Genomic DNA, 115343 nt, shown 5'->3' on the forward strand with positions numbered 1-115343 from the left:
TTTTAAGATTCCTGTGCTTGGCTGGATCATCAAGAAGGTGGGAGCTTTTCCTGTAAAGCGTGGTGGCGTAAGCAAGGAATCCATTAAAACGGCCCTTAAAACACTTCGTGGCGGTAATGTCATGGGCATCTTTCCGGAAGGAACACGTAATTCTGATGCTGGCGTTGCCAAGAAGGGCGCAGCAAGTTTTGCCCTGCGAAGTGGTGCAGCTGTAGTGCCTGCTGCTATTGTGGGTCATTATAAGCTCTTTCGTCGAATGACTGTAATTTATGGGGCTCCCATTGATCTCAGTTCATTCGACGGAGCGGGAAGCGACTCTCTGGAGGCTGTAACCGATGTGATTATGGGACGCATCCACGAGATGGTAAAGACCGGCAAGCCGAGTGCTAATTAAGGTTTGAACGTAAACGCAAATGCTACTGTGACTTTGAACTAAATAACGGCATAGCCGCTATTTTTTGGAACATACTATCTTATGGTTTAAGTGGTATTCTAAAAAGTGATGAATGTTTTGAACTCTGCTCTACGCGGGTTTAAATAAATGGGGTTTTGAATCGAGGAGGGTAATCACATGTCTGAAGAAATTAGAAATCAGGAAGCTGCGGATAACGTTGAAAATAACGAAACCGTAGAAGCGACGGAAACTGTGGAATCCGCTGTGACAGAAGAAAGCAACGGAGCTGTAGAAGAAGTTGTTGCAGGTAACGAAGAAGAGATTACTAATCAAGAGGACTTGGAAATCATGACTCTGAAAAAAGGCGATACCGTGAAAGGAATAATCGTCAAAATCGAAGATAACCAAGCTTACGTAAGCATTGGATATAAATACGACGGCGTAATTCCGATTCGCGAATTGTCTTCCGTTCAATTGGACAATGCTGCTGCAGCGGTAGAAGTTGGACAAGAAGTAGAATGTAAAGTGGTTAGCATCAACGACAATAAGGAAAGCCTTGTACTTTCCAAACGTGCTGTTGACAGCGAAAAATCATGGGAAGACCTTGAGAAGTATTTTGCTTCCCAAGAAGCTTTCGAAGTTACTGTGGCTGACGTTGTTAAAGGCGGCCTCGTAGCTGATGTTGGCGCGCGCGGATTTATTCCCGCTTCCATGGTTGAACGTCACTTTGTAGAAGATTTCAGCGATTACAAAGGCCGTACATTGCGTGTTAAGGTGAAAGAACTCGACCGTGAGAACAGTAAAGTAATTCTTTCTGCTAAAGAAGTACTTGAAGAGGAGTTCGAAGCCAACAAGCTGAAGATTATGGCTGAATTAACTGAAGGCCAAATCATTGAAGGTACTGTACAACGTCTAACCCAATTCGGCGCATTTGTTGATGTTGGCGGAGTTGATGGTCTAGTGCATGTATCTGAAATTGCTTGGAACCACGTTGAGAAACCTTCTGATGTTGTATCCGAAGGCGATGTAGTACGCGTCAAAGTACTTAAGGTAGATCCTGAAAAGGGAAAAATCAGCCTTAGTATCAAAGCTGCTGCTCCTGGTCCTTGGGATTCGGCTGCTGGCCAAATCAACATCGGCGATGTAGTAACAGGTGAAGTTAAACGTCTTGTGAACTTCGGAGCGTTCGTAGAACTGCTTCCTGGCGTAGAAGGTCTGGTTCATATTTCCCAAATCTCCCACAAGCACATCGGCACTCCACATGAAGTGTTGAAAGAAGGACAAGAAGTACAAGTGAAAGTCTTGGACTTCAATCCATCTGAAAAACGCGTTAGCCTGAGCATCAAAGAAACTGAAGAAGCTCCAGCTCCTTCAGCTAGACCTGAACGCAGCAACAACAGCAGCAGAGACAGAGGACCTAAAGAAGTCCTTAACAATCCGAATGTTTCGCTTAGCAACGAAGGCCTTAGCTTTACACTTGCTGAACGTTTCGGAGATAAGCTCGATAAATTTAAGGGTAACAACTAATCCCTTAAAGCATACCGGGTAAAGTAATCGGCGAACCCTCGATACGGGGGTTCGCCGATTGTGTTTTTACAGTATGAATAAAGTATAGGTTTCATTTATCTGCTTATAATGGCTAATTATATGCGTTAGCCAATTATATTGTTTTTTGCTATGATGATTAACGTAAGGAAGACAGGAGGAATGGATATGGCAAGACCCGTTGTGGCAATTGTTGGGAGGCCTAACGTCGGAAAATCGACTATTTTCAATCGGCTAATCGGCGAAAGAATGGCCATTGTAGAGGATAAGCCGGGAATTACACGTGACCGGATATATGGTATTTCAGACTGGAACGGCAAGTCTTTCAGTGTAATTGATACTGGAGGTATTGAAATTGACGGTGAAGACGCTATTCTTAAATCGATCCGAGCTCAGGCAGAATTGGCGATTGAAGAAGCAGATGTCATCGTATTTATGTGCGACGCGAAGAGTGGACTGACGAATGCAGATGAAGAAGTGGCACAGATGCTGTTCCGTTCAGGTAAGCCGATCGTGCTTGCTATTAATAAAGTGGATAATATGAAACGTTCAGATGATATTTATGAGTTCTACAGCCTTGGTTTTGGCGAACCATTTGGTATTTCCGGAAGCCATGGCACTGGACTTGGCGATATGCTGGATGCAGTTGTCGAGCGTCTGCCAGAGAAAGAGGATATTGAATATGATGATGATATTATTCGTGTGGCTTTAATCGGCCGTCCGAATGTAGGTAAATCGTCACTTGTGAACGCCATTTTGGGGGAAGAACGAGTAATCGTTAGTGAAATTGCTGGCACTACGCGCGATGCAATTGATACTCCTTTTGAACGGGATGGTCAACGTTATGTCCTTATCGATACTGCGGGTATGCGCAAAAAAGGAAAAGTATATGAAAATGTTGAAAAATACAGTGTTATGCGGGCTATGCGGGCGATTGAACGCGCCGATGTAGTGCTAGTGCTTATTAATGGCGAAGAAGGCATTATCGACCAGGACAAGCATATTGCCGGTTACGCGCATGAGGCGGGCAAGGCGTCTATTTTTGTTGTTAATAAATGGGATGCCATTCTTGAAAAAGATGATAAGACGATGCAGAATTTTGAAACTAAGATTCGTGATCACTTCTTGTTCATGAGTTACGCACCGATTGTCTTTTTGTCGGCTCTAACGAAACAACGCCTGCAAAAGCTGCTCCCGGTTGTACAGCACGTTTCTCAGCAGCATGCTCTGCGGATTACCACTCATTTGGTTAATGACGTTGTGTCCGATGCAATCGCCATCAATCCTCCACCTACAGATAAGGGACGGCGCTTGCGTATTAACTATGTAACACAGGTTGCGACTAAACCACCAACCATTGTGGTATTCGTTAACGATCCATCGCTGATGCATTTCTCCTATGAACGTTATTTGGAGAACAAAATCCGCGCAGCATTTAATTTTGAAGGAACGCCGATCCGACTCTTTACGCGGCGTAAATCCGAAAACGAAAGTTAGGGGAGAAGAAGTGTGGCGCTTGAACTTCTGGTTATCGTTGCAAGCTATTTGCTAGGCTCTATCAGCTTCAGTGTGTTGTTTGCCAAGTTTCTGAAAGGAATTGATATCCGTCAGTACGGAAGCGGCAATGCAGGAGCTACCAATACACTGCGGGTTCTGGGAAAAGGACCCGCAATCATGGTGCTGGTTCTGGATGTATTGAAGGGAGTCGTGGCTATTTGGCTTGGAACGTGGGTCGGCGGCTGGGGAACATGGGTTGCCGCTTTATGCGGAATCGCCGCTATTATGGGTCATAATTGGCCGCTTTACTTTCATTTTCGCGGCGGTAAAGGCATCGCTACTACGATCGGCGTGTTGACCACGCTATGCTTATGGCCTGCGCTGCTTGCTGGTGTCATCGCCATTCTGGCTATTTTCGTAACCCGTTATGTATCGCTAGGCTCGCTTATTTTTGTTGCGTTGACACCGATCTTCTTGCTAGTGATCGGTTTTACGCAGCCGGTACTCTGGACCAGCATCATTATCGCGGCTTTTGCCTTCTGGAGGCACCGGACTAACATCATGAAGATCGTCGAGGGTCGTGAGAACAAGATTGGCTCCAAAGTTAAAGGGGGGAATCGCGTTGTCTGATAAAGTCACCGTGCTGGTCGCGGGAAGCTGGGGAACAGCGCTGGCCAGTGTGCTGGCTGCTAACCACTCGGAAGTTTATCTGTGGACACGCAACTCGAATCAGGCTGCCGAGATCAATGCAACACACACCAATAATCAATATTTGCCAGGGATTACTCTACCCGCCAACATTATTGGCACCACCGATATGGAGGCGGCTGTCTCAGGTTCCAAAGCTGTAGTGATTGTAGCCCCTTCTTCCGCCATGCGACAGGTAGCACGCAGCCTGAAGCCATTCTGGAAGAAAGATATGTTATGTGTCCACGCCACGAAGGGCTTTGAGACTGAGAGCATGAAACGGATGTCAACGGTAATATCAGAGGAGCTCGGCTGTACAGAAGCACAGGTGGTTGTACTCTCCGGGCCTAGTCATGCTGAGGAGGTAGTACGCCTGTGTCCAACAACAGTTGTGGTGGCCTCGCCTGAAGATAAACTTGCCGCTGCAGCGCAGGAATTGTTCATCAATAATGATTTCCGTGTCTATACGAACCGTGATCAGGTTGGTGTTGAGCTGGCTGGAGCACTCAAGAATATAATCGCTCTCGGCGCAGGTCTTTCTGACGGCCTCGGCTACGGAGACAATGCCAAAGCGGCGTTACTTACGCGTGGATTGGCTGAGATATCTCGGGTTGGCGTTGAACTGGGCGCAAACCCACTGACCTTCTCAGGACTTGCAGGGATTGGTGACCTTGTGGTAACAGCGACCAGCAAGCACAGCCGTAATTGGCGTGCAGGCTCCATGCTTGGACAAGGTAAACCGTTGCCAGAGGTACTGGAATCTATGGGGATGGTTGTAGAAGGGATTCGCACGACTGAAGCGGCCTATGCCATCTCGGTTAAGTTAGGCGTCCAGATGCCGATAACGGATCAAATCTATCATGTACTCTTTAAAGGTCGAACTCCAAGAAATGCGGTAGAAGCCCTGATGGGCCGTGACCGAAAGACTGAGATGGAGTCCATCTCCCAGGAAACATGGGAGCAGTGGCATTCCTGATCACGTTCACCTTTTACCGGAAATTCTCATATGTTGTTATTGGGGATTGACGGAGGAGGGATGAATAGTGAGCAGAGATTTTTCCAAGGATGCATTGAACGCCATTAATAAAAAGGCGGGCAAGAACATTTCGGAAGGTGCCATCAAAAAGCTGGCCAGTACAGTTAAGCCAGGTACCACGCAGAATGAAGCCCAGCTCCGCCAGTTAATCAAGCAGGTGTCATCAATGGCGAAAGTGCCAGTCAGTGAAGCTACAGTGCAGGAGATTATCAATGCCGTCAAAAAAGGCGGCGCGAGTTCAGGCACAATGGAGTCTTTAATGAAAATGATGCTAAAAAAATAGTTTATTTCTTGCTGAGCAAAGAGCAAAGGAGCTGGGGTCGCACAGATTCCAGCTCTTTTGCTCTTTTTTTAAAATATAAGACACCCATGCCGCTGCGCGGCATCACTGAGGAATGAAAATATTGTCTATACTGGTTACTGGGCTGGCGAAGGTAGGTCGGAAATTCTTGGTGTCACGAACCCGCATATAAGACGGACCCCAACGACCCGGTGCATCACAGATTGTTGCTCCCTACGGGGAAGCACGCAGGGCAGAATAACCTTAGCATTGGTCTTTGCACCAGCCTTAATTACCGCCAGCAGGCAGGAGACGCAAACCGTGGAAATACTCATTGAACGTTGCTGTGGATTGGATGTGCACAAGAAGAGTATCACAGCATGTATCATCACCTCGAAAGGAAAGGAGATTCGGAGTTTTGAAACATTGACTCGTCGGCTGATTGATCTGGTAGATTGGATCAAAAGCGAACGGTGCACCCATGTCGCGATGGAGAGTACCGGAGATTACTGGAAACCCATTTATAATCTGCTAGAAATGGAAGACCTTGAGCCACTGGTCGTAAACGCCCAGCATATCAAAGCCGTGCCAGGACGCAAAACGGACGTGAAAGATGCAGAATGGATAGCGAAATTACTCCGGCATGGGTTGGTGCAAGGCAGCTACATTCCGAATCGGGATCAACGAGAACTTCGGGAAATTATCCGTTATCGCCGAAGTATCATTGAAGAACGCACGCGTGAAGTGAACCGGCTGCAAAAGGTACTAGAAGGCGGCAATATCAAACTTTCGTCGGTAGCGTCTAATGTGCTAGGCGTGTCTGGACGAAACATGCTGGAAGCGATGATTCAAGGAGAAAGTGATCCGTCCATCCTGGCTGACTTTGCGCAAAAGAAGTTAAAGGCCAAGAAAGAGCAATTGAAACTTGCACTGGAGGGAAGCCTAGGTCCCCATCAATTATTAATGCTGGAAAAACAGTTGTCGCATATCGACCAATTGAATGAGTTAATCACGGAACTGGATGAAGAGATCGAGCGCCGAATGAGCCCTTTTGCTGAGGATCTGAAGTTGTTGGATACCATCCCCGGTGTCGGTAAGCGAACCGCTGAGCAAATTCTGGCGGAAATTGGGACAGACATGACACGGTTTCCTAGTGCAGGACATTTATGTTCCTGGGCAGGGATGACTCCAGGTCACGATGAAAGTGCGGGGAAGAAGAGATCCGCCAAAACCCGAAAAGGGAACAAAAAACTACGAAGTGCACTCGTAGAATCAGCGCGAGCCGCAGGACGAAAAAAGAACACCTACCTGTCGGCGCAATATCACCGAATCGCAGGCAGGCGAGGGAAAAACAGAGCGGCCGTGGCCGTTGGACACAGCATTTTAGCGATTGTATACATCTTGTTAACGCGAAGACAAGAATATAAGGAACTAGGATTTGACTACTTCGACCAACGAAACCACGATATGGTAATGAACCGTTCTATTAAACGTTTGGAATCCTTGGGATACCAAGTGAATCTGAGTGAGCAAACGGCCTGACGGCCGAAATTAAAAAAACAAAACATGGGGTTTGTTTTCGTATGCGTAATTTTAGTGTTCTAGAGCAATTTTATTTTCAGGGCAGAATTTATATTTTTCACGCATTAATTTATCCTTATATTTCTCGAAGAAACGGGTGCCGTCCATATAAAGGACGGCAAAGCCGTTTCATCTTGTTGAAATGCAAGAGAGAAAATTAGTCAAAATTCATGATATAATAAGCCTAATAAATTGCAACCGAATGGGGGAGCACAAGGCTATGGATCCGATGACAAAAATGTGGTTGTCCCTGATCGCGATACTGATTATGGGACTGTCTGTTTTTTTGATTACTTTTGCACGTAGCAAGACTAAGGGTTGGCTCAGAGGGGTATTGTCCCTAGTTGCTTTTATTATTATGTTAATCGGGTTGCTAGGCGGAGTGGCTTCAATCATGTAAGCCATTACAACATATGCAGAAAGGATGCCACATCATGAAACCGCAAAAGGGACTAACTGTTGTATTTCAGCCGGGGGGCCGTAAAGCTGTGGTCAATCACGGGGTATCACTGCTGGAGGCGGCCCGCAAGGCAGGTGTAACGATAACCACTCGCTGCGGCGGCAAGGCCGGCTGCCTCATGTGCAAGGTAACGATCACGAAGGATGAAGCAGCCGGATTAAGACCAGCGGGTGATATTGAGCGGCGCAAGCTCGGAAGTGCTTTGGAGCAGGGCGTGCGTCTGGCCTGCCAGGCCGCCGTGTGGAACGATGTAACTGTTCAGGTGCCCGAAGACCCACTTAAGGCTGCAGTACGCCGTAAGCTTGAAGCAGCACGCCGTGGAGAAGATGACGAGCTGTGGTAGGGTGTGGGATCTAACAGAGGGGAGACCGTTTAAGTGATTTATTTGAGGTATGGAAATAGGGTCCGAGCCATGACCGGGACACTGATAGGGTTGCTGTTGTTAAGCATAACTCTCTCCGGTTGCCTGTATCCGGGAGAGCAGAAGCAATCGGCTGTTAATTACCGCGAAAGCGTGAAACGAATACAGGCTGCTGTCGATGATTATCAGCAGGAGGAGGGGCTCTTGCCGATTCTGAATGCGGATGAAGAAACACCTAGTTACGAGAAATTTCGTATCGATCTGGATAAGCTCAATAAAAAAGGTTATCTGGATGAACTGCCTGCAACCGCTTTCGAGAAGGGGGGCAGCGCTTATTTTCTTATTTTGGACGAAGAAACTAATCCAGTCGTAAAGGTAATGGATCTGGTCACGTTCCAGAAGGTTAATGATGTTCAGCGTCAGATTAACCGATATAAATCAGCTCACGGAGGGAATCTGCCTGCAGCAAAAGAGTTATACCCCGGCCTCTACACCATCGACGCAGACAAGGCGGGAACGGGCTCCATTACTCTAACCAGTGTCTATTCTGGCCAACCGCTTGAGTTCATCATGGATAAAGCTGGTATAGTATACGTTGATTATATTTTTGATATTATGACGGTTGTCAATAAAAATGAAAACGAACAGGATATGAGTAAGGATCTGCGGCTATTATTGGTGCATTCTTCTTACTTTGTGCCGGTCAAATCATTGCCTTATTTGTGGGTTAACGGCCAGCCCGTTCCGCAGCCGCAAGACTAGTATGAGTAGTTTTATTTGCCCATTTCCCTAAGAGAAATCTTCCTCAAATTAACACGAGGAGGATTTTTTTTACGCTCAAACTCTGAAGTTCTAATGCGGATTCTATCTGCATATGTTTGATGAGAAAGCTTCCGGGCGTCAGGCCATCACAGGGTATGCAGGTTGTCTTTGTGAAATTACAATTCAAACTTGCGCGAATGCAGGTCATAAATTCGTACCGGATACATATGATGATACTAGTCCAAATGCATGTCCGAGCATTCGGAGTTTAGCGCGGGGCGGTGTGTTCCGTTTGAAAGCAGCTAACACTCCTTAGCGGACATACGATAAGTCCGGTTTCTGTCCTGCAAGGGTCATGATTACCGGCGGAACGCGAAGTCGATGCTCTTCAGGCATTTTTTCTTCGGAGTAATATGAGGAGGGGATCTCTTTTGGAAAAAGTGGATATTTTCAAGGACATTGCCGAGCGTACCGGCGGAGACATTTATCTTGGCGTCGTCGGCGCGGTTCGCACGGGAAAATCGACATTCATCAAGCGATTCATGGAAACGATTGTATTGCCTAACATCACGAGTGAGTCCGACCGGGTACGGGCAATTGATGAGCTTCCGCAAAGCGCAGCAGGCAAAACGATTATGACAACAGAGCCTAAATTCGTCCCGAACAACGCCGTTCAAATTAAGGTTGCGGAAGGGCTGGAGGTCAATGTAAGACTGGTTGATTGTGTCGGTTATGCTGTTGAAGGAGCTAAAGGTTACGAGGATGAAAACGGTCCACGTATGATTTCTACGCCGTGGTTTGAGGAGCCAATACCTTTCCAGGAAGCGGCGGAAATTGGCACGCGGAAAGTCATTCAGGAGCATTCCACACTGGGTGTAGTGGTAACTACTGATGGTACAATTGCTGAAATCCCACGCGGCTCTTATGTGGACTCTGAAGAGCGTGTTATTGCAGAACTGAAGGAGGTTGGCAAGCCGTTTGTACTTGTCATTAACTCCACCCGGCCACGCAGTGAGGAAGCGCAGCAGCTTCGAAGTGAACTTGCACTCAAATACGATATTCCGGTCATGACGCTTAGCGCGGCAAGTATGACAGAGGATGATGTAACAGGTGTACTTCGCGAAGTGTTATACGAATTTCCAGTGCATGAGGTTAATGTGAATCTGCCGAGCTGGGTCATGGTGCTGGGCGAGAACCATTGGCTGCGCAGCAGCTATGAGAACTCTGTCCGCGACACCGTCAAAGACATCCGTCGCCTGCGTGATGTTGACCGGCTTGTGTCCCAGTTCACTGAATACGATTTTATTGATAGGGCTGGCCTTAGTGGGATGAATATGGGTCAAGGGGTAGCCGAAATTGATCTGTATGCACCAGAAGAATTGTATGATCAGGTTCTGATGGAAGTAGTAGGAGTTGAGATCCGCGGCAAGGATCATCTGCTGCAACTAATGCAGGAATTCTCACATGCGAAAAGGGAATATGACCGCTTCTCGGAGGCACTGGAAATGGTCAAGACTACAGGCTACGGAATTGCAGCTCCTTCACTCGCCGAAATGGCGCTTGATGAGCCTGAACTGATCCGTCAGGGATCACGCTTCGGGGTTCGCTTAAAGGCTACTGCACCATCCATTCATATGATTCGTGTGGATGTAGAATCGGAATTCTCACCGATTATTGGCACAGAGAAACAGAGCGAAGAGCTGGTGCGTTATTTGATGCAGGATTTCGAGAATGACCCGATCAAGATTTGGGAATCGGATATTTTTGGACGCTCACTGCATTCTATTGTGCGCGAGGGCATTCAGGGCAAGATTGCCATGATGCCAGATAACGCCCGCTACAAGCTGCAAGAAACACTGGGCCGCATCATCAATGAGGGCTCAGGCGGATTGATTGCTATTATTTTATAAGCTGAATAATGAAATAGGTAGATTGCGAAGAGCGGAAGAGATTCCGCTCTTTTTTTCTTGAATTAGGTTATAATTGTGATTGTGGGTCTATTAAATCAGGTGATTCTGCCAGCAAAGGTGCTACTTTCTACTCCTTTTTCAAGGAACGCCTTGAAATTATGGATGGGCTGTATTACTATAAGTTTGTTGCGCTTTAGGGTCTACAGGCGCCATTGTCTAGTAATAAACGGGATTATCACGTATATTTTACGTTGAAACGGAAACAGTGAATGATACCGGAAATTTGCCCAGGGAGGTGAGAAGACATGAATAAATCAGATTTGATCAACGTAGTGACAGAAGCAACTGAACTTCCCAAGAAAGATGCTACTAAAGCGGTGGACGCCGTTTTTGAAGCAATTGCGGGAGCTTTGCAAAGTGGTGATAAAGTCCAACTGGTTGGATTCGGAAACTTTGAAGTGCGCGAACGTTCCGCACGTAAAGGCCGTAACCCACAAACTGGTGAAGAAATCGAAATTCCTGCAAGCAAGGTACCGGCATTTAAACCCGGTAAGGCGCTTAAAGACGGAATCAAATAAAGATTTCTACATATCGTTCCCATAGCTTTCTTAAGAACAATTATGCCGCCCTCCAAGGCGGCATTTGTTTTTGGAAGCTATAAAGGGTGCGATTTAAAAAGGTTCAAGCGTATGTTCACAAAACGTTAGGAGGATCAGAGATGACTGAGAACAATAATGGCGGCAATCCGCTTCCTACAGGCAGTGATTACATCGTGGTTAAAGCTAAGGAGAACGGTGTACAAGTAATAGGGTTGACAAGAGGCCTTGATACGCGTTTTCATCATACGGAGAAACTGGACAAAGGCGAGGTACTTATCGCCCAATTCACTGATCATACCTCAGCTATGAAAATTCGCGGTAAGGCTGAAATATGGAGCAAGCACGGACAATTGGAGAGCGAGAGCTAAAAAGCAGGCATAGCCTGCTTTTTTTCGAAATATAAGTAAGATATGAATGATCGAACAACGTACAAAGAGGCGGAAACGATGGATTAGGGGGCGTGTCCATGAACCGGGCTTGGCTGATTGGAGCTGTAACGCTGCTGACCGCGACCTCCGCTGTAATATTGCCCCTGATGCTGGCTGATCTCGATTCTTCCTTGCAGCAGGAGCGTATTGCGGTTGAGACCTTTACAGGCGGGCACAACACGATGCTTGATAATACCAATCTCGTTGATGTTGTGGGGGCACTTCCCCTGAGTCTACCCATTGATAGCGTCGGTTGGGAGGACCATGTTCTGTCGCTTGATCTACTGGTGACCGGAAATGATCATGAACCGGAAGAACTGTATCAGAACATGGCTCAGGTGATATCCTTCGCTTTTCAGGAAACGGCGAATGTGAATCAGCTGCTGCTGCGTATTGTTGCCGAGGACAAGTGGCTGGGAAGCCGTCGTCTGCTGCTGGCTGGCGACATTAGACGCCAGGAGTGGTCTCGTGAGCTGCAGGATGAGCTTCAATCTGCCGGCAATAGTCCATTAACGGGTCATCTTAAGAGTGGTTTCCGCATTAGTGAAAGCGAACTGTGGAAGAACCAGTTCATTTCTCCCTGAAATGGGTAAAAGAAACTAGAGCAAACCACCGTGCGTGACAAAAAAACATGTGATATAATAGACAAGATTGTGAACAAAGTACTTGTCATAACGTCAATGGCTTCGGAGGCTGAAATGAAACCGTATCGCATACCGCAATTGGCTAAACCCTACACCGACTACGACATGATTCAGCGGCATACGGAATTGCCGCCGTTTTCCGATGGCCGGGGTCATTTGTTATATATTTTTCTTAACCACGGCTCCTCTGCCGAGCGGGTTAACGGAGAGTTGTACACGCTGGTCACAGCCCTTGTACAGCTTGGTCTGGACACGCATGAGGCGATCGACCGTTCCAATGGCGAACATGGGGGTGACCCTATGCGTTCTCGCCAATTAAAGGTGCTGGCCGGTGATTACTTCAGCAGCTGGTTTTATCATTTGCTTGCGAAGCGGGAACAAATTGAGATGGTGGGTATATTAAGTACAGCAATTGCTGATTTCAATGTCATGAAGGCGCATCTTTACGGCAAGATGAGAGGGATGCTTCTCTCGGCTGAACAATACTTGCGGCACATGGTACAGCTGAATATGCGGCTGTTTCTTTCTTTTACACCCATGATTGAAGAACCCCTTGCAGAGATTTGGGAGAAGCTGTTGGCTGAATTCAGCCAGTGTGAGACTGTAGTCCTAGAGCTTCGGCGCAGCAATGATCCTGCGAACGCGATGGATGGTTATTGCTACTGGAAGGTGCTGGAGTCAGCAACAGAGGACGAGCTACAGATGCTTCGAAGCCACAACCTTGATCTCAAGGATTGGAAAAAGCTGATGATGAAGTATAAATGTGATTCCCTGCTGACAGACAAGCTGCATCATTCACTCCAGTCCATTCGGGGATTGCTGCAAGGAATTAAAGATGAGAATCTGATCAGTGAGCTAAGCAATGCGCTGGACCACTTCCTCCTGCAGATGAAAATTTCTGGTCAAGCAGCCGTGGAGGGGTAACGAATGACGATAGAAAAAACGACTACAGAAGTAGGCGGTAAGAGCAATAAACCCAAAGAGCAATTTGTGCATTCCGTATTTGAGAGCATTGCTGGCAACTATGATTTGATGAATGATATTTTAAGTTTCCGCCGCCATAAGGCCTGGCGCAAGTTCGCCATGAAGAAGATGTCAATGAAGCATGGGGATTCTGCAGTTGATCTATGCTGTGGCACCTGTGACTGGAGTATTGCTCTGGCGGAAGCAAGTGAGACAGGCTGTGTGATGGGCCTTGACTTCAGTGCAGGTATGCTTGAAGTAGGGCGACGCAAAGTTGAAGAACATAAACTCCAGAATCGAATCTCTCTCGTGCAGGGAAACGCTATGGAGCTGCCCTTTGGCGATAATACCTATGACTATGCGACAATAGGCTTCGGGCTTCGGAATGTACCGGATCTGGTTCAGGTGCTGAATGAAATGAAGCGTGTTGTGAAGCCTGGAGGAATGATCGTATGTCTGGAGCTTTCCAAGCCAATGAAGCAACCGTTTAAAGGAATATATTATTTCTACTTCCAGCGAGTGTTACCACTTTTGGGTAAACTGTTCGCCAAAAGCTATGAGCAGTACAAATGGCTTCCCGAATCGCTAGCGCTGTTTCCTGACCGGGAGCAACTGGCAACTATTTTCCGTGAAACCGGACTGAAAAGAGTGGAATCCTTTCCCTTGACCGGAGGCATCGCGGCATTACATATTGGGCTCAAGGAGAACTGAGATGTTTAAGAAAATCGGCATCTTTTTACAAATGATTAAGTTCGAACACACGGTATTTGCTTTGCCCTTCGCATTTATGGGTGCTTTGCTGGGCTCGGTCGTTATGTTTGGTGCGTTGCCATCCTGGGGTAAAATTGGCTGGATCGTTATTGCCATGTTCGGTGCTCGTAGCGCCGCTATGGGTCTGAATCGACTAATTGACCGGATCAGTGACGCCAAGAATCCACGTACTGCGGGAAGAGCGCTGCCTATAGGGCTTTTGAAAGTTGGAGAAGTTATTATTTTTATTGGCATTTCCTTTTTTCTGTTGTTCTGGGCAGCTTTCAAGTTGAACCCACTATCCGCCAAGCTGTTGCCGATTGCCGTTTTTTTACTTGTCTTTTATTCGTTTACTAAGCGTTTCACTTGGGCATGCCATCTTATTCTTGGTCTTACCATCGCACTCGCGCCTCTGGGCGGCTGGGTGGCGGTAACCGGTAGTGTGGACTGGACTTCAATGGTATTTTACTTCACGATTGTGTTCTGGACAGCTGGGTTCGATATTATTTATTCCTGCCAGGATGTTGAATTCGATAAGAAGGAAGGCTTATATTCCATTCCGGTTCGCTTTGGAATTGCCCGTGCACTTGTTATTGCCCGCGTGTTCCATATTCTTACGGGAATCGGTTTTGTGTCGCTGCTTTTTATTACGGATTTGAGCTGGTGGTATGTTGCTGGTATGCTGATTGCATATATTATTCTTTTTTATGAGCACCATATTGTTTCACCAAGTGATTTAAGCCGTCTACAGACTGCTTTTTTTACGATGAATGGCGTGCTGAGCATTGTAGTATTTTCCTTCACTTTGATTGACTTGGTGGTGCAGTTCTACAAATGAATAATGCACAACCTAAAAGCTTCGTGGTTGGAATTACGGGAGCGAGTGGCGCAATTTATGGTGTTCGTCTGACTGAAACCTTGTTGTCAATGGGTTATAACGTGCATTTAGTCGTGAGCAATGCAGGCTGGCGTGTATTTAAAGAAGAGCTAGGCTTCATCGCCTCAGACCGGGAAGGCTTTCTGAATGAGAAATTCAGAGGGCATCCCGGTTCTCTGCTGTATCACCCCGTTGCTGATATTGGCGCATCTATCGCGAGTGGTTCTTTTCGTGTGGAAGGTATGATTATCATGCCTTGCTCTATGGGGACGTTATCTGCGGTGGCTAACGGAAGCTCTGATAATTTGATGACTCGGGCGGCGGATGTCATGCTTAAAGAAGGGCGTACACTAGTTCTTGTTCCACGTGAGACGCCGCTGCATGCGATTCATCTTGAGAATATGCTTAAGCTGTCCCGCCTAGGCGTCCGAATGATTCCGGCGATGCCCGCCTTTTACTTTGGTCCACAGAGTGTGGATGATCTTGTTAACTTCATGGTGGGTAAGGTGCTGGACAGTTTTAATATGGAGCACACTTTATTTCGCAGATGGGGGGAGTAAAGGAATGAATAGTAACGGGCATACCGTTATCGGTAAAATCAGTTATACCAATTCATGGCCGGTATTTCACAATTTCCATCCTTCTGCCCTGAAGATTCCTGCAGAGATGGTGAGTGAAGTGCCTGCCATTCTTAATCAGGGTATGAGTCAGGGAAGCATTCATGTGGGTGCATTATCTTCATTTGCATATGGTGAAGCGAGTGACAGATTATTGTTGCTGCCGGATTTATCTGTTAGTTCAGAGGGTCCGGTGAACTCGATTATGCTGTTCTCCCGAGTACCGATTGCACAGATGGGTAGTGGAACGATAGCCGTAACCAACACTTCTGCTACCTCGGTAAATTTGCTGAAGATACTGATGGAGAAGGCTTTTAACGCTAAACCGGAGTATATTAGCGTTGACCCTGATCTGGATGTCATGATGGAGCATGCAGATGCATGTCTGCTGATTGGGGATAATGCAATTAGAGCCTCTTGGCAGGATCAGGGATATATCGTTACCGATCTTGGGCAGCTTTGGAAAGAATGGACTGGCTTAGGCATGACCTTTGCCGTTTGGGCAGTAAACAGAGATGCTGCCAGAACAAAACCAGAAGCGATATCAGAGATTGCTGAAGCTTTTGCGAACAGCAAGAAACAGGGTTTGCGTAATTTGGCTCCCATTGTCCGTGAAGCATGCTCCACTATCGGTGGTACGGAGTCATACTGGAACGGATATTTTCGCAACTTGATTTATGATTTTGGAGAAAGGCAGCAGAAGGGTCTGAACCTCTATTTTCGCTATGCCTATGAGCTGGGCCTGCTGCCGCAGGAAGTGAAGATAGAGCTTTGGAGTCATAATCTGTTGACACGGGTGAAGGAATGAAACGACTGCAACTATTCGGTTTGCTGAATAATGATATGGATCAGATCGAAAAAGAGCTGTACCGTAGTGTACAGGGTGACGACGATCTGCTGACTGAGACCTCTATGCATCTGCTAAAGGCTGGTGGGAAAAGACTGCGGCCTATATTTGTGCTCATGGGTGGCAAATTTGGGCGGTATGATCTGCAAAAGCTAAAGTGTATTGCTGTACCCCTTGAGCTGATTCATAGCGCATCGCTTGTTCATGATGATGTCATTGATGATGCCGAACTCCGGCGGGGTGAACTGACGGTGAAGGCAAAGTGGGGCGATAAAATTGCCATGTATACTGGAGATTACATATATGCCAAGGCACTAATTATGACCACAGAGCTGAAGAATCCGCGTATTCATCAAATTTTGTCTAAGGCTATGGTGGAAATGTCCATCGGAGAGATGGAGCAGATTCGTGATTTCTTCAACACAGAGCAAAGTGTGCGCCATTATCTGCAGCGTATTCGCCGCAAAACGGCGCTTTTGATCGCCGTTAGCTGCCAGCTTGGTGCGCTAGCAGCTGATGCAGAGCCTGAGTCGGCACGGCTGCTCTACAATTACGGATATAACGTCGGCATGGCGTTTCAGATCCGTGATGATCTGCTCGATCTTTCCGGGACGGAAAAACAGATCGGAAAACCACCGGGTAGTGATATGCGTCAGGGCAATATCACCCTTCCCGTTATTTATACTCTTGAGGATGAAAGGTTGCGCACATCGCTTCTGGATGAGATTTCTTCTATTCGTGAAGGCCACAGCAGTGTTGGACGCGCCATTGATCTTATTCTGACAGGCGAAGGTATTTCTCGCGCCGAGGAGCTGGCTTCGCGCTATATTGCCAAAGCACTTAACGCGCTGGATCAGTTGCCAAATAGCAGAACCAAACGTAATCTGCGGGACATTGCTTTTTTTGTCACAGGCAGAGCCTATTAAGACAGAATATTAAGCGTTCCCATAAAGCAATGTTTCTGATAATATCAGAAAGTAAATACTACCTGCATCTTTATGTGGAATTGGAGAGTGCCCAATGGAACAAACGTATCTAATGATCAAACCGGACGGAGTTCAGCGTGGGTTAATCGGGCGCATTGTTTCACGCCTGGAGGATAAGGGATTCAAGCTGGTCGCTGCCAAGCTAACTACTGTAACGGACGAGCAGGCAAATAAGCATTATGCGGAGCATGAGGGCAAGGATTTCTTTCCTAATCTGGTCAGCTTTATTACCTCAGGTCCTGTATTTGCCATGGTATGGGAAGGCGATGATGTTGTGGCTTTATCCCGTATACTCATTGGCAAGACAAAGGTTGGAGAAGCTCTTCCAGGCACGATTCGAGGCGATTTCGCCAGTCATACACCGCTCAACCTGATCCATGGGTCGGACTCGCCCGAAAGTGCCGAACGGGAAATTCTCAATTTCTTTGCGCCAGATGAGCTGTCGGAATATAACAAAGATATCGCAGCCTGGTTGTAATATCCGGGCAGAAGGCAGGGGGAAGTTATGTCTGAACGTGAAGATGCGACAATAACAGCAGATCCTGATTACACAGGGTTTATTTATAACATCAAGAAGAGTACTGGAATTGATCTAGCCCAGTATAAAGAGGCTCAGATGAAGCGTCGTTTGACAACTCTTCGTACGAAGAACGGATTTCAAACCTTTAGTGATTTTTTTGCCGCAATGATGAAGGAAAAGCCCTTATTTTATGAGTTTCTAGACCGGATGACGATTAATGTCTCGGAATTTTGGCGTAATCCAAATCGCTGGGAAGTGCTTCGCGATACTATTTTACCAGATTTGCAGCGATCAGGCCGCAAGCTAAAGCTTTGGAGCGCCGCTTGTTCCACCGGAGAAGAGCCTTATACGCTAGCTATGATTTTGTCTGACAAGGATATATTATCGAAGACAGGCATTCTTGCTACGGATATCGATGATGGGGCTTTGGCTAAAGCGAAGCAGGGTCTGTATTTAGAACGATCCTTAAAAGATGTACCTAAGGATGTTGCTGCTCGTTACTTTACTCCGGAGGGACCGGTACTCAAGGTTAGTGAAGGGCTTAAGAAAAACATTGATTTCCGCAAGCAGAATTTGCTGCTTGATACTTTCGATGATGGCTTTGATCTTATCATTTGCCGAAATGTGATGATCTATTTCACAGAAGAGGCAAAGAATAAGCTGTATCACAAGTTTGCGGCTAGTTTACGTCCGGGGGGATATTTGTTTGTAGGCAGCACGGAGCAGATTTTCACTCCAGCACAATACGGGTTTGAATCAACGGAGACTTTTTTCTATCGTAAAAAGTAGGATTTTACTGCTATTTTGTGGCTTCTGAAGCTTCTGATCGGGATGTATACTTTTTCCTCTTTACAGTGATACTGGATAATAGTATCCGTACGCTAAGCGAAAGGAAAGTATATCCGATGGACAAAAGCAAGGTTATTTCCGCATACAGACGCGGTTTCATTACCTTCCGTGAGTGCGGACAAATTCTCGGTGTGGAGGATGTACAGCTGAAGCGATTGGTGCAGCTCGAGGAGAACAGGCTTGCTTTTCCTCAGTCAGATCAGCGCATCGGAAGCTGATATAGGCTCCAGACTAGATCCAAAGGGGCGTCACTTATACTCACAAGAGTATGGGCGACGCCTTTTCTATTAGGATGGAACAGGAGTCATTCCAGCTTTATCCCTTTCTTGTCAAAGCGGATTCCCTATACTATAATGAGCAAAGACATTTAACATTTTAGCGGTTTACAGTTTGAAAGTGTGAAGGGGGAACGCAGATGAGTTTACGCTATTTAACAGCGGGGGAAACGCACGGACCCCAGCTTACGGCTATTATTGAAGGACTGCCCAGTAATTTGACATTGAATTTCGAAGAATTAAATTTTCAACTGCAACGTCGGCAAAAAGGGTATGGACGAGGACGCCGGATGCAAATTGAGAAGGATACGGCACAAATTGTCGGCGGTGTGCGGCATGGCTTTACAACAGGCGCTCCAGTTGCCCTTGTGGTAGAGAACAAGGACTGGACTCACTGGAAGACCATTATGAATATTGAGCCGATACCAGGTGGTGACGAAGAGAAGCGCCGTGTAAACCGCCCGCGTCCAGGTCATGCAGATTTGAATGGCGGATTGAAGTACAATCTTACCGATCTTCGTAATGTTCTGGAACGTTCTAGTGCTCGCGAAACGGCGGCAAGAGTTGCTTGCGGCGCTGTGGCTAGACAGTTTTTGGCAGCCTTTGGCGTGAAAATAGCGGGTCAAGTGATCCGGATTGGTGAAATAGAAGCGCCTACCAACAATCTGCCTATCGATGAGTTAATTGAGTTAACGGAGCAATCCTCTGTCCGAGTCGTCGACAAAGAGACGGAATTGAAGATGGAGTCTTACATAGACAAGATCAAGGAGGAAGGCGACTCCATTGGCGGGATTGTGGAATGTATTGTTGAAGGTCTGCCGATCGGACTCGGCAGCTATGTGCAATCGGACCGGAAACTGGATGGAGCAATCGCTGGTGCTGTCATGTCCATAAATGCATTCAAAGGTGTAGAGATAGGCATCGGATTCGAAGCCGGTAGACTGCGCGGCTCTCAGGTCCATGACGAGATCATGTATGATGCTGCTCAAGGGTACTACCGTGGGAGCAACCGGCTCGGCGGTTTTGAAGGCGGTATGACTAATGGAATGCCGGCTGTTGTCCGGGCAGTAATGAAACCAATCCCTACGCTGTACAAACCGCTCCAAAGTATTGATATCGATACTAAAGAACCGTTTACAGCACAGGTAGAACGTTCAGATGCCTGTGCTGTCCCGGCAGCTTGTGTCGTGCTGGAGAATGTGGTGGCTTGGGAAATAGCCAAGGCATTCCTCGACAAATTCGGCGGTGATTCTATGGAAGAGATCAAAGCTAATTACGACAATTATCATTCACAATTGGAGAGCTACTAATTATGCGAAGTATAAGAGTAGATTTAGGTGATCGTTCTTATCCTATCCATATCGGAAGCGGGTTGCTGCAGAATATTGGCGAACGGTGTGTTGAAGCCGGATTTCCAATTCGAAGCTCGTTGCTGGTTGTCAGTGACACTGAAGTAGCCCCACGTTATTTACCGGCCCTTGAAGCTGCTCTGCAACAGAAGGGGTATACGGTGTATTGTCATGTTATTCCAGCAGGTGAAGCTTCTAAATCCCTGACCGTGTATGAAGAAGTGATGACTACAGCGATTCAAGCGGGTCTGGATCGTCATTCAGCAGTCTTGGCCCTGGGGGCGGTGTTGTCGGAGATCTGGCTGGATTTGTAGCCGCCAGTTATATGCGTGGAATAGGCTTTCTGCAAATTCCGACAACTATTCTTGCACATGACAGCAGTGTGGGCGGCAAAGTAGCTGTTAATCATCCCCTTGCCAAGAATATGATCGGTGCCTTTTATCAGCCATCAATGGTACTTTACGACCTCGATACTCTGTTAACCTTACCTCCACGACAAGTTTCTTCGGGGCTTGCTGAAGTGGTGAAGCATGGCCTTATTGTGGATAAGGAATTTGCTTACTGGTGTCGTGAGCATGCGACAGAGCTGCTAGGTCTGAATCTTGAGGTTCTAGGCTACGCGCTCGAGCGAGGCTGCTCGATCAAGGCTGACGTGATTAGAAACGATGAGCGGGAGCAAGGCGTGCGTGCGATACTTAACCTTGGTCATACCATTGGCCATGCGATTGAAGCGGTAGGTGGGTATGGTGTGTTCCTGCACGGGGAAGCGATCTCTATTGGAATGGCGGGATCTGCGCTTTTGGCTGCAAAGTTGGGTCGAGACAAGTCTATTTATGAAGAAACGGTATCCATGCTCTCGGCGCTATCACTGCCTGTAAGGCTGCCTGCGCACTATGATGAGGATGAACTGATGGAAGCTATGATGCATGATAAGAAGTTCAAGGAAGGCAAGATGACCTTCATCGTGCCAGATGCCATTGGTTCTGTGAGCATCGTGAATGATGTTCAGGCGGAGCTTGTACGTGAAGTAATCGCGCAGCTTAAGAAGGAGGGAAGTCCGTGGTAAACAGGGGAATTCGCGGAGCAACAACCGTCAATCATAACGAAGAAACTGAGATTCTACGTGAAACCGTTCTTCTACTGCGGGAAATTGTAGAGCACAATAATGTTATAGCTGAAGATATCTGTAGTGTCTGGATCACAATGACCACGGATTTGGATGCTACTTTTCCTGCTAGAGCTATCCGTGAGATTGAGGGCTGGGAAATGGTGCCACTGATGTGCTCTGTTGAGATTCCGGTCAAGGGCAGTCTGCCCCAGTGCATCCGTTTGATGGTACAAGTCAATACGGATAAGACACAAAAAGAAATCCGTCACATCTATTTGAATGAAGCCAAGAAGCTTCGTCCTGATTTATCACAGAGCAAGTCATAAATTAAAGGGCGGGGTTGTCAATGACTGCAGTCTTCATGTATAGTGTAATTAGCCGAGTAAAGCAGAGTTTAGTTTAGCTGAGATGAGTATAGTTGAGTAGAGCGCAGAGTTTTTTAAGTAGAAGCAGCTATCGTATACATTTGTACAGATTCTTTTTTTGATATGTGCGGTATGTTATTTACGCTACCCGTGCATCTTACTAAGGGATGAATCTGTAGAATATTTGGTAACGTAGCCGTTCCTTTGCTCTTTTTCATAATACTTGCTTACATAAACCTCTACTTCGGTGGAGGTTTTTTCTGTATTTCGGACCCAATCCACATACCCTAAGGAGGTACTTTAAATGACTAATCCGAGTGTTGAACAAGTGCTCTCGTTATCCCGGGAATATAATCTGATTCCTGTCGTAATACGACTGCTTGCTGATATGGAGACGCCTATTCGCATCTTCCAGCGCTTCGCTGAACACGACCGTGCCTTTTTGCTTGAGAGTGTAGAGGGCGGCATACAGTGGGCCCGGTATTCTTTTATCGGCAGTGACCCCTTCCTGATGATCTCCGGCAAAAAAGGTGTTATTAATGTCGAAGTCGGCGGAGAGAAAAGAAGGCTGCACGGAAAACCTATTGAAGAGCTTAAAGCACTGCTACGTTCCTACCGCAGTCCTAAACTGGATGAGATGCCGCCGTTCACAGGTGGAGCTATCGGATTCTTCGGATATGATCTCCTACAATATTACGAAAAGCTGTCCCCGCATGTTAATGATGATCTGCAAATGGATGATATCCGCTTTATGTTCTGTGACCGCATTATTGTATTTGACCATGTGAAGCAGCAAATTTTGCTCATAGGCAATCTGCACATCAAGGATGGCGATACGGATTCCGATATTCGAGCGAATTACGAAGAACTGAGCCAAAAGCTTATGGATATGGCTGAAGACTTGCAAAAGGAAGGTCCGAAGGAGAATGTCAACCGGCGCAGCATTCCGCAGGATATCGAGCTTGGGGAAATTCAATCTAACCTGACCAAGGAACAATATATCAGCAATGTGGAGCAGGCCAAGGAATATATTCGGGCCGGTGATATTTTTCAGGTCGTATTGTCACAACGTCTTCATATTGATACCGAAGTATCCCCACTGCATGTGTACCGGCTGCTTCGTACGCTCAATCCTTCACCCTATATGTATTATCTGAAAATGGATGAGGAGATTATTGTGGGAACATCACCAGAAGCATTGGTAAAGGTGGATGGCAACCGTGTGGAGACTCGGCCTATTGCTGGAACCCGCCCTCGGGGCGAGAATGAGGCTTTGGATCGCGCCCTTGGGTTCGAGCTTTTGGAAGATGAAAAAGAACGCGCCGAGCATTTGATGCTGGTCGATCTTGGACGCAATGACCTCGGGCGGGTCTCAAAGTTCGGAACCGTAAAATGTGATTCCTTTATGGAGATTGAAAGATATTCGCATGTAATGCACATGGTATCGAATGTATCAGGTACCTTGAGTGAAGATAAGGATTTCTTTGATGCCTTCCTATCCTGCATGCCTGCCGGAACCGTATCCGGTGCGCCTAAGCTGCGGGCGATGGAGATCATTGCTGAGTTGGAAAAAGAAGCCCGCGGTGCCTATGCTGGAGCGATTGGTTATCTTGGATTCTCCGGTAATATGGATTCATGTATTACGATCCGCACGATTATTTTCCGCAAAGGACGTGCCTATGTGCAGGCAGGAGCGGGAATTGTGTGGGATTCAGTTCCGGAGAAAGAGTATGAAGAAACGGTAAATAAGGCGAAGGCCATGTTGAAAGCTATTCGAATGGCAGAAGCGATGTTCCCACCTGAGGTGAAGGAGAAGCAAGTGATCAATCAGGATTATATGTTTGAATACACACCTAAATAAAAATATCGTTCACAAAACTAAGCATATGCTTTCGAAGCGAGTTTTGTACGAAGTAAATCCATGAAGTATCGCTAACAAAACTAAGCATATGCTTTCGAAGTAAGTTTTGTACGAAGTAAATCCATGAAGTATCGCTAACAAAACTAAGCATATGCTTTCGAAGCGAGTTTTGTACGAAGCTAAACAGTGATGCCGATGCTCACAAAACTTTAGGGAGGACAAAAAATGGACGCAATGAGATTAATACAATCAGGAATTGCCGGGCTTATAAAAGGCGAGAATCTTACCCGTGCTGAGGCCCGGGGGATCATGGGCACTATTATGGAAGGCGAGGCAACGCCAGCGCAAATCGGATCTTTGCTGACCGCGCTACGGATCAAAGGTGAAACTGTGGAGGAAATCACTGGTTTTGCCGAAGCGATGCGCGGGTTCGGGACACATGTGCTCACGGAGAGTGCGCGTCTGCTGGACACTTGTGGAACAGGCGGTTCCGGTATCCACAAGTTCAATATCTCTACTGCCTCGGCGATTATTTCATCTGCGGCTTCTGTGCGGGTGGCCAAACATGGCAATCGTTCGGCTTCCGGAAGAGCAGGCAGTGCTGATGTGCTGGAGGCACTGGGTGTAAATATTCATTTGAATGCCGAACAGGCGCGGCAATGCTTGGACAGTATTGGCATCTGCTTTTTATTCGCGCAAATTTATCATCCATCAATGAAACATGCAGCTGGGCCACGGCGCGAGCTCGGCGTGCGGACGGTGTTCAACATGCTGGGACCGCTGACTAATCCTGCTGGAGCTGACCGCCAGCTTCTCGGAATCTATGACCGCAATATGACGGAGACGGTAGCAAATGTATTGAAGGAGCTGGGCTCCAAACGTGCTATGGTCGTAAGCAGTTTGGATGGACTGGATGAAATCAGCATTTCGGCACCAACATTGGTGTCCGAGCTGAAAGAGGGTCAGGTAACCACTTATGAGATTAGCCCTTATGATCTCGGTCTCAATATGCATTCGCTGGAGGCAGTTATGGGTGGAGATGCGGCCGAGAATGCCGCGATCATCACCACCGTGCTTGAAGGAGTAATAAATCCTTATCGCGACATTGTGCTCGCGAATGCGGGAGCCTGTATCTATGTTGCCGGTTTGGCGGATACGCTGAGCGAAGGCGTGGAGAAGGCAAGAATAGCAGTGGATTCGGGGCTGGCATTAGCCAAACTGGATCAGCTTAAAGCGATGACGGAGGAGCTGAATTATGTATCTTGATAAGATTGTAGCTACCAAGATTAAAGAGGTTGAGGAATTAAGCAAGACATTTTCTCTGCCACAGGCTGAGCGTGAAATAGCAGCACTGGCGGGAACGAGAGGTTTCCGTGCAGCACTGATGAATCGTCGGAATAGAGATATTGGACTAATTGCAGAAGTTAAGAAGGCATCGCCCTCCAAGGGCTTGATCCGTGCAGACTTTGATCCAGTCTCTATCGCCAAAGGTTATGAAGCTGGGGGAGCAGATTGTCTGTCCGTGCTGACAGACAAGGATTACTTTCAAGGCAGTGGTGCGTACTTGCAGCAAGTACGGGAAGCGGTAAGCCTTCCATTGCTGCGCAAAGATTTCATTATCGACGAGAGACAGATATATGAAGCACGGATACTCGGCGCGGATGCGGTACTGCTGATCGCAGCTATTTTGACACCAGTACAACTGTCTTCGTTTACGGATACTGCAGCTGCACTGGGTCTGGATGTATTAATCGAGGTTCATGATCATAGCGAGCTTACGACTGTAATGAATACAGGCAAAATCGAGCATCCAAATGTATTACTCGGAATCAATAACCGCAATTTACGGACGTTCGAGACGTCACTAGTCACAACAGCAGAGCTGACGGCCCTTATTCCACAATATGTTCCAGTAATAAGTGAGAGCGGAATTACAGGTCCAACTGATATTGATTATCTAAGAACTATAGGTGCGCAGGGTGTTCTTGTCGGAGAATATTTGATGCGTCAGACCAATGTTGAGGAAGCCGTTCATAAACTACTCGGCCCACTGGCGGATGGAAAGGTACGTGTTCAACATGGCTGAGACGATAGTAAAAATCTGTGGACTTCAGGACGTTGAAGTGCTAAAATCTATGGTACACTTACCACTGGATTACATAGGTTTTGTCTTTGCGCCTAGTCGCCGTAGAGTGTCCGCTGAGAGTGCTGCACAACTAATGGCTGAGCTTGTAAACTGGAAGGCCAGTGAAGCTCCAAGAGCTGTGGGAGTATTCGTCAACCCTGATCTGGCAGAGCTGGGAGAGCTGCTCTCCACTGTACCCTTAGATGTTATTCAGCTGCATGGACAGGAAAGCCCCGAGTATTGCAAGAAAGTCAAACAGGCTTTTCCGCAGGTTCAGGTATGGAAAGCACTTACTGTAGCTGATAAAGACCGTGATAAGGCGGAGAATATATATACTTATTTTGAGAGTTACGCAGGTGCTGTTGATGCGCTGCTGCTGGATACCTACGATTCGGGACAGAGCGGTGGCTCAGGCCGTACTTTTGCCTGGGATGTGCTTCCTGCTTATCAGGAAATAGCAGCAAGATACGGACTGCCCCTGTTTGTAGCCGGAGGGCTTGATCCCGGTAATGTTAGTGATTTATTGGAGGGTTATGCTCCAGATGGCGTAGACGTATCCAGTGGAGTAGAAAGCGATGGAAGTAAGGATATCGTTAAAATGACAGCTTTCGTGGAAAGGGTGAAGCAATCATGATACAAGTTCCAGACCAATATGGACGTTTTGGATCTTTCGGAGGCCGCTACGTGCCTGAGACTTTGATGAATGCACTGATTGAGTTGGAGGAGGCCTACCGAGAGTATTCGGCAGATCCGACTTTTCAGGAAGAAATAGATTATTTGCTCAAACAATATTCTGGACGGGAGACACCGTTATATTACGCTGAACGTCTTAGTAAACATCTGGGTGCAGCCAAGATCTATTTGAAACGCGAAGATTTGAATCACACAGGGGCTCACAAGATCAATAATGCAATCGGTCAGGGGATTCTGGCTAAACGGATGGGCAAAACCAAGGTTATCGCCGAGACGGGGGCGGGTCAGCACGGAGTGGCAACGGCAACAGTTGCTGCGCTGCTCGGCATGGAATGCAAGGTCTTTATGGGTGAAGAGGATACGCGCCGCCAAGCATTAAATGTATTCCGTATGAAGCTGCTTGGGGCTGAAGTTATTCCGGTTACCTCCGGCTCCAGAACATTGAAGGATGCTGGTAATGAAGCGCTTCGCTACTGGGTCAGCAACGTGGAGGATACATTCTATATCCTGGGCTCCGCAGTAGGACCACACCCTTATCCAATGATGGTCCGTAACTTTCAGCGGGTTATCGGAGATGAGACTCGCCGACAATTTCTGGAAGCTGAAGGACGCCTGCCAGATCTGCTTGTGGCTGCTGTAGGTGGAGGAAGTAATGCTATCGGCATGTTCTACCCTTTCATGGAGGATGAGAGTGTCGGTATGATCGGCGTAGAGGCGGCCGGCAAGGGGATTGATACCCCGTTTCATGCGGCAACGATGAGCAAGGGCAGCCACGGTGTATTCCAAGGCTCAATGAGCTATTTGCTGCAGGACGAACATGGACAGGTTACAGAGGCGCATTCCATTTCTGCGGGTTTGGACTATCCGGGAGTTGGTCCTGAGCATTCCTATCTAAAAGATATGAAACGTGCCCAGTATGTGCCAGTTACGGATGATGAGGCACTTGCAGCGCTTAAGCTGTTATGCTTAACGGAGGGGATTATTCCTGCACTTGAATCAGCTCACGCAATCGCCCATGTAGCGAAGATTGCCAAAGACCTTACCAAGGATGATATTGTTGTCATCTGTCTGTCAGGCCGTGGTGATAAAGACGTGGAGTCTATTATGGCCTATTCAGAAGGAGAGGGAAAGTAATGACAACAGATACTATGAACCGGATGGATCTGACGTTCCGGAAGCTTAAGGCTGAGGGGCGGGCAGCATTGATCCCCTTCCTTACGGTCGGAGATCCCGATCTTGAGACTACACTTGCCATTATTACTGAACTTGAAGCGGCAGGTGCCGATATTCTGGAGCTGGGTGTTCCCTACTCTGATCCACTCGCGGATGGTCCAGTCATACAACGAGCCTCCGCACGGGCGCTGAAGGGGAACATTCACTTGCGCACCTGTATGGAGACAGCCTTAAAGGCCCGTCAAGCTGGGAGCGAGTTGCCCTTTATCTTATTTACCTATTATAATCCGGTGCTGCAAATGGGACTTGATACTTTTTTCGCAGCATTGAGTACTCATGAAATTAGCGGTCTTATTATTCCTGATCTGCCTGTGGAAGAGTCTGAAGACATGCGCCGTCGCAGCCGTGCAGCTGGTGTGAATCTCATTCCATTGGTCGCACCGACCTCGCATGAACGTATCGCTAAGATCGTATCTGGTGCGAGCGGATTCGTTTATTGTGTATCCTCACTGGGTGTCACTGGAGAAAGATCTACTTTTCATGAAGGTGTAGATGCCTTTATTGAATCAGTACGGCAGCTGACTGATCTGCCGGTGGCTGTAGGGTTCGGCATCTCTACCGGCGAACAGGTCGCCCGTTTTGCCCAAATATGTGATGGGGTGGTCGTGGGTAGCGCCATTGTCCGCAAAGTCGAAGATGTGATTCCGCTGCTGGACAATCCCGCCACACGACAAGAAGGGTTGTTGCAAATTCGTGAATTTGTGGCACAATTAAGACCATAAAAGTTAATATTTCTGGAGAGAGAGGGCCGTTCATGAATCCAAAACCTAATATAGTTAATCTTCCGGTCTACAAGCCGGGGAAGCCAATAGAAGAAGTGAAGAAGGAGCTTGGCTTAAGTGAAGTCATCAAGCTTGCTTCTAATGAGAATCCGTATGGAGCAGCGCCGAGCGTACGAGCTGCTATTATAGCAGAGCTGGATAATCTTTCTCTTTATCCAGACGGTTCCGCTGCGGAATTAACCTCTAAGCTGGCAACCCGGCTTGGTGTGAAGAATGATAATATCATTTTTGGATGCGGCTCTGATGAGATTATTGCGCTTATTACCCGGGCATTTTTCCTGCCAGGAGATGAGACCATTATGGCTGATCAGACCTTCTCTGTGTATAAGAGCAATGCTGATATTGAAGGAGCAATTTCAATAGAAGTGCCGCTCGCAAACGGTACACATGATCTGGATGCCATGCTGGCCCATATCACGGATCGTACTAAGATCATCTGGATTTGCAATCCTAATAATCCTACCGGAACAATAGTCCCAGAAGAGGCATTAATCACTTTTTTGAATGCGGTACCTTCTCATGTGATGGTTGTGCTTGATGAAGCCTATTGTGAATATGTGAATGATCTTTCTTATTCAGACGGAATTAAGTTGTTGGAGCATTATCCCAATCTCGTTGTGCTGCGAACATTCTCCAAAATTTATGGCTTGGCAGCACTTCGTATTGGCTACGGCGTAGCCAGCCCTCAAATTATTACGCTGATCAATCAGGTTCGCGAGCCCTTTAACACTACCCGTATTTCACAGGTTGCTGCCTTAGCTGCGCTCGACGACCAAGAATATGTGCAGGAGTGCCGCCGCCTTAATAGTGCTGGCATTGTCCAGCTGCAGAGGGAATTCGAACGTCTCGGTTTGGAATATTTTCCGGCGCATGGCAATTTCATAATGGTAGATGTTCGTAAGTCTGCAATCGAAGTCTTCGATTCTTTGCTGCGTAAAGGGATTATTGTACGAGCAGGTCACCGTCTTTACCCCACTTATATCCGTGTTACGGTAGGTTCTGTTGAGCAGAATAATGCTTTTGTTACAGCACTTGAGCAGGCTATTGCAGAGCAAAAGGTACGAGCATAACTGGATGAAGACAGAATGAAATTATAGAAGGCAGGTAGTTCAAAGAACATGACGACAAAAATAGCTATTTTTGGTGTCGGTCTGATCGGAGGCTCACTAGCCCTTTGCTTTAAGGGCAAGGAAGGTCTGACCGTCGTAGGCCATGCCCACCGTCCTGAATTGGCAATTAAATATGTGAGCAGAGGTGTGGTCGACCATGCCACGCTTTCAGTAGAGGAAGCAGCCCTGGATGCCGATTATATATTCCTATGTGTCCCCGTAGGCATGTTAGAGGGATATCTCCAGCAGCTCAGCAGGCTGCCGCTTAAGCCGGGCTGTATTATTACCGATGTTGGCAGTACGAAGGCTAGCATTGCTGCCTGTGCAGTCTCGCTGGATATTCCTGGAGTATTCTTTATTGGCGGTCATCCAATGGCTGGCTCGGAGCGCTCAGGAGTAGAGGCAGCCTCGTCATTACTGTTCGAGAATGCTTATTACGTGCTGACGCCTCCGCCAGGGGTGCCAGAGGCTGCTTATCGTGCTCTAGAGTCCTTACTTCTACATACAAGAGCGCAAATCGTACGACTTGATCCGGAGCGCCATGATGAAATTGTGGGTGCGATTAGTCATTTGCCGCATATTATTGCCGTGGCACTCGTTAATCAGATTCGCGCTTACGATGACACGGACTCCTTATACAGTACTTTGGCAGCTGGAGGTTTCCGTGATATTACGAGGATAGCCTCTAGTGATCCGATTATTTGGCGCGATATATTACTGAACAATCGTTTGGTGATGCTTCGTTTGCTGAAGGATTGGAAGGCAGAGGTCTCATCTTTTGTTTCCTTGCTGGAGAATGAGGACGGTGTGGGTATTCAGAAAGCTTTCGATGAAGCGAACAGTTTCCGCAGTCAGTTGCCAGAGCGGCGTAAAGGCATGATTGCGCCACTGTTCGATCTGCATATCGATGTTCCAGATCATCCGGGGATTATCGGTCGTATTGCAACGGAACTGGGGGATCAGGGTATTAACCTCAGCAACGTACAAATTATTGAGAGCCGTGAGGACGTTCCAGGCATCATGCGCTTATCCTTTCGTCAAGAAAGGGATATGGAGCTGGCTAAAGTCCTGCTGCAGCACAACGATTATACGGTATATGTGTAAAGCCGGGGCGTTTGCCCCGGATTTTTCTATCTTCAGACTAAAAATAGACAAAAAAAGACCGCTTACATAATAAGCGGCTACAGTTCACAATTACTTGGAACCGTGTAGTATTTGGATAGGAGTGGAGAGAAACCATACTGTACTTTTATTATATGTATACGTTTACATTTTGTCAACAGTTAAATCGCTATTATTTTATTCAGCAAAAATTCAGCAACGCTGACTATGATGAGAATGTCAATTTCAGCTGACGAGCCTGCTGCCCTGAAGTCTATTAATGTCATCCTGTGGGGATGTATGATACAATAGACTAGCTATATTCATAGTTTAATATTTTGTGGAATGAAACATACAGCATGCCTTAAACGTTGGTTGTGCGAATATACATAGGAGTACTGCGTTTTCAGATGATTTAAATTTACAATATCACCGCAACTTTTCTAGGCCTGCCCGGTAATAATAAGTACGGACCGGACGGGATAAGACGTGCAAGGGCGAGGAGGGCCGAACTCACCATGACGGATTCCCAATTGATCCAGCAAATCAAACAAGGCGATACGGAATTATACTCAGAATTAATGAGTCGTTATCAACGTAAAATATTGGCTTTTGTGTACCATATGCTCAAGAATTCTCATATGGAACTGATTGCTGAGGATCTCTGTTCAGAAACATTTTATAAGGCATTCCGGAGTTTGCATTCTTTCCGAGAGGTAGATGCCTCTTTTTCAACATGGTTGTATACGATTGCCCGTAATACGGTGCTTAGTGAGCTTCGTAAGAATCGTGGCGGGAATGTCTCCCTTGAAGAAAGTGGCTATACTCCTGTAGCCCCAATTGAAGTGGCTCCTGAGCAGGCTGTTCTGCGTAAAGAGCGGATGAACTTGGTCCGTGATGCAATTAATAATCTTCCTGAGAAGCAGCGCTCTGCGCTGATTCTACGTGAATATGATCAAATGGATTATCAGGAAATAGCCGTGATTTTGGATCAGAGTGTCAGTTCCGTGAAGTCACTATTGTTTCGTGCCCGGAGCAGTGTGAAGCTGCAACTCGAATCCTATTTTTATGAGCCTGAGATTGAAATCGAAGAGCAGGCTGAGAGGGTGTAAGGCCAATGAACTGCAGGGAAGCGCAAGAATGTATTCCGCTCTTGTGGGACGCTCCCCCCACCCATCCTAGGCGGATTTTGCTAGAAAGGCATATTGAGAGTTGTTCTTATTGTACTGCCGAGTTGTTGTTGTGGCAGGAGAGCAGTCACCTTATGCAGGATATGAAGGAAGAAGTCAGCGAAGAGCGTGCAGAATCGATAAATATCAGAGTGATGGAACGGATTTATCTGGAAAGTCCTTGGCTGATGCCAGGTGATGGTAAATCTCCCGGAACATCGGCAATATTTCGCCACAGACTAAGCTTGTGGATTGCCTGCTTTCTGGCGATTTTTTTGTCCAGTTTCCTATACTTTACGATGATTAAGACGCCTGCAAATACTACAGTAGCTCAAAGTGGAATCGTGGAAACAGGTGTTGCGGGAATCTCTATGGAATTAGAGTCCTCCTATCCTGAAAACATATCCCAGGGCGGAATTATTGAGCCACTAGTAGTCAGTATGGGGCCTACTCATCCTCAATATTGGATGATATTGTCTATGCTTGGAGTTGCTTTATCAGTCATCTCGTTGGTCCGGCTGAATCGTTATCGCAGACAATAAGAATACGGATCTGAACGTCTCGTAAGAACGTTCCGATCGTATATCGAAGTCCCTTTACTACTTGGTAAAGCGGGCTTTTTTTGTGCGAATAGGTGCCTGGAATTCATTAAGTGGGCTTAATAATCATTTTAAAAAGAAGACATTTGCATCTATCCATGGTACATTAAGAAACAAATACGTGAAGGAAAAGGGTGATACAACATGCTAATCGGCTTAATACGCCATGGACTGACGGATTGGAACGTAGCGGGAAAAATACAGGGACAAAGTGATATTCCACTGAATATGGAAGGCCGCGAGCAGGCAGAAATGCTGGCAGACCGACTATTGCAAGAGTCCTACCGCTGGGATTATTGTATCACCAGCAGTCTTTCGCGTGCGGAAGAGACGGGGAAGATTATTGCAGCTAAACTAGGTATTCCTTTGCTGGAGTCCGATCATCGTATTCGGGAACGCGCATATGGCCAGATTGAAGGGCTTACTGCTGCACAACGAGAAGAGAAGTGGGGGAAAGAGTGGAATCAGCTGTCACTCGGGCAAGAAACGGATGAGCAGCTGCAACAACGCGCACTTGCATTCATGAAGGATATTTCTACTAAGTATCCTAAGCAAAATGTACTGGTTGTATCTCATGGGGGATTCCTAGCTCAACTATACACGGCACTTTTCAAGGATAAGTATTCCGAACGACTTGGCAATTTGTCCCTGACGATTCTGGAGAAGAATGGGCCGGAATGGAACCCGCTGTTGTACAATTGTACTCGCCATATTCTGCAAAATCAGCGTTAACCCGTCCACTCGGGTTATTTTTTTTGTGTAAATGGGAATAAAATGAGCTGTATTTCCCATAATGGTAGTAAAACGGCGAGGCGATAAAAAGATGAATCTGGCGGATATGCTTTCTTATGCGGATATTGGGCAGCTGACCGCCATTGCGGGACGCTATGAGTGTGAATGCAAGCGAAACTCCAAGCATGACTTGATCCAGAGTATATTGATCAGGCTTGGAAGCAGAAATTTTATGGAGTCTCATATCCGAGGATGTACCCCAGTAGAACTGCGATTTCTAAACACGTTATTGTTCGACGAACGCAGCTACTTCAGTCTTGAGGATTTATTGGCCGCCGCTCGGCAGGCTTCCTTTGATACTCCAGAGGGAAAGTCAGGGAGTTACCGCGACATGGTGTCTCGATTCAAAAGCAGTGGCTGGCTTTTTAGTGGCTCGTCACAGCAAACCCGTTATTTGTTCCAGGTACCGAGAGATTTAAAGGAACGTTTCCGGGAAATGATGGGGCAATACATCAGGGAGCGTGTCTCCCTTAGTGATGAACCTTCCATGTATCGAAATGAGGGCGAGCTGATGAGTAGTGATCTGCTCCTGTTCCTTCGATATGTTAAAGAGAATGAACCGGAGTTGAATCAGGAAGGGGCGCTGTATAAGCGGTATCAACAGGGATTAATGAATGCGCTCCATATTCCTGAGATCCCACTTAGCAAAGGGGGTTGGAGATTTGGATATGGAAGAGCTTGCGAGCATTATCCTCCAAGGTTGGCACTTCTGTACGATTATGCCCGTCATCGTCGTTGGTTGTCAGAAGAGGGATATCGTCTTAGACTTACTGCAGCGGGAGCGGTTATACTGGATGAGGGAAAATGTGAAAGGTTGATGCAGTTATTCTCCTTTTGGTTAAGACTGTATAAAGGGGCTATTCCAAATCTGCCTTCACTTGTGTACTGGATCAGTATTAGTGCCAGTGACTGGGTGAGTGTATCCTCATTAGTGGATGCAGTGGGTTGGTTAATCAAACCATTTTATTATGATGAAGCAGCTTCTATTCTGGAGCATCGTATTGTAAAGATGATGCTGCATCTAGGAATGCTTCGATTGGGAGAGACTTCTGATGGGCCAGTTGCCATGATGACACAATGGGGAATAGAGGCAGCCTTTCCGAAGCAGCTTTTGCAGTAAAGGGGGGAGAAACTTATGCGAATTGCTTATGGGAATTACATACCACAGCTGGATGATTCGGTTTACGTAGCGGAAGGTGTGAAGCTGGTAGGAGATGTCAGAATAGGACAGAACTCCAGTATTTGGTTTAATGCTGTACTTCGGGGCGATTTGGCACCAGTTATTATTGGCGAGCGCTGTAATATTCAGGATGGGGCCGTAGGGCATGTGGCTGAAGGCTTGCCGCTTTGGCTCGCTGATGATATAACAGTGGGGCATGCAGCGATTATACATGGATGTAGAATAGGTAGAGGTACATTAATCGGAATGGGCGCAATTGTCTTGAACGGAGCCGAGATTGGTGAATATGCTTTAATAGGGGCTGGCTCCATTGTAACCGAGAACAAAATAATCCCGCCCTACACACTCTCTCTAGGTTCTCCAGCAAAAGTAATCCGAGAATTAACAGAGAAGGATTTACTGAGAATGGCGCGTACCACAGAGAGTTATGTGCAGAAGGCGAAGGAATATAGAACAACGTAAACAGCGGAGGTGTATCGAATGGACAAAATGAAGGCTACCTATGAAGTGATGCTAGGACTTGCAGCAGAAATGGTATGGGATGAAGCGCTGCGAAAGCGTCGCACCGACATCTTGTACCGGGAGATCGACACAGCGCTGGCGGCTGGAGATAAGCTCGCTTTCCGAAATCTGACCGAAGAACTAAAAAGTTTGGCCTGAAGAAATGCGCGTGCGCATTTCTTTTTTTAAAAGAATTTATAGGTTTCACGGTATAAATTATCGCTTCAGAGGTCGACTTTCGTGCGAACGTAAGCGGAGGGCTGGAGGGATTCTGGAGAAACAATTATTATATAATCAGTCGGACTTTAACAGCGATCGTAAGAACCCTCCAAACCCGTAGCAGCTTGATTCACAAAAGGGAAAACCGAAATAAACATCCAGCTAACAGGGAGATGAATGCTGATGAGATTTAGTGATTTTGATAGGAGCAGTTGGGAACAGAACCACCAATTCTATGATACCTGCCTACTTCCATTTACAGGACTTACAGGTCTGGAGAGTCCTCTAGAAATGGCCTCAGCCTTGGAAAGATTGCGTGATTTGTTGGACCTCATTGAAAAGCCATTTCAGGGGCGAATCGTAACTTATCCAGCAGTACAGTACCTGGGTAAAGGATATATCGACTTAATAAATGAGATTTGCCGAAATGTCAAATCCAATGGCTTCCAGTTCGTTATAGTGGCTACAGCGGATATTAAGGCTTCGAGGCAAGAGATTATTGAAAGCGATTTAGTTCTTTCCCCGCCTGATATTTTTGCTTCTCAGAAGATAGGTGCTAATCCCGCTGTAGGCGAGAGAATTCTTCAGATGTGGAAAGGTGAGAATTGAAACAAATGTGACAAAAAATCAACAATATTAAGTAGAGTGTTCTTTTAGGCCTGTCACAAATTAGACAATATTCTTGACGGGTTTTGGAGCCTAAGCTATTATTAGGTTGAACTATATGACATGTGACTTTTATCATTGAAAACGCATTATTAATTAACCGGCTACACCTCGAGTCTCTTCGAGAGGTGCTTTTCTTATTTTTTGAAAAGGGGGTTATCAGCAGTATGAGCAGCCATAATGAGCAACAGGAGACTTGGCCCGAACAACCACCTGACCGAAAAGAAATGTCGCGCAGGCAGTTTTTGACCTACACGCTAGGAGGCGCTACAGCCTTCATGGGGGCCGGAGCTATTCTTCCCATGGTTCGTTTCGCCGTGGACCCGATATTACATAAAAAAGGTGCCGGTGAGTATATCAAGGTTGCGGAGACAAGCAAAATTAATGATCAACCTCAGGAATTTACTTTTGAGCTAGAGCAGCAGGATGGATGGTATGCCAGTACAGCTACACTGACGGCCTGGATCCGCAAAGACGAAGCCGGAGATATTTATGCGCTTTCACCGACCTGCAAGCATTTGGGCTGTACGGTCGGCTGGAACAATGACAAGGCATATCCGGACGAATATCACTGCCCCTGCCACGGTGCGCGTTACACGAAGCTGGGTAAGAATCTGGCTGTAGCCCCGAAGCCGCTGGATCAGTACAAGATCAAGATTGAAAATGGCTGGGTGTATCTGGGTGATGTAGTCGCAAATACTGAAGTCAAGAAGGAGGCGTGAGTTCTGATGTTTAAAAATATCTATAACTGGATTGATGAACGTCTCGATATTACGCCAATCTGGAGAGATGTAGCAGATCATGAGGTTCCGGAGCATGTTAACCCGGCTCATCACTTTTCGGCATTTGTATATTGCTTTGGCGGGCTGACTTTTTTTATCACAGTCATTCAAATCTTATCAGGCATGTTCCTGACGATGTATTATGTACCGGACATTATTAATGCTTATGCTAGTGTCGAATACTTACAGACTAAGGTTGCCTTCGGACAAATCGTGCGCGGGATGCATCACTGGGGTGCCAGTCTGGTTATTGTCATGATGTTTCTACACACCATGCGGGTCTTTTTCACTGGATCTTATAAAGCTCCACGCGAGATGAACTGGGTCGTGGGCATGCTAATCTTTTTCGTTATGCTCGGCTTGGGTCTCACTGGTTATTTACTCCCATGGGATAACAAAGCGTACTTTGCAACTAAGGTTACTCTGGAAATTGCCAATTCTATGCCAGTTCTAGGTCCGATACTGAAGGAGTTAATGCAGGGTGGCACGATCGTTGGCGCTGAAACGCTGACCCGTTTTTTTGCACTACATGTATTCTTCCTCCCAGCGGTACTTCTTATTCTGCTCGTGGGACACTTTATCATGATCCGCAGACAGGGTATTTCCGGTCCGTTGTAAATCAACCTATGAGAGGAGGACTATAGATGGCACAGAACGGAGATCATTCCAAAGAAAAGGTCGTATTTGTCGGAGATTCCCGGGTTCGCCGGGGCAATGGATTTATCTCCCCCCCGGATTATTCGGCTTACCCGGGCAAATCAGAAGCCTTTATTCCAAACTTTTTGCTGAAAGAATGGATGGTTGGAGTTGTTGTGCTGGTTGGTATATTAGTACTTACTATTTCAGAACCGGCACCCCTTGGTTTTCCTGCGAACGCCAGCGCAACGGTTATTCCTATACCAGACTGGTACTTTCTGTTTCTGTATCAGTATTTGAAGCTTCCCTATGCTTCGGGTGATTATATTGTACTGGGAACCTTAGGGGTTACCGGTGTAGCCTTTGGAGCACTGCTCCTGGCACCATTTCTTGATACAGGCCGTGAGCGGAGATTCTACCGCAGGCCGATTGCATCCTCAATAATGTTTCTATCCCTTGCAGCGATTATTTATTTAACTAATACGGCATGGACAGAATACCAGAATGAAATGGCTGAAACCGGGCAAATTCCTGAGGATGTGCAGCGCGAGGAAAAAGCAGCAGAGAACAAAGCCAAAGGTCTTCCAACCTCCAGTGCTGTCAAGGCTAACGAAATTGCAATTGTGGACAAGGATGATCCGGCTATGGCCTTGTTTAAGCAAGCTACCTGCATCACTTGTCATGCTGTCGATATGAAGGGTGCAGTGGGTCCTTCCTTACGTGGAGTAGGTGATACCCATGATAAGGAAGCAATCCTTACTATCATTAAACAAGGCCAAGGCCAGATGCCTCCGATGGCTGAAACTGCTATGGCAGCTGGATTATCAGAACAGGATATTGATAATCTAGCAGGCTGGCTTGCTAAACAAAAAAGCGAACAGTAAAATAATATTAACGCAAACCTGATCGTGCATGCGGTCAGGTTTTTATATGCATAAATGTAAAGCTGTCAATATTCGGGGAGGTTAACAGACTGTATGCCAGTGCATTGGTTTGAGAAGCTGTTTAAAAACCGGGGAATCTTGTGGTTGTTGTTTATCGTCAATTTCCTGGGTACGATTTACGGATACATATGGTATGGCAGTCAAATGGAATTCACAGCGGCTAACTATCCTCTCTGGCTTCTTCCGTTTGTTCCGGATAGCCCAACTGCGAGTCTATTCTTTACCTTGGCGTTATTGCTGCTGCTGTTTCCTCCGAAAAGCTTTACAGGGCTAAATATAAAAGGAATCATCGAGGCCCTTGCCGTCGTAACGTCTGTGAAGTATGGTATTTGGGCTGTAAGTATTATTATTGCTGGTGGTTATCAAGGGGATGTCCTGACCTGGAAGGATTGGATGCTGATGGGTTCCCATACGGGAATGGCAGTTGAAGCCCTTCTTTATGCAGGATTTTTCTCTTACCGCAGAATGCTGCCTCTTGCTCTGATCTGGACTCTTTTTAACGACACTGTGGATTATTCTTATGGAGTGTATCCGTGGTTGCCGTCTGTCCTGGAGGATAATGTTATCTGGGTACAGTACTTTACATTTGCTCTGACGCTCTTTAGTGTGGCAGTTGCCTGGTTGTTCAGGGAACGTTCAAAGCTTAGGATAACTTCTAGTAAGCGAGCAAGCTCTTAAAAAGGGGCTTATAAGAATGTTCTATCCCTTGTCCTCTGGCCATACATTGAGGGTAGGAGGGATGTCTCATGCCGTGCAGGAGATATTATTTGTTGATAGGATTGGTATTCTGTTGGTTATTTGCTGGTGTAAACGGGGCTACCGTTCTAGCTGCACAAGGGAATGCTTCCGGAGAATCAGGTAATGGATTGAATAGAAGTACAAGCATAGCGGATGATGGAAAGACAGTACTTAGCGGTAATAGGGGAGCTCAGCAGTTGGAGCAGTCCGCGGAAGCTTTGTACGGGTATGTATTGGAAGGGAATGTAGCAAAAGTCCGGCAAGAAAGCGCTGAAATTTCGCGGATCTTTGTATCCTCATCCTTTGAAGGATTAACTTCTGTAGAAGGCATCAATGCGCTCTCGGCAGTGATCATAGATCTGAAGGCTGCCGTTGCGGCTGTTCAGATCTCCCCGCAGCGCTGGGAATCGGCAGCCGCTAAGCTGCGACTGGCGGCTAACAGCCTGAATCACACCCGCCAGCCAATGTGGCTTCAATATTATAAGCCGATCCGTGAGGATCTGAACGAAATGGAACAGAGTGCTTCAGCTAATGATCTAGCGGGCTGGAAGGCAGCACTGGAGAGGCTGCAGAGCAGGTACGATAATATCCGGCCGGCTGTTGTTATCTCCCGTCAGCCTGAGGTAGTTAATGCCTTCGATTCCTGGCTATCCTATGCAGCAGGTGTGCCAACTTCTTCGCAAAAAATCGAACGAGCACGCTTAATCGAGATTGTTTCTTACGGGCAAGAAGCTGTGCGTGTAATGTTTGACAAAGAAAAGGACGAACCTGCCTTGTCGCTTCCGATGGCATCACAGAATTACGGAATCTGGGGATTGTTGGCAGCAGGATTTATTATAGCTGCATTAGTATATGCCGGATACCGTAAATATCGTGGTACGAATCAGGGATGGGAGATTGTATAATACGTCAAACAGCCAGCCTTCATGAAGAAGGACTGGCTGTTTTTTTAAAAACAGAATTTATATGTTTCACACGTTTAGGTCTGACGAAAGCCTTCACCATGTACATCGTGCACATCACTGATGATCACAAAGGCCTGCGGATCGATAGATTTCACGAGTTGACTGAGTCGGTGAATCTCCTGCCTCGATACCACGCAGTACACCATGTGCTTAGCCTGCTTGGAATATGCGCCGATTGCTGGAATCAGAGTCACGCCGCGATCCATATCCGCCGTAATCAGATCGGCGATTTGGGGGGCATAGTCGCTGATTATGGTGAAAGCCTTTGCGGCATAGGCACCTTCTTGAATGAAATCAATCACACGTGATGAGATAAAGACTGCGACCAATGTATATAATATTTTTTCTCTAGGGATATATAGCAGTGAAGAGCCAATGATGAGGATATCTACGGCCAGAATAATCTGTCCCATACTCCAGCCGAAGTTACGGCCAAGAATTCGCGCTACAATGTCTACACCGCCGGTGGTACCTCCGAAACGGAATACGATACCAAGACCAGCGCCTAGCGTTACCCCGGCATATAATGAAGCAAGAATAAAATCATTTTCGGTAGTGAAGGGTACAATCCAACCTGCGGAGATCATTCTTTCGAATAACCATAGGAAAAAAGACAACGCTCCAATACCTACACCGGTGTAGGCAATCTGATGGGCACCAAGAACTTTCCAGCCAAGCAGAAACAGCGGTAGATTCAGCAGGAGTGTCGTTAGGAAGATGGGGATGCCAAAAGCATAGTTGAGCAGGATCGTAATCCCGGTCACTCCACCCTCCATTAGCTGGTTGGGAATAATAAAATATAGCAGACCAAAGGCATACACTGCGGCTCCCAGCATGATGGGGGCTGATGTTTTACTAATTGCAATAATTTTGGATGAATTCATAAAATCCCTCGTTAGGCCACTATGGGCAGTTTTTCTTATAACATAATGTTTTGCTGCTAATTTCAGTCGTGCATTACTACAATGCCTACAATTAAGTATACCTTTTGTTGTCAGATGCTATAAAATATTAAAAAAAATTTGTCTTCAAAACGTCTTTACGATAACATAGGGGCAAACAGAAGGCAAGATGAAGCAAGGGGGCGAAGTAACTATTTATGGACAGAAGTCTTGGTGAAATCCAGCGTGAGGTAGACGCTTATATATCTCAGTTTAAGGAAGGGTACTTCAGTCCGTTATCAATGCTTGCCCGCATGTCCGAAGAAGTCGGAGAATTGGCCCGTGAAGTAAACCACCAATTTGGCGAGAAACCGAAACGTTCCGATGAAGCAGAAAATTCAATTGAGCTTGAATTGGGTGATATCTTATTTATTACGATCTGCTTCGCCAATTCACTGGGTATCGACCTTACGGAAGCTCACGATAAAGTAATGCACAAGTTCAATACCCGGGATGCTGGACGATGGACAATGAAAAACACCGATTAGGCAGCTACTTCATATGCTGTACCAAACGAACGGCATTTAGTCGTTAGGGTGGTGTGTATATGAATCCAAGTGATTATGTAAAAGAGGCTTACCGCCATATATTGCGCAGTGATTTTGCCGAAGCCATTGTCTGTTTTGAGGCTGCTATTGCTGCTAGTCCGGCTGATGCTGAGGTTAGGTATCGCTGTTCCATAACATATGCCCGCAGCGGCATGTTGGATCGGGCATTAGAGCATGTTGCTGCTGCTGTAAAGCTTGATAGCAGCAAACCCGAGTATAATCTGCATCTGCAGCATTTGCAGGCGCTAATGCTTGTGCAGGAAGCCAAGCGGTTGCTTGAAGATGAACGGACGCGTACTCACAACCCGTATCATCCGATTACCCTACTAAAAGAAGCGATTTCTCTAGACCCTTTATATGGAGACGCTTATGTGTGGCTAGCCATTGCGCATAGTCGAATGAATGAGCATTTACAAGCTATCGCAACCTTGAAAGAGGTTATGTCCTTGCATCCAGACGATTCGGGATTGCGGCAATTGATGAAGGATCTGCAAAAATCACTACAGTCTTATCTGCAGTAATCATGAGACCACTGAAAGCGAGGACGAAAGCATATGAGTGACAAGATCAGGGTAATTGTATCTGGCGCAGGCGGAAGAATGGGCAAGGAAGTTATAAAGCTGGTACTACAGGATGAAGAGCTGGAACTGGCAGCTGCTGTGGATCGATCAACAATGGATACGGATGCAGGTCGACTTGTGGGTCTGGAGGAAACCGGGATACTGGTTACATCTAATCTGGAGGCTGCTCTCGCAGAGAGTAACGCAGACGTATTAGTTGATTTCACTATCCCACAATCCGCCTATGAGAATACGGCACTGGCAATCAAATATGGGGTGCGTCCGGTTATCGGTACAACCGGATTCACTCCGGAGCAGATCAAGGAGCTGGACAAGCAGTGCCAAGAGCAGGGGATTGGCGGATTGATTGCTCCTAACTTCTCCATAGGAGCTATTCTTATGATGAAATTCGCGGCGCAGGCCGCAAAGTATTTTCCTCATCTGGAGATTATCGAGTATCATGGAGACCAGAAGCTAGATGCACCTTCAGGGACCGCAATCAAGACGGCGGAGATGATCTCGGAAGTACGGAAGGAGCTTCGTCAGGGCAATCCTCAGGAAGAGGAGACCATTGAAGGAGCACGTGGTGGTTATTATAACGGATTTCGCATCCACAGCGTCCGTCTTCCCGGTGTTTTTGCCCAGGAGGAAGTCATTTTTGGTGGCTATGGACAGTCATTAAAGATCCGTCATGATTCTTACGAACGGGCAGGATATATGCCAGGGGTCAAGATGGGTGTGCAAAAAGTGATGGGATATACGGGTTTAATATATGGATTTGAGCATTTTATAGATTAGTCGGGGAGGAAGACCATAATGAAGATTGCTTTTATTGCGCATGATCGCAAAAAGGATGAAATGGTTAACTTTGTAACAGCCTATGAACATGTCTTTATAGGACATGAATTGTTTTCTACAGGCACAACCGGATTGCGAATTATGGAAGTAACGAAGCTGCAGATTCATCGTTACATGTCTGGACCACTGGGTGGGGATCAGCAGATCGGTGCGATGGTAGCTCAAGATGAGCTGGATCTAATTATTTTCTTGCGTGACCCGCTGATGGCACAGCCGCATGAGCCAGATATTACGGCATTGTTGCGCCTTTGTGATGTATACGGAATTCCAGTTGCAACGAACATTGCTACGGCTGAAATTCTGGTCAAGGCTATCGATCGTGGTGATTTCGCCTGGCGTGACCTAGTACATAAGTACAAGCCGGGTGTAGATGAATGAAGCTGGATATTCTAGTATTCGGAGCGCACGCGGATGATGCCGAAATTGGCATGGCAGGTACCATCGCCAAGCATGCTGCTGCAGGGCTCAAAGTTGGTCTGTGTGATTTAACGGCTGCGGAAATGTCCTCAAACGGGACGGTAGAACGTCGAAAGGCGGAGGCGCAGCAAGCAGCAGAGGTGCTGGGAGCGGTTGTGCGAAGTAATTTGGGACTTCCTGACCGAGGACTTTATATGACAGAAGCCCATGTGGCAGCGGTGGCAGCAGAGATTCGCCGTTTTGCACCGGCTGTGGTCTTCGCTCCTTATTGGGAGGACCGTCATCCCGACCATATTGCTTGCAGCAAGCTGGTCGAAGAGGCGGTATTTAATGCCAAGCTGCGCAAATATATGCCGGACAAGCCGGCTGTACCTGCGCCACAGCTGTATTTTTATTTCATAAACGATCTGGGACGAACGGATCTTGTCGTCGATGTGACTGACCAATACGCACTGAAGGAACAATCTCTTGCCTGCTATCGATCCCAATTCGAGAAAGCGCCAGGAGAGGATTATGTGATCACTCCGTTGACTGAGGGGTACATCGAGCGTGTCCGTTCCAGAGATATGCTGCTTGGTCAGCGCAGACTTATTCCTTATGCGGAAGGTTTTGCCACAAAAATTCCTTATGTGGTAGAAATGTTTGCTAGCAAATGAATGCTTGAACAGAATGAATATAATGAGGAACATGAGGAATAACCACATGTCAAAGAAGGGGACGGAACTATGGACCGGATGTTGAAAATTGGTATTACCTGCTATCCGTCTCTTGGAGGCTCAGGCGTAGTGGCTACTGAACTGGGCAAGCTGCTGGCTGAGAAAGGCCACGAGGTCCATTTTATTACACACAGTATTCCGTTCCGGCTCGGGACGTTTCAGAAAAATATATTTTATCATGAGGTTGAAGTTAACGATTATTATGTGTTTAAATATCCTCCCTATGATCTAGCTCTGGCAACCAAGATGGCACAGGTCGCTAAAATGCAAAATTTGGATTTGCTCCATGTCCATTATGCTGTACCGCATGCCGTTTGTGCCTTTCTTGCCAAGAAAATGCTCGGCAATGATATAAAAGTGGTAACCACACTGCACGGCACGGATATTACAGTGCTGGGCCAGGATGAGTCGCTGAAGGATCTGATCCGCTTGGCCATTAATGAAAGTGATGCTGTTACGGCCGTATCGCAGGATCTGATTAAAGAAACCCGTCAGGTGTTGGATATTACTCGTGATATTGACCTGACTTATAACTTTGTAGATAAACGTGTCTATTATCCACGCGATGTGTCGGATCTGCGTAGTGATTTTGCCTCACCGGATGAAAAGATACTTATGCATATCTCGAACTTTCGTCCCGTTAAAAGAGTGAGTGACGTTGTTGATATTTTTGCCAAGGTTATTCGTGAGGTGCCATCCCGTCTATTGCTTGTTGGTGAAGGCCCGGATCTGCCCAAAATACAGGCGAAGATCAATGAAATGGGGCTGGAGGACAAAGTCCGCTTTCTGGGCAGACAGGATGAAATAGCCCAGGTTATTTCTATGGCAGATCTATTGCTTCTTCCCTCCGAGAAGGAAAGCTTTGGGCTGGTCGCACTGGAAGCGATGGCATGTGGCATACCCACAATTGGTTCGCAAACCGGTGGCATACCGGAATTAATACAGCACGGGAAGACTGGCTTTCTAGCTCCAATCGGTGATACTACAACTATGGCAAAATATGCAATAGAGTTTCTGTCGGATGATGTAATGGCAGAACAGTTTAGACAAGCTTGCTTGAAGCGCGCCAGTGATGATTTCAGCAGGGATGCTATAACGAATCAATATGAGGATATATATTACCGTGTACTCGGGTGCAAGGTGCCTAGACTGGATCCAGTCCGGGGGTAAGGAGTTCGTAATGGAATGGAAAATGGCATCTGGTGGCATGGCTGAAGCAGCGGAGCATATAATTGCCCAACTGATGGAGAAGGGCCACGAGGCCTATTGGGTCGGTGGCTGCATTCGCGATGAGCTGTTAGGCCGACCTGTACACGATATGGATATTACGACCTCTGCGCTACCGGAAGAGGTCATCTCGATCTTTCCGCGCTGTATTCCTACGGGATTACAGCATGGAACGGTAACAGTGCTGCAGGCAGGTAATGGCTTTGAAGTCACAACGTATCGAACAGAAAGTGGCTATCTCGACTATCGCCGGCCTGAGCAGGTCTGTTTTGTTAGTGATGTGAATGAGGATTTACGGCGACGTGACTTTACAATTAACGCCATTTGCTGTGGGATCGAGGGTCAACTGATCGATCCCTTCGGTGGTGCGGCAGATTTGGAGCGCCAAGTGATACGCTGCGTCGGAGACGCAGAGGAAAGATTTGCAGAGGATGCGCTGCGCATGCTTCGCTGCGTGCGCTTTGCGTCTGGTTTAGACTTCTCCGTCACTAAGAATACGTGGCGGGGACTGCTGCGCCAGCGGGATAAGCTGGTGCATATTGCTGTTGAGCGAGTCCGCGCGGAGCTGGAACGCATTGTAGAGGGGCCGCACCCGCGGCGCGGCCTCGGGATGCTCGTGCGCAGCGGCTTGCTGCCGCGCGGGAAAGCCCCGTTCCCCTGGACCGGCACCGATCTGGCGGCCGCCGCCGCCCTGAGCGCCGGGATCGGGGAACTGCAGAGCGCCCGCCTGCGGTGGGCGCTCTTGCTCCATGCCCTGAAGCAGTCGGCCCAAGAGGCCGACGAACTGCTGCGGGCATGGACGTTCCCAGGGACGACGCGGACTAGCGTCGTCTTGGTGCTGCGGGTCCGCGAAGCCTGGACCGCTGCCCTTGAAGAGGTGCCGCCAGAGGCCGCTTACGGCACGGAGGCACTGCGGCGGCTCTGGATCGCCGCCGTGCTGGCCTACGGCAAGGAAGCCGCCGAAGGATGGCTCACCCTGCTGGAAGCCCTGCAAGCAGCGCCGGAGGGCCGCTCTCCAGCTCCTGGCCCTACCTCCGTCCTTGCTGGCTCCAGCCGCCAAACACTCCCAGCTGCTGCAAGAGAGTGGCTAACGCAAATGCCGCTCAGCAGCCTTGCAGCACTTGCTGTCACCGGCAATGAGCTGGCGGAGACTTTACAGAAGACCCCGGGGCCCTGGCTTGGCATCATGCTGCAGCAGTTGCTGCAAGCAGCTGCAGTTGGAGATATCCCTAACGATAAACAATTATTGCTGCACGAAGCAAAAAGGATGGATGGACATGAGCAACTATGAAACGCTACGTTTAAGTCAATTGAAGAGGAATTCATCTGCTTCTAATTGGTCTGGCGGGATGCAGCTGCTGGAGACGGTAGTGTCCACTCAGGAGGAAGCAAAAAGACTAGCCGAGAGCGGCGCACCCGAAGGGACAGCTGTCTTTGCTGAAGAACAGACCGGTGGCCGGGGGCGTATGGGACGGAAGTGGCATTCTCCGCGCGGCAAGGGCATCTGGATGAGTGTTGTGCTGCGTCCGAAGCTGCCTCTGCTGCTGACGCCACAGTTGACCCTTCTGGCTGGAGTAGCTGTATGCACAGCAATACGTCGGGTTACCGGTGTAGAAGCTGGCATTAAATGGCCAAATGATCTGCTGGCAGGAGGACGCAAAATCTGTGGAATCCTACTGGAATCCTCGCTAAGAGAAGGAGGACTTCATTACTGCATTGCCGGAATTGGGATTGCTGTGAACCTGACGGAAGATGATTATCCGGATTATCTACGCGGAGTTGGCACTTCATTGTTAATACAACGTGGAGGTATTCCTGTAGACCGTTCAGAGTTAGCGGGAGAAGTGCTGGCCGAGCTCGAATATCAGTACAATCTGTATATGGAGCAAGGATTTAAGCCTATCCGGGAGCTTTGGGAATCGATGTCGGTCACCCTTGGGCGCCAAATCGTCCTGAATACACCGCAAGGTCGCAGTGAAGGCACGGCGGTGGGTCTGGACGACAACGGAGGATTGCTGCTAAAAGATGATAGTGGGCATATTACCAACGTGTGCTCGGGTGAAATTGAGATTATCTGAAATGGCAAGGGTCTCATCCCTTGTCATATTTTTTTGAACGATAAGAATGTACATGTTTCACACGATAAATGATCCTTCTGTTTCTTCTTAGTGTAATTAAGTATTGTTTTTGATATAATATATTTAGAGGCGGTATCCATATGTTTGAGCTGCACTCTGGTTGGTGAATGATGCAAATGGATAGTATTTTGAAAAGTACCTTCATAACTGTGTTGACGGTTACGTTGGATTCTGCTCTGAGCCGTAAGGACCGAGACAGAAGGGACGATCGCGAGTGACTCTTTTTTGCCCTTCGGACCTATTTAGCGGATTTCTGCTAAAGGGTTTTTTTGTTTGCGCGGTCTATCGCGTATTAATTCGGAAAAGGGGAATGGAGAGCCATGGCAGACAAACAGCCACTGAATATTGTCAAAATGAAGAAAATGAAAGCAGAGGGTGTGCCGCTGAGCATGCTGACTGCTTATGATTATCCTTCGGCCCGATTGGCCGAGGAAGCCGGAATTGATCTTATACTTGTTGGTGATTCTTTAGGGAATGTAGTGTTAGGATATGATACTACCCTGCCGGTTACGATTGATGATATGGTCTATCACACTCGCTCAGTGACCCGGGGAGCGCAGCACACATTTATTGTGGCGGATATGCCGTTTATGACGTATCACGGAAGTATTGATGAGAGCTTGCGTGGCGTACGCCGCTTAATGCAGGAAGGTCGGGCTCAAGCCGTTAAGATGGAGGGCGGTCTAGAGATTTGCGCAACAGTGGCTGCTGTGGTTGCGGCAGGCGTACCCGTGCTGGGACATATTGGTCTTACTCCCCAGTCGGTGAATATGATCGGCGGTTACCGTATTCAAGGCAAAGATGCCAAAGATGCCCAGCGCTTGATGGATGAAGCGAAGGCGCTCGAAGCCGCTGGAGCTTTTGGCATCGTCTTGGAGCTGGTTACAGAAGAGGTTGCTGATGCTATCTCCAAAGCCCTTAGCATTCCAACCATTGGAATTGGTGCAGGTCGTTATTGTGATGGTCAGGTGCTGGTGTACCATGATTTGCTGCGTTACGCTTCTCCGTATCGGGAGAAACGATTCGTCAAAACCTACGCCGATATAGGAAACCAGATACGTGAGGGAATCAGCCAATATGTTCTGGAAGTGAAAGAACGTTCATTCCCCGACGAAAGCCATGTCTTTACCGCGGACGAAAGTGTACTGGAATCTTTATACGGCGCAGCCGAAAAAGGAGCGAAATAAGATGAGAGTAGTCAGAAGTGTAGAACAGTTGCGCGAAGCACTTGAATATATGCGTCGAGGCGGCCATACGCCGATTGGCTTTGTACCCACTATGGGCTTCCTGCATGAAGGACATGCGAGTCTCCTGCGCCGAGCCGGAGAGATGAGCAACACGGTTGTCATGAGTATTTTTGTGAACCCGCTGCAGTTCGGACCAGGTGAGGATTTCGAATCCTATCCGCGCGATGAGCACCGTGATTTGGAACTGGCAGAGCGTGAGGGCGTTGATATCGTTTTTATTCCCACTGTGGAAGAAATGTATCCGCAGCCGATTCGCAGTAAGGTTTCTGTGGCGTCGCTAACTACTCAGTTATGTGGGGCATCACGGCCCGGACATTTTGATGGAGTGACAACGGTTGTTAGCAAGCTGTTTAACATGGTACAGCCGGATTATGCTTTCTTTGGTTTAAAGGACGCGCAGCAGGTGGCCGTTCTGCGCCGGATGGTGTCAGATCTTAATATGAATGTGGAAATTGTTCCTTGCCCTATCGTTCGTGAAGGCGATGGACTTGCACTAAGCTCACGCAATGTTTATCTGTCTGAGGAGGAACGCACGCAGGCTTTGGTTCTTTCCCGTTCACTTCGTACTGCCCGTGAAGCTCTGGAGGAAGGCAAGGCCAGAACCGCTACGGACATTCGTAAGCTGTTGGTATCGGTTATTTCCACTTCTCCTCTCGCTGTTATTGAATACGCAGAAATATTGACATTTCCTGACCTCGAGGTGTTGGAAGCGGACGATCTGCTGACAAATGTGGATGGAGAGATCATCATGGCGCTTGCCGTGAAGTTCGGCCGTACCCGTCTTATTGACAACAATGTATTTATTCCCAAGGAGGTTGCTACCCTTGTTTAGACATATGATGAAATCCAAAATTCACCGTGCAACAGTTACCGAAGCCAATCTGGAGTATGTGGGCAGCATCACCATTGATGAAAGTCTGATGGAAGCTGCTGATTTACTTGAAAATGAAAAAGTGCAAATTGTTGACAACAATAATGGCTCGCGCCTTGAAACTTATGTGATTCCTGGGCCACGCGGTAGTGGAGTCATTTGTTTGAATGGTGCAGCGGCTCGTCTTGTGCATCCCGGAGATACAGTTATTATTATCTCCTACGCTATGCTGTCTACAGAAGAGCTGGCAACCCACAAACCAACAGTTGTATTTGTGGATGAGAATAATAAGCCTGTAAAACTGGCGGATCATGAGCTTCATGCTACGATTGCCTAAGACCAAACTTTGAGTCATGCAATGAATGGCAGGGATGAAAGGCCCCCACATAGCGAAAAATGAAGACAGGCAAGCTGAACTGATTTCATTTTCCGTAAGGGTGGGATGTCCCATGTTTCAACATTTATTTGCTGAAATGAACGAGATGCTCCAGGAGATCGTCACTGACTTCCCTACAGCGGAGGGTACCCGCCGGAATGAGCTTTTATGCAAGTACAACATGCTGCATAGACTTAGCGATAATGTAATGGATGAATGGCTAATCTTTGCTGAGAAGCTGAGCAACTTCCGCGAACATACGGATTTGTCAGCCGAGCTTGAGGAACCAGAACCAGAACCAGAAAAGGAAGCCCCTGAGCTTTTTATGGATTCTTTTGTCAGGGGACAAGGATATTACAAGCTGCTTATGTACCGGAAATGCATCGAGCAGTTTAAAGAAGTGATCCTGCGTTATCCGGATAGCCTCGCTGCCCGATTGTATTTAGCCATGGCTTACCTGCAGGAAGGGGAAGGTGAGACAGCCTGGAATCATTTGGATCATATGTTGGCTTTAATCCGCGAGATTAAACTTAAGGCAATGATCTACAATGCTATGGGCTGTATCCGAGCCGCACAGGAACGCTTTACTGAAGCCCAAGAGTTGTTCAGGCTTTCGCTGCAGCTCGATCCTGAACTTCCTGAGCCTACCGTCAATCTGGAGGTTTGCCGTCGCCGTGGGGGCAAGCTCCAATTTGGCAACCAACTTGTTTCGCTTTTGTAAGCATAAGCTTTTCCATTCAAGCGATGCATCCACTGAAGAAGCGGCGTGCATCGCCTTTTTTCGCAACTTCTGTTATGCTGATAAAGAGTCTCAAGTGAAAGGGATTAGAACTTATAATGAAATTTGCCGTGCTTGATTTTGAAACGACGGGAACCCAATCCGTGGGTGAAATTATCCAGGTTGGCCTTGCCATTATAGAAGAAGACCGGTCGATCTCCCGGGTTTATGGTTCTTTTGTCAAGCCGGGAGCACCGATTCCTCCTTTTATTACGGGTCTGACCGGTATTACAGATACAGATGTACAGGATGCCCCAGCGCTGGAAGAGATGATGATGGAACTCGTACCACTGCTGGATGATGTTGTGCTTGTAGGTCATAATGTTGCTTTTGATTTCAGTTTTCTGCAAAGTGCTTTAGACCGATGTGGTTATCTGCCGTTTCAGGGGCGGATTCTGGATACGATTGATTTCCTCAAGATATGTTTTCCTTCCCTGACGTCGTATCAGTTGGGAGCGGTCAGCACCAGCTTTGGGGTAACGCATGAACGTCCGCACCAGGCGGACAGTGACGCGCTTGCAACCGCACTTTTATTGCTGAAGTGTCTGGAGGAGCTAGATAGTCTCCCACTGCTTACCATTCAGAGGCTTAGTGAGCTCTTCAACGAAGAAGAAAGCGATCTAGGCTGGTATTTCGACGGGCTGTTGCGGGAACGTGAGAAGGAAACCCTTCAACCCGAAGGTGACCTCACCTTCTATCGACAGTTGGCACTGGCTGTAGGAGATTGGACAGAGCTTGCACCACCAAGAGATGATCATGATGCTAATCCACTGGATAATCTCTCCTTTACTGATTATATGGAAGAGGTAACCAGACGGCTTAAAGATACATTGCCCCATTACGAAAGCAGGGAAGCACAGGATATTATGATCACTGAGGTGATGACGGCGCTTGCTGAAGATAAACATTTGCTGATTGAAGCAGGGACGGGAACCGGGAAATCGCTCGGCTATCTGCTTCCAGCTATTTATCAGAGCGTGCGAAGCGGTCAAAAAGTCATGGTCAGCACTCATACTATTAATTTGCAGGATCAATTACGTGAGCGTGATGTCCCACTCCTGACTAAGGTCATTCCATTTCCATTCAAGGCTGCAATCTTCAAGGGAAGAGGGCATTATTTGTGTCTGCGCAAGTTTGAACATAAGATTAATAAGAAGGACTTTATAAGTCCGAGAGAAGACTCGCTTACAGCAGCTCAAATGATCGTATGGTTGACTCAAAGCGAATCCGGAGATGACGAGGAACTCAATTTGGGTGGTCGTGGTGGTGATTTCTGGGAAACTGTGGCCAGTGATACCGATTCTTGTCTGGGACGCGCATGCCCATGGTTCCGCAAATGTTACTACCACCGGGCAAAACATGAAGCCGGTATAGCTGATGTAGTGATAACGAATCATTCCAAGCTATTCGCAGATGTGAAGGCTGGCCATCAACTGCTTCCTGCTTATGAGCACCTTGTTATTGATGAGGCCCATCATTTGGAGGATGTAGCTGGCAAGCATCTTGGAATGAATATGAAGCATTTCACTGTGTCGCATGCACTCTCACGTCTCTATAAGGATAGCCGCAACGGTCAACTGCCGGCACTGCGACTGATGTTGCAATCTTCAGGCAGTGAGCAGGCCTCAGAATGGAGCGGAGTCATAGACAGGATTTATCCTGATTTGCTTACGGTGAAGGAAACCTGGGATATGCTTACTGATAAGCTGTTTAGCCTTATGCCAGAGCGCAGTGATGCGTCTGCTGGCGAAGCTGGGCAATTAGTTCTGCGTCTGCTCCCGGGGAATAAACCTAAGACGTGGGAGGAACTGGAGGCTCTAGAGAACTCCTTAAATCTCACTCTAACGGATATCATACGCAAGGGTGACAAGATGCTGAATGAGATGCGTGATCAGGACGGACAGTCTTCCTCTGACAGTCTTGTGACCGATATCAGTGGTTTATTCAAAGATTTGGCTTCTATTCGTGAACAAGTGCGTTTCTTTATGGGAATGAATGACGACAATGTAGTATATTGGCTGGAGGCTAATGGTAATTATCGCAGCAAATCGTTACAGCTCTATGCGGTGCCTGTGGATGTTAGTTCGCAGCTCAAGGAGCTGTTCTTCGATAAGAAGCGGAGTATTATATTAACTTCGGCTACCCTGTCTGTCGATAAATCATTTCAGTTTATGATTGATAATCTAGGTCTGAATGCAGCTGTTGAAGAAGGTCGCCTCATGACAGTGTTGCTACCCTCTCCGTTCCGTTATCGGGAACAGGCGCTGCTCGTCATTCCGCGCGATTTTCCAAGTGTGAAAGGTAGTGTGGGGGATGCCCGATTTGTGGATATGCTAGTGCAGTCACTTGCTGAAGCAGCAGTGGTCACCCGTGGGCGGATGCTTGTGTTGTTCACCTCTTACAAGATGCTTCGCCAAGTGTATGAGCCGCTTAAAGAAGCACTGGCTTCGCAAGAAATCACTGTACTGGGCCAAGGAGTGGAAGGCGGCAGCAGAAGCAAGTTGATCCGCCGTTTTCAGGACAGCACAGCTTCTGTGCTGCTCGGTACGAGTAGCTTCTGGGAGGGTGTAGATATTCCGGGTGAGGCCTTGACCTGTCTTGCTATCGTCAGACTGCCGTTTCAGCCACCGAACCATCCGCTAGCCGAGGCAAAGGCAGAGTTGCTGCAGGCTCAGAAGAAGAATCCGTTTATGAAGCTGTCTGTTCCACAAGCAGTCATTCGCTTCAAGCAGGGTTTTGGGCGTCTGGTGCGCACAGCCCAGGATCGCGGAATTGTCATTGTATATGATACCAGAGTTATTGAATCTTATTATGGGAAGTATTTCCTTTATTCACTACCAGGCCCCAAGATGGAGCATATGCTTACTGATCAAATGGTTCCTCGTATTGCTGAATGGCTGGAAGAAGGCGGCGTTATCTAAAACGTCGCCAATCCTGTTGATGTGAATCACCATTATTTGGAACTATATCTTAAATTAGGAGGAGAAAACATGAAATCGGATAATAAAATATCGGAGGCTGTCGTTCGCAGGCTACCAGTGTACCTGCGTTTCCTGAATGATCTCCAAAAACGTGAAATTCCCACAGTTTCATCTCAAGAGCTTGGTCAAAAATTAGATCTTAACCCGGCGCAGATTCGTAAGGATCTGGCTTATTTTGGCGATTTTGGTAGAAAAGGGATTGGTTACGACGTATCCTATCTCATTGAGAAGATCCGCCACATTTTGAAGCTGGACCAGCAAATTAACGTAGCTCTGGTAGGTGCCGGTAATCTCGGACATGCGTTGTCCAATTACAATGCTTACTTGAAAGACACGATGAAGATAACAGCGGTGTTTGACTCCTATGCCCCCAAGGTAGGACAACAAATTCACTCTTTAACCGTTCAACCTATGGATGAGCTGGAAAGTACCATCCGCAAGCAGGGAATCCGCATTGGGATTATTACTGTTCCGGATTTTGAAGCGCAGAATGTGGCTGACATTTTGGTTACATCAGGAATCGAAGCGATTCTGAATTTCGCACCGGTTATTTTGAAGACGCCTTCTTATGTGCGCATTCATGCGGCTGACTTTACTACAGATTTGCAGAGTCTGGCCTATTATTTACAAGATGGAAGGGAAGAGATTGAAGATGGCAAGCAATAAGACTGTTATCAAAAACGGGCGTTTTCTCGTACCGGGAGCGATTAAGCCTGTTCTGAGTGGATATATGACTATAGAAGATGATTTAATCTCTTACATAGGTGAAGAGGAACCTCTTTTTGAAGAGGGTGTACAAATCGTTGACGGTAGCCGCCTGCTGTTCATGCCGGGACTAGTGAATACACACGGACATACAGCGATGTCCTTGCTGCGCGGTTACGGAGATGATCTGGCGCTACAGGTATGGCTTCAGGAGAAAATGTGGCCGATGGAGGAAAAGTTCACCGGAGATGATGTGTACTGGGGCACTTCACTATCTGTGCTGGAAATGTTAAAGGGAGGCACAACCACCTTCCTGGATATGTATGATCATATGGACCGGGTAGCCGAAGTTGTTGAGCAATCAGGCATTCGTGCTGTTTTGATGCGTGGAGTAATTGGTCTGTGCTCTGAAGAGGTGCAGAATCATAAGCTTGCAGAAGCTATTGCGTTTGCCAGCAACTGGTACGGGAAGGCTGAGGGTAGAATCACTACGATGATGTCACCACACGCGCCATATACTTGCCCACCGGACTTTTTTGTGAAGTTTGTGCAAGCCGCCCATGATTTGGATTTGCCAATGCACACGCATATGTCGGAGACGAAACGCGAAGTGGAACAGAACATAGCTGATTACGGTTTGCGGCCTGTAGCGCATCTGGAGAAGCTGGGCATGTTCACTCGTCCATCACTTGTAGCCCATGCTGTTCATTTGAACGATGAAGAAATCGGAATTTTATCGCGTCATAATGTTGGCGTTTCCCATAATCCTGGTAGCAACCTGAAGCTTGCCAGCGGAGTGGCCCGCGTTACAGATCTCCTGAATGCAGGTGTGAAGGTGTCCTTGGGTACGGATGGCGCAGCAAGCAATAATAATCTGGATATGTTCGAGGAAATGCGGCTTGCGGCACTCATCCATAAAGGTGTAAGTGGTGATCCAACAGCTGTTCCTGCTCCACAAGCCTTGCGTATGGCTACGGAGTATGGAGCAAAGTCGATCTTTTTAGATAAGGTGGGCAGACTTGCGGCCGGAATGAAAGCAGATTTCATTGCATTGGATATTGATCAGCCCCATCTGCTGCCACACACGGATTTGCTCTCTCATGCTGTTTACTCAGCCAGTGCCAGAGATGTGGAGCATGTCTGGATCAATGGCAAGCAGGTTGTGAAGCACGGTGAATGTCTGACGCTTGATGAGGAAGCCATCTGCCGCAAGGCGCAGGAATCCTTTGAAGGGCTGTTGAAGCGGTAACTGACCTGTACTTCTTAGTTGTCTGAATTAAATATACGAAAGGAAGCTGCAGCTTGAAGAATAGGAGAAAATGGATCCTGCTGGGCTCGGCCCTCATTCTGCTCCTTCTGGTCGGACTTAGCCAGTTCTATGCCTACATCATGAAAGATCAATGGAACGAGCGAGATGCCGCTGAGGACGTTGCCAGAACACGTACCGGACTGACAGAGGTATCGAAGGCACAGAAATCAGTGTGGGATGAAAACTCGGTGTATTGGGTTCTTACGGGGAAGAATGAAGCTGGAACCGCGATGATGGTATGGGTACGCTTTACAGTAGAGGGTAAGGTTGCTGATGGCGACAACGCCGTTTACGGGGAAGAACTAAGTAAGGGAACCTCAGAGCAGCAAATGCGTGTAATTATCGCTGCTCAACTGCCGGATATTAAGATTGAACGGCTGCTGCCGGGTGTGTATAACGGAGAGTATGCTTGGCAGCTTTTCTATGAGCAGGGAGAACGTTATTATTATCAATTCTACCGTTTTTCTGATGGAAGTCCGATTGGAGAGGGCTACAGTCTGCCTAATCGTTAAGTTGTGAGACAACTGAGGAAACATTCCGTTAAAGTTTACAACATCAAAACAGCAAGTCCCACAACTGGGACTTGCTGTTTTTTTGATTTTTCGGACTGCCGCTAGTAGTATTGTAATTAGATCGATCTCTGTAATATCCTGCGGATTTATGTATATCCAATAGATAGATCAAAATATATCTTTTGAAGGAAGATTCGAGAACTTTGTTGTCGATAAAAGCTGAAAGGAGAGCCTCAAATAGGAAGGAATTAGTATTAAAAATTTTAAATAAATTCACATCTTCTTCCGATTTCGTATATACACCTATGATATACTATTACTTGTATTGATGCATGCCTAATAACATGCTAGTCTCGGATTAGCGCTAGACACGCTATTTTTATCAGTTCATACAATCTAATGATTTTCATCTTTGAGAGGAGGACGTTTCTTGAAATTGCGTATTGTACCTGTACTGCTAACGTCACTGCTGTCAGCTGCCCTTTTGTTCGGTGGGTGGTTTCTGTATCGTCAGTATGTCATTCAAGAGCCGCTCCAAAAGATTGTGGCAGGATATCAAGGTGTTAACAGTTCACATATTACTATTAACCGTAACGAGGTCACATTGAAACTAGATTTGCAACCGGGCACGAAATTGCGTGAACTGGTTCAATATGTGTCTACCGAAGGGAAGTCAGTAATCGGTGCTCGGACACTGAAGCTTGATGTTGATCAGCATTCCAACACTCTACTAGATGAATATTGGGATAAAGCAATGTTCTCGGTTGCAGAAGCAATGGAGAGCCGAAAGTATACACTAATACCTGCTAAACTTGATGGACTGAAGGAGCAATACTCGAAATATACTGATGTGATCGCTACGACGGAAATCGACGACAATAATGTCTATGTAAGCCTAAGTAACGGTAAAGAGAGCAAATTCATCATTTTACCGCGACAACCGGGAACGATGGGGGTATGGAATAATGCCTAAGTGGTTGAAAGAAGCTTTTGTTGGATTTATCCCTGTATTGTTGATCTTTATGGCGTTTATTGGTGTTAATATTTTTCCTGTGGTTATCGCCGGAGGAATGGTTGGTGCACTTCTACTTATAGCCCATTTACGTGGCGGCATGACAGTGAGTGCCGGAGCGGAGAAGAAACGCAAGAAGAACGGACCCTCCAAGCTTACCTTTGATGAAATTGGCGGTCAGGATAGTGCGAAGCAGGAACTGCGTGAAGCGCTGGATTTTCTGATCCGGCACGAAGAAATCAGTAAATTTGGGATTCGCCCGCTAAAAGGGATCTTGCTTACAGGCCCTCCGGGAACCGGTAAGACATTAATGGCTAAAGCCGCAGCACATTACACAAATTCTGTATTCGTAGCTGCAGCAGGCAGTGAGTTTGTAGAAATGTATGTTGGTGTAGGTGCCGGACGTATTCGTGATTTGTTCAAGGATGCCCGCGCTCGTGCAGTTAAGGAGAACAAAGAAAGTGCCATTATTTTTATTGATGAAATTGATGTTATCGGCGGCAAGCGCGAGGGCGGTCAGCAACGTGAATATGATCAGACTTTGAATCAGCTGTTAACCGAAATGGACGGGATATATAATAACGAAGCTCCGCGTATTCTGCTGGTTGCGGCAACGAACCGTAAAGAAATGCTCGATACAGCGCTGCTGCGTCCGGGGCGGTTCGATCGTCACATTCAAGTGGATATGCCGGATAAAAAAGGTCGTAAATCGATTCTTGATCTGCATGCCAAGAACAAGCCGCTGCGTGCTGATGTGAGCCTCGACAAAATTGCCGAGGAAGCTTACGGCTTCTCCGGAGCCCAGCTCGAAAGTGTCATGAATGAGGCGGCCATCTATATGATGCGCGAGAATCTGATAGAAGTAGAGCAACGCCATCTATCAATGGCCATTGACAAGGTGATGATGGGCGAGAAGACAGACCGTGAAACCAATCATGAAGAAAAGAAACGGGTCGCAATACATGAATTGGGACATGCTATCATGGCTGAGATGCTTCGTCCGGGAAGTGTAAGCCAGGTTACTCTTACTCCGCGCGGACAAGCACTTGGATATGTTCGTCATAATCCGCAGGAAGAGCAATATCTGTATACCAAGGATTATTTGGAGGAACAGATCATGATCGCTCTCGGTGGAGCCGCCGCCGAAGTGATATTTTACGGAGGGCGAAGTACGGGTTCCCGAGGTGACTTTGATCAAGCGCTGAATATTGTGGAGACAATGATGAAATCAGGTTTGACTTCACTGGGGATTGCCAACCTGCAAATGGTCACCACGGAAGAGCTAATGAAAGAGAATAGTAAAATACTGGATGAGCTGATGACGCGTACGCATGAGCTGCTGGAGAAGCAGAGAAATGTGTTCGATTACTCGCTTGACATCTTAATGAAGGAAGAAGTTCTCTCTGGAGACCAATTTCGTTGTCAATTTAGTGACAGTGTACTTTTACCGGCATAATTCTTTATGCTGGTTATTTTTTTTTACTTTTCAGACATGCTAAGATATCATTATATGTCGGGCTATATAAATCTTTACGACAGACAAGGTACAATACAAAAGTATAGATACCTGAAAGGATGGAGACTTTTTTATGAATTTTAAGAAAATTGGTGTCATCGGTGGTGGCACGATGGGACAAGGTATTGCCGAAATGCTAGCAGCCAAGGGTTTGGATGTAATGCTGGTGGAGAAAACAGAGGACAGATTAAACTATTCTTATGAAATGATCGAGGCAAGCCTTGATAAACAAATGGAGAAATGGGCGATCACTGCAGCTGAGAAGAAGCTTATTCTTAGCCGTATCGAAAAAGTGACACATTTCGCTGAGCTTAGCTCTTGCGACATGGTCATTGAAACCATTACTGAAGATTTGGAAGCGAAGCAAAAAGTATTCAATCAACTCGATCAGGTGTGTCCGAGCCATGTTATTCTTGCCAGCAATACGTCGACGCTCAGCTTGACGGAACTCGCAAGTTCTACAATATATCCGGAGCGCGTAATCGGTATGCATTTCATATATCCAGTAGCCAAAGTGGATCTTGTTGAAATTGTACGTGGACTGAAAACCTCAGATGCTACTTTTGAAGATACGAAGGCCTTTGTGGATGAGATTGTTGAGAAAAAAGGCGTAATGATTTATGAATCCCCGGGATTTGTAACTTCACGTCTTATTTGCTTGTTCATCAATGAAGCTATGCATGTGCTGCAAGAGGGTGTTGCTACAGCGGAAGATATTGATGATGCTATGCGTATGGGCTACCAATTCCAATATGGACCGCTTGAAATGGCTGACCATTTCGGCCTTGATTCGGTGCTGGCTGCGTTGGAACGGATGTTCCGCGAGTTTGGCGAACTGAAATATCGTCCTTCGACTATTCTCAAAAAGATGGTGCGTGCAGGACAGCTGGGTATGAAGTCGGGCGAAGGATTTTTCAAGTACGACAAGGATGGTGACCGTGTATGAATATTCTAGTTATTAACTCAGGCAGTTCTTCACTAAAATATCAACTTTATAATATGACCGATGAGTCTGTTCTGGCTAAAGGTTTGGTAGAACGCATCGGGATGGATTCCTCTATTCTGACTCATAAACCAACAGGTAAACAGGAAGTAACTGAAGTAAGCGAAATTCTGGAGCACAATACAGCGATTCGTAAAGTTCTTGCATGTTTGACAGACAAAGTACATGGAGTTCTGGAATCTACAGATGAGATTAATGCTGTAGGCCACCGCGTAGTACACGGCGGAGAATTCTTCAAGGAGTCATCGATTGTTGATGCTGACGCCAAGACCAAGATCCGTCAATTGATTGACCTTGCACCCTTGCATAACCCCGCAGCTATGATGGGGATTACGGCAACTGAAATTAACATGCCTGGAGTTCCGCAAGTGGTTGTATTTGATACTGCGTTCCATCAAACGATGCCTGAGAAGGCCTATATGTATGCTATTCCGAGAGTGCTGTACAATAAATACAAGGTACGCCGTTATGGCGCACACGGCACATCCCATGACTTCGTCAGCAAGGCAGCAGCAGAATATCTGGAGCTTCCACTGAATGATCTGAAGATCATTACCTGTCACATCGGTAACGGTGCCAGCGTGACAGCAGTTCAAGGTGGAGTATCCGTAGATACCTCTATGGGAATGACACCGCTAGAAGGCTTGATGATGGGTACGCGCAGTGGCGATCTTGACCCGGCAATTGTCCCTTATGTAATGAATAAGATGGAGCTGTCCGTGGGCGAGGTTAACTCTATGCTTAACAAACACAGTGGTCTCTTGGCCATTTCGGGCTCCAGCAGCGACATGCGTGATATTATTGAAGGTGCAGAGAAAGGCGAGCCTAATTCTATGCTTGCTTTTGAAATGTACGAATACCGTCTGCGTAAATATATCGGTTCTTATGCTGCAGCCATGAATGGTGTAGATGTGATCGTATTTACAGCCGGTGTTGGCGAGAATGCGGCACTCTTGCGTGAAAAAGTACTGAATAATCTGACTTTCCTTGGAATTGAACTGGATCCTGCAGCTAATAAAGTTCGCTCCGGCGATCCGCGTCGTATCTCTACGGCTAATTCCAAGGTACAGGTGCTTGTAGTGCCGACAAACGAAGAGCTTGTCATTGCACGCGATACACACCGTATTGTGCAAGGAATTAACAGCTAATTTTAGAGGAGAGATCAGCAGGCATGGCTAACAAGAGTGTTATCAAGAACGTGAATGAACATGTCGGAGAAAGTGTTGTTATCGGTTGTTGGGTAAATAACAAACGTTCCAGCGGTAAAATTCAGTTCCTGCAGCTTCGCGATGGTACGGGTTATATACAGGGTGTTGTCGTGAAATCGGAAGTATCTGAGGAAGTATGGAATGATGCTAAGAGCCTCACTCAGGAAAGCTCATTATATGTGACCGGAATCATTCGCGAAGAACCCCGCAGTACATCGGGTTTTGAAATGTCAGTAACCGGAATAGAGATTTACCATCTAACCGAGAACTATCCCATTACTCCGAAGGAACATGGCGTTGACTTTTTGATGGACCACCGTCATCTGTGGCTTCGTTCTGTGAAACAGCGGGCAGTGCTGGTTATTCGTGCGGAAATTATTCGGGCGATTCAGCAGTACTTTGATACGAATGGATTTACACTTGTAGATCCACCGATTCTAACCCCTACCTCAGCAGAGGGAACAACTAACCTGTTCCACACGAAGTATTTTGAAGAAGATGCCTATTTGACGCAAAGTGGACAGCTGTATATGGAAGCTGCGGCAATGGCTCTGGGCCGTGTATATTCTTTCGGACCCACTTTTCGTGCGGAGAAATCGAAGACACGCCGCCACTTGATTGAGTTCTGGATGATTGAGCCTGAAATGGCCTTTACTGATCACGAAGAAAGTTTACAGGTTCAAGAGGAGTTCATCAGCTATATTGTGCAATCTGTATTGACGAACTGCCGCGCCGAGCTTGAGGCGGTTGGCCGCGATACTTCCAAGCTGGAGCTGATCAAAGCACCGTTCCCGCGCATTACCTATGATGATGCGATCAAGTTCCTGAATGAGAAGGGTTTTGAAATCGCCTGGGGTGAGGATTTTGGTGCGCCACATGAAACAGCTATCGCTGAAGAGAATGTTACGCCTGTATTTATCACTCACTATCCGGCATCCTTTAAAGCCTTCTACATGAAGCCGCATCCGGATCGTCCGGAAGTGGTATTGTGTGCGGATATGATCGCTCCTGAAGGTTACGGAGAGATTATTGGTGGCTCGCAGCGTATCGACGATCCAGCGTTGCTGGAAGAACGCTTTAAAGAACATAATCTTTCAATGGACTCATACAAGTGGTATATGGATCTGCGTACTTATGGATCTGTGCCTCACTCGGGTTTCGGTCTTGGACTTGAACGTACAGTGGCCTGGATCTGTGGTCTAGACCACGTGCGCGAGACCATTCCGTTCCCTCGTACGTTGTACCGTCTCTACCCGTAAGGGAACCAAAGGGGGACGCACATGGACGGCAAAGAATGGACTAACTGGGGCGAAGGAGTCTCCTTCGGCTTGGAGAACGGGATGGCCGTCATTCCTTATGCACTACTGAAGCATTACCGGAAGCTGGGTTTAGGTGGCAGTGAAGCTATGCTGCTGATCCATCTGCTCGCTTTTCGGCAGGTGGAGGGCATTGAGTTCCCTTCTCTGGAGGAGCTGCAGGTCGTAACTGGCCGCAGTATCACCGTGATTGCAGGAGAATTGCAGAAGCTTATGAAGGAAGGTTTTCTCAGCATCGATGGAGATAATGACGAGCTGAGAGACATTCATTATGAACGCTACAATTTTACCGGATTATACGGAAAGTTGGGTGCTTTTCTGGCGCAAGCAGCGAAAGAGAATGCACAGGAGGTTAAGGACAAGGGAGCTGGTAATTCACCAGGTCTCCGAGCCGCAGCCCACTATTCCGGAGCAGCTGCTCCGGAGGGTGGATACGGCAGGCCTACCTCACCTACACAGAGCAAGGATGATGAAGAAAGCCGCAGCCTGTTCAGTATTTTCGAGAAGGAGTTCGGACGGCCCCTGTCTCCAATGGAATGTGAGACGATATCCAATTGGGTTGATCAGGACCGGTACCCAGAGGAGCTAATTCTGTTAGCGCTGAAGGAATCGGTATTTGCGGGGAAGATTCATTTTCGCTATATTGATCGGATCTTGCTGGAATGGGCCCGTAACCGGGTCAAGAATGCCCAGGATGTGAAGAACCATTCGCAGAAGTTTCGCGGTGGCGGAAGATAGATTGTACTCAGCATGATTGAATTAAATAGAAGAACCGTGTTGTCCTAGCAAGTTAGCTAAGGGTGGCACGGTTCTTCTAATTTATTATACATAAAATTATAAATACTGAAGGTTGTGAAAAGTATGGATTTATACATCACTAATGAATTGAATAGTACTAACAAAACCTATGTGAGAGATAAAATTATTGAGTTTAACTTCATGCATTTTCCGAGGGAGTTAAGTAGCAGATATCAAGAGGTGAACTTGTATTTGAAGAATGAACAGGGTCAACTGGTTGGCGGATTGGTTAGTGAAATTTGTTTCAACTGGTTGGAGATCAGCTATTTGTTCGTAGAGGAGGCCTATCGTAAATTAGGTTATGGTCTGAAGATGATGAATGAGGCTGAAATCATCGCAAAAGAGAAGAAATGCGACTTCATAAAAGTGGATACTTTAAGCTTTCAAGCTCTAGATTTCTATAAAAAGCTGGGTTATGAAGTTTACGGAACGATTAATAATGCGGGTGGGTATACACATTACTATCTGAAGAAGGATCTCTAATCTGATGTTTAGGATCAGGTGGAACACAGGTGCACGGACTCTTAGGAGCCTCGTGCACCTGTTTACTGTCTAACCATGTTTACGTTTGGGGTAATGATGATAGCTTTGTATTATAGGGACGGTTCCTTTTGTCTGAAAATGAGCACCAACGGCAGCATGCAGACCAGCAGCAAGGTAACCAACAGGAATACGTGGTGTACACCGTAAGTAACAGCTGCAGTAGATTCAGCGACTGCGGAGCCTGTACCGGAATAGCTGATGGTTCTCCACGTATAATAAGCAGTCAATATCGCAATAGACAGGGAGCCCATACATTGGCGTACCCAGCTGGTCATGGATGTCGCATAACCGATCAGAGAGTCGGACACGCCCGAGAGTCCGGCATTCATCAGCGGCATGGAAGAGAAGGCGATCCCAATGTTACGAGTAACGGTCCAGAGAATAACCGTACCGCTGCTGGTATCTACGTTAATGTGGGAGAGCATCCAGGTTGCCAGGATCATAAGTGAGATTCCGGTTCCTGCCAGCTTCATGGGACCCAATTTCGTATAAAGCTTGCCTACCAGCGGGAGAAGCAGCACCGTAATAACAGATGAAGGTAGCATAATGAGTCCGGTATCGGCTGCCCGAAGACCTTGCGCTGTCTGCAAAAAGTAAGGCACGAAATAAACGACCGCAAATAAGGCGGCATTGATCAGGCCAAGCATTAGAACGCTTATGGCATATGGACGATAACGAAAAACACGAAATTCCAGTAGCGGGTTATCTGAACGCAATTGGCGTCTGACAAAAGGAACCAGCAACAATATTCCTACCGCAAGTAACAGCAGTGTTTTGATATTTAATAGCCCCCAGGCAGAGGCTCTGCTAAAGGCGAACAGTACGGTAAAGCTGCCTGTGCTGGAGAGCAGCGCGCTGAGTTTATCCAACCTTTTTGAATTGTCCCCAACACTTGCAGGCACATAGCGGAGTACCAACACAATGGACAGGATCAGCAGCGGCATATTCAGCAGGAATAGCCAGCGCCAGCTCAGATATTGCAGGCAGATGCCGGAAACGACCGGTCCCAGTGCGGGCCCAAGCCACCCGGCGGCTTCCCAGAGGCTGACTGCCATTGGCTGCTGCTTGCGGTCTACCGTACGGTAGAGCAGTGTAAGTGTGACCGGTAGCATCAAGCCGGCACAGCCGCCTTGTATAACCCGCGCCCCAATCAAAGAGAGGGGGCTCCAAGCCAGCGAACAGAGCAGTGAGGCCAGTGAGAATCCAATCAGGGTAGTGGCATAAACTTTTTTATTGCCATAACGTGAGATGAGAAATCCGGCCATAGGTGAGCCAATTCCGATAGCCATCATGTAGCCGGTGAGTGCCCACTGCACGATGGACATCTCGGAGTGGAAGGCCTTGATCAGTGTAGGAACGGCCAGATTGACCGTGCTGGTATTCAGATTGGATATGAACACACTGCAGAAGACTGCAGTCATGATCGGCCATAAGGGCACAGTAGCAGTGCTTTGTGAAAGTGGCTTCAACTCATTACAGCTCCTTAAAGGACATGACGCTATTCATAATATTGTGGAGCCAGTCTGGCGGTCTGGATAAAGTTGGGATCATGCAGCGGGAACAAAGTGCTGCTAGGTTCGGCGGCCAAGGACTTCAACCGGAGGATCGAAGCCAGCGCCTGCTCATCATTGCTAGATGAACCGGGCAGAATTTCTTGTTCAAAGTTTTCCAGAAAATCACCAGCATCAAAAGTAAGTACTAGACGTTCACTGCTCGGCAGGGTGATTACAGCCGATTGATGTCCCGGCGTGTGGCCAGGTGTGGAAAGGAGTAACACGCCAGGGGCTAGTTCATAATCCCCTTCAATAAGCTGCCAATTGAGATCTGGAAAGCTATAGTCTTCTATGATATTGCCCAGTAGCGGTGGTGTATGGAGTGCATATTCAACCTCTGCTTGCTGGGCAATGATTGTCGCATGGCGGAACAGCTTAAGGTAACCTGTATGATCTGCATGCATGTGTGATAACACTACGTGCTTGATATCTTCAGGCTGGATGCCGATTTCCTCAAGTTGGCCAATGAACGAGTGAGACGGGCTTACCACGGGCAGCGTTGTCCATCCGCGGTCAGTATAATATTCTTTTGCCAGCACTGGATCATGAATCCTTGCTGCATCGATACCTGTGTCGAATAGAATCCACCCGGAGTCCGTGTCGGCTAGGTAAGCGCAGATGGGTTCGGCAATGATGATGCGGTTATCTCCACCGCGAACGGAGATGCCCCGGGGCAGAATTTCGAAACCACACAGCAGTACATAGAATCTTTTAACAGAGGTGTTGGTTATCATAGACATAAAGACCCCAATCCTTTGAAAGTTAGGAATGCAGAAGATCAACAATTTCTTTCTTGATCTTGATAAACGGTTCGGAGTCCTTCAGTTCCTTATTCTGCCGCATCTCCACCGGGATTTCGATTTCTCTGACGATCCGGCCGGGCCGGCTCTTCATCACATATAGCCTTTCTGACAGAAAGATGGCTTCCTCGATATCGTGGGTAATAAAAAGAATGGTGGCCTTCTCATGTTTTTGAATATTGAGCAGCAGTTCCTGCATATCGCCCCGGGTCTGGGCATCCAGTGCGGCAAACGGCTCATCCATTAGCAGCATTTCTGGAGAGTTGGCAAGTGCTCTGGCGATGGCGACCCGCTGCTTCATACCGCCGGACAGCTGTTTGGGATAGGTATCTGCGAAATTCACAAGATTCACCAGTTCCAGATATTTGTCAGAGATCTCTTTGCGTTTCTTGCGTGGTACATTCCTTAGGGAAAGCCCGAACTCAATATTGTCACGGACGGATAACCAAGGGAACAGCGTGTAGGATTGGAATACGACTCCGCGGTCTGCGCCAGGTCCATCTATCTCCCTGCCCGATATTGAGGCAGATCCCGAGGACGAATCCTCCAGACCAGCCAGAATTCGTAGGATGGTAGATTTGCCGCAGCCGGAAGGGCCCACAAGGGTGACGAATTCATTCTCGTAAATATGCGCATCGACATGATCGAGTGCGAGAAAGCTCTCTTTTTTAGTTACATAGCTTTTGGATAAGGAGTTTACGATGATTTTACGGCTTCTAGTCTTGTCGGATGTACTCATCTTATCGGCCTCCTTCCGCCCAAGGGAACAGTTTCTTGTTCATCAAAGCGAATAGTCGGTCGATGATAAGACCTAACAGCCCGATAACGAGAATCCCGAGGAAAATAACTTCAGTCTGCATATAACGCTGTGCACGCATAATCATGAATCCTAGTCCAGAGCTGGCGGCGAATAGCTCAGCTGCGACCAGGTATGACCAAGCCCAGCCCATAATCAGACGCATCGTGTTCATCAGATCTGGCAGCAGTGCTGGAAACAGCACCTTGCGGAGAACCTGGAATCTACTGGCGCCCAATGTGTACGAGGCTTGAAGCAGCTCTCCTGAGACGGATTTGGCATTGTCAGCGACCATCAGCACCATCTGGAAAAAGCAGCCAACAAAAATAACGGATATTTTGGCAGATTCGCCAAGTCCGATCCAAACTATGATCAAAGGAATAAATGCTGTTGCTGGCATATAGCGGATAAATTCGGTAACAGGCACGAAGATGGCTTCAGCAATTTTGAAGGTGCCAGCTAGTATGCCGATTGGAATAGCGAGCAGGCAAGTTATTAAATACCCCATGAGTACACGGTAAAAGCTGATCCATACATAACCCCAAAAGTCACCACTTTGTACGTTAGTGACCATGCTAGCCCATACTTTTCCCGGAGCAGGCAAGAAAGTGGAGCTGACCAGATTGCCATAGCTTAGCAAGCTCCATAGGGCGAGAATTCCGACAAAAGTAGCGACAACAGTGATCATGTATACCTTGCGGCTAATTTCACCGCGGATTTTGAACAGTTGATGTTTTTTCTTTTTTTGCATCTGGTTATAACTCCTCTCCATTAAACGACTTCTCTAAACGGATGTCTTCTTTGCTGATCCCCAAGCTTCAATAAGGGGCACCATCTCATCAGAGTTGGTTTTAGACGCGTGCTGGAGATAGGTGATTGCGTTCAGGGAGGCTTCATGGGCTTCATCGCTGGAGCCCCGGCAACCGTCATGCACTACGCGAATATAGTAATCATGCTGATGGGCATCAACGGCAGTATAATGTACACAGACATCGGTATAATAGCCGCCAATAATCAATGTTTGGATGTTAAGACCTCGTAGCAGAATATCCAGATCGGTTCCGAAGAAGCAGCTATAGCGGCGTTTGATATTTGTATATTCCCCATCGATAGGCTGTAAACGGTCAATAATATCAATGTATTCAGAGCCTTCGAGACAGTGGATATTCTCAGTTCCGTCCAGCTCGCGTCCGTAATCAACCATTTCCTTACGATGAATCTCTTGAAAAAAGATAACAGGCATACCAGCTTTTCTTGCAGCTAGCAGCACCCGTTCCAAGGCATCAACTGAAGCTTCGACATCTTTGGCGGGTGAACGGTAAATCCCTTTTTGTGGATCGATCATAAGCAATGCCGGATTCCCAATAATTTTACGTGTTTCCTTCTCCATTTCTAAATCAGTCCCCCCAATTAATTGTGTTATCAAGCAGCAATCTCTTTGATTTTGTACTACTCGTAAAGGAAGTCGTTAATAATTCCTGTGGAATCTACTTTTTCGGTCAGAATCTTCTGATCCATAAAGAATGCGGAGAAGCCATCCATCGTTGCTTCCCATTCAGCTTTGTTATCAACAAGCATCGTTTTTGAAGCTGCGGAGGTCGTGAGGTCCAGCGTAGCAATGGTGCTCTCTACTGCAGGCACATCCATACCTAACGCATCGGCTACAATTTTTTTGCCTTCATCGGTAGTGTTGAACAATTCAAGCCCCTCATTAAAAGACTCAACCATAGCTTTTACCGCATCCGGGTGCTCGTCGATCATGCTTTTCTTCACAACCAATGCATCTACAATCAAGTTGGGTGCTTCGGCAGTGGAATACAACAGGTGTCCGCCTTTAGCAGCAGCTTCTGACAAGTAGGGCTCCCAAGTAACCGCGGCATCGACTTGGCCAGCCATAAAGGTTGATCCAGCTAGATTGTTGTTCATATTGACAATTTCCACATCGGATTCTTTTAGATTAGCAGTCTGCAGAGCGTTCAGCAGTAGGAAGTGGGCAACCGAGCCAATGGATACAGCAACGCTTTTGCCCTTCAATTGATCCAGTGAAGCGATATCGGCGTTAGCAATGATACCATCTGCCCCTTTGGATCTGTCGATTACAGCAATAACCTGCACCGGATCCTTCGGATCTTCTTTAGCTTTCATTTGAACGACTGCATCGAGCGATTGAACAACAGCATCGAGCTTGCCGGACATAAATGCATCTCGCGTATTTCCTTCCATTTGTACAAATTCTACATTAACGCCTTTGTCGGCAAAAATCTTTTTCTCATTGGCTACAATAGCACCTGCGGAGCCGAGCCAAGGACTGAAGCCGAAGCGGATGGTTACATCGTCTGCTGCTGGTGCAGCTGAAGTAGTGACCTCTGTACTCGGTGAATTCGTTGCAGCTGCATTCGTTGCTGCAGTATTAGAATTGTCATTGCCACAGCCGGCTAGGACAAGCAGAGAGGACATGGCAAGGGCGAAAAATCCTGTTGTTTTGTTAGTTTTCATTTTTGTAACCTCCGTTTAATTGTATTATTTACGTAGTTTTTTCTTTAATTCTAGGTCTTGCTCTCTGTCCTCCCTTATTTATGAAAAAATTAAAAACCCGGAAGATTATATGAAATAATCTCCCGGGTTTTTATCCCTCCGTGTCACAGGAGCATCGAAATGCGCCCTGTGGTTTACTCTCGGACCTGTCCCTGTTGTCAGGCGGAACCCTAGTAAACTGTTTTATATTTGATTTATGTTACGTATACTAACACAAGATAAAATATTTTGACAAGGTTTTATTGAAAATTACTGAAAATGATGCTGAAAAGTGATGAGGATTGTTGAATGTTGTCGTTTTTACTACCTAAAACCAAACTAGTGTTTGACACTTTAAAGAGATGAATGTTATATTAACTCACGTGAATAATAATTGAATATTTAGTCTACTAGGGTTCCGTCGGTGGTATGCCGGGTCTGGTCCGAGAGTAGACAGTTCCCCTGCAGGGGGAGCGGACACGGAAGGATAAAAACCTGGGAGATATCATCAAGACACTAGTCTTGTGATGTCTCCTTTTTGTTTTTCCATAATAGAAAGATAGGGGATGAGCGGAATGAAGCTACAAGATATATGGAGTGAAAGGATGCATCCAGGAGGTAAATGGTCCGGCAGAATTGGACGGGGCAAGCAAATACGCTTTACGGCTATGGAGCCGGGGGCAAATGTCTCATTGATGCTGTTCAATGCTTTTGAATTAACGGAGCACTATAATATGCCGGATACACTGAAAGCACAGCATACCTCCCATTTAACCCAAGGTAATGTACTGATGAGTGATAATGGCCATGTGTTGGCGAGTATAATTCTGGATGATTTAGGCTGGCATGATCCTATTGGAGGTTATACCCTACGCTCGGTGACAGAGGCGAAATATGGAGTGAGCCCTTATCAAGAGCAACGCAATGATCGCTATCGCAGCGGACAGGATAATTTGGCTACAGAACTTGTGCGCAACGGTTTGGGTATGAGGGATCTGTCTCCTGTGGTAAATCTGTTCTCCAAAGTATTCTGTGATGATGAAGGCAATCTGCATTTTGAATCCGGACACTGCCCGGCTGGTGCGAGCGTTACCCTGCGTACTGAAATGGATGTTCTGCTGCTCGTATCCAACACACCTAATCCATTAGATGCAAGTGCTGCTTATCCTTCCGTTCCTGTAAAGATAGAAGTTCTTCCAGCCCTACCGGTAGATGATCATGATGAATGTGTGAATTACTGTCCGGAGAACCGCCGGGCATTTGAGAATACATGGGACTATTATAAGCTTCAGGACTGAAGCTATTCATTATAAAGACAGGGAGGAACGAATATGAGTGCATTCATAAGGGTGGAAAGTAGACGGATAGCTGAAGAAGCAGTTTATGATCAAGTTGTTTCTGCAGGAGAGGGTTGGATGAAGGAGTTGCTTCCAGGACAAGTGCTGCGAATTATAGATCTGGCAGGCAATCAGGCAGCAGATACGCTGCTGTATGATGCCGATAATCCGGAGGATCATTATAGTGCAGTGCAGACGATCACTGCCCAGGGTAATATCTATCTTACGACTGGTTCCGTATTGCGCACAGAATCGGGTAAGCCGCTGGCTACGATAGTAGCAGATACCTGTGGTCGTCACGATACGCTTGGCGGTGCATGCTCTTCGCAGAGCAACACGGTGCGTTATGCGCATGAGAAGGGATATATGCATAATTGCCGTGATACCTTTATGCTGGAGCTTTCGCGACATCCAGAGGGGGCGAAATACGGCAAACAGGATTTAGCTCCTAATATTAATTTTTTCATGAACGTTCCAGTAACACCAGAGGGAGGATTAACCTTTGAGGATGGTGTCTCGGGTCCTGGGTGTTATGTGGAGCTGGAGGCGGAACGCCGGGCAATGGTGCTGATCAGCAACTGCCCGCAGTTGAATAATCCCTGTAATGCCTACAATCCTACACCGGTCAGGATCTTGATCTGGAATACATGACAACATGAATACGGGGAAGGTGAGTTCAAATGTTTGATAAAGTACTAATTGCCAATAGAGGTACGATTGCCGTTCGTATAGAGCGCACACTTAAAGCTATGGGTATTGCATCCGTAGCTGTGTATACCCAAGCGGATCAGGCTAGCCTCCATGTAAGAGGAGCAGATGAAGCGGTTCTGATAGGCGAGGGCGCTCCGCAGACCAGTTATCTAAATGCTGAACTTATTCTGCAAATTGCTAAACAGACGGGTGCACAGGCGATTCATCCAGGCTATGGATTTTTAAGTGAAAATGCGGAATTTGCCCGAGCCTGCCAGGAGGAAGGGATTGTGTTCATTGGTCCCACTCCAGAGCAGATGGATATATTCGGGTTGAAGCACTCGGCAAGAGAAATCGCTGCTTCCACAGGGGTTCCGCTGCTGCCGGGAACTGGCCTGCTTATTGAACTGAAAGAAGCGCTGCAGGAAGCGGAAGCCATCGGATATCCTGTAATACTCAAAAGTACAGCTGGCGGCGGTGGAATCGGGATGCGCATATGCTGGGGGGAGTCCGAGCTAAGTGATGCCTTTGCATCCGTAACCCATCTGGCAGAGTCCAACTTTAACAATGGTGGAGTTTTTGTAGAGAAATATATAGCGAAGGCCCGTCATATTGAGGTGCAAATCTTTGGGAACCGTTACGGGGAAGTTGTTGTACTTGGAGAAAGAGACTGTTCTATTCAGCGCCGCAACCAGAAAGTCGTCGAAGAGACACCTGCCCCGAACCTACCTTCTAAAGTAAGAACAGAACTGCTGGACGCAGCTCGTAAGCTGGCTCAGGCGGCTGGCTATCGCAGTGCCGGAACGGTCGAGTTTCTATATGATCCTGAGGCGGAAGCCTTCTATTTTCTGGAGGTGAATACACGTCTGCAAGTGGAGCACGGGGTTACCGAGGAAGTGTTGGGTATAGACCTTGTGGAATGGATGGTCCGTGAAGCGGCAGATGAACTGCAGGGGTTGCAGAACCTTGTGCCTGAACCGCAAGGACATAGCATACAAGCGCGAATCTACGCCGAGGATTGTTTGCGCGATTTCCGTCCCAGTGCAGGACAGTTGGATCGTGTTGTGCTCTCCGCGAAAGCACGTAATGAAACATGGGTAACCGATGGCGTAGAGGTAACAACGCTGTACGATCCGATGCTAGCCAAGATTATTGTTCATGGGCAGGACCGGGAAGAAGCGGTCCATAAGTTAGTGCTTGCTCTGCAAGAAAGCCGCTTCTACGGCGTAACGACGAATTTATCCTATGTTACCGAGCTACTGCTGGAACAGGAATTCCTTGCTGGACGTGTGTTTACACGCCTGCTCGAAGGATTTGCCCCCGCTGAACATGCACTTGAGGTATTGGATGGAGGGGTTCAGTCTACCGTTCAGGATCATCCTGGACGCACCGGCTACTGGAATGTCGGAGTTCCACCCTGCGGTCCGATGGACCCGCTGTCGTTCCAAATTGGCAACAAGCTGCTGGGCAATCCAGAACATGCGCCGGGGTTAGAAATGACGCTCCGCGGAGGCTCCTACCGGTTCCGTGGTGAGGTTTGGTTCTGCCTCACTGGTGCGGATATGAGTGCCACTCTAGATGGAGTGCTCGTCCCGATGATGGTTCCGGTCCAGGCCAGACAAGGCCAGACTTTGTTGTTTGGTGAGGCGAAAGTAGGTATTCGCACATATTTGTTGCTAGCAGGCGGATTTGATATGCCACAGGTAATGGGCAGCTCATCAACATTCACCCTAGGCAATTTCGGTGGGCATGGAGGCAGGGCGCTTCGCACGGGGGATGTGCTGGGTATTCTGCCTTCGAAGCCTCCCTTATTTCGCGAAGCTTTATTGCCAGCGAGCCGTCCTGTACTCTCCCGTACGCCAATAATAGGCGTAATCCCAGGTCCACATTGTACAGCGGAATTTCTGAGTCCTGAATATTTGGAGCAGTTGACAGGAACGGAGTGGGAAGTTCATTTCAACAGCTCGCGCACTGGCGTACGCCTGATCGGTCCGGCCCCACTCTGGACGCGGGAGGATGGTGGAGTGGCGGGACTACATCCTTCGAATATTCATGACAATGCATATGCTGTAGGTACACTTGATTTAACGGGTGACATGCCGATTCTGCTTGGCCCTGACGGTCCAAGTCTGGGTGGCTTTGTCTGTCCTGTGACTACCGCCTCAGCGGAATTCTGGAAGCTTGGACAGCTGCGCCCAGGGGACAAGGTTCTCTTTCAACTATTGACCTTAGAAGAAGCTGAAGAGCTACGGGATTCCCAAGAGCAGTTTCTGCAGGCGCTGGGAAATAATCGGGTTGTCGACTTACCGCTCCCTGGATTGCCGCAGCTGACGAGTGAATTTATGCAGAATGATCCGATCCTCTTCTATGAGGATGGAAACCGCCAGTTTCCGCTCACCATTCGCTGCAGTGGTGACTGCAATGTACTGGTAGAGTACGGGGCTATGGAGCTGGACTTACTGCTTCGTTTCCAGGTTCATGCTTTGATGCAGGCCATACAGGATAATGGGGAAATCCCGCTCATAGATTTGACACCCGGCATCCGCTCTTTGCAGATTCATCTGGACCTCTCTCGAATGACTGTTAAGGAAGCCGCACAAATTATTATTCGCATTGACAGTGAACTTCCCGCCTTGGACTCGATTCGCGTACCCTCACGTATTGTGAATCTCCCCTTGTCCTGGGATGATCCGGCTACCCGGATTGCTATTGAACGTTACCAGAATAACGTGCGTCCGGATGCACCCTGGTGTCCGAGCAATATTGATTTTATCCGCCGAATCAATGGATTGGACAGTATGGAAGAAGTGAAGAAAATTGTTTTTGAAGCGAATTATCTAGTGCTTGGGTTAGGGGATGTCTATCTGGGTGCACCCGTAGCTACTCCGACCGATCCGCGCCATCGACTGGTCACAACGAAATATAATCCGGCCCGAACCTGGACCCCGGAGAATGCCGTCGGCATAGGTGGAGCTTATCTGTGTGTATACGGAATGGAGGGGCCAGGTGGCTACCAGTTCGTTGGACGAACGGTTCAGATGTGGAATCGGTTGCGTTCTACAGAAAGCTTCCAGCCAGATAAACCGTGGTTGCTGCGGTTCTTCGACCAGATTCGCTTTTATCCGGTAAGTGCGGAGGAGCTGCTGGTCATGCGGGAGGATTTCCTGCATGGTCGTTTTGAAGCAGATATTGTGGAGACGACCTTTGATCTCGGTGAATATTTGGACTTCTTGGATTCGATCGAAGAGACTGCTGGCGAGTTCAGCGGTCGGCAACAGCAGGCTTTTAATGAGGAACGGGAAAGCTGGAAAAGATTAGGATTAGCTGAATATATGTCAGAGCAGGAACATGCTGAACCATCTGTAGAGCAGGAGATTCCGCTCGGAGCAGTAGCGATAAGAAGTGATATGCCGGGTAGTGTGTGGAAGATTCTAGTCGCTGTGGGCCAGAAGATTGAAGAGGGAGATACTTTGGTAATTCAGGAGAGTATGAAGATGGAGTTTAATCAAAAGGCAACTTGTACCGGTACCGTTGCTGCCATTTATGTCCACCAGGGAGAGGCGGTTCAAGCCGGACAGCTTCTGGTCAGTATCGTCGAATAGTCGAATAGGAGAGGAGAGATTCACCATATGGTCCCTAAGCAAATTCCTTTGAAATTATCGGTCTCTGAGCTTCGCAAAGCCTATCTAGTTGGTGCATTGACACCAAAGGAAGTAATCGATGCTGTTATAGCTCGCGCCTCCAACGACGAAAGCATGAATATTTGGATTACACCACCGTCCTTAGACTTTATTCAACCACATTTGGACCGTTTGTCTACACTTGATCCACAGGAATATCCGCTTTGGGGCATTCCTTTTGCCATCAAGGATAATATCGATCTTGGTGGAGTGGAGACTACAGCAGGTTGTGCGGAGTATGCCTATACCCCGGAGCAGCATTCTGGCATAGTGGCAAGATTAATTGAAGCAGGGGCTCTCCCGGTTGGGAAAAGCAATCTGGATCAGTTCGCTACCGGATTGGTTGGAACGCGGAGTCCTTATGGCGAAGCCCACAATGCGCTGCGGCCTGAACTAATTAGTGGCGGTTCCAGTGCAGGCTCATCAGTTGCTGTCGCCCGTGGGCAGGCTGCCTTCTCACTAGGCACAGATACTGCCGGATCCGGACGTGTGCCTGCTGCCTTGCACGGGCTTGTCGGCTGGAAGCCCAGTCTAGGTTCATGGCCCGTTATTGGTGTGGTTCCCGCCTGTGCGAGCCTTGACTGTGTCACTGTTATGGCGCACACGCTGGAAGATGTGCTGGAAGTTGACAATGTTGCCAGAGGATTCCACGAGAATGACCCGTGGTCACGCCACTTACCGGCACCTGTGGAGAAATTACCTCTGCGAATCTGTGTGCCGAAAGAGCCACTAGTCTTCTTTGGCCCGTTCGCGGAATTGTATCAACGCGCTTGGGAGTCAGCACTGGAGAAACTGCAGACGTTAAATATTAATGTGGAAACCATAAATACAGATTTGTTTTCTGAAGCAGCAGCGATTCTGTACGAAGGTCCTTGGGTTGCCGAGCGCTGGGCTGACTTGGGGAACTTTATTGAGGCTAATCCTGGTGTGGCTTTCCCGGTTACCGAAACCGTGCTGCGCTCTGGGGCGGCTGCTGAATATGATGCAGCTTCGGTATTCCAAGCTATGCATAAGCTGCAGAGCTTTAAGCTTGAAGCCCGAAAAAGACTTCAAGATGCAGTGTTAATCCTTCCAACAGTAGGAGGGACCTGGACACGCGCTCAGGTTAGAAAGGACCCCATTGCCACCAACCGGCAGATGGGTCTATATACAAACCATTGCAATCTACTGGATCTATGTGCGGTAGCGCTGCCTGCAGGTTATGCGGACGTCGATCTGCCGTTTGGTATTACCCTGTTTGCACCCGCTGAAGCAGAGGGTCTTATCCGTGCAGCGGCGAAGCTTTTCTCCCTTTCGCAAGAGCTGGAGTTAAGAGGGGAGGGTGAACATGTTGTTGGACAATAAGAAGACAACCCTATTGGTAGCGGTCTGCGGTCTGCATATGCGGGGTTTTCCACTCGAAAAACAGATGATCGAATATCATGCAAAGTTTCTGCGTGAAGATAATACAGCGGCAAAATATAAGCTCTACAAGTTGCCTACTATACCGGCTAAGCCAGGACTAATTAAACAAACTGCAGACGGCAATTCAATCCGGCTTGAAATCTGGGAAATGCCATTGGCAGATTTCGGAGCCTTTACTGCCGGGATTCCAGCACCGCTTGGCATCGGCAAGGTGGAGCTGGAGAATGGTGAAGAGGTCAGTGGTTTTATCTGTGAGGGATATGCGGCGCTGGGAGCCGAAGATATTACTTCTTCTGGGGGCTGGCGAAATATAAGCCAGTAAGAATAAAGATCGCAGCCAAACTCCTTTTTAGGATTGGGCTGCGATCTTTTTCATACTTAGGAAACAGCCTATTTGAGTTCTTGCTCCAGTGCTACGCCCATCTCTCGAGAGCGTTCTGCACAGCGGTTCACTGCGGCTATGACCGTTTCGAAGAAATCCCCTTTATCTAGCACTTCCAGCGCCGCTTGGGTAGAACCGTTCGGTGAAGTTACTTTTTTGCGCAGGGCAGCGGGTGTTTCTCCGGTCTGCTGCACCATGCGGGCGGCACCCAGAACGGTTTGTACCGTGAGTTCAGTGCTTTGTTCCACAGGAAGTCCACCACGGATACCGGCCGCGATCATGGCTTCCATCATGTAATAGATATAAGCTGGGCCGCTGCCAGAGATGCCGGTTAAGGTTTCCATCCGTTCCTCATCGATGACGGTTGTCAGGCCAACAGCTTCAAAGATGTTAAGGGCAAGACGACGACCAGCCTCATCCACTTGCTTGGAAAAAGCTAAACCTGTAGCCCCGAGGCCAATCGAACTTGAAGTATTGGGCATCGTGCGTACTACGGGTTGTTGGGTACCTAGCAGACCCTGAATGGTGCGGATAGACAAGCCTGCAATGACAGAGATGATCAGCTGATCCGCAGAGAGGATTGGTCCTAGGTTGCGCAAAGCTTCCGCAGCATCCTTAGGTTTCATTGCTAAAACAATGACCGGAGAATTTCGCAGATATTCTATTTTTTGCTCCGAATCGTTGCTGCCTATAACGCCATAGCGGCTTCGCAGTTCGGCCAAGCGCTCACTCCCGCTGCGGTTTAGCATAATGATCTTGTCGGATGACACCACACTACGGGAAATCATTCCGCGAACGATAGCTTCTGCCATCGAGCCTGCGCCATAAAACACAATATTATGATTAATAAGTGGAACTGAAGGTTGCTGACACATGGCTAAATTCCTCCTAAATGTTAAGTGGATCCAATACTTGAATACTAACCCCGTACTTGCCCGGTGCCATAAATTTTATATTTGGTTGAAGTGAGTGCTGGCAGACCCATTGGTCCGCGCGCATGCAGCTTTTGGGTGCTGATGCCGATTTCGGCACCAAATCCGAACTCGAAGCCATCGGTGAAGCGAGTGGAAGCATTGTGGTATACAGCAGCAGCGTCAACCTCTTGTAAAAAGCGTGCCGCCTGCGCTTGATCTTCAGTAACAATACACTCGGAGTGTTTGGTTCCGTACTTGGCGATATGGGCCAATGCTTCATCAAGGCTGCTGACGATTTTGAGATTAAGAATATAATCGTTGTATTCCGTTGCATAGTCCTCCAGAGTTGCTGGTAAGGCCCAAGGAACAATAGCTACTGTTTCTGGACAGCCACGTAACTCTACCTTAACTTCCTGGAATGCCTCTGCCAAGGAATATAAATATTTGCTGGCATAATCACGGTGAATAAGAAGAGTTTCCATGGAGTTGCAGACGGAGGGACGCTGAGCCTTAGCATTGATGCTAATCTTGAGGGCCATTTCTGGAATAGCACTTGCATCTAAATAAGTATGGCAAATACCGGCCCCTGTCTCAATTACAGGCACTGTGGCATTAAGCACGACATTTTGAATTAGCGAGCTGCCTCCGCGTGGAATAATAACATCAAGCAAGCCGTTCAGCTTCAGCATTTCATCAACCGAGGCCCGAGTAGGGTCTTCGATCAGTTGCAGCGCATCCTGCGGCATGGAGGTTTCGGCAAGGGCGCTGTGCAGCACCTCGACGATTTTGCGGTTGGATGACAGTGCAGAAGAGCCACCGCGCAGAACTACTGCGTTGCCAGTCTTCAGACATAGTCCTGCTGCATCTACAGTTACATTCGGACGCGCCTCATAGATGATGCCGATGACACCAAGGGGTACGCGGATCTTCTCAATAGAAAGTCCATTCGGGCGTTCAATGGTTTCCAGTGTGTCACCGATGGGGTCAGGAAGTACAACAATCTGCTGCAGTCCGTCGGCAATACTGCCAATTCGTTCCACATTTAGAGCAAGTCGGTCGAGCATGGATTCCGGAGTTCCATTCAAACGTCCGCGTTCCAGATCCTCGGCGTTGGCGGCAATGATAGCCGCAGCTTCGCGGCGCAAGGCATCCGCCATCATTAGCAAAGCCTCATTTTTTTGTCCGGTAGTCAAGCTTGCCAACACTCCCGCGGTTCCCTTGGCTAAGGTTGCTTTATTTACAACTTCACTCATGGCGATACCTCCTAAAAGTTTTGTGAGCATAAGTTAAACCAGTTATCTCAATGTTATCCATTCGTCGCGGTGAATGACCTCCAGGCGGTGCACTTCCCCCAGCTTCGGCACAACCTGCTGGCTCGGCAATCCTTGAATGCTGCGAAGCTGGATATCATCATAATTGACAATGCCCCGTCCAAGCAGCTGTGAATCCGGTCCGAGAACCTCAACCACATCCCCGGCATGGAAGTTGCCTTCAGTCCGTTTGACACCGACAGGAAGCAGACTATGACCGCCATGCAGCAGGGCTTCAACGGCTCCGTCATCTACATAAAGTGAGCCAAGCGGAGTGGACATGAAGCCGAGCCATTGTTTCTTGACGGGTAGGGAAGCTGATGTAGTGGCAAAATAAGTACCTCTACCTTTCCCATCCGCAGCCAGCTGTAAGTCTCCCGGTTCGGTTGCTCGCCCGATAAAGACAGGAACGCCGCCCCGCGTAGCAATCTTGGCTGCATCAATTTTGGAGCGCATGCCGCCTGTTCCCACGCTGGAGCCAGCGCCACCGGCTATAGCATAAATTTCCGGGGTGATATCCTCTATCGTCGGATAGCGGACAGCATCAGGTTGCTTGCGCGGGTCCCCACTGTATAATCCATCCATGTCGGTCAATACCAGGAGCCTTGAGGCCTTTAGCAAGTTGGCGACAAGCGCCGATAGCGTGTCGTTATCGCCAAATTTCAGCTCATCGACTGAAACGGTATCATTCTCGTTGAATACGGGGACAGCGCCTTGCCGTAGTAGCTCTTCGACTGTCATCACAGCGTTATTCATGGCCCGTCGACTACAAAAGTCGGTGCGGGTCAGTAATATTTGTGCCGTTGTAAGACCAAATGCTGCGAAGGCTTCCTGATAAGCCTGCATGAGCAGCACCTGGCCTACGGCTGCGGCGGCCTGCTTCTCATGCAGCAGCTTTGGGCGTACCGGATAACCGATACTGCGGAAGCCTGCCGCTACCGCACCCGAGGTGACCAGCAGAACTTCACAGCCACTTTGCCGCAATCCGGCAATCTCGGCGGCGAAGAAAGCGACCGCCTTACGGTTTAATCCGCCTTCCGGGCCTGTAAGCGAGCTGCTCCCTATTTTGACCACTACTCGTGTCGTCATTGCCTTTCACTTCCTCAATGTGTTAATAAAATGACAAAAAAGCCCCCATCCTTAGACTTAGCAAAGGACGAAAGCTTGGTTAACTTCCGCGGTACCACCTTCATTGATGAGGGTTCATCCGACTTCATTCTCATAACGGGAGCATCCGTCCTGCGCAAGGCAGGCCGCTCGGGGGTAGGATTCGGAACGCTACCGCGGTAAATTCTCTCAGCTATCAGAATTTACTCTCTGGACGCGGTAGACTCGTTCTTACTGGTCCCGTCTGCACGTTTCACTATTTGTCCTTTAGAATACCATGGAGCAGGACGGTTTGCAAAGGGAGATGGAACTATATATTTCTAACTGCAGCAGACCTCAAATAGTATGTTTATCCTGCGGTAGATCGGGCAAAATACTTATAATCTGTTAGCAGGAGGTTGATGATAATGGCTGGAAGCGAAAATATCAATAAGGAAAAGCATAAGAATTCAGATGAATCACTAGCGTTTCATAGTAATGCGATCCGCGAGTTTGTGGAAGATAAGACCGGAAACCCTGGAACCAAAGGACCGGTTGATGAGAGTACCGCCCGTATGTCAGACGATCAGAACAGGCTGATTACTGAGCACAATAGGCAGGATTAGGCAAGAGGATCATTTGGAGCGGTTGCAGGACGGGTGCCATTCATATAAAGAACAGCAAAGCCGTTTCTTCTATAAATAAGGGGTAAGCGTAGCTTATCCCTTATTTATATTTTTGTTAAAATACAAAAAACCGCAACTTTACGGGCACACATAGAACTAATTCCAACGGATGTAACAGAGGTCAGCATATCGAAATAGAGGCTCACTTATCAAGAATGTGAATAGGATCAGGTCTTTGATGTGGGATTTTATGCAGTACTGTCCTGTAATTCTTCTATTTCTCTACCAGATCCGCAACAGTGGATTTAAAGGTTTCCATAAAAGCTTCCGCAGCCTTAGACAAATAACGACCGCGGCGGTAAGCCACAACTAATGTTCGGCTGGGAATGGGATCAGCGAGCGGTAAGTAGACAGGAACGAATTCACTCCGCGGTGCACGGGCAATAAAATGTGGCACCAGCGTTACTCCCATGCCTGTAGCAACTAGTGACTGTACCGTTTCCATATTATTGCTCTCAAAGACGATCCGCGGCTCAAAACCTGCCGCTTGGCAGAGTTCCACCGTCATCTTACGAAACCCCTGACCTTCCTTAAGTACAATAAAAGGTTCGTCCTTGAGCTCTATCAGTGAAGTGCGGATTCCCTTAGCATTGCGGGAAGCTAGCCAATGTTCAGGGGGGACAGCGAGATCTATCCTTTCCTCACCAAGCACTTCGTAAGCAAGGCTAGGGATCTCCAGTGGAAGGGAGAGCAGGCTGAGATCTGTCTGTCCACTAGCGGTAAGCTTCTCCAGATTCATGGAGGAATCCTCAAGCAGTGTGATTTCCACTTCCGGATACTTTAGTTTGAAGACTGGCAGTACATGCGGCAATAGATGTGCACCGGTAATGGGCATGCTGCCTACAACAACGCGGCCGGTACGTAACTGGGAAATGTCGGACATTTCCTGACGCAGCAATTCAACAGCGTCGATAATTATCTGGGCCTGTTCTATAAATTTTGCTCCAGCATGGGTCAGTTCCACCGAACTTGTATTCCGCTGAAAAAGCAGCACTCCTAGCTCCTTCTCAAGCTTGGACAGCTGTTGGCTGAGTGAGGGCTGAGCAATGTGCAGCTTCTCAGCGGCCCGGGAGAAGTTTCTTTCGGCTGCAATTTGCAGCGCATATTGCAATTGTCTTAGTTCCATATTGATAAACTCCTTGGGATTGAATAGAATTGCTTATAAGTATATCCTATAAAGCTGGGGTTTAATATAAGTAAACCTACTTCAACGAGAAGAGATGATTAATTTGAATAATGAGCTTGGAACACGGATTTATCTTCGGTTTTTTGTGCCTGGCGATGCGCAGGAGCGTGTGGATGTGGAGATCCGCAACCGGGCTGTTTTTGAAAAAGTATCAATCGATCGTGATGAATCCTACTACACCTTGGAAGGTCAGGCCGAGCTTATCGTTCGTTGGGCGCAAGAAAAAGAAGCTCATCGGCGCTATGTATTTGGGATCTTCCTGCACGAAACTGGACAATTGATCGGTGATATTTCACTGGTTGAAATCATGCCGGACACCACAAAGAAATGGATTCTTGGCTATGCCTTGGATCAGGCCCACCAGGGTCATGGATATATGAGTGAAACCATTCCGCTAGTTCTGGAATTTGCTTTTCAAGAGACGGGGATCAAGCGAATTGAAGCAGGGGCGGTTCCCGAGAATGCCGCTTCGATTCGGGTACTCAAGAAGGCAGGTTTCCAAACAGTAGAAGGAAGCAGTCCTCATAGAGTTAAGATCAATGGAAAATGGGAAGAACATCTGCTGTTTTTTATCGAAGCTGGAGAGGGACAATAATGCATGGCTTAGAAAGTAATGAATAATGTATTAATTTTACAAATTAAGCTGGACAATAGGATATGGATAGCATATCCTTATTACATACCGGACGTTCGGTACTAAATTGAAGGGGCACTAATAGATATGAACAGACCCAAACAGTATAATCCTGTCTTAACGAAGGAAAATATTCTCGAACAAGCGAAACAGCTTTTTTCCAAAAAAGGCTACGCCGCCACCACCATTTCGGATATTTGCAGGGCTACCGGCGTCAGCAAGGGAAGTATTTATCACCATTTTAAGAATAAAGAAGATCTGTTTATTAGCTTGGCTGAACATTCCTTCGGAAATTCATGGAAAGATTGGGATATTAAATCGTCAGCGTATACATCAGTTATAGACAAATTGTACGCATACAGCGACCTTTTCGTGGACAATCTGGAGCGGCCGCTTACGAAAGCGGGAGAAGATTTTATCAACAGTGTGGGTATGGAATCGGAAATTGGGCAAAGGTTCTATACCATCGTAACAGGGTATATCGAACGGTTTGAACTTCTTATAACAGAGGGAATAGAGAGAGGGGAACTGGTATCCGAGGATCCTAAAGAGTTGGCTTTTATTATCTTGAGCTATTTTTCCGGACTGAGCGACAATCTGCAGTTTATGGATAAAGAGGCGATGAAGCCGCGGTTTCGTAAAGCTGTACATTTGCTGCTTGAGGGCATTCGACAACGACAGGAATGAGGGGGACGCTGTATGCTAAATAATTACTTTATAGGTCCAGATGAACAAGGGAATGTGAAATTTACAATTTTGATACCGGCGCATAACGAGGAGAAATATATTTCCAAATGTCTGGATTCAATTGCAGCTGCTTCTGAGAAATATGCTAAACAAGTTGAAGTCATCGTCATCCTTAATCGCTGTACAGACAGAACCGAAGAAGTGGCCCAATCCTATAATTGTGTTGTTGTGCATGATGACCGCAAAAATCTGTCGCAAATTAGAAATGCCGGGGCAAAAGCAGCCAGAGGAGAAATCCTGATTACGATCGATGCCGATAGCCAAATGACAAGTAATATGCTGACTGAGATCGAAGAGCATCTGGTAAGTGGAATATACATAGGCGGCGGAACTGCGTCAAGATTTGAACGGATGTCGTTAGGGATCGTTGTATCATCTTTGTTGATTTTGCTTCCGTTAGTCATTAAATATGGAGCTATCTCCGTCGGTATTTTTTGGTGCTATAAAAGGGACTTTGAGGCTATAGGCGGTTTTAATGAAAAGATGGTAATGACTGAGGACGCAGACTTTGCTTCCCGCTTGAAGAAGTGGGGAAAGCAGAATGGCAAGAAATTTGGGACGATCAAAAAAGCACTCATGTTTACCTCCTGCAGAAAGTTTGATCAAGGTGGAGATTGGCTCTTTGTGAAGCACCCGCGATTTATTCTTGCCTATATCAAAGGAACAGATCCCATAGCTGCGGATAAGGCGTACTATGAGAACCAAGGAAGATAGAGTTTTTATTTATAGGCATACTAATAACCCAGTCTCACACCAATACAGGTGGACTGGGTTTTCTTGTAGCTCAAAACCAAAATCAGCGGTTGAACGTTTGTGAATCAAGCCGCTATGGGTTCGGAGGGTTCTTGCGATCGCTGTTAAAGTCCGATTTTCTACTACTTTCACTGTAATAGAATTATTCAGGATTGATTTGAATGAGGAGACTTTTTAAGGTAAATAACAAGAAGCATCTATAGACTGAGTGTGGATTGAAGCGTTTGCTCTATCGCAGCTTCTAAGGGTGTTGCAGTCATCCCAAAGCGTTCGGTGAATTTACGGCTATTCACAATAAAATCCTCGTCGAACTGGTATAACATCTCTATGCTTTCTCTAGCTGCGGGAATGAACAAGCCACCAAATCTTAGCATGCCTTTTCCCATTGTTCTGATCATTGGCGGAAAGCCAGCAATCCGGTAGGCTATGTCTATAAATTCTCTTGTAGTAACAGTATCAGCATTCGGTACATGCCATATTTGACCAAAGGCGTCCTCATGTTGGCTCAGCAGAACAAGTGCTTTTCCAAAATCTTCTATAAAGGTATACGTATGCTTCTTATCAGGATTTCCCAGTACCGTACAGGCTTTACCCTTTGAAATGGGCTGAAACAGCCTTGAGCCTACGGAAGAATTGTGAACATTGGGTCCGAAAAAATCAGCACCTCTGCCCATCACCATCTGCAAAGCTCCGTCCTGATGTAATTTCAGCAACTTTGCGGACATCGCTGCCCTGACTTGGCCTTTTTTGGTATTCGCGGCATAAGGAAGCTGCTCGTGCATAGATCCTTTAACCAAGCCATACATATACATATTTTCAGCCGCAACTAACTTTGCTCCAGCTGCCATCGCACCTGAAATAATATGATCTTGAAAAGACATAAACAGCTCGCTCCACTTTTGATACGGAGGTTGTGCACATTGAAATACCACCTTAGCATGCTTCAGACTTGCCTTTGCTTGCTCTATGTCTGAGAGATCAGCTCTTTCTAATCGTACTCCTTGAGGTACAGCCGCACTCCCACTGGCACTGATCATAGTAACTGGTTCCTCTTGAGCCACAAGCTCCCTCATTATAGCCATACCTAACGGTCCTGTTCCTAAAATTATATTCATTATTATCCTCCTTCATTATTACTGGATAATAATAAAATAAACCCTATAGCTACTATAGGGTCAAGGCCTTATGAACGGGAACTTGCAGTTCGACGATAAATTCCTCCGGCTTCAACATCTGAGCCCTATCGACGATATAGTACTCTATAGGAGCACCACTTTCTATGTATCCATGTGTCTTAATCCATTCCAGAAGCTTTTTATAAATATTTTTGCAGGAGACGTCATTGGGAATTCCACAGTAACGTGCAGTGATGTACTCTCCTTGGGGAAGGGTACGAGTAGCGGCGGTTTCTAATTCAATGTGCTCGATCATGACACAGTATTCCAAGTCAGACCTCGTACGATCAAAATCCATAATATTCTCATGGTAGACGGTCATGATTCCTCCTGGAGTTAATCCACTGGATTCAATCCTGCGGAATAATTCTGTGAACTTTACGATTGAGGGCTCCATTCCACAGGCAAAGTACCCGCGGTCAGACATTACATGCCGTTCCGGAAGCTGCTTCATTTCTACCAGTACGTCAAGGTCTACCAACCCTTTACCCATTTCCTGAAGCAAAATAATTCGCGCCGCTCTTTGTTCGATCGATTTCACAGTCTGCTCTAATCTTTGCAGCTCCTCTAACATTTCCTTATGTTTGGCTTCGAGCGTTATTTGCAAGCTTTCCAAATCACCACTCTTCAATAGTGTCCCGATCTCTTCTAAGGAGAATTGCAGCAGCTTCATATCCTGCACAATCATAATGCTAAGCAGATCCCGATTGGCATAATAACGGTAACCGGTGAGCTTATCCGTGTGATTGGGGATCACCAGACCGATTTTGTCATAATATCGCAAAGTTTGAACGGATATATTACATATCCTTGCGGCATGACCTATGGAATAAGATTGATCATTACTCATGCTCCGACAACTCCTTTATAAATAAATAATATATTCATGTTAGTGGCAGTTACTTGATAATACAATCTTATTCCTTCTTATAGGTGTATCCTATGACTTTTATAGATATCATATCTTGGAATTATAAACAAAGGGATGTTATATTTAGAACATTCAAGAGAGACTCCACGCTCTCTTCCAATGAACGATTCTACTAATGAGGTGAAATCATGAGCAACAAGACAATGTTTGAGAAGATTTGGAATAATCACGTTATTCATCAAGAAGAAGGCAAACCTAGCATTTTGTATATCGACCTGCATCTGGTACATGAGGTTACTTCTCCACAGGCTTTCGAAGGTCTTCGTCTCAGCGGCCGCAAGGTTCGCCGTCCGGAGCTTACCTTTGCAACCATGGATCATAATGTACCTACGACAGACCGTTTCAACATTAAAGATCCGATTTCCAAGCAACAAATTGACACGTTGTCGCAGAATTGTCGCGATTTTGGCGTGAAGCTGTATGATCTTGATAATATCGATCAAGGTGTCGTGCATGTTATGGGTCCGGAAATTGGCCTGACACATCCCGGCAAAACGATTGTTTGCGGCGACAGCCACACCTCTACACATGGAGCCTTCGGCGCATTGGCCTTTGGTATTGGTACTAGTGAAGTAGAACATGTGATGGCTACGCAATGTTTGCAGCAGTCCAAGGCTAAGACCATGGAAATTCGCTTCACAGGCAAACGTAATCCAGGCGTAACGGCAAAGGATTTGATTCTGGGCGTTATCGCGAAATACGGTACGGATTTTGCAACAGGTTATGTTATTGAGTACACAGGTGAAGCTATCCGCGAACTGTCGATGGAAGAACGTATGACGGTCTGCAACATGTCGATCGAAGGCGGGGCTAGAGCGGGCTTGATTGCTCCTGACGAGATTACATTTAACTACCTGCGTGGTCGTGAATATGTTCCGCAAGGTGAAGCCTATGACGCTGCTGTTGAGATTTGGAAAGGCCTTGTAAGCGATGAAGGCGCAGAATATGACACTACTCTTGATTTTAATGTGGAAACATTGATTCCGCAGGTGACTTGGGGCACAAGCCCAGGTATGGGCGCTGACATCACTTCAAGTGTACCTAATCCTGCTGACTTCACTACAGAAAATGAACGTAAAGCTGCTGAAAAAGCGCTTGAATATATGGATTTGGCTCCAGGCACACCAATGTCGGAAATTCCAATTGATTATGTATTCATCGGCTCTTGCACGAATGGCCGGATCGAGGATTTGAGAGCTGCCGCACAGGTTGCCAAAGGGCATACCGTATCTAATAAGGTAACGGCGATCGTTGTACCAGGTTCAGGACGCGTGAAGCTGCAGGCAGAGAAAGAAGGCCTCGACAAAGTATTCATAGAAGCGGGCTTTGAATGGCGTGAAGCAGGATGCAGTATGTGTCTGGCGATGAACCCGGATGTTCTGCAACCTGGACAACGTTGTGCTTCTACCTCGAACCGTAATTTTGAGGGACGTCAGGGCCGCGGCGGACGCACGCATCTAGTATCCCCTGCGATGGCGGCAGCGGCAGCGGTAATGGGTCATTTTACCGATATTCGCGATTGGAACTATAAGACGGAAGCCGTCAGCTTGTAGAACAAGAGAAAGTGGGAGGATAATATAATGGATGCTTTCAAAAAATTAACGGGAATCGTTGCCCCGGTAGACCGGGTAAATGTAGATACGGATGCGATCATTCCGAAGCAGTTCTTGAAACGGATCGAACGCACAGGTTTTGGACAGTTTCTATTCTATGAATGGCGTTTTGATGAAGAGGGAAATGACAATGCAACGTTCGAGATGAACAAACCACGCTATGAAGGGGCATCTGTTCTGATCTCGCGGGCCAATTTTGGCTGCGGCTCCTCGCGGGAGCATGCACCATGGGCGATTCTTGATTATGGCTTCAAGGTTGTAATTTCCCCATCGTATGCCGATATTTTTTACAATAACTGCTTTAAGAATGGAATTCTGCCGATCAAGCTTTCTGAAGAGCAGGTAGATGAGCTGTTCAAGCGGACGGCTGAGCATGAAGGTTACAAGCTGAGTGTCGATCTTGAGAATAATACACTTAGTGATGAGTACGGGCTTAGTATCACTTTTGAGCTGGATGAACACCGTCGCCAGTTCCTGCTGCAGGGTCTCGATGATATCGGACTGACGCTGCAACATGCGGATGAGATTACGGCTTATGAAGAGCGTAATGCTGCCAAGCTGTTCGCCTAAAACATGAATTAGTTGGACTTTTACGTAAACTTTACAAATTTTACACAAAACTTCTATTTCCGGGTGTCGGAAATAGAAGTTTTTTTGCTATAATCGATATATTCGTTGCTGAGATAGGCAACATTTGGGGATTCCTGTCGTCTGATACTTATCTGTCTATGAATCTATTACTTGCCGAAGGAGAGAAAAGAATGAGAAGAGCCGGTCGGATACTACTGCTGTTGCTGCTGCCATTGTTATTACTTTCATTTACCGGCTATGAGGCTTCTGCTGCAGCTAGCAGCACGGGCAGAATTGTTCTGGATAATAAGGAGCTCACTATGCCCAAAGGGATCGCTCTTGAGAATGTAAATGGAAGCGTTATGATTCCGATTCGTGTTGTGGTGGAGAATCTTGGATTCCAGGTACTGTGGGAACAGAAGACTCGTAAGGTAACCGTGCAGCAGGATGGGAAAAGCATTGAGCTGGCCGTTGGCCGCAAGACGGCTAATGCTGACGGGGTAACCCTTGATTTGAATGCTGCCCCTAAGCAAAATGGAGGCACGGTACTTGTTCCTATCCGCTTTGTCAGCGAGCAGTTTGGACTTAAAGTGGGTTGGGACAATATGGACAAGACGGTCTATTTAACCGGCGGATCGTCAAGCGGTACGGATAATGCTGTTAGCCCAACACCAACACCTGCATACACTTCAGCTCCTACTCCGACAGCAACTCCCCTAACAGGGACGGCTGAGGGCAACGCAACAAGTTCTGCCAGTCCGACTCCGGTGCCTCTGACTGTTGTCGGACCCCAAGTTAAGGGAGCGGTATTCAGCGAGAATAGATTAATCGTCGCTGTTACGGGTGCTGTGAAACCAAGTGTTACTGTAATAACCAATCCCAATCGTATTGTTGTAGATTTTCCCGGTGCAGCTTTTGCACCTGAGTTTGCCGGCAGTCTCCCGGGGATTGCTGCGAACGGCAGCCCTCAAGGCAAGCTGGATGTCACTGGTTATCCATTAGTCTCTGAGCTTAGATACGCGTTATTCAGCATAAGTCCGCCAACAGTGCGTTTTGTTATTCAAACGACCAGTAATCAGCCTTATCAACTCAGCACGGATGAGAGTACTGGGCTAGTGACTATTGATCTGAACGTTCTCAGCAACGTAGGAGGCACTCCAGCAGTCCCTGTAGGTAGTGGAAAGCCGATAGTTGTGCTCGATGCTGGACATGGCGGTACACAGCCTGGGGCTATCAGCGTAACAGGCAAGCAGGAAAAAGACTTTAATCTTGCGGTGATTCGCAAAGTTGGAGCATTACTAATGCAGGACTCCCAAGTGGAGGTCATTTTTACCCGGACAGATGATATCACGCTTGGTCTGCAGGATCGGGTGAATATTGCTGAAGCTGCTAAGGCTAATCTATTTATTTCTGTTCATGCAAACGCGATGCCTTCCACCTATACCAACTGGAATAACGTGAACGGAAGTGAAACTTATTACAGCCGCAGTGAAAGTCTGCCTTTGGCACAGATTATGCATAAGCATCTAGTAGCCGGAACCGGATTCAAAGATAATGGAGTCAGAAACAAAAGCCTGCATGTGACAAGGGAAACAAGCATGCCTGCTGTTCTGCTGGAAGCCGGATATTTGACGAATTTGGGTGATGAAGCCGCACTCTATAGTGCGAAGCTTCAGGACAGCTTGGCTCGGGAAATAGCGGCTGGAATAATGGAATATCTTGGACTATAATCCTCGATTCTAGTAACTTTAATTCATGAGATCCTGTTACAGGATGGAATATATTCGCAACTTTTGAATTTGGTTGGCGTCTATAATAGATGTCGAAGGTTGTCGGTGGTTAGATCAACATGAACGCTGTACTCAGGCGGAATACTAGATTCCTAGAGGTGAAGAATGAAGAAATTTGGCTTTATACTGATGTTGCTTCTCTTTGTATTGGCATTGCCACAGAATGGACATGCCGCCGCCGCAAACAGTAAGATTATATTAGACGGCAAAGAAATTACCGCAGTCCAGAACGTCCCAGTTGAGAACGTGAATAACAGCATTATGGTACCTCTAAGAATGATTGTTGAGAACCTTGGCTATCAGGTGCAATGGGATCAGCAGAATAAGACGATTACGATTGAACAGCAGGGAAGGATTGTCAAACTGGCTGTAAACCAAACCGCAGCTTCAGTAGATGACAAGACTATTATCCTTCCTACAGCTCCGGTGTTGCGTAACGATACGACACTAGTACCGATCAGGTTCATAGGCGAACAGTTTGGTCTCAGCGTGACTTGGGATAACACAAACAAGATTGTAAATCTTATTACCCCAGAAACGCCGAGTGATAACAATGGTACAGGCGGAGGTACTGGTGATGGTGGAACAGGTGTTGTGGTTCCTCCTGCTGATACTACTTCGCAGCTGACTCTGGTTAACGGCGTAAGCTTTAGTGAGAATCGGCTGACCATTGCTATGGAAGGTAATGCAGTTCCTAAAGTCTCTAAGATAACCGGCCCTGACCGGATTGTTGTGGATATACCTAATGCCACCTTTTCTGATCTATTCGGCACAGGTCAACTCCTTGACCCTAATCTGAATGGCAGTCTTGTTGTGACAGATTATCCGGATGTATCTGGTGTACGGTACTCGCTATTTAGCACAAATCCTTATACGGTTCGTTTTGTAATTGACTTGAACAATGCCAAGAACTACAGCGTTAATATTTCGGGTGATTCTTCAAAGCTGGCTGTAATTGATCTGAATGCAGCAAGCACTGACGATACGACTACCCAGCCTGGCAACAGCGGTAGAAAGCTGGTAGTGCTAGATGCCGGACATGGAGCTAAAGATTCAGGCGCAGTAGGTGTAACTGGCAAGTATGAGAAGAACTTTAATTTGGCTGTTGTACTGAAGGCTGCAGCACTACTCAAGAAAGAAAGTAATATTGATGTTGTGTTGACACGTAGTGATGATACGTTCTTGGAACTGAAGGAGCGGGTAGCTATTGCCAATAACCTGAAGGCTGATCTATTCATTTCCGTGCATGCCAACAGTGGGGCTTCCTCTATAGCCAGCGGTACTGAAACCTATTACCAACGGGCGGCTAGTAAGGCATTAGCCAATGTGATGCATAAATATCTTGTTCAGGCAACGGGCTTAAGTGACCGGGGGGTACGGTACGGAAATTTCCACGTCATTCGAGAAACAACCATGCCAGCTGTTCTGCTTGAAGTAGGTTACTTGAGTAATAAAGGTGATGAGAAATCTCTCTTTACCGATGCCTTCCAAAATAAGGTTGCTGCCTCTATAGTTAGTGGTGTTAAAGAATATCTCGGTTTAAAATAACAGCCAAGCGGCAGATTAGCGCCGCAAAGCCAGCTTATGCCTATTGAAAAGGGCAGGTTGGCTTTGCGGCACGGGTCTGCCCGTATTCATCTAGAGGAGGCGTTAATGATGATCAACAAAAAATTGAGTCATGCAGGTATAGCTGCATTGCTTCTGCTGGTGATAGCTGGCTGCGGGGACAAACCTGCTGCAGCTCCGTCTAAGGATGCAGGACAAAATTCTTCCACTGTAGTCAGTGGCGCAGGGGAGAATACAGGAAATACAGAGAATACAGAGAATACCAATGAAGACAAAGGTCAGAATTCGGCCAGCACCGCACAGCCCACAGCCAGCGAAACTCCCGCCCCCACAGAGACTGTGGCGCCTGAGAAGCAGAGTCAGAGCATAGCGGTTTATTATACAGATTTACAACTTATGAATCTGGTACCTGCCAAAGCAACAATAAGTTATGCTGACGATGTAGAGAAATATACCGAGGCTTTTAAAGCGCTGCAAGTCAGTGATAATAAGGAGCTAGTCTCACTCTGGGGCAAGATTGAATTGAAATCCCTGAAGTTTGAGAATGGGCAAATTCTGATGGATATTCATAAGCCAGAGGAAGCACAGCTAGGTGCCGGTGGTGAAGCTTTTGCACTTAGTGCGTTAACGCAAACTTTTTTTCAATTTTCCGAAGTGAAGAGTGTTGAAATGCTAGTGGATGGTGAGCAAGTGGAGAGCTTGATGGGACATGTAGATCTGGAGCATCCCATGACTCGAGAGAATAGTGGTTTGTAAGTGTGAAAGGCAGGAATAAAGAGATTGGCTGACGAACATAAATGCATACTTTATTATATGGGTCTTAGAGAGGGGAACAACCTATTGTCCGCACAAAAAAGGTCTAGCCGTCCCATGAAAGCTTATTCTACAAAAGCGATATCCGCAGTTTTGGCTGGCGCAATGGTTCTGGGCGGTGCAAGTTCTGCATTTGCAGCTACAGTAGCAGCTTCAACTCCCGCTGCAGTAACGACATCGACAACTACGGCAGCAACAGGTATTTTCAGCGATGTGAAAACAGGATTTTGGGCCGAAAAACATATCTACAAACTGGCATCCCAAGGTATCGTAGTCGGGAATAATGGTTTATTCCGTCCAGGAGATTCAGTTACCCAGCAGGAAGCTGTGCTTATGGCATTGCGCTTTATGAAGCTGCAGGGCAAAGTAGATATTGATACAGCGGTGGCATTACCAGCGAGCTTTGAGGTATCGAATTATTACAAGGCTTATGTCGTACTCGCGTTCCAGCAGGGCTTGCTGGACAAGACTACTGAGATGGCTTCCGACAATTTGAAGACTGCTTGGGGTGAACGCAAGGCAACCCGTGAATGGATTGCTGAAGTGTTAATCTGTGCTCTTGGCAAAACTTCAGATGCAGCAGCGGTAGCCAGTGAGCCAACCGGCTTTGCTGATGATTCCAAAGTGTCTGCCAGCAAACGTGGTTACATAAATACGGCTGTTGATCTAGGACTGGCTAATGGTATAGCTGGAAACCGTTTTGATCCACAAGGTGTAGTAACTCGTGCGCAACTGGCAACCTTCTTCAGCCGGGCCGAGGGGCACAACACGCTTGATTATGACAATACCGTTAAAGGCAGTATCAGCGAAATAAAAGACGGTAAGCTCACAGTTTATAACAATGGGACAACTTCCCCCTTTAATCTGAGTGCAAGCACCGCTTACTTCAACAGCACTTCTGAGACTCGAATCAGTCTAAATGATATTCAGCCGTACACCAAGGTTACTGTTATTGGGGCAACCTATAAAGCAGCCTATGTCGAGGTGACCGATCCTACACCGCAGGTTGAGAGTGTTTCTGGCAGCTTTGCAAAGCTGTCGTCGGGTAATAAATTATGGCTGGAGTCTACGGATACCTTTAATGAATACTATTATGATGCAGCAACTATCTTTGTGGATGTAAACGGAGTCAAGATAGAGCCAGCTTCGATTGCAGCAGGTAGTCTGGTCACACTGCAGCGCGAAACCTACAGTGGCGCTCATAAAGTGGTCAAGGTACAAGTAACATCGGGCGTCGTCAACAAATCAAGTACAGGTATCATCCAGAGTATTGATCTGACCTCTAAAAGTATTACATTCAAGAATGCAGCAGGTACCGTTGAAACCTTCAAATGGGAGGAAGGTACCACCCTATTCAGCTCTCAAAGTACAGTGCTGCTGCCAGCGGAGTTGAAGGTTAATTCGGCAGTGAAGTATACGATCAAGGATAATATGATCCGCTCTGTAGAAGTCACTCAGGGAGTAGAACGTACTGTTCTGGGCACTATTAATGAGTTGACAGGCACTACAGTTGTTTATAAAAAAGCTGATGGTACTCGCGAGGTTAAATTGCTTGGGTCAGCACCAACTATTGTAATTCCTAACATTAGCAGTCCTGTAGCCGGTGATTTGATCGCTGATGCTGTTGGTGGTGACAATGTGCAGCTTACACTGAATAGCAGTGATCAGGTTATAAAGATTGAAGTGCTAAGTCGGCAAATTGATCAATTTATCGGAGCAACGGTTGTTGACTACAATTCCAAGACACAGCTACTGACGATTACAGACAGCTCTGGCAAGCCTCATGTAGTCCAGCTGGATGTGAATTCCAAGCTCGTATATGATGGGCTGCCTACAACTTCACTGACCAATATGGGCGTGAGACTTGTTGAGAACCGCAAGGTAGATGTGATATCCATTGGACAGCGGGCACTTTCCGTGGAATTAAGCACAAAGTACGTAGGCACATTAACAGCAGTGAACACTGCTACAAAGATGATTGTCCTGAAGCCCAACAATGGTCAGACAATAACGCTTCCTTATCCGTTATCCATTGACTTCTTTGGACGCAGTAATATGGCAGTGACAGATATTTCTGTAGGCAGTTCAGTGACAGCTGTATTAACTGGGAATCAGGATGTCATTTCGGTACTGAGAGTGAAATCGGTTCAGCAGTTGGAAGTTACCTCAGTCAATTCCACGCTAAACAAGCTGGGTGTGAAATGGTCAGGGGGAAGCACTGAACTATACACGTTAACTATTCCGTTAACAAATGAAGCTGGGCAAGCTATAAAGCTTAGCGATTTGAAGGCGGGGGATTTCGTGAATGTGGATTTTGATGGAAGTTCAGCAGTATCCATCCAAGCGGTCAAAGTTTCGTCAGGACAGGTGGTATCAGTAGACTCTACCGCAGGCAATCTTTCTGTGAAGGACTTTAAAGGTGTAACTCAGAACTTTGCAGTGAGTGGTGGAGTTAGGATTATCCGTGATACTGTTACAACTACTACACTTAGCAGTCTAACAACAGCAGACCGTGTAGATATGCGCAAAGGCGCTGACGGAATAACGCTTATTCGTGTATTGCCTCAATTGAATCGGACATTCTCCCGTTATGATACTGCAACAAACGAGTTTTTAGTAAAGCGTGATAGCCTGAATGATGAGAATTATCGCTTTCTACTAACCTCAAACGTATATATTCATCAAGGTGACACGACTTTATCCGTGCAATCTCTCAAAGAAAATGATAAGATTACAATGTATTTTAATAATGATGTGATAGTTGAAATAGTGAAACAATAATTGCGAGTGGTGGATTTCCGAGTGAATCACCGTCTTGACGCAGGGGCTTTGCTTGCGTCAGGACGTTTTTTTTGAAATATAGACCAGTAATGAGTTTACTTGAAATGTATGAAAGTATACGTTATAATACGTACTTTGCTATATTTCCTTACCTCAGAGAGGCTGCCCTAGTAGGGCACGCTGAGGGTAAATACTCTGTGGAGGGGACATTATGAAGGTTGCAGAGGTCCGCCACATTCTGGATACCATTGGAGACTTGTTCCCTGATGCACATTGTGAATTGAACCACAGCAACGCTTTCGAGCTAACGATAGCGGTGTTGTTATCGGCTCAATGTACGGACGTAATGGTGAACAAAGTGACCGAGGATTTGTTCCAAAAGTATAAAGCCCCCCGTGACTACATTTCAGTACCCATCGAGGAACTGGAGGGGGATATCCGGCGTATCGGTTTATACCGCAATAAAGCCAAACATATTCAAAGCCTCTGCTCTATACTCATAGAGCAGTACGGTGGCGAAGTGCCACAAGCACATGATTTACTTGTGACATTGCCAGGTGTCGGTCGTAAGACTGCAAATGTTGTAGTTTCTAATGCTTTTGGTGTTCCTGCTATTGCTGTAGACACACATGTGGAGCGGGTTGCGAAGCGGCTTGCCCTGGCTGGCTGGAAAGACTCTGTATTGGAAGTGGAGAAGAAGTTGATGAAGGTGGTGCCACGTGAGGAATGGACGCTCACGCACCATCGGCTCATTTTTTTCGGGCGTTACCACTGTAAATCACAGAATCCGAAATGTCAGATTTGCCCACTCCTCGATGTATGTCGTGAAGGAAAGAAACGTATGAAAACGGCTGTGATCAGGAAAGATAAAGAGCATATGCCAAGAAATTAGAGATGAAGAAGAGGATGGGATAGAGATGAAATGCATTTCTGTATACACCAACAATTTTGAAGTGTTTTCCGATATTTTTGAGCGTGTTGTGGATAGTCCCCTTGAAGAGAACGAAGAGCAAGAAGTAGAAGGTATTACAATCAGCCATTCTGGTGATGTTCCTGAGCATTATCTGGAGCGTATGTCCGTGAAGCCTGAGGTTGTAGTGATGAGAGATAAATCCCGTGGTCTGACTATTCTACAGCATGGTAAAGTATTTGAAATTTTGCTGCCTGTATTGGAAACTGCTTAAGTATCGGTATAGAAACATAAATGGAGTCAGCCCAGGGGCTGGCTCTTTTTTGCATGGAAAAACGTAGAAATTTATGGGGAATGAACCTCATTTCGTAGGAGGTTATAGGTTATTTTGTAAGTAGTGCATATTTGATTTGTGGCAATCTGGTGATAAAATGGAATTATTCTATTGTTGCTGGAATCTAGACTATAAATGGCACAGTTAGGCGGGAAAGTGAATGGGAGCGGAACAAGCTAGAACCCAAAAGGTGGCTGTTAGTGAAACGGCACAACTGCTGTCCCGGCTAAAAGGATTAATGGAGCAGTGGGGCGATGGAGAAACAGCTCGTATTTATGCAGATTTACAGGATAAAGAGCGTGCAAATGAATTAACCTTCGCTTTTTGCGGGCATTTCTCGGCTGGGAAATCCAGTATGATTAATCTGATCTGTGGCAGCACTGTGCTGCCCTCCGGACCCGTGCCAACGAGTGCAAATATTGTGTCTATTCGCAGTGGGGCTCCTCGTGTACTCATTCACCCCAGGAAAGAGGTCCAGAAGATCGACCTGGCTCCTTGGGAGACAACAGCGGATAAATTGCAAGAATATTGTCGTAACGGTGGAGAGTATTCTTCTATTGAAGTTTGGGAGGAGATCCCATTGCTGGCTCCCCATGGGGTGCTAATGGATACTCCAGGTGTGGATTCTACAGATGATGGACATCAAAGTGCAACTCACTCCGCGCTGCACTTGGCCGATGTTGTGTTCTATGTGATGGACTACAATCATGTGCAGTCAGAGAACAATCTGGCTTTTGCCAAAAATCTCAGTGTCTGGGGCAAGCCGCTCTATCTCATTGTTAATCAAATCGACAAGCACCGAGAACAGGAAATTTCTATAGAGGAATATCAACGGCAATTAGAAAGCGCTTTCGGACAATGGGGCATCCATTATGCGGGTATTCTGTTCACTTCGCTTAGGGTTAAGGAACATCCGCTTAATGATTGGGATGTTCTATTAGGACTTATCACGGATCTATTGAGTCACCGGGATGAATTGCTTCAATATAGTCTCTTACGTTCTATACTGCATACGGCAGATTCTTCATTGGCTGTCTTCCGCGAGGAGCAGCAAGAGGAGCGTGAAGCTCTACTGGAAGAATTGGCTGGTGCAGGGGAAGAGACGGTGGAATTTGGACTTGCTTCTCTGGAAAACGAACGCGAGCTGATCGAGGGACTTCTTCAGCAGTCGCTAGTGAACCTGCGGAGCATTTTAGATGCGCTGCTTGGCAATGTTACTCTTATGCCTGCGGATGTTAGGGAGGCAGCCAGGGCTTATGTCGAAGGTGTCAGCCCAGGTTTCCGGCAAGGATTACTGTTCACTGCTGCACGGCGGGAGAAGGAACTGAACAAACGTCTGGCTGCTTGGCATGAATTGTTGACACGGGAGATTTCAGCCCGTTTGGAATGGCACATGATCCTGCTGATTCGTGAATGGGCGGAAAATTTGGGTCTCTGGAATGAGGAGGCGGAGCTGGCTCTGAAAGAAGGGCTCCCGGCGGTGAGCCAGGAATGGCTGGCGGCTGCAGTGAAGCCGGGAACGGGGACAACAGGCGAGGCGCTGCTTAATTTCTGCCGCAGCCTTGCGGACGAAATTAAGCGCCAGTATCGCCGCGCTGCACTAGGGCTGGCCGATGAGCTGCTGGCGAAGCTGCCCGTGCTCTTGGACGAGCGCCTCGCGGAGCTCTCGCACCGCGAGCAGGCGCTGCGCGCCCAAGCGCGCGCCCTCGCCGCGCTTGGCACGCTTGACCGCGCGGCTGCCGCCCGCGCGCACGAGCTCGCGGCGCTGCTGCCGCCGCGCCGGCCCCTCACCCCCGGCATCCTGCCGGAGGTGAGGGCAACCCCGCGTGCGGGCGCGCCAAGCGCCGCACCGCGTGAGGCCCAGCCGCTGCGCGCGCTTGGGCGAGACCCCGCCGCCGCAAGCTGGGCGGCGGGCACGGAACAGCCGGCGGGCGGGCGACGCCGGCTGGCTACTGCCGCCGCGACGCTGAGCGCGGCGAGTGAACTGCTGCGCAGCGAGCCGGCCATGGCTTCGGCGGTGCGCAGCTTGGCGGCACGGGCGGCGGATCTCGCCGGCGGCCGCTTTACCCTGGCGCTGTTCGGAGCCTTCAGCGCCGGCAAGTCCTCCTTCGCCAACTCCTTGCTAGGCGAAGCAGTGCTGCCCGTGTCTCCCCACCCCGCCACGGCAGCAGTGAACCGCATACTGGCGCCGGAGGGAGACTTCCGCGATAAGAGCGCAGTGGTGAAGATGAAGACCGCGGAGGAATTCTGGGATGACATTACACATTCCTTCGGCGTACTGCAGCTGGGGCAGCCGCAGCGGGAATCTTGGACCGATGTCGCGGCAGATTTACAAGCAGGTGGAGTTCATCCCTCTGGCTTGCCGCATGCCGGATTTCTGCGGGCCGCGGCGGTGGGCTGGGAGGAAGCCAAGACGCTGCTCGGAACCGTACGGACGGTAGAACTGGATGAATATCGCAAGCTAGTCGCTGAGGAGACCCGGGCCTGCTATGTGCAGAGTATAGATTTATATTACAGTTGTCCCTTAACGGAAAGTGGCATTGTGCTTGTAGATACACCTGGTGCAGATTCCTTACATGCACGGCATACGGGTGTGACCTTTGGATATATGAAGGATGCGGACGCGATTTGTTTTGTGACGTACTACAATCACGCCTTCTCGAAGGCGGACCGGAGCCTACTGGCTCAACTGGGCCGGATCAAAGACAGCTTCGCGCTGGATAAAATGTTCTTTATTATCAACGCCTCCGATCTGGCATCTGGAGAAGCAGAGCTGGAAGAAGTTAGAGAACATGTCGCCCAGAATTTACGGGCAGGGGGTCTTCGCTCCCCACAGATTTATGCGCTGTCCAGCCTGCAAGCGTTGAACGGGAAAATTGATAGTAATCGCAGTAGCTATGAAACCTCAGGCTTTCATGAATTTGAGCAAGCGCTGTGGAGCTTTGCGGGCGAAGAGCTGCCTCAGCTGTCACTTAAGGCAGCTGTGGAGAGTATCGCTACTGTCCGTCGTAGGGCAGAAGAATGGCAGGATTTAGCGACGCAAGAGGCAAGTCAGCTTGAAGCTGGAGTGCGGAGGCTGCAGGAGCGCCGTCGCCTGGCGGAGCAGCGATTATCTGCTCTACAGGTGGAGGAGCGGCCGCTCCGCGATCTGCATCGGGAGGGTGGGGAACTGCTCTATCATGTCCGACAGCGTCTCAGCTTTTCCTTCAGCGGCAATTTCCAGGAGTCCTTCCATCCATCCTTGCTGCGCGAGGATGCCGGAAGCTTGAAAGAAATCTTCACTGCCTGTGGCCGAGAGCTGTGGCGTACCTCCCAGCGTGAGCTGGAGCAGGAGCTGTGGGCTACAACCCTGCGGCTCGAAGCTACCGGACGCAGGCTTGTCCACGAAGCTGCCACTACCGCTGCCGCAGAACTATCTTTCTCAGTACCGGAACTTCAGTTCATGGAGAACGATACCGAGTCTTGGCCCTCACCGACAGTGCTGGATTGTAAGCTGCAGCCAGTAGACTGGTTAGCGATATGGGGGTATTTCAAATCACCGCGGCATTTCTTTGAGGGCCCCGGTCGGGATAAAGTCAAAACCACAGTTGAACCTTTGCTGAGAGAGGCCATTGCTCTGGCTGCAGGTGCACAGGAGAATACATTACTGGGACATTATGCGGAAGCTGTAACCAGAGCCCTGAAGACATCCGCAGTTAAGCTGCGTGAGGGTTTGGCAGAGCAGGAGGAGGCCCTGTCAGGACTCCGGAAAGGGGGTGATTCTGCAGAGCATTGGGGCCGATTAGCACATCAATTACGCCTCTTTGAGGAATCTTTCGACGATATGGTGGACACAAGACTGTGAATTTTGTAGGAAAATGTCGAAGAACGCTTGCAATCTGGCTGATGATGAATGAAAATGAAGATGTCTGAAAATTTACAAAGAAACTGCAAAGTTTTCGAAATAGCAGCGATTTTTCTTTTATTTTTACAGAAGAATCGTCTACTACCAGGGAACTTCTCAGTCAAATTTGCGAAAAAGAGGTTGATATCGACAATGTGGGGAGCTCCTTTTTCAGCTCAAAGCCATAAGCTGCTGCTGCTGGGCAGTGGGGAACTGGGTAAGGAAGTCATTATTGAAGCTCAACGCCTTGGCGTAGAGACCGTAGCGGTGGACCGTTACGATAACGCACCGGCGATGGGTGTAGCCCATCGTTCTCATTGTATTGATATGTTGGATGCTGAGGCACTGAAAGCCCTGATTCGTGCCGAGAAGCCGGATGTTATCGTACCGGAGATTGAGGCCATTGCTACTCAAGCTCTCCAGGAACTGGAGGAAGAAGGTTTCTTCGTTGTCCCAACCGCACGTGCGGCTCGGCTGACGATGGACCGGGAAGGTATCCGTCGGCTTGCTGCCGAAGAGCTTGGACTGCCGACAGCGGCTTACCGCTTCGCGGATAGTCTGGACGAATTGCGCCATGCTGTGGACGAGCTGGGTACACCTTGTGTAATTAAGCCGATAATGAGCTCCTCCGGTAAAGGTCAAAGTATTTGCCGTAAACCGGAGGATGCCGAAGATTGCTGGAACACTGCGCTTGAGGGAGCACGAGCCAAAGGAACACGTGTTATCGTGGAGGCGTTCGTTACCTTTGAGAGTGAAATCACGCTGCTGACAGTGCGCTCAGTATCTGGAACAATCTTTTGCCCGCCTATCGGACATATTCAAAAAGACGGCGATTATGTGGAATCCTGGCAGCCGCATCCGATGGATGACACTTTGCTGGCTGAAGCACAGTCGATGGCCAAAGCAGTAACCGATCAGCTCGGTGGCCGTGGTATTTTTGGAGTGGAGCTGTTTCTTACAGCAAATGGCGTATTGTTCAGTGAAGTCTCTCCTAGACCTCATGATACTGGCATGGTGACAATGGTTACACAAGATTTATCGGAATTTGCCCTGCATGTCAGAGCGATTCTGGGATTCCCGCTAGATTCAGTACAATTGCTGACCCCAGGCGCTTCAGCTACGCTGAAGGCAGAAGGTGAAGGACGAGCCTTTGTTGTTTCCGGACTTGGTGAGGCGTTGGCACTTCCACGTACTCAGGTTCGAGTGTTTGGTAAACCGGAAGTCCGGCCTGGACGGCGGATGGCAGTAGCCTTAAGTACAGCGGAAGATGTGGAAATCGCGCGGACGACAGCCAAGCAGGCAGCGTCTATGCTAACAGTGGAGGTATATGAGGATGAACAGTAGTATTGAAGCACCAGTACTGCAAATTCGCAAATGCGGCATGAATGATCTGGAGATAGTAACAAAGCTTCTACGGGAATTCGGCTATCCAACAACGCTTAGCGTGATGAAAGAGAGAATGGAAGGCATGGAGAATGACCCTTTCCATTGCACACTTGTTGCTGAATTAAATAACGAAGTTGTGGGAATGATCGGACTCAGACAGGTAAAGTCTTATTACAAACAGCAGGATTGTATTACAGAGATTACCGCTCTCATTGTATCAGAGGAATGCAGAGGCAATGGTCTCGGTAAAAGACTTGTAGCCTCTGCAGAAGAATGGGCTCGTCAGCAGGGCTGCTGCCAGCTCTTCCTGAGAAGCGGCAACCGTGTAGAGCGCGCACCAGCGCATGCTTTTTACCGTCACATCGGATTCGAAAAGACAGCAGGCTACCGCTTTAACAAAGCATTGCTGTAGAAACTTTATACGTAACCGATCATCCCCATCCCGGCATAGGCGGGATGGTTTTTTTTGTAATATAAGAATTAAAACCCGTTCTGATGATGCGATAACTTAACTTAAACATAGATTGCAGGGGTTGAATCATATAGAATGGTTTTATTACAATTCAAACAATGTTCAAAGAGGGATGATGCATGTATAAATTAATTCTTGTTGAAGATGAAGAAGACGTAAGAGAAGGAATCGTCGGACAGATTGACTGGGAGCATTATGGCTTCGAAGTCGTAGATCAGGCGGAGAACGGTAGAGAAGCTGCGGAGTCCATTGACCGCTTGCTGCCGGATGTTGTCGTCACTGATATTCAGATGCCTTTCATGAACGGACTGCAGCTGGCCGAATGGATTCGCAATCACCACCCCAATACCAAGATCATTATTTTGACAGGTTATGATGAATTCGAATATGCACAACGGGCTATTAAGCTGCAGATTGATGAATATATTTTAAAACCCTTCTCTTCGCAGGAATTGATTGACATCCTCTTAAAGGTCAGAGCGACAATCGAAGCGGAAATAGCAGAGAAAGAAAATGTATTTGTATTAAGCGAACATTACCGCAAAAGTCTTCCTGTTCTGCGTGAGCAGTTCTTGTCCTCCCTCGTTTCTCGTAGATTGCCTCCTTCGGAAATTGCTGAGAAGAGTATGGAATATGGAATTATGCTTTCAGGGGAGTTGTTCCAGGCCTCGGTAATCCGCGTGGATCATATTCGTACAGATGGAGAATCAGATTTACCCTCGGGTAAGCCAGTTTCATTGCGAGATACCGGTGACCGGAATTTGCAATTGTTTGCGGTGCTGAATGTTGCAGAGGAAATATGTAACAAGCATCGCTTCGGCAAAGTTTTTATTCATCGTGATGATGTGGTTATGCTCTCAATCAGAGAGGATAAAGATGAAGCTGAGATTACACGGATGACGCTGGAGATTCTGGAGGAAATTCGCCTCAATGTACAGCGCTTTCTAAAGCTTACTATAACTGCTGGCACTGGAACGGTCTGTGAGACTCCCGCGTTGCTCTTCCATTCTTTCGGGGATGCACTGCAGGCGCTGGATTATCGTCTCATTCTTGGTAATAATAGAGTGATCTGGATCGAAGACGTGGAGTCACGGTCTAACCGGATGCTGGATTATGATGAGTTGAGCCAGCAGTCTTTAATGCGAACCATTAAACTGGGAACGGCGCAGGAGCTCAAAGAAGTGGTTGAGGAGTTGTTCAGCGGACTGGATGCCGCTCAAGTATCTACACAGGATTATCAGATATTTCTGCTGGAGATCATCACTTCAATCCTGCGAGTGGCCAAAGAATCGGGTAGTGAGACCACAGAGTTCATTGGCTCTGGTATATATTCACTCACTGATATGCATAAGTTTAATAATATGAGTGAAGCTAAGCAGTGGATTATTACGGTTTGCAGCCAGCTCATGGATACCATAGCTTCGGAACGGCAATCGAGCTACAAACAGCTTATTGATCAAGCGAAGGAATATATACGCAGTCATTATGAGGAATCTGACATTTCCATCGGCAGAGTCTGCCAGCATTTGCATATCAGTACAGGCTATTTTAGCAGTATCTTTAAAAAAGAAATGAAAATGACGTTTGTTAGCTATCTCCTGCAAATCCGCCTAGAAGCAGCGAAAGAGCTTTTGCGTTCCACAGAGCTGAAAGCTTTTGAAATTGCCGAAAAAATAGGCTTTGCCGATCCCAACTATTTCAGTTTTTGCTTTCGTAAGAAATATGGACAATCACCTAAAGAGTATAAAAATAGCTCCAGAGGAGGATAGTCCATGCCTAAGGAAAAGGCTTTTTTCTTTCCATTGCGGCCGCAGCGGCGTAAGGGAAACAAGATAAGGATTTCCTCCAAGCTGCGCAGCATCCAGCTTATTATTACGTTTACCTTTACGACGGTCACTGTACTTGTAGCAGTGATCGTTAGTATTATGCTGTACAACAAGTTTGCCAAGACGGCCGAAGCGAATGCCAATCTGAACATGCAGCAGATTATTGAACAGGTCAATTACAACCTGGAGCTTTATGTGAATGGGATGCGGAACATTTTTGAAACAGCAGAAGGGCAGATCACCAATAGTTCCTCTGTAGACTCAGCACTTCTAAGCGAGAGAATAGGCATGCTGATGGGCAGCAGAGAGGATATCGTATCTGTTGCCGTTTTTACGCCACAGGGCGGTTATGTCATTGGCACTCCAGGTCAAGATATGCGTCTGAATACTCAACTGGACACCCAGAGTTGGTTCACTTCGGCTAAGAAGACATCGGAAGTTGCCTTTTCAGCTCCTCATATACAGAATTTGTTCAAGGGTCGTTACACTTGGGTCGTTTCCGTAAGCAAGCTAATTCAATATCGGGAGAACGGTGAACTGAAAACCGGTATTTTGCTAATTGATTTTAACTTTCGCACCATTGATGAATTGAGCAAGCAGGTCAAACTTGGCAAAAGAGGATACGCCTACATCCTCGATTCATTAGGTAACATCGTATATCATCCACAACAGCAGCTTATATACGCAGGCTTGAAGTATGAGAATGTCGAGCCTGTATTGGAGTATGCTTACCGCAGTTATCTGGACGAGTCCACTGGCGAGAAACGTTTTATTACCGTGCGCACTTTAGCTCAGACGGGCTGGAAAATTGTCGGTGTGGCTTATTATGATGAGATTGTGACGACAAAACGTGATCTTAACCAGTTCTTAGCCTGGTTCCTGTCAGCTGTCATCCTAGGCGTAATTATTGTTTCCATTCTCTTGTCAGCACTTATTGCCAGCCCGATCCGGAGACTGGAACGTACAGTTAAACTGGTAGGAGAAGGTGACCTCTATACTCCGATTAATGTCAGAGGGGCCTATGAGGTTGAACAGCTGTCCAAACGATTTAACCTGATGCTGCAGCGGATTCGCCAGTTGATGGATCAGATTATTTATGAACAGGAGACCAAACGCAAGGGTGAGCTTGAAGTGCTGCAGTCACAGATCAACCCGCACTTTTTGTACAATACGCTCAACTCGGTCATCCGACTTGCCGAACGGGGTAAAACAGAGGAAGTAGTAACGATGATTCAGTCGTTATCCAGATTTTTCAGGATTAGTCTGAGCAAAGGGAAAAATATTATTACGGTACAAGAAGAGTTGGATCATATACGGCACTATCTGGTCATTCAGAATATTCGCTTCAAGAATAAATTTCGCTATAAAATTACGGCCCAAGAAGAAGTGCTGCAACTGCAGACGATTAAGCTAATCCTGCAGCCGATTGTCGAGAATGCACTTTATCATGGGATTGAAATGATGCCTGATGAAGGCTTTATCTCTATTAGTGCAGAGCTGCGCGATGAGCTTATTGTCATTGTGATCAGTGATAATGGGCTAGGCATGTCGCAGGAAACCATGAAGCTTATTCTGACTGGCGGTAATAAGAGCGGAAGTGGTTCCGGTGTTGGCGTCAGAAATGTGAATGAACGGATTGGACTTTATTATGGGCGTGAATACGGACTTACATTTGAGAGTGAGATTGAGGAAGGAACAACGGTGACTATTACCTTCCCAGCACTGAAGAATCAGGAGAATTTGGACAAACCAAAGGAGAAGGAGGATGAGACATCTGCATGAAGACAAAACGGTTTTGGCTTACATTGCTGATGTGTGCGGCAGTATGGACCACAGTTACTTCCTGCTTTAACTCGGCTCCGGATTATATTAGCACGAACAAGACCCGCAATATTCATATGATTGTGAAAATGAACAAGGGGGATTACTGGAATACAGTTAAGCTGGGAGCGGAAGCAGCTGCTCAGGAATTTAATGTCAAGCTGACGTTCAAGGCTCCTGATTCAGAGAGTGACATTGATGAGCAGATCGGCATGGTGCAAGCTTCTATTAAACAGAAGGCGGATGTCATTATATTGGCGGCCAGCAGCTACATGGGGTTGGCCCAGGTGGTGGATCAAGCCGCTTATTATAAAATACCCGTAATTTCAGTAGATGCAGAGGTTGGTTCAGCGAGAGTTAGAACCTATGTAGGATCGAATGGTTATGAAGCAGGGCAGAAATCTGCAGAAAGACTTATAGAGCTGTTGAATGGATATGGGGAAATCGGTATTATCAATTTTACAAATTCATCTCTGAACGAACAGCCGGAATCAACGAGCCCTGTTGATTATGGTGCACGGGACGCAGATGAACGGGAAAGAGGCTTTTTGAATTATGCCGCCCGTTATCCGAATGTTCAAGTTGTTGAAATTTCCTACACCTCTTCTAACATTACAAATGCTGAGGATCTTACTCAACTGATGCTGCTGAAGCATCCTAAGCTGCGCGGGATTGCGACTTTAAATGAGACGGCTTCGCAAGGCGCTGCAAAGGTCATAAAAAGCTTGGGAATGAACAATATAAAGATGGTTGCTTTTGATAGTTCACCTTCGATGATGGAACTGCTGCAGGAAGGGACCGTTCAAGCTACAGTGATTCAGAATCCGTTCAGTAACGGATATTTAGCTGTAAAGTATGCTGTTGAGGTTATTGAAGGCATGGATGTTCCTGAACGTGTAGATACTGGAACGAAGCTGATCGATCTGGATAACATGCTGTGGCCCGAAAACCAGAAATTGTTATTTCCCTTTGTCAGATAGTTAGGGATCCTGATAGTGTAGGAGAATTTTCATAAAAAAGAGTAGGATTTTATATTCGCAACCGCTTTCACGTAGGGCATAATAAGGATGTACCCGGGACAACCTGGGGCGAAACAAAAAAAGAAACATAAATCAGGAGGTCAATTAATATGAAAAAAATCACTTCCGTTTTACTTGCAAGTGCTTTGCTGGGTGCTGCTCTTGCAGGCTGCGGCGGCAACAATAATACCGCAAACACAGCAAACTCCGGTACAGCTACAAATTCCGCGAATGCTGGAAAAACTACTGAGCTGCCTAAAGTCGGTGTTGCTATTTACAAATTCGATGACACGTTCATGACTGGTGTTCGCAACGCAATCGAAACAGCTGCTAAGGATGTTGCAACAGTAGATATCGTTGATAGCCAAAATTCCCAACCCACCCAAAATGACAAGGTTGACTTGTTCGTAACTAAGAAATATAACGGCATGCTGATCAACCCGGTTGACCGTACAGCTGCAGGCGTTATTATCGATAAAGCAAAAGTAGCTAACATTCCGGTTGTATTCCTCAACCGCGAACCCCTTCCTGAAGATATGAAGAAATGGGATAAAGTTTATTATGTAGGCGCTAAAGCAGAAGAATCCGGAACAATGTCTGGACAACTGATCGTTGATTACTGGAAAGCACACCCTGAAGCTGACAAGAACAAAGACGGAGTGCTTCAATACGTAATGCTTAAAGGCGAACCAGGACACCAAGATGCTGAACTGCGTACAACCTACTCCATTCAAGCTATTGAAGATGCCGGCATCAAAGTTGAGAAATTGGCTGAAGATACTGCAATGTGGGATCGCGTAAAAGGTCAAGAAAAAATGGCAGCATTCCTCGGCTCCCACGGCGACAAAATTGAAGCTGTTCTTGCCAACAATGATGACATGGCACTTGGTGCTATCGAAGCTTTGAAAGCTGCTGGATATTTCGTTGGCGATAAATTCATGCCTGTAGTAGGTGTGGATGCAACTGCCCCTGCTGTTCAAGCGCTGAAAGATGGCACTATGCTAGGAACTGTCTTGAACGATGCTAACAACCAAGGTAAAGCAGCTATTACTGTTGCCGCACTGCTTGCAAAAGGTGAAACACCTACGAAAGAAAATGTTGGCTTTGACATCACTGACAACCAATATGTGTGGATTTCCTACAAGAAAATCACCAAGGACAATGTTGCTGACGTTAAATAAATTCTCTCTAATACAAATACAGACACAGATACAATCCTAAATTAAATGAGTTTACCGGGGAGCGGTTAATCGCTTCCCGGAATTCCTTTCGGATAGGGAATAGGATGGAACCGCTGTGCCTCTCATGTAAACAGAAAAAAAGTGTAGGAGGCGTAACAACATGGCTGAAGCTGAGTTTTTGCTGGAAATGAATAATATAACAAAAGAATTTCCCGGCGTAAAAGCACTGGACGGAGTAAGCATAAAGGTTAGACCGGGTTCGGTTCATGCTTTGATGGGCGAAAACGGTGCTGGTAAGTCAACACTCATGAAATGTCTCTTTGGTATTTACTCACCGGATGCCGGTGAAATATTTCTGGATGGCGAGAAGGCCTCCATTGGTAGCTCGAACGATGCGCTTAAGAACGGAATCTCTATGATTCACCAAGAACTGCATCCTGTGCCGTTCCGCAGTGTAATGGAGAACATCTGGTTAGGACGTTTTCCGACCAAGGGAATCGGACCGATTCAGTTTATTGATCACAAGAAAATGTATACTGACACGGAAAATCTATTTAAAGATCTGGATATTGATCTAAACCCCGAAACTTTGGTGGGCAAGCTGTCTGTATCCAAAATCCAATCCATTGAAATCGCGAAGGCTGTCTCCTTTCATTCCCGCGTTATTGTAATGGATGAACCTACTTCTTCCCTCACAAGCGTGGAAGTACAGCATTTATTCCGAATTATTCGGGATCTGCAAAAAAGAGGCGTAGCTATTATTTATATATCTCACAAAATGGAAGAAATTCTGGAGATTTCTGACGAAGTTACAATCATGCGTGATGGTAAAAAAATTGGCACATGGCCAGCGGAAGAATTGACTACTGACATCATCATTTCTAAAATGGTCGGTCGCGATTTGACCAATCGTTTCCCTGAACGCTTTAACGTCCCAGGTGAAGTGTACATGAAAGTTGAAGGTTTAACTTCACCTGAGCCAAGATCCTTTAAGGATGTTACCTTTGATCTGAAGCGGGGCGAAATTCTCGGCATTGGCGGCCTGGTCGGTGCTCAGAGAACAGAGGTTATTGAAGCACTGTTTGGTCTGCGTGCTGTCAAGTCAGGAACGATCTCCATTAAAGGTAAACAAGTCAAAATCAACTCTCCCAAGGATGCAAAGGCCCATGGTATGGCTTTGCTTACTGAAGAACGTCGTGTAACGGGTATCTTCCCAGTGTTATCGGTGCATGAGAATGCGGCGATTGCTAATCTTGATCGTTATCAGAAACCTTACCTGCTGCTGGATGGCAAGAAGAAGAAGGTAGAAGTAGATAGAATGATTGAGAAATTGCGTACCAAAACACCTACAACTAAGACGTTGATTATGAATCTATCAGGTGGTAATCAGCAAAAGGTACTACTTGCGAGATGGTTGCTTACCGAGCCTGAAATCCTCCTCTTGGATGAGCCGACTCGCGGAATTGACGTTGGAGCCAAGTTCGAGATATACATCATTGCCGATTTGGCGAAGCAAGGTAAAAGTATTATTATGATCTCTTCTGAAATGCCAGAACTGCTCGGAATGTCCGATCGTGTAATGGTGATGTCGGAGGGTAAACTCACAGGTATACTAGAAGGCGGACAAGCTACGGAAACCGAAGTTATGCGTCTCGCTGCACAGCACTAGGATAGGAATAAATTATGTTTACGAAGTACTTCGCGTAACTTTAAGGGGGAACACTACTAATGAACGCTAAAAAAGCTCAAGCTTTTGTTACTCAGAACGCTATTTATATCGTATTGGTACTTCTAATTATGGGTATTGCTTTATATGAACCAGCCTTTATCTCTGTAAATACTTTGCGTGATATCCTGATTCAATCGTCTACGCGGATTATCATCGCGCTTGGGGTTGCTTTTATCCTCATTACAGCAGGTACTGACTTGTCTGCAGGCCGGGTCGTAGGTTTCACAGCGGTTATCTCCGCTTCTATGCTGCAAATTCCAGACTATTCACGTCGTTTCTATCCAGATCTGCCACATGTGCAAGTATGGCTTCCGATTCTCATTGCCATTGTTGCTGGTCTCCTCTGTGGTCTGGTCAATGGTATTATCGTTTCCAAGCTTAATGTTCCGCCATTTATTGCCACACTCGGCACAATGGTTATCGTATACGGATTGAATTCCCTGTACTTCGATATGGATCCGAACCAATCGCAACCTATCGGTGGTCTGCGTCCTGACTTCACTAAAATTGGTTCGGGATTCTTCGGCAGTGGGCAATATTCTATACCATACATCGTCATCATAGCCTTGGTCGTCGCCGCCATTGTCTGGGTCCTGTTTAACAAGACCAAGCTGGGCAAGAACATGTATGCTATCGGCGGCAACATGCAGGCTGCTAAAGTATCAGGTATCGACGTTTCCAAGAACCTGATCTACATCTATGCTATCGCTGGTGCTCTTTATGGTCTGGCTGGTGTACTCGAAGCTGCAAGAACAGGTGGAGCAACTAATAACTATGGTAACATGTATGAACTTGATGCCATCGCAGCTTGCGTAGTCGGCGGTGTCTCCACCACAGGCGGTATCGGTACTGTTCCGGGCGTTCTGGTCGGTGTTATCATCTTTACCCTCATTAACTACGGTCTGACCTTTATCGGCATCAGCCCATACTACCAGTTGATCATCAAAGGTTTGATTATCATCGCTGCGGTAGCGTTCGATATGCGTAAGTATTCTTCGAAGAAGTAATCAGGGCTCGCTGACATGTTCGTAACTGCGGGGAACTTTTGGACTTCCGGCCGCTGTTGTCTCCAGATTGTCTGAATTTTACCTTAGCGGTAACAATCCGGAGACAAAGGCGGTCGCTATCGCTCCTACAGTTCCAAAATTCCCCTTCGTTACTCCCCATCACCTCGCTTAAGCAGGTGTAGTACCAAAAAGCGTTTGCGACATACAGCAAACGCTTTTTGTATTTCGATTGCTTCGCTCCGAAATGATAACCTTCGTAAGCAAAACCCTAGTTACTTAAGGATTGGTTGGTTAGATGTGCTACATAGCTGGTTGTGCAAGTTACTTAAAGGCTTTTTTCAAGTGAGGGAACCGCCACTTGTAAAGCCCGAAAACACCCCTCCCAAAAGGGTGTTTTCGGGCTTTTTTTCTCGAAAGGGAAGGGGTACTGGGGTAAGTGCGGGCACGCTGAAAGGCAGCGGAGAGAACGGAATGATTGCGTACAAGCGGCAGCGGTCGCCTTTGTCTCCAAGTTTCAACCGCCTAGCGGTTCAATCAGGAAACTTGGAGACAACAGCGATGGGAGCAACGTTCCGTTCTCGGAGCGTCCACCGGAGCATCAGCCTAGCACGCCAGCACAAGTACCAGCTCCCTGCACGATCAAAAAGCACAAAAACCACCCTCCCCCATAAACTATAGGCAAATGCCTTTGTTAAAGGGGAGCGACTGCATGTTGAGGATTCGATTGAATGAGCTGGGGGACGGGAATGAGAACGGCCTGTTACAGGCTGATGTATGGAAATGGGATGGGATTGGCTGGAATGAATATGTTTCGCAGCAAGATGAGGATTTCATCCGTGCGGAGGATGATCTGTTTGTAACGATTCCCGCAGAGTCGGGTTTGTACCGTGTTGACTATTCCAGAAGTCCTTTTGAGACGTTATTCGTGCTGCCAGCGGGAGAGGGAAACGAGCTGCGTACAACGGCACTGCATCCAGCCCCCTTTAAGCTGAAGGAGGGTACACTGTGGGGGTATATCAATGATGTGGGGCTTACAGTGATTGAGCCCAGATACGAATATGCCGAGGATTTTCAGGAAAATGGGCTAGCTATTGTACAGACTAAAGGGGGCAGTGGCCTGATCGACAGCTCAGGTCGGGAGAAAGTAAAACCAGTCTATTCCTTTATAGCTCCTTTTTCGGAAGGACGCGCAGTGGTATCTGACCTTAAAGGGTATACCTTCATTGATGAAAGAGGGAAAGAAGTGACTTCGGCGCGATATGATTATCTGAACTCTCTGCATGAGGGGCGCGCTGTATTTTCCCATCAGAGTACAAGCGGACCCTCCCATTATGGATATCTGGATCCGCAAGGTAAAGAAGTACTGCCTGCTATTTATTTAGATGCGGGAGATTTTATGAACGGGATGGCACTGGTCAAGATTGCGGATGGCGAATATGCACTTATTGATCCTGAAGGTCAACGTCTGCACACTTATAATTATCCTTTTGTGGGCAACCCGGGAGATGCCCTGCTTTCATTTCAGGCGACGGAGAACGGCAAGTACGGCTATCTCCACACAGATGGCACAATCGCCATTCAACCGCAGTTCACGGCGGCCTTACCCTTCTCCGAAGGCAGAGCGGTGATCAATACGGCAGAGGATTATGGCAACGCCTATGGTTTGATAGATAAGCAAGGCAAAGCTATTATTCCAGCAAAATACTATGAGGTTCTACAACTGGGTGAGGAAAGGGTAGCACTCGGCACTCCAATGTATCCCAATCAGCCGTACCGTGGTTCACGTTATGTCATTGCTGATGCGAAAACTGGAAGAATTCTGAATAACCATGCTTTGCTGGGAGTTAATAATTATCAAGAGGGCCTGGCTTCGGTTTATGATGCCAAGGAGACTTATTTTATCGATAAAAGTGGCAGCCGAGCCGCTCAGCCTCCTGTAGTTCCGGGTTCAGGAACACTCTCTTTGAACGGTCCTTTAATTAGAGCGGATGTAGATCTGCGTACAGCCTACTATGACCGGAGGGGTAAGCAGGTATGGAGACAGAATGGTGTCATCCCGCTGAGACCCCCATATTCAGTCCTAGAGAAGAAATACAAGCCAAACAGTGACTATCTGGTCTATTATCCGGTTGTTGAAGGAATCGCCAATTCGGCGGTCTCCAGTGAAGTTAATGCTAAACTGCGGAAGCTTTCACTGGCTGAAGGAGCGGGAGGTGGCGGGGCATCAACAGAGTTCAGCTACACTGGAGATTTTGCCGTATCGTTTTTCCGCAAAAACCTCCTGGTGCTGGAGCTGAATGGTTACCGCTTCCCCTTTGGAGCTGCACATGGCATGCCGTCAAGAATCTATACGCATATTAATTTGCGCAATGGCAGATTCTTTGGGCTTAGCGACTTGTTTAAGCCAGGTAGCAGATACGTCGCGAAGCTGAGTGAAATCGTTGGCAAGCAGATTGCGAATGATCCACAATACTCTTACGTATTTCCGGATACCTATAAGGGAATAACCGCTGATCAGCCTTTTTTTGTGGATCAAGAGGCGCTTTATCTTTATTTTGCACCCTATGAGATTGCTCCTTATGCGGCCGGCTTCCCGACCTTCCGTATTCCTTATGCAGAGATTATGGGGCTTATTTCGACCGAAGGGGAGTTCTGGCAATCCTTTCATTAAAATACAAGACCACAACCTGGTGGATATAAGAATCTTCCTCAGCTACAAAGAGGAGGATTTTTTATTGCCTGATTTGCTATAGGAAATGCCATTCATGGCTTGATTTAATGTAAAAATTTAGAAGCACACAACCCAAATAAATATGTTACAATAACTGAGGAAGAAATTACAGGTTTGTAATCTTTGTGGCTGACTAATTCCCGACAGCACAGAAAATACATCAAGAATAAGGAGATGGCAGAATGAAGAGCAAGACTTTGAGAGCAATGATAGGTGGAAGTGTCGCCGCAGTTATGGCGCTGAGCATTTCTCTTCCTTACACAGCCAGCGCGGCAGCAAATGACACTACGGTGACAAAAGCAGGCACCAGCTACGCGCAATTATTACAGTATTTAAGTCAATATAATATAAAGGGATTTTCTTTCATCATTGTAGATGGCATGATTCCGGTAAAGGGCAGCACGCCTACAACAAAGCCAACAGCAGCGCCAACCTCGGTACCGGTGGCAACGCCAGCACCAACAAAAGCACCAGTGGCAACGCCAGCACCAACAAAAGCACCAGTAGCAACGCCAGCACCAACAAAAGCGCCAGTAGCAACGCCAGCACCAACAAAAGCACCAGTAGCAACGCCAGCGCCAACAAAAGCACCAGTAGCTGTTAGCACTAATACAACATATATGCAACAAATCGTGGCGCTTGTGAACAAGGAACGTGCCACCGCTGGCCTGGCTCCTGTGTCCAGTCTGGATAGCTTGAACAAGGTTGCAGCAGCCAAAGCGACAGATATGCGTTCTAACAATTACTTCTCACATACTTCGCCTACGTATGGTTCACCTTTTGATATGATGGCTTCGTTTGGGGTTACTTATTCCTATGCAGGGGAGAACATCGCGATGGGACAGAAGTCACCGGAAGAAGTAATGACTGCATGGATGAATAGTCCGGGTCACCGTGCCAATATTTTGAGTGCAAACTTTAATTATATTGGAGTAGGTTTCGATAATAATTATTGGGTACAAGAATTTGTAGGCAAATAGTAACAGCTGTGCACCAAAAAACGTTCTCCGACTACAATCGGGGAACGTTTTTTTGGTGTGGGATTTTGAGATAAAAAAGAAGCAAGAGCGATAGCTCTTGCTTCTTTTCTTAAAATATAGGAATTTATATGTTCACACGATAACTTATCCTTATATTTCTCGAAGAAGCGGGTGCCGTCCATAAAAGGACGGCACCCGCTTCTTCTTGCCATTATGGGTTATGCTGGGTTCGAACCAGCGACCTGCCGATTAAGAGTCGGCTGCTCTACCAGCTAAGCTAATAACCCGTGCGTTGCTGTGACTCAACAGAAAATAATATATCACGTCTCAGAAATAAAAGCTAGTCTTTTTTTAATTTTTTTTTAAAATCTTATTATGCTCTAGTCGGGGAGTGTCGATTTTTGCCGGAAATACAAGGGTTATTCTTAATATGAATATTTGCAAATTACGCATAGAAGAATTATGTTTATCTACATAGTTAAGAAGTTTGTAAAATGTGGAACAATACAGAATAGAAACGGCATACGGAGGGATAGATTTTGAATGATTCCAAGTGGACGTGGCGCAGTGTAAGCTTGATTTCCATAGCAGCGACCGTGCTTTTAATTGTTGGCTTTATTTATGCAGTGAATGACATCATTAATCCGGCAGGTGACACGCTCCAGACTTCTCTGCCACAGGGTACGGCGACCCCGCTCACTGAGACTACCGGACTACTAAAAGTAGTAGCTCTTGGAGATTCACTGGCTAAAGGGACGGGTGACAACACTGGCGCTGGTTTTGTGAAACGTGCTGTAGACAGCTTAGCGGCAGATGGAGAACAGACTGAACTGCTTGGCAATATGGGTATTAATGGCCAGACCACATTGGGGCTGCAGAGCAGTCTAAAAGAAGAAGGAGTCCAATATGAGCTACGTCAGGCGAATGTTATTCTGCTCTCTATCGGCGGAAATGATCTGTTCAGGGGATCAGACATTCTTAAGGATGG

The 115343-nt window shown here is 47.2% G+C and carries 110 protein-coding genes, 1 tRNA gene, 1 pseudogene and 2 riboswitches (2 of these 114 running past the window's edge); of the genes and pseudogenes, 98 read left to right on the plus strand and 14 right to left on the minus strand.

The window, feature by feature from the left end; all coding sequences use genetic code 11:
• The 46 genes and pseudogenes from H1230_RS11340 to H1230_RS11565 form a co-directional block, all read left to right on the plus strand.
• Window positions 1-394 carry the 3' portion of a lysophospholipid acyltransferase family protein gene (locus H1230_RS11340; protein ID WP_239715567.1) on the plus strand. 194 nt of this gene lie to the left of the window's left edge, so only the last 394 of its 588 coding nucleotides appear in the window; the start codon falls outside the window, past its left edge; the stop codon is at window positions 392-394.
• A 177-nt stretch (window positions 395-571) separates the two neighbouring features.
• Entirely contained in the window at window positions 572-1921 is a 1350-nt protein-coding gene (gene rpsA / locus H1230_RS11345) for a 30S ribosomal protein S1 (protein WP_275591198.1), read from the plus strand.
• A gap of 186 nt (window positions 1922-2107) precedes the next feature.
• Entirely contained in the window at window positions 2108-3436 is a 1329-nt protein-coding gene (gene der / locus H1230_RS11350) for a ribosome biogenesis GTPase Der (protein ID WP_154118434.1), read from the plus strand.
• Window positions 3437-3448: 12 nt separating this feature from the next.
• Window positions 3449-4066 carry a glycerol-3-phosphate 1-O-acyltransferase PlsY gene (gene plsY / locus H1230_RS11355; RefSeq protein ID WP_239715568.1) on the plus strand — a complete coding sequence of 206 codons (618 nt, stop codon included), beginning with the start codon at window positions 3449-3451 and terminating at the stop codon, window positions 4064-4066.
• Window positions 4059-5099, plus strand: coding sequence for an NAD(P)H-dependent glycerol-3-phosphate dehydrogenase (locus H1230_RS11360; RefSeq protein WP_239715569.1), 1041 nt, complete (start codon window positions 4059-4061; stop codon window positions 5097-5099). The genes plsY and H1230_RS11360 overlap by 8 nt, the downstream gene beginning before the upstream one ends.
• 67 nt (window positions 5100-5166) lie before the next feature.
• Window positions 5167-5442, plus strand: coding sequence for a stage VI sporulation protein F (locus H1230_RS11365; protein WP_239715570.1), 276 nt, complete (start codon window positions 5167-5169; stop codon window positions 5440-5442).
• Between the two features lie 318 nt (window positions 5443-5760).
• Window positions 5761-6981, plus strand: coding sequence for an IS110 family RNA-guided transposase (locus H1230_RS11370; RefSeq protein WP_239712073.1), 1221 nt, complete (start codon window positions 5761-5763; stop codon window positions 6979-6981).
• A 259-nt stretch (window positions 6982-7240) separates the two neighbouring features.
• Entirely contained in the window at window positions 7241-7420 is a 180-nt protein-coding gene (locus H1230_RS11375; RefSeq protein ID WP_239715571.1) for a DUF2768 family protein, read from the plus strand.
• A gap of 34 nt (window positions 7421-7454) precedes the next feature.
• Complete coding sequence (locus H1230_RS11380) at window positions 7455-7823, plus strand: 2Fe-2S iron-sulfur cluster-binding protein (protein ID WP_239715572.1); 369 nt, start codon at window positions 7455-7457, stop codon at window positions 7821-7823.
• A gap of 33 nt (window positions 7824-7856) precedes the next feature.
• Window positions 7857-8603 (plus strand): DUF3939 domain-containing protein, encoded by a 747-nt coding sequence (locus H1230_RS11385; protein ID WP_239715573.1) that lies wholly within the window; start codon window positions 7857-7859, stop codon window positions 8601-8603.
• A gap of 431 nt (window positions 8604-9034) precedes the next feature.
• Window positions 9035-10513 carry a stage IV sporulation protein A gene (spoIVA, locus tag H1230_RS11390; protein WP_239715574.1) on the plus strand — a complete coding sequence of 493 codons (1479 nt, stop codon included), beginning with the start codon at window positions 9035-9037 and terminating at the stop codon, window positions 10511-10513.
• A 305-nt stretch (window positions 10514-10818) separates the two neighbouring features.
• Window positions 10819-11091, plus strand: a complete 273-nt coding sequence (locus tag H1230_RS11395; RefSeq protein ID WP_154118429.1) for an HU family DNA-binding protein — start codon at window positions 10819-10821, stop codon at window positions 11089-11091.
• A gap of 140 nt (window positions 11092-11231) precedes the next feature.
• Entirely contained in the window at window positions 11232-11480 is a 249-nt protein-coding gene (gene mtrB / locus H1230_RS11400; protein WP_087916928.1) for a trp RNA-binding attenuation protein MtrB, read from the plus strand.
• A 98-nt stretch (window positions 11481-11578) separates the two neighbouring features.
• The gene (locus tag H1230_RS11405; protein ID WP_239715575.1) at window positions 11579-12124 is read left to right on the plus strand and encodes a hypothetical protein; all 546 of its coding nucleotides are present in this window, start codon (window positions 11579-11581) and stop codon (window positions 12122-12124) included.
• 114 nt (window positions 12125-12238) lie between these two features.
• Complete coding sequence (locus H1230_RS11410; protein ID WP_239715576.1) at window positions 12239-13108, plus strand: heptaprenyl diphosphate synthase component 1; 870 nt, start codon at window positions 12239-12241, stop codon at window positions 13106-13108.
• A gap of 3 nt (window positions 13109-13111) precedes the next feature.
• Complete coding sequence (locus H1230_RS11415; RefSeq protein ID WP_239715577.1) at window positions 13112-13858, plus strand: demethylmenaquinone methyltransferase; 747 nt, start codon at window positions 13112-13114, stop codon at window positions 13856-13858.
• Between the two features lies 1 nt (window position 13859).
• A complete protein-coding gene (locus H1230_RS11420) occupies window positions 13860-14735 on the plus strand; it encodes a UbiA-like polyprenyltransferase (RefSeq protein WP_239715578.1) in 876 nt (291 codons plus the stop codon).
• Window positions 14732-15334, plus strand: coding sequence for a UbiX family flavin prenyltransferase (locus tag H1230_RS11425; RefSeq protein ID WP_239715579.1), 603 nt, complete (start codon window positions 14732-14734; stop codon window positions 15332-15334). Before H1230_RS11420 ends, H1230_RS11425 begins: the two co-directional genes overlap by 4 nt.
• Before the next feature lie 4 nt (window positions 15335-15338).
• Window positions 15339-16199 carry a menaquinone biosynthetic enzyme MqnA/MqnD family protein gene (locus H1230_RS11430; RefSeq protein ID WP_239715580.1) on the plus strand — a complete coding sequence of 287 codons (861 nt, stop codon included), beginning with the start codon at window positions 15339-15341 and terminating at the stop codon, window positions 16197-16199.
• Window positions 16196-17164 (plus strand): polyprenyl synthetase family protein, encoded by a 969-nt coding sequence (locus H1230_RS11435; protein ID WP_239715581.1) that lies wholly within the window; start codon window positions 16196-16198, stop codon window positions 17162-17164. Before H1230_RS11430 ends, H1230_RS11435 begins: the two co-directional genes overlap by 4 nt.
• Before the next feature lie 94 nt (window positions 17165-17258).
• Window positions 17259-17702, plus strand: coding sequence for a nucleoside-diphosphate kinase (gene ndk / locus H1230_RS11440; protein WP_239715582.1), 444 nt, complete (start codon window positions 17259-17261; stop codon window positions 17700-17702).
• Between the two features lie 27 nt (window positions 17703-17729).
• Window positions 17730-18533 (plus strand): CheR family methyltransferase, encoded by an 804-nt coding sequence (locus tag H1230_RS11445; RefSeq protein WP_239715583.1) that lies wholly within the window; start codon window positions 17730-17732, stop codon window positions 18531-18533.
• A gap of 116 nt (window positions 18534-18649) precedes the next feature.
• A complete protein-coding gene (locus H1230_RS11450; protein WP_239715584.1) occupies window positions 18650-18811 on the plus strand; it encodes a hypothetical protein in 162 nt (53 codons plus the stop codon).
• A gap of 197 nt (window positions 18812-19008) precedes the next feature.
• A complete protein-coding gene (gene aroC, locus H1230_RS11455; RefSeq protein ID WP_239715585.1) occupies window positions 19009-20178 on the plus strand; it encodes a chorismate synthase in 1170 nt (389 codons plus the stop codon).
• A 2-nt stretch (window positions 20179-20180) separates the two neighbouring features.
• A pseudogene (gene aroB, locus H1230_RS11460) lies at window positions 20181-21283 on the plus strand (3-dehydroquinate synthase).
• Window positions 21277-21651 carry a chorismate mutase gene (gene aroH / locus H1230_RS11465; RefSeq protein ID WP_239715586.1) on the plus strand — a complete coding sequence of 125 codons (375 nt, stop codon included), beginning with the start codon at window positions 21277-21279 and terminating at the stop codon, window positions 21649-21651. The pseudogene aroB and the gene aroH overlap by 7 nt, the downstream one beginning before the upstream one ends.
• 343 nt (window positions 21652-21994) lie before the next feature.
• Complete coding sequence (gene trpE / locus H1230_RS11470) at window positions 21995-23551, plus strand: anthranilate synthase component I (protein WP_239715587.1); 1557 nt, start codon at window positions 21995-21997, stop codon at window positions 23549-23551.
• 225 nt (window positions 23552-23776) lie between these two features.
• Window positions 23777-24817 (plus strand): anthranilate phosphoribosyltransferase, encoded by a 1041-nt coding sequence (gene trpD, locus H1230_RS11475; RefSeq protein ID WP_239715588.1) that lies wholly within the window; start codon window positions 23777-23779, stop codon window positions 24815-24817.
• The gene (gene trpC, locus H1230_RS11480) at window positions 24807-25637 is read left to right on the plus strand and encodes an indole-3-glycerol phosphate synthase TrpC (RefSeq protein ID WP_239715589.1); all 831 of its coding nucleotides are present in this window, start codon (window positions 24807-24809) and stop codon (window positions 25635-25637) included. Before trpD ends, trpC begins: the two co-directional genes overlap by 11 nt.
• Window positions 25630-26310, plus strand: coding sequence for a phosphoribosylanthranilate isomerase (locus H1230_RS11485; protein WP_239715590.1), 681 nt, complete (start codon window positions 25630-25632; stop codon window positions 26308-26310). Before trpC ends, H1230_RS11485 begins: the two co-directional genes overlap by 8 nt.
• Window positions 26307-27503, plus strand: a complete 1197-nt coding sequence (gene trpB / locus H1230_RS11490) for a tryptophan synthase subunit beta (protein WP_239715591.1) — start codon at window positions 26307-26309, stop codon at window positions 27501-27503. Before H1230_RS11485 ends, trpB begins: the two co-directional genes overlap by 4 nt.
• Before the next feature lie 14 nt (window positions 27504-27517).
• Window positions 27518-28324, plus strand: a complete 807-nt coding sequence (gene trpA, locus H1230_RS11495; protein WP_239717263.1) for a tryptophan synthase subunit alpha — start codon at window positions 27518-27520, stop codon at window positions 28322-28324.
• A 32-nt stretch (window positions 28325-28356) separates the two neighbouring features.
• Complete coding sequence (gene hisC, locus H1230_RS11500) at window positions 28357-29454, plus strand: histidinol-phosphate transaminase (RefSeq protein WP_239715592.1); 1098 nt, start codon at window positions 28357-28359, stop codon at window positions 29452-29454.
• A gap of 48 nt (window positions 29455-29502) precedes the next feature.
• Window positions 29503-30597 carry a prephenate dehydrogenase gene (locus H1230_RS11505; protein ID WP_239715593.1) on the plus strand — a complete coding sequence of 365 codons (1095 nt, stop codon included), beginning with the start codon at window positions 29503-29505 and terminating at the stop codon, window positions 30595-30597.
• A gap of 515 nt (window positions 30598-31112) precedes the next feature.
• Window positions 31113-31706, plus strand: coding sequence for an RNA polymerase sigma factor (locus H1230_RS11510; RefSeq protein WP_239715594.1), 594 nt, complete (start codon window positions 31113-31115; stop codon window positions 31704-31706).
• A gap of 152 nt (window positions 31707-31858) precedes the next feature.
• On the plus strand, window positions 31859-32305 hold the full coding sequence (locus H1230_RS11515) for an anti-sigma factor (protein ID WP_239715595.1): 447 nt from the start codon (window positions 31859-31861) through the stop codon (window positions 32303-32305).
• 201 nt (window positions 32306-32506) lie between these two features.
• Window positions 32507-33094, plus strand: a complete 588-nt coding sequence (locus H1230_RS11520; RefSeq protein ID WP_239715596.1) for a histidine phosphatase family protein — start codon at window positions 32507-32509, stop codon at window positions 33092-33094.
• Window positions 33095-33185: 91 nt separating this feature from the next.
• Window positions 33186-34274 carry a hypothetical protein gene (locus tag H1230_RS11525; protein ID WP_239715597.1) on the plus strand — a complete coding sequence of 363 codons (1089 nt, stop codon included), beginning with the start codon at window positions 33186-33188 and terminating at the stop codon, window positions 34272-34274.
• Window positions 34275-34289: 15 nt separating this feature from the next.
• Entirely contained in the window at window positions 34290-34796 is a 507-nt protein-coding gene (locus H1230_RS11530) for a gamma carbonic anhydrase family protein (RefSeq protein WP_239715598.1), read from the plus strand.
• 18 nt (window positions 34797-34814) lie between these two features.
• Window positions 34815-34994 (plus strand): IDEAL domain-containing protein, encoded by a 180-nt coding sequence (locus tag H1230_RS11535; RefSeq protein WP_239715599.1) that lies wholly within the window; start codon window positions 34815-34817, stop codon window positions 34992-34994.
• Window positions 34995-35237: 243 nt separating this feature from the next.
• Window positions 35238-35663 carry a DUF2487 family protein gene (locus tag H1230_RS11540; RefSeq protein WP_239715600.1) on the plus strand — a complete coding sequence of 142 codons (426 nt, stop codon included), beginning with the start codon at window positions 35238-35240 and terminating at the stop codon, window positions 35661-35663.
• Window positions 35664-35887: 224 nt separating this feature from the next.
• Complete coding sequence (locus H1230_RS11545) at window positions 35888-36442, plus strand: Rieske (2Fe-2S) protein (RefSeq protein ID WP_239715601.1); 555 nt, start codon at window positions 35888-35890, stop codon at window positions 36440-36442.
• A gap of 6 nt (window positions 36443-36448) precedes the next feature.
• The gene (gene qcrB, locus H1230_RS11550; RefSeq protein WP_154118403.1) at window positions 36449-37120 is read left to right on the plus strand and encodes a menaquinol-cytochrome c reductase cytochrome b subunit; all 672 of its coding nucleotides are present in this window, start codon (window positions 36449-36451) and stop codon (window positions 37118-37120) included.
• A gap of 26 nt (window positions 37121-37146) precedes the next feature.
• Window positions 37147-38022: a menaquinol-cytochrome c reductase cytochrome b/c subunit gene (locus tag H1230_RS11555; protein WP_239715602.1), complete on the plus strand. Its 876-nt coding sequence runs from the start codon at window positions 37147-37149 to the stop codon at window positions 38020-38022.
• A 93-nt stretch (window positions 38023-38115) separates the two neighbouring features.
• Window positions 38116-38760, plus strand: a complete 645-nt coding sequence (locus tag H1230_RS11560) for a DUF1405 domain-containing protein (protein ID WP_239715603.1) — start codon at window positions 38116-38118, stop codon at window positions 38758-38760.
• Window positions 38761-38852: 92 nt separating this feature from the next.
• The gene (locus H1230_RS11565; protein WP_239715604.1) at window positions 38853-39725 is read left to right on the plus strand and encodes a sporulation protein YpjB; all 873 of its coding nucleotides are present in this window, start codon (window positions 38853-38855) and stop codon (window positions 39723-39725) included.
• 74 nt (window positions 39726-39799) lie between these two features.
• Here the strand turns inward: H1230_RS11565 and H1230_RS11570 are convergent, their stop codons facing one another.
• Complete coding sequence (locus H1230_RS11570; protein ID WP_239715605.1) at window positions 39800-40669, minus strand: YitT family protein; 870 nt, start codon at window positions 40667-40669, stop codon at window positions 39800-39802.
• A gap of 215 nt (window positions 40670-40884) precedes the next feature.
• Here H1230_RS11570 and H1230_RS11575 point away from each other — a divergent pair, with 215 nt between their 5' ends.
• The 23 genes from H1230_RS11575 (at window position 40885) to H1230_RS11685 (ending at window position 63305) form a co-directional block, all read left to right on the plus strand.
• On the plus strand, window positions 40885-41214 hold the full coding sequence (locus H1230_RS11575; RefSeq protein WP_239715606.1) for a nucleotide pyrophosphohydrolase: 330 nt from the start codon (window positions 40885-40887) through the stop codon (window positions 41212-41214).
• Between the two features lie 59 nt (window positions 41215-41273).
• Window positions 41274-41795, plus strand: coding sequence for a tetratricopeptide repeat protein (locus tag H1230_RS11580; RefSeq protein ID WP_239715607.1), 522 nt, complete (start codon window positions 41274-41276; stop codon window positions 41793-41795).
• A 33-nt stretch (window positions 41796-41828) separates the two neighbouring features.
• Complete coding sequence (dapB, locus tag H1230_RS11585; RefSeq protein WP_239715608.1) at window positions 41829-42632, plus strand: 4-hydroxy-tetrahydrodipicolinate reductase; 804 nt, start codon at window positions 41829-41831, stop codon at window positions 42630-42632.
• A 15-nt stretch (window positions 42633-42647) separates the two neighbouring features.
• Window positions 42648-43070, plus strand: a complete 423-nt coding sequence (mgsA, locus tag H1230_RS11590; RefSeq protein ID WP_239717265.1) for a methylglyoxal synthase — start codon at window positions 42648-42650, stop codon at window positions 43068-43070.
• Window positions 43067-43765 (plus strand): bacillithiol biosynthesis deacetylase BshB1, encoded by a 699-nt coding sequence (bshB1, locus tag H1230_RS11595; RefSeq protein WP_239715609.1) that lies wholly within the window; start codon window positions 43067-43069, stop codon window positions 43763-43765. Before mgsA ends, bshB1 begins: the two co-directional genes overlap by 4 nt.
• Before the next feature lie 69 nt (window positions 43766-43834).
• Window positions 43835-44995, plus strand: a complete 1161-nt coding sequence (gene bshA / locus H1230_RS11600; RefSeq protein ID WP_239715610.1) for an N-acetyl-alpha-D-glucosaminyl L-malate synthase BshA — start codon at window positions 43835-43837, stop codon at window positions 44993-44995.
• Entirely contained in the window at window positions 44949-46343 is a 1395-nt protein-coding gene (locus H1230_RS11605; RefSeq protein WP_239715611.1) for a CCA tRNA nucleotidyltransferase, read from the plus strand. Before bshA ends, H1230_RS11605 begins: the two co-directional genes overlap by 47 nt.
• Window positions 46330-47130, plus strand: a complete 801-nt coding sequence (locus H1230_RS11610) for a biotin--[acetyl-CoA-carboxylase] ligase (protein ID WP_239715612.1) — start codon at window positions 46330-46332, stop codon at window positions 47128-47130. Before H1230_RS11605 ends, H1230_RS11610 begins: the two co-directional genes overlap by 14 nt.
• A 380-nt stretch (window positions 47131-47510) precedes the next feature.
• Window positions 47511-48377: a 3-methyl-2-oxobutanoate hydroxymethyltransferase gene (panB, locus tag H1230_RS11615; RefSeq protein WP_239715613.1), complete on the plus strand. Its 867-nt coding sequence runs from the start codon at window positions 47511-47513 to the stop codon at window positions 48375-48377.
• A 1-nt stretch (window position 48378) separates the two neighbouring features.
• Window positions 48379-49269, plus strand: coding sequence for a pantoate--beta-alanine ligase (gene panC / locus H1230_RS11620; RefSeq protein ID WP_239715614.1), 891 nt, complete (start codon window positions 48379-48381; stop codon window positions 49267-49269).
• The gene (gene panD / locus H1230_RS11625) at window positions 49262-49645 is read left to right on the plus strand and encodes an aspartate 1-decarboxylase (protein WP_239715615.1); all 384 of its coding nucleotides are present in this window, start codon (window positions 49262-49264) and stop codon (window positions 49643-49645) included. Before panC ends, panD begins: the two co-directional genes overlap by 8 nt.
• A gap of 112 nt (window positions 49646-49757) precedes the next feature.
• On the plus strand, window positions 49758-50405 hold the full coding sequence (locus H1230_RS11630; RefSeq protein WP_239715616.1) for a tetratricopeptide repeat protein: 648 nt from the start codon (window positions 49758-49760) through the stop codon (window positions 50403-50405).
• Window positions 50406-50521: 116 nt separating this feature from the next.
• Window positions 50522-53383, plus strand: coding sequence for an ATP-dependent DNA helicase DinG (dinG, locus tag H1230_RS11635; protein ID WP_239715617.1), 2862 nt, complete (start codon window positions 50522-50524; stop codon window positions 53381-53383).
• Window positions 53384-53452: 69 nt separating this feature from the next.
• Window positions 53453-54109: a redox-sensing transcriptional repressor Rex gene (locus H1230_RS11640; protein ID WP_239715618.1), complete on the plus strand. Its 657-nt coding sequence runs from the start codon at window positions 53453-53455 to the stop codon at window positions 54107-54109.
• On the plus strand, window positions 54096-55397 hold the full coding sequence (locus H1230_RS11645) for an amidohydrolase (RefSeq protein ID WP_239715619.1): 1302 nt from the start codon (window positions 54096-54098) through the stop codon (window positions 55395-55397). The genes H1230_RS11640 and H1230_RS11645 overlap by 14 nt, the downstream gene beginning before the upstream one ends.
• A 53-nt stretch (window positions 55398-55450) precedes the next feature.
• A complete protein-coding gene (locus H1230_RS11650; RefSeq protein WP_239715620.1) occupies window positions 55451-55969 on the plus strand; it encodes a cell wall elongation regulator TseB-like domain-containing protein in 519 nt (172 codons plus the stop codon).
• Window positions 55970-56399: 430 nt separating this feature from the next.
• On the plus strand, window positions 56400-56942 hold the full coding sequence (locus H1230_RS11655) for a hypothetical protein (protein WP_239715621.1): 543 nt from the start codon (window positions 56400-56402) through the stop codon (window positions 56940-56942).
• Complete coding sequence (locus tag H1230_RS11660) at window positions 56935-58437, plus strand: AAA family ATPase (RefSeq protein WP_239715622.1); 1503 nt, start codon at window positions 56935-56937, stop codon at window positions 58435-58437. Before H1230_RS11655 ends, H1230_RS11660 begins: the two co-directional genes overlap by 8 nt.
• Window positions 58438-58570: 133 nt before the next feature.
• A complete protein-coding gene (locus tag H1230_RS11665) occupies window positions 58571-59443 on the plus strand; it encodes a 3-hydroxyacyl-CoA dehydrogenase family protein (protein WP_239715623.1) in 873 nt (290 codons plus the stop codon).
• On the plus strand, window positions 59440-60648 hold the full coding sequence (locus H1230_RS11670; RefSeq protein ID WP_154118379.1) for an acetate/propionate family kinase: 1209 nt from the start codon (window positions 59440-59442) through the stop codon (window positions 60646-60648). Before H1230_RS11665 ends, H1230_RS11670 begins: the two co-directional genes overlap by 4 nt.
• A gap of 23 nt (window positions 60649-60671) precedes the next feature.
• Window positions 60672-61967, plus strand: a complete 1296-nt coding sequence (asnS, locus tag H1230_RS11675) for an asparagine--tRNA ligase (protein ID WP_239715624.1) — start codon at window positions 60672-60674, stop codon at window positions 61965-61967.
• Between the two features lie 21 nt (window positions 61968-61988).
• A complete protein-coding gene (locus H1230_RS11680) occupies window positions 61989-62762 on the plus strand; it encodes a DnaD domain-containing protein (RefSeq protein WP_239715625.1) in 774 nt (257 codons plus the stop codon).
• A gap of 123 nt (window positions 62763-62885) precedes the next feature.
• Window positions 62886-63305 (plus strand): GNAT family N-acetyltransferase, encoded by a 420-nt coding sequence (locus H1230_RS11685; RefSeq protein WP_239715626.1) that lies wholly within the window; start codon window positions 62886-62888, stop codon window positions 63303-63305.
• 110 nt (window positions 63306-63415) lie between these two features.
• On the opposite strand, the gene H1230_RS11690 is transcribed toward H1230_RS11685, so the two are convergent.
• From H1230_RS11690 to H1230_RS11715, 6 genes are read right to left on the minus strand one after another with little or no spacing between them, the layout of a single operon-like run.
• Window positions 63416-64834 carry a DHA2 family efflux MFS transporter permease subunit gene (locus H1230_RS11690; protein WP_239715627.1) on the minus strand — a complete coding sequence of 473 codons (1419 nt, stop codon included), beginning with the start codon at window positions 64832-64834 and terminating at the stop codon, window positions 63416-63418.
• A gap of 29 nt (window positions 64835-64863) precedes the next feature.
• Window positions 64864-65658, minus strand: coding sequence for an N-acyl homoserine lactonase family protein (locus tag H1230_RS11695; RefSeq protein WP_239715628.1), 795 nt, complete (start codon window positions 65656-65658; stop codon window positions 64864-64866).
• A 22-nt stretch (window positions 65659-65680) separates the two neighbouring features.
• Complete coding sequence (locus tag H1230_RS11700) at window positions 65681-66457, minus strand: ABC transporter ATP-binding protein (RefSeq protein WP_239715629.1); 777 nt, start codon at window positions 66455-66457, stop codon at window positions 65681-65683.
• Window position 66458: 1 nt separating this feature from the next.
• Window positions 66459-67265 carry an ABC transporter permease gene (locus H1230_RS11705; RefSeq protein WP_239715630.1) on the minus strand — a complete coding sequence of 269 codons (807 nt, stop codon included), beginning with the start codon at window positions 67263-67265 and terminating at the stop codon, window positions 66459-66461.
• Window positions 67266-67298: 33 nt separating this feature from the next.
• Window positions 67299-67904 carry a cysteine hydrolase family protein gene (locus tag H1230_RS11710; protein WP_239715631.1) on the minus strand — a complete coding sequence of 202 codons (606 nt, stop codon included), beginning with the start codon at window positions 67902-67904 and terminating at the stop codon, window positions 67299-67301.
• A 59-nt stretch (window positions 67905-67963) separates the two neighbouring features.
• Window positions 67964-69010, minus strand: coding sequence for an ABC transporter substrate-binding protein (locus H1230_RS11715; RefSeq protein WP_239715632.1), 1047 nt, complete (start codon window positions 69008-69010; stop codon window positions 67964-67966).
• A gap of 117 nt (window positions 69011-69127) precedes the next feature.
• Window positions 69128-69234: riboswitch (guanidine-I (ykkC/yxkD leader) on the minus strand.
• 193 nt (window positions 69235-69427) lie between these two features.
• A riboswitch (guanidine-I (ykkC/yxkD leader) is annotated at window positions 69428-69532 on the plus strand.
• 71 nt (window positions 69533-69603) lie between these two features.
• Here H1230_RS11715 and H1230_RS11720 point away from each other — a divergent pair.
• Genes H1230_RS11720 through H1230_RS11740 form a run of 5 tightly spaced genes read left to right on the plus strand, consistent with a single transcriptional unit; the run spans window position 69604 to window position 76461 of the window.
• Window positions 69604-70326: an urea amidolyase associated protein UAAP1 gene (locus tag H1230_RS11720; RefSeq protein WP_239715633.1), complete on the plus strand. Its 723-nt coding sequence runs from the start codon at window positions 69604-69606 to the stop codon at window positions 70324-70326.
• 33 nt (window positions 70327-70359) lie between these two features.
• Window positions 70360-71016 carry an urea amidolyase associated protein UAAP2 gene (locus tag H1230_RS11725; RefSeq protein WP_239715634.1) on the plus strand — a complete coding sequence of 219 codons (657 nt, stop codon included), beginning with the start codon at window positions 70360-70362 and terminating at the stop codon, window positions 71014-71016.
• Between the two features lie 29 nt (window positions 71017-71045).
• A complete protein-coding gene (uca, locus tag H1230_RS11730; protein WP_239715635.1) occupies window positions 71046-74657 on the plus strand; it encodes an urea carboxylase in 3612 nt (1203 codons plus the stop codon).
• A 27-nt stretch (window positions 74658-74684) separates the two neighbouring features.
• A complete protein-coding gene (locus H1230_RS11735; RefSeq protein WP_239715636.1) occupies window positions 74685-76079 on the plus strand; it encodes an allophanate hydrolase in 1395 nt (464 codons plus the stop codon).
• Window positions 76063-76461 carry an allophanate hydrolase-related protein gene (locus tag H1230_RS11740; protein ID WP_239715637.1) on the plus strand — a complete coding sequence of 133 codons (399 nt, stop codon included), beginning with the start codon at window positions 76063-76065 and terminating at the stop codon, window positions 76459-76461. The genes H1230_RS11735 and H1230_RS11740 overlap by 17 nt, the downstream gene beginning before the upstream one ends.
• 68 nt (window positions 76462-76529) lie before the next feature.
• On the opposite strand, the gene proC is transcribed toward H1230_RS11740, so the two are convergent.
• The 3 genes from proC to proB are packed head-to-tail and all read right to left on the minus strand — an operon-like array spanning window position 76530 to window position 79834.
• On the minus strand, window positions 76530-77396 hold the full coding sequence (proC, locus tag H1230_RS11745; protein WP_239715638.1) for a pyrroline-5-carboxylate reductase: 867 nt from the start codon (window positions 77394-77396) through the stop codon (window positions 76530-76532).
• 44 nt (window positions 77397-77440) lie between these two features.
• The gene (locus H1230_RS11750; protein ID WP_239715639.1) at window positions 77441-78688 is read right to left on the minus strand and encodes a glutamate-5-semialdehyde dehydrogenase; all 1248 of its coding nucleotides are present in this window, start codon (window positions 78686-78688) and stop codon (window positions 77441-77443) included.
• Between the two features lie 42 nt (window positions 78689-78730).
• Window positions 78731-79834 carry a glutamate 5-kinase gene (proB, locus tag H1230_RS11755; protein ID WP_239715640.1) on the minus strand — a complete coding sequence of 368 codons (1104 nt, stop codon included), beginning with the start codon at window positions 79832-79834 and terminating at the stop codon, window positions 78731-78733.
• 425 nt (window positions 79835-80259) lie between these two features.
• Between proB and H1230_RS11760 the strand changes: the two genes are divergently transcribed.
• Window positions 80260-80457 carry a hypothetical protein gene (locus H1230_RS11760; RefSeq protein ID WP_239715641.1) on the plus strand — a complete coding sequence of 66 codons (198 nt, stop codon included), beginning with the start codon at window positions 80260-80262 and terminating at the stop codon, window positions 80455-80457.
• Between the two features lie 274 nt (window positions 80458-80731).
• Here H1230_RS11760 and H1230_RS11765 read toward each other — a convergent pair whose 3' ends face one another.
• Window positions 80732-81643 (minus strand): LysR family transcriptional regulator, encoded by a 912-nt coding sequence (locus H1230_RS11765; RefSeq protein ID WP_239715642.1) that lies wholly within the window; start codon window positions 81641-81643, stop codon window positions 80732-80734.
• Between the two features lie 103 nt (window positions 81644-81746).
• Between H1230_RS11765 and H1230_RS11770 the strand changes: the two genes are divergently transcribed.
• From H1230_RS11770 to H1230_RS11780, 3 genes are all read left to right on the plus strand, one after another.
• Window positions 81747-82298, plus strand: coding sequence for a GNAT family N-acetyltransferase (locus H1230_RS11770; RefSeq protein WP_239715643.1), 552 nt, complete (start codon window positions 81747-81749; stop codon window positions 82296-82298).
• A 126-nt stretch (window positions 82299-82424) separates the two neighbouring features.
• Entirely contained in the window at window positions 82425-83024 is a 600-nt protein-coding gene (locus tag H1230_RS11775; protein ID WP_239715644.1) for a TetR/AcrR family transcriptional regulator, read from the plus strand.
• A gap of 12 nt (window positions 83025-83036) precedes the next feature.
• Window positions 83037-83798, plus strand: coding sequence for a glycosyltransferase family 2 protein (locus H1230_RS11780; protein WP_239715645.1), 762 nt, complete (start codon window positions 83037-83039; stop codon window positions 83796-83798).
• Window positions 83799-84034: 236 nt separating this feature from the next.
• Here the strand turns inward: H1230_RS11780 and H1230_RS11785 are convergent, their stop codons facing one another.
• The gene (locus tag H1230_RS11785; protein ID WP_239715646.1) at window positions 84035-84952 is read right to left on the minus strand and encodes an NAD-dependent epimerase/dehydratase family protein; all 918 of its coding nucleotides are present in this window, start codon (window positions 84950-84952) and stop codon (window positions 84035-84037) included.
• A 52-nt stretch (window positions 84953-85004) separates the two neighbouring features.
• Entirely contained in the window at window positions 85005-85862 is an 858-nt protein-coding gene (locus H1230_RS11790; RefSeq protein WP_239715647.1) for a MerR family transcriptional regulator, read from the minus strand.
• A 209-nt stretch (window positions 85863-86071) separates the two neighbouring features.
• Here H1230_RS11790 and leuC point away from each other — a divergent pair, with 209 nt between their 5' ends.
• The 19 genes from leuC to H1230_RS11885 all read left to right on the plus strand — a co-directional run bounded on the left by leuC (window position 86072) and on the right by H1230_RS11885 (window position 114355).
• On the plus strand, window positions 86072-87496 hold the full coding sequence (leuC, locus tag H1230_RS11795) for a 3-isopropylmalate dehydratase large subunit (RefSeq protein WP_239715648.1): 1425 nt from the start codon (window positions 86072-86074) through the stop codon (window positions 87494-87496).
• Between the two features lie 27 nt (window positions 87497-87523).
• The gene (gene leuD / locus H1230_RS11800) at window positions 87524-88126 is read left to right on the plus strand and encodes a 3-isopropylmalate dehydratase small subunit (protein ID WP_239715649.1); all 603 of its coding nucleotides are present in this window, start codon (window positions 87524-87526) and stop codon (window positions 88124-88126) included.
• Between the two features lie 191 nt (window positions 88127-88317).
• Window positions 88318-89856, plus strand: a complete 1539-nt coding sequence (locus tag H1230_RS11805) for an N-acetylmuramoyl-L-alanine amidase family protein (protein ID WP_239715650.1) — start codon at window positions 88318-88320, stop codon at window positions 89854-89856.
• Window positions 89857-90021: 165 nt separating this feature from the next.
• Window positions 90022-91464: an N-acetylmuramoyl-L-alanine amidase family protein gene (locus H1230_RS11810; RefSeq protein WP_239715651.1), complete on the plus strand. Its 1443-nt coding sequence runs from the start codon at window positions 90022-90024 to the stop codon at window positions 91462-91464.
• Between the two features lie 105 nt (window positions 91465-91569).
• The gene (locus H1230_RS11815; protein WP_345773415.1) at window positions 91570-92238 is read left to right on the plus strand and encodes a GerMN domain-containing protein; all 669 of its coding nucleotides are present in this window, start codon (window positions 91570-91572) and stop codon (window positions 92236-92238) included.
• A gap of 84 nt (window positions 92239-92322) precedes the next feature.
• Complete coding sequence (locus tag H1230_RS11820; RefSeq protein WP_239715652.1) at window positions 92323-95076, plus strand: S-layer homology domain-containing protein; 2754 nt, start codon at window positions 92323-92325, stop codon at window positions 95074-95076.
• Window positions 95077-95287: 211 nt separating this feature from the next.
• On the plus strand, window positions 95288-95968 hold the full coding sequence (gene nth, locus H1230_RS11825; RefSeq protein ID WP_239715653.1) for an endonuclease III: 681 nt from the start codon (window positions 95288-95290) through the stop codon (window positions 95966-95968).
• A gap of 25 nt (window positions 95969-95993) precedes the next feature.
• Entirely contained in the window at window positions 95994-96260 is a 267-nt protein-coding gene (locus H1230_RS11830; RefSeq protein ID WP_154118352.1) for an NAD/NADP transhydrogenase alpha subunit, read from the plus strand.
• A gap of 220 nt (window positions 96261-96480) precedes the next feature.
• Complete coding sequence (locus tag H1230_RS11835) at window positions 96481-100164, plus strand: dynamin family protein (protein ID WP_239715654.1); 3684 nt, start codon at window positions 96481-96483, stop codon at window positions 100162-100164.
• 192 nt (window positions 100165-100356) lie between these two features.
• Window positions 100357-101547: a formate-dependent phosphoribosylglycinamide formyltransferase gene (gene purT / locus H1230_RS11840; RefSeq protein WP_239715655.1), complete on the plus strand. Its 1191-nt coding sequence runs from the start codon at window positions 100357-100359 to the stop codon at window positions 101545-101547.
• Window positions 101537-102001, plus strand: a complete 465-nt coding sequence (locus H1230_RS11845) for a GNAT family N-acetyltransferase (RefSeq protein WP_239715656.1) — start codon at window positions 101537-101539, stop codon at window positions 101999-102001. The genes purT and H1230_RS11845 overlap by 11 nt, the downstream gene beginning before the upstream one ends.
• Window positions 102002-102180: 179 nt before the next feature.
• On the plus strand, window positions 102181-103830 hold the full coding sequence (locus H1230_RS11850; RefSeq protein WP_239715657.1) for a response regulator: 1650 nt from the start codon (window positions 102181-102183) through the stop codon (window positions 103828-103830).
• A gap of 3 nt (window positions 103831-103833) precedes the next feature.
• Window positions 103834-105669: a sensor histidine kinase gene (locus tag H1230_RS11855; RefSeq protein ID WP_239715658.1), complete on the plus strand. Its 1836-nt coding sequence runs from the start codon at window positions 103834-103836 to the stop codon at window positions 105667-105669.
• Window positions 105666-106688, plus strand: coding sequence for a substrate-binding domain-containing protein (locus H1230_RS11860; protein ID WP_239715659.1), 1023 nt, complete (start codon window positions 105666-105668; stop codon window positions 106686-106688). Before H1230_RS11855 ends, H1230_RS11860 begins: the two co-directional genes overlap by 4 nt.
• A gap of 149 nt (window positions 106689-106837) precedes the next feature.
• Window positions 106838-107908, plus strand: a complete 1071-nt coding sequence (locus H1230_RS11865) for a galactose ABC transporter substrate-binding protein (RefSeq protein ID WP_239715660.1) — start codon at window positions 106838-106840, stop codon at window positions 107906-107908.
• 160 nt (window positions 107909-108068) lie between these two features.
• The gene (locus tag H1230_RS11870) at window positions 108069-109577 is read left to right on the plus strand and encodes a sugar ABC transporter ATP-binding protein (RefSeq protein WP_239715661.1); all 1509 of its coding nucleotides are present in this window, start codon (window positions 108069-108071) and stop codon (window positions 109575-109577) included.
• Window positions 109578-109636: 59 nt separating this feature from the next.
• Window positions 109637-110644 (plus strand): galactose/methyl galactoside ABC transporter permease MglC, encoded by a 1008-nt coding sequence (gene mglC, locus H1230_RS11875; protein ID WP_239715662.1) that lies wholly within the window; start codon window positions 109637-109639, stop codon window positions 110642-110644.
• Window positions 110645-111353: 709 nt separating this feature from the next.
• Complete coding sequence (locus tag H1230_RS11880; protein WP_239715663.1) at window positions 111354-113315, plus strand: WG repeat-containing protein; 1962 nt, start codon at window positions 111354-111356, stop codon at window positions 113313-113315.
• A gap of 242 nt (window positions 113316-113557) precedes the next feature.
• Window positions 113558-114355 carry a CAP domain-containing protein gene (locus H1230_RS11885; protein WP_239715664.1) on the plus strand — a complete coding sequence of 266 codons (798 nt, stop codon included), beginning with the start codon at window positions 113558-113560 and terminating at the stop codon, window positions 114353-114355.
• 214 nt (window positions 114356-114569) lie between these two features.
• Here the strand turns inward: H1230_RS11885 and H1230_RS11890 are convergent.
• Window positions 114570-114642: transfer RNA gene (locus tag H1230_RS11890), tRNA-Lys, on the minus strand.
• A 252-nt stretch (window positions 114643-114894) separates the two neighbouring features.
• Between H1230_RS11890 and H1230_RS11895 the strand changes: the two genes are divergently transcribed.
• Window positions 114895-115343, plus strand: partial view of a GDSL-type esterase/lipase family protein gene (locus tag H1230_RS11895; RefSeq protein ID WP_239715665.1) — the 5' portion only. Its footprint extends 391 nt past the window's final position; 449 of the gene's 840 nt are visible here — the first part of the coding sequence; it begins with the start codon at window positions 114895-114897; the stop codon falls past the right edge of the window.

Source organism: Paenibacillus sp. 19GGS1-52, assembly GCF_022369515.1.
Lineage (GTDB): Bacteria > Bacillota > Bacilli > Paenibacillales > Paenibacillaceae > Paenibacillus_AQ.

Excerpts from the sequence above, each read along its gene's own strand:
- H1230_RS11765 (WP_239715642.1), bottom strand. The coding sequence starts at position 81,643 with ATGGAACTAAGACAATTGCAATATGCGCTGCAAATTGCAGCCGAAAGA.
- H1230_RS11860 (WP_239715659.1), top strand. The coding sequence starts at position 105,666 with ATGAAGACAAAACGGTTTTGGCTTACATTGCTGATGTGTGCGGCAGTA.
- H1230_RS11560 (WP_239715603.1), top strand. The coding sequence starts at position 38,116 with ATGCCAGTGCATTGGTTTGAGAAGCTGTTTAAAAACCGGGGAATCTTG.
- H1230_RS11835 (WP_239715654.1), top strand. The coding sequence starts at position 96,481 with ATGGGAGCGGAACAAGCTAGAACCCAAAAGGTGGCTGTTAGTGAAACG.
- H1230_RS11805 (WP_239715650.1), top strand. The coding sequence starts at position 88,318 with ATGAGAAGAGCCGGTCGGATACTACTGCTGTTGCTGCTGCCATTGTTA.
- H1230_RS11775 (WP_239715644.1), top strand. The coding sequence starts at position 82,425 with ATGAACAGACCCAAACAGTATAATCCTGTCTTAACGAAGGAAAATATT.
- H1230_RS11700 (WP_239715629.1), bottom strand. The coding sequence starts at position 66,457 with ATGAGTACATCCGACAAGACTAGAAGCCGTAAAATCATCGTAAACTCC.
- H1230_RS11515 (WP_239715595.1), top strand. The coding sequence starts at position 31,859 with ATGCAGGATATGAAGGAAGAAGTCAGCGAAGAGCGTGCAGAATCGATA.
- H1230_RS11850 (WP_239715657.1), top strand. The coding sequence starts at position 102,181 with ATGTATAAATTAATTCTTGTTGAAGATGAAGAAGACGTAAGAGAAGGA.
- H1230_RS11715 (WP_239715632.1), bottom strand. The coding sequence starts at position 69,010 with ATGAAAACTAACAAAACAACAGGATTTTTCGCCCTTGCCATGTCCTCT.
- leuC (WP_239715648.1), top strand. The coding sequence starts at position 86,072 with ATGAGCAACAAGACAATGTTTGAGAAGATTTGGAATAATCACGTTATT.
- H1230_RS11695 (WP_239715628.1), bottom strand. The coding sequence starts at position 65,658 with ATGTCTATGATAACCAACACCTCTGTTAAAAGATTCTATGTACTGCTG.
- H1230_RS11785 (WP_239715646.1), bottom strand. The coding sequence starts at position 84,952 with ATGAATATAATTTTAGGAACAGGACCGTTAGGTATGGCTATAATGAGG.
- H1230_RS11845 (WP_239715656.1), top strand. The coding sequence starts at position 101,537 with ATGAACAGTAGTATTGAAGCACCAGTACTGCAAATTCGCAAATGCGGC.
- proC (WP_239715638.1), bottom strand. The coding sequence starts at position 77,396 with ATGTGTCAGCAACCTTCAGTTCCACTTATTAATCATAATATTGTGTTT.
- H1230_RS11430 (WP_239715580.1), top strand. The coding sequence starts at position 15,339 with ATGAATAGTAACGGGCATACCGTTATCGGTAAAATCAGTTATACCAAT.
- dinG (WP_239715617.1), top strand. The coding sequence starts at position 50,522 with ATGAAATTTGCCGTGCTTGATTTTGAAACGACGGGAACCCAATCCGTG.
- purT (WP_239715655.1), top strand. The coding sequence starts at position 100,357 with ATGTGGGGAGCTCCTTTTTCAGCTCAAAGCCATAAGCTGCTGCTGCTG.
- hisC (WP_239715592.1), top strand. The coding sequence starts at position 28,357 with ATGAATCCAAAACCTAATATAGTTAATCTTCCGGTCTACAAGCCGGGG.
- H1230_RS11830 (WP_154118352.1), top strand. The coding sequence starts at position 95,994 with ATGAAATGCATTTCTGTATACACCAACAATTTTGAAGTGTTTTCCGAT.
- panB (WP_239715613.1), top strand. The coding sequence starts at position 47,511 with ATGGCAGACAAACAGCCACTGAATATTGTCAAAATGAAGAAAATGAAA.
- qcrB (WP_154118403.1), top strand. The coding sequence starts at position 36,449 with ATGTTTAAAAATATCTATAACTGGATTGATGAACGTCTCGATATTACG.
- H1230_RS11530 (WP_239715598.1), top strand. The coding sequence starts at position 34,290 with ATGCGAATTGCTTATGGGAATTACATACCACAGCTGGATGATTCGGTT.
- leuD (WP_239715649.1), top strand. The coding sequence starts at position 87,524 with ATGGATGCTTTCAAAAAATTAACGGGAATCGTTGCCCCGGTAGACCGG.
- H1230_RS11740 (WP_239715637.1), top strand. The coding sequence starts at position 76,063 with ATGTTGTTGGACAATAAGAAGACAACCCTATTGGTAGCGGTCTGCGGT.
- asnS (WP_239715624.1), top strand. The coding sequence starts at position 60,672 with ATGGCTAACAAGAGTGTTATCAAGAACGTGAATGAACATGTCGGAGAA.
- nth (WP_239715653.1), top strand. The coding sequence starts at position 95,288 with ATGAAGGTTGCAGAGGTCCGCCACATTCTGGATACCATTGGAGACTTG.
- H1230_RS11790 (WP_239715647.1), bottom strand. The coding sequence starts at position 85,862 with ATGAGTAATGATCAATCTTATTCCATAGGTCATGCCGCAAGGATATGT.
- H1230_RS11525 (WP_239715597.1), top strand. The coding sequence starts at position 33,186 with ATGAATCTGGCGGATATGCTTTCTTATGCGGATATTGGGCAGCTGACC.
- H1230_RS11410 (WP_239715576.1), top strand. The coding sequence starts at position 12,239 with ATGAAACCGTATCGCATACCGCAATTGGCTAAACCCTACACCGACTAC.
- H1230_RS11580 (WP_239715607.1), top strand. The coding sequence starts at position 41,274 with ATGAATCCAAGTGATTATGTAAAAGAGGCTTACCGCCATATATTGCGC.
- H1230_RS11810 (WP_239715651.1), top strand. The coding sequence starts at position 90,022 with ATGAAGAAATTTGGCTTTATACTGATGTTGCTTCTCTTTGTATTGGCA.
- trpB (WP_239715591.1), top strand. The coding sequence starts at position 26,307 with ATGATACAAGTTCCAGACCAATATGGACGTTTTGGATCTTTCGGAGGC.
- H1230_RS11435 (WP_239715581.1), top strand. The coding sequence starts at position 16,196 with ATGAAACGACTGCAACTATTCGGTTTGCTGAATAATGATATGGATCAG.
- H1230_RS11735 (WP_239715636.1), top strand. The coding sequence starts at position 74,685 with ATGGTCCCTAAGCAAATTCCTTTGAAATTATCGGTCTCTGAGCTTCGC.
- aroC (WP_239715585.1), top strand. The coding sequence starts at position 19,009 with ATGAGTTTACGCTATTTAACAGCGGGGGAAACGCACGGACCCCAGCTT.
- rpsA (WP_275591198.1), top strand. The coding sequence starts at position 572 with ATGTCTGAAGAAATTAGAAATCAGGAAGCTGCGGATAACGTTGAAAAT.
- H1230_RS11645 (WP_239715619.1), top strand. The coding sequence starts at position 54,096 with ATGGCAAGCAATAAGACTGTTATCAAAAACGGGCGTTTTCTCGTACCG.
- H1230_RS11710 (WP_239715631.1), bottom strand. The coding sequence starts at position 67,904 with ATGGAGAAGGAAACACGTAAAATTATTGGGAATCCGGCATTGCTTATG.
- trpD (WP_239715588.1), top strand. The coding sequence starts at position 23,777 with ATGGACGCAATGAGATTAATACAATCAGGAATTGCCGGGCTTATAAAA.
- H1230_RS11380 (WP_239715572.1), top strand. The coding sequence starts at position 7,455 with ATGAAACCGCAAAAGGGACTAACTGTTGTATTTCAGCCGGGGGGCCGT.
- H1230_RS11540 (WP_239715600.1), top strand. The coding sequence starts at position 35,238 with ATGAGATTTAGTGATTTTGATAGGAGCAGTTGGGAACAGAACCACCAA.
- der (WP_154118434.1), top strand. The coding sequence starts at position 2,108 with ATGGCAAGACCCGTTGTGGCAATTGTTGGGAGGCCTAACGTCGGAAAA.
- H1230_RS11880 (WP_239715663.1), top strand. The coding sequence starts at position 111,354 with ATGTTGAGGATTCGATTGAATGAGCTGGGGGACGGGAATGAGAACGGC.
- panC (WP_239715614.1), top strand. The coding sequence starts at position 48,379 with ATGAGAGTAGTCAGAAGTGTAGAACAGTTGCGCGAAGCACTTGAATAT.
- H1230_RS11665 (WP_239715623.1), top strand. The coding sequence starts at position 58,571 with ATGAATTTTAAGAAAATTGGTGTCATCGGTGGTGGCACGATGGGACAA.
- H1230_RS11865 (WP_239715660.1), top strand. The coding sequence starts at position 106,838 with ATGAAAAAAATCACTTCCGTTTTACTTGCAAGTGCTTTGCTGGGTGCT.
- H1230_RS11395 (WP_154118429.1), top strand. The coding sequence starts at position 10,819 with ATGAATAAATCAGATTTGATCAACGTAGTGACAGAAGCAACTGAACTT.
- H1230_RS11640 (WP_239715618.1), top strand. The coding sequence starts at position 53,453 with ATGAAATCGGATAATAAAATATCGGAGGCTGTCGTTCGCAGGCTACCA.
- H1230_RS11505 (WP_239715593.1), top strand. The coding sequence starts at position 29,503 with ATGACGACAAAAATAGCTATTTTTGGTGTCGGTCTGATCGGAGGCTCA.
- mglC (WP_239715662.1), top strand. The coding sequence starts at position 109,637 with ATGAACGCTAAAAAAGCTCAAGCTTTTGTTACTCAGAACGCTATTTAT.
- H1230_RS11545 (WP_239715601.1), top strand. The coding sequence starts at position 35,888 with ATGAGCAGCCATAATGAGCAACAGGAGACTTGGCCCGAACAACCACCT.
- H1230_RS11555 (WP_239715602.1), top strand. The coding sequence starts at position 37,147 with ATGGCACAGAACGGAGATCATTCCAAAGAAAAGGTCGTATTTGTCGGA.
- H1230_RS11670 (WP_154118379.1), top strand. The coding sequence starts at position 59,440 with ATGAATATTCTAGTTATTAACTCAGGCAGTTCTTCACTAAAATATCAA.
- H1230_RS11610 (WP_239715612.1), top strand. The coding sequence starts at position 46,330 with ATGAGCAACTATGAAACGCTACGTTTAAGTCAATTGAAGAGGAATTCA.
- bshA (WP_239715610.1), top strand. The coding sequence starts at position 43,835 with ATGGACCGGATGTTGAAAATTGGTATTACCTGCTATCCGTCTCTTGGA.
- mtrB (WP_087916928.1), top strand. The coding sequence starts at position 11,232 with ATGACTGAGAACAATAATGGCGGCAATCCGCTTCCTACAGGCAGTGAT.
- H1230_RS11450 (WP_239715584.1), top strand. The coding sequence starts at position 18,650 with ATGGACAAAAGCAAGGTTATTTCCGCATACAGACGCGGTTTCATTACC.
- H1230_RS11510 (WP_239715594.1), top strand. The coding sequence starts at position 31,113 with ATGACGGATTCCCAATTGATCCAGCAAATCAAACAAGGCGATACGGAA.
- H1230_RS11815 (WP_345773415.1), top strand. The coding sequence starts at position 91,570 with ATGATGATCAACAAAAAATTGAGTCATGCAGGTATAGCTGCATTGCTT.
- H1230_RS11630 (WP_239715616.1), top strand. The coding sequence starts at position 49,758 with ATGTTTCAACATTTATTTGCTGAAATGAACGAGATGCTCCAGGAGATC.
- H1230_RS11885 (WP_239715664.1), top strand. The coding sequence starts at position 113,558 with ATGAAGAGCAAGACTTTGAGAGCAATGATAGGTGGAAGTGTCGCCGCA.
- H1230_RS11415 (WP_239715577.1), top strand. The coding sequence starts at position 13,112 with ATGACGATAGAAAAAACGACTACAGAAGTAGGCGGTAAGAGCAATAAA.
- H1230_RS11725 (WP_239715634.1), top strand. The coding sequence starts at position 70,360 with ATGAGTGCATTCATAAGGGTGGAAAGTAGACGGATAGCTGAAGAAGCA.
- H1230_RS11520 (WP_239715596.1), top strand. The coding sequence starts at position 32,507 with ATGCTAATCGGCTTAATACGCCATGGACTGACGGATTGGAACGTAGCG.
- H1230_RS11780 (WP_239715645.1), top strand. The coding sequence starts at position 83,037 with ATGCTAAATAATTACTTTATAGGTCCAGATGAACAAGGGAATGTGAAA.
- H1230_RS11720 (WP_239715633.1), top strand. The coding sequence starts at position 69,604 with ATGAAGCTACAAGATATATGGAGTGAAAGGATGCATCCAGGAGGTAAA.
- H1230_RS11375 (WP_239715571.1), top strand. The coding sequence starts at position 7,241 with ATGGATCCGATGACAAAAATGTGGTTGTCCCTGATCGCGATACTGATT.
- dapB (WP_239715608.1), top strand. The coding sequence starts at position 41,829 with ATGAGTGACAAGATCAGGGTAATTGTATCTGGCGCAGGCGGAAGAATG.
- proB (WP_239715640.1), bottom strand. The coding sequence starts at position 79,834 with ATGACGACACGAGTAGTGGTCAAAATAGGGAGCAGCTCGCTTACAGGC.
- uca (WP_239715635.1), top strand. The coding sequence starts at position 71,046 with ATGTTTGATAAAGTACTAATTGCCAATAGAGGTACGATTGCCGTTCGT.
- H1230_RS11660 (WP_239715622.1), top strand. The coding sequence starts at position 56,935 with ATGCCTAAGTGGTTGAAAGAAGCTTTTGTTGGATTTATCCCTGTATTG.
- bshB1 (WP_239715609.1), top strand. The coding sequence starts at position 43,067 with ATGAAGCTGGATATTCTAGTATTCGGAGCGCACGCGGATGATGCCGAA.
- trpC (WP_239715589.1), top strand. The coding sequence starts at position 24,807 with ATGTATCTTGATAAGATTGTAGCTACCAAGATTAAAGAGGTTGAGGAA.
- H1230_RS11680 (WP_239715625.1), top strand. The coding sequence starts at position 61,989 with ATGGACGGCAAAGAATGGACTAACTGGGGCGAAGGAGTCTCCTTCGGC.
- H1230_RS11535 (WP_239715599.1), top strand. The coding sequence starts at position 34,815 with ATGGACAAAATGAAGGCTACCTATGAAGTGATGCTAGGACTTGCAGCA.
- ndk (WP_239715582.1), top strand. The coding sequence starts at position 17,259 with ATGGAACAAACGTATCTAATGATCAAACCGGACGGAGTTCAGCGTGGG.
- H1230_RS11420 (WP_239715578.1), top strand. The coding sequence starts at position 13,860 with ATGTTTAAGAAAATCGGCATCTTTTTACAAATGATTAAGTTCGAACAC.
- H1230_RS11855 (WP_239715658.1), top strand. The coding sequence starts at position 103,834 with ATGCCTAAGGAAAAGGCTTTTTTCTTTCCATTGCGGCCGCAGCGGCGT.
- H1230_RS11485 (WP_239715590.1), top strand. The coding sequence starts at position 25,630 with ATGGCTGAGACGATAGTAAAAATCTGTGGACTTCAGGACGTTGAAGTG.
- H1230_RS11705 (WP_239715630.1), bottom strand. The coding sequence starts at position 67,265 with ATGCAAAAAAAGAAAAAACATCAACTGTTCAAAATCCGCGGTGAAATT.
- trpE (WP_239715587.1), top strand. The coding sequence starts at position 21,995 with ATGACTAATCCGAGTGTTGAACAAGTGCTCTCGTTATCCCGGGAATAT.
- H1230_RS11570 (WP_239715605.1), bottom strand. The coding sequence starts at position 40,669 with ATGAATTCATCCAAAATTATTGCAATTAGTAAAACATCAGCCCCCATC.
- H1230_RS11750 (WP_239715639.1), bottom strand. The coding sequence starts at position 78,688 with ATGAGTGAAGTTGTAAATAAAGCAACCTTAGCCAAGGGAACCGCGGGA.
- H1230_RS11405 (WP_239715575.1), top strand. The coding sequence starts at position 11,579 with ATGAACCGGGCTTGGCTGATTGGAGCTGTAACGCTGCTGACCGCGACC.
- H1230_RS11425 (WP_239715579.1), top strand. The coding sequence starts at position 14,732 with ATGAATAATGCACAACCTAAAAGCTTCGTGGTTGGAATTACGGGAGCG.
- trpA (WP_239717263.1), top strand. The coding sequence starts at position 27,518 with ATGAACCGGATGGATCTGACGTTCCGGAAGCTTAAGGCTGAGGGGCGG.
- H1230_RS11575 (WP_239715606.1), top strand. The coding sequence starts at position 40,885 with ATGGACAGAAGTCTTGGTGAAATCCAGCGTGAGGTAGACGCTTATATA.
- H1230_RS11870 (WP_239715661.1), top strand. The coding sequence starts at position 108,069 with ATGGCTGAAGCTGAGTTTTTGCTGGAAATGAATAATATAACAAAAGAA.
- H1230_RS11685 (WP_239715626.1), top strand. The coding sequence starts at position 62,886 with ATGGATTTATACATCACTAATGAATTGAATAGTACTAACAAAACCTAT.
- H1230_RS11760 (WP_239715641.1), top strand. The coding sequence starts at position 80,260 with ATGGCTGGAAGCGAAAATATCAATAAGGAAAAGCATAAGAATTCAGAT.
- H1230_RS11445 (WP_239715583.1), top strand. The coding sequence starts at position 17,730 with ATGTCTGAACGTGAAGATGCGACAATAACAGCAGATCCTGATTACACA.